Annotated in this window: 110 protein-coding genes, 1 tRNA gene and 4 pseudogenes (2 of these 115 only partly in view); 76 read left to right on the top strand and 39 right to left on the bottom strand. The window is 60.9% G+C overall.

Translation table 11 applies throughout. The features are described from left to right. Positions 1–2165 carry the 5' portion of a ribonuclease E gene (gene rne, locus BLW22_RS22370; RefSeq protein WP_083381384.1) on the bottom strand. 1033 nt of this gene lie to the left of the window's left edge, so 2165 of the gene's 3198 nt are visible here — the first part of the coding sequence; the start codon lies at positions 2163–2165; its stop codon lies off the left edge, out of view. Positions 2166–2932: 767 nt separating this feature from the next. On the opposite strand from rne, the gene rluC reads away from it, so the two are divergent. The 3 genes from rluC to BLW22_RS22350 are packed head-to-tail and all read left to right on the top strand — an operon-like array spanning position 2933 to position 5546. Then, the gene (rluC, locus tag BLW22_RS22360) at positions 2933–3892 is read left to right on the top strand and encodes a 23S rRNA pseudouridine(955/2504/2580) synthase RluC (RefSeq protein ID WP_053140114.1); all 960 of its coding nucleotides are present in this window, start codon (positions 2933–2935) and stop codon (positions 3890–3892) included. Beyond that, the gene (locus BLW22_RS22355; protein WP_074847487.1) at positions 3879–4541 is read left to right on the top strand and encodes an HAD-IA family hydrolase; all 663 of its coding nucleotides are present in this window, start codon (positions 3879–3881) and stop codon (positions 4539–4541) included. Before rluC ends, BLW22_RS22355 begins: the two co-directional genes overlap by 14 nt. 21 nt (positions 4542–4562) lie before the next feature. Then, complete coding sequence (locus tag BLW22_RS22350) at positions 4563–5546, top strand: S49 family peptidase (protein ID WP_074847486.1); 984 nt, start codon at positions 4563–4565, stop codon at positions 5544–5546. A gap of 63 nt (positions 5547–5609) precedes the next feature. On the opposite strand, the gene BLW22_RS22345 is transcribed toward BLW22_RS22350, so the two are convergent. Beyond that, entirely contained in the window at positions 5610–6188 is a 579-nt protein-coding gene (locus BLW22_RS22345) for a Maf family protein (protein WP_065926167.1), read from the bottom strand. 105 nt (positions 6189–6293) lie between these two features. Between BLW22_RS22345 and BLW22_RS22340 the strand changes: the two genes are divergently transcribed. From BLW22_RS22340 to BLW22_RS22245, 20 genes are all read left to right on the top strand, one after another. Continuing rightward, a complete protein-coding gene (locus BLW22_RS22340; RefSeq protein ID WP_027607804.1) occupies positions 6294–6824 on the top strand; it encodes a YceD family protein in 531 nt (176 codons plus the stop codon). A gap of 13 nt (positions 6825–6837) precedes the next feature. Beyond that, positions 6838–7020, top strand: a complete 183-nt coding sequence (gene rpmF / locus BLW22_RS22335) for a 50S ribosomal protein L32 (protein WP_008152339.1) — start codon at positions 6838–6840, stop codon at positions 7018–7020. 4 nt (positions 7021–7024) lie between these two features. Next, complete coding sequence (gene plsX / locus BLW22_RS22330) at positions 7025–8035, top strand: phosphate acyltransferase PlsX (RefSeq protein ID WP_074847485.1); 1011 nt, start codon at positions 7025–7027, stop codon at positions 8033–8035. 125 nt (positions 8036–8160) lie between these two features. After that, positions 8161–9099, top strand: coding sequence for an ACP S-malonyltransferase (gene fabD / locus BLW22_RS22325; RefSeq protein ID WP_065926165.1), 939 nt, complete (start codon positions 8161–8163; stop codon positions 9097–9099). 24 nt (positions 9100–9123) lie between these two features. Next, a complete protein-coding gene (fabG, locus tag BLW22_RS22320) occupies positions 9124–9867 on the top strand; it encodes a 3-oxoacyl-ACP reductase FabG (RefSeq protein WP_065926164.1) in 744 nt (247 codons plus the stop codon). Positions 9868–10058: 191 nt separating this feature from the next. Then, positions 10059–10295: an acyl carrier protein gene (gene acpP, locus BLW22_RS22315; RefSeq protein ID WP_003442511.1), complete on the top strand. Its 237-nt coding sequence runs from the start codon at positions 10059–10061 to the stop codon at positions 10293–10295. Between the two features lie 127 nt (positions 10296–10422). Continuing rightward, entirely contained in the window at positions 10423–11667 is a 1245-nt protein-coding gene (gene fabF / locus BLW22_RS22310; protein ID WP_065926163.1) for a beta-ketoacyl-ACP synthase II, read from the top strand. Beyond that, positions 11667–12482, top strand: coding sequence for an aminodeoxychorismate lyase (gene pabC / locus BLW22_RS22305; RefSeq protein WP_065947757.1), 816 nt, complete (start codon positions 11667–11669; stop codon positions 12480–12482). The genes fabF and pabC overlap by 1 nt, the downstream gene beginning before the upstream one ends. Before the next feature lies 1 nt (position 12483). Continuing rightward, a complete protein-coding gene (mltG, locus tag BLW22_RS22300) occupies positions 12484–13605 on the top strand; it encodes an endolytic transglycosylase MltG (protein WP_065947756.1) in 1122 nt (373 codons plus the stop codon). A 19-nt stretch (positions 13606–13624) separates the two neighbouring features. After that, complete coding sequence (tmk, locus tag BLW22_RS22295; protein ID WP_027607811.1) at positions 13625–14257, top strand: dTMP kinase; 633 nt, start codon at positions 13625–13627, stop codon at positions 14255–14257. Beyond that, positions 14250–15239 carry a DNA polymerase III subunit delta' gene (locus tag BLW22_RS22290; protein ID WP_074847484.1) on the top strand — a complete coding sequence of 330 codons (990 nt, stop codon included), beginning with the start codon at positions 14250–14252 and terminating at the stop codon, positions 15237–15239. Before tmk ends, BLW22_RS22290 begins: the two co-directional genes overlap by 8 nt. Before the next feature lie 63 nt (positions 15240–15302). Next, the gene (locus BLW22_RS22285; RefSeq protein WP_074847483.1) at positions 15303–16088 is read left to right on the top strand and encodes a TatD family hydrolase; all 786 of its coding nucleotides are present in this window, start codon (positions 15303–15305) and stop codon (positions 16086–16088) included. A gap of 445 nt (positions 16089–16533) precedes the next feature. Beyond that, a complete protein-coding gene (locus BLW22_RS22280; protein WP_027607814.1) occupies positions 16534–17202 on the top strand; it encodes a TetR/AcrR family transcriptional regulator in 669 nt (222 codons plus the stop codon). Between the two features lie 114 nt (positions 17203–17316). Next, complete coding sequence (locus BLW22_RS22275; protein WP_065926347.1) at positions 17317–18285, top strand: GTP 3',8-cyclase MoaA; 969 nt, start codon at positions 17317–17319, stop codon at positions 18283–18285. 144 nt (positions 18286–18429) lie between these two features. Then, on the top strand, positions 18430–19035 hold the full coding sequence (locus tag BLW22_RS22270) for a DUF4823 domain-containing protein (RefSeq protein WP_027607816.1): 606 nt from the start codon (positions 18430–18432) through the stop codon (positions 19033–19035). A gap of 16 nt (positions 19036–19051) precedes the next feature. Further along, positions 19052–19612 carry a DUF1285 domain-containing protein gene (locus tag BLW22_RS22265; protein WP_065947752.1) on the top strand — a complete coding sequence of 187 codons (561 nt, stop codon included), beginning with the start codon at positions 19052–19054 and terminating at the stop codon, positions 19610–19612. A gap of 70 nt (positions 19613–19682) precedes the next feature. Next, positions 19683–20396, top strand: coding sequence for a GntR family transcriptional regulator (locus BLW22_RS22260; protein ID WP_051429403.1), 714 nt, complete (start codon positions 19683–19685; stop codon positions 20394–20396). Continuing rightward, positions 20393–21394: an ADP-ribosylglycohydrolase family protein gene (locus BLW22_RS22255; RefSeq protein ID WP_065947751.1), complete on the top strand. Its 1002-nt coding sequence runs from the start codon at positions 20393–20395 to the stop codon at positions 21392–21394. Before BLW22_RS22260 ends, BLW22_RS22255 begins: the two co-directional genes overlap by 4 nt. 59 nt (positions 21395–21453) lie before the next feature. Beyond that, positions 21454–22920 (top strand): purine-cytosine permease family protein, encoded by a 1467-nt coding sequence (locus BLW22_RS22250; RefSeq protein WP_065926344.1) that lies wholly within the window; start codon positions 21454–21456, stop codon positions 22918–22920. After that, positions 22913–23830: a PfkB family carbohydrate kinase gene (locus BLW22_RS22245; RefSeq protein ID WP_074847482.1), complete on the top strand. Its 918-nt coding sequence runs from the start codon at positions 22913–22915 to the stop codon at positions 23828–23830. The genes BLW22_RS22250 and BLW22_RS22245 overlap by 8 nt, the downstream gene beginning before the upstream one ends. A 62-nt stretch (positions 23831–23892) precedes the next feature. Here the strand turns inward: BLW22_RS22245 and BLW22_RS22240 are convergent, their stop codons facing one another. Next, on the bottom strand, positions 23893–24159 hold the full coding sequence (locus BLW22_RS22240) for a hypothetical protein (RefSeq protein ID WP_074847481.1): 267 nt from the start codon (positions 24157–24159) through the stop codon (positions 23893–23895). Positions 24160–24208: 49 nt separating this feature from the next. Further along, positions 24209–24541: a hypothetical protein gene (locus BLW22_RS22235; RefSeq protein ID WP_027607823.1), complete on the bottom strand. Its 333-nt coding sequence runs from the start codon at positions 24539–24541 to the stop codon at positions 24209–24211. 198 nt (positions 24542–24739) lie between these two features. Here BLW22_RS22235 and BLW22_RS22230 point away from each other — a divergent pair, with 198 nt between their 5' ends. The 6 genes from BLW22_RS22230 (at position 24740) to BLW22_RS22205 (ending at position 30675) form a co-directional block, all read left to right on the top strand. Then, on the top strand, positions 24740–25219 hold the full coding sequence (locus BLW22_RS22230; protein WP_027607824.1) for a GNAT family N-acetyltransferase: 480 nt from the start codon (positions 24740–24742) through the stop codon (positions 25217–25219). 238 nt (positions 25220–25457) lie between these two features. Next, the gene (locus BLW22_RS22225; protein ID WP_074847480.1) at positions 25458–26279 is read left to right on the top strand and encodes an SDR family oxidoreductase; all 822 of its coding nucleotides are present in this window, start codon (positions 25458–25460) and stop codon (positions 26277–26279) included. 37 nt (positions 26280–26316) lie between these two features. Further along, a complete protein-coding gene (locus BLW22_RS22220; protein WP_065926341.1) occupies positions 26317–27303 on the top strand; it encodes a substrate-binding domain-containing protein in 987 nt (328 codons plus the stop codon). After that, positions 27300–28799, top strand: coding sequence for an L-arabinose ABC transporter ATP-binding protein AraG (gene araG, locus BLW22_RS22215; protein ID WP_074847479.1), 1500 nt, complete (start codon positions 27300–27302; stop codon positions 28797–28799). The genes BLW22_RS22220 and araG overlap by 4 nt, the downstream gene beginning before the upstream one ends. A 19-nt stretch (positions 28800–28818) precedes the next feature. Beyond that, complete coding sequence (gene araH, locus BLW22_RS22210; protein ID WP_065924819.1) at positions 28819–29784, top strand: L-arabinose ABC transporter permease AraH; 966 nt, start codon at positions 28819–28821, stop codon at positions 29782–29784. Positions 29785–29871: 87 nt separating this feature from the next. Beyond that, on the top strand, positions 29872–30675 hold the full coding sequence (locus BLW22_RS22205) for an IclR family transcriptional regulator (RefSeq protein ID WP_027603627.1): 804 nt from the start codon (positions 29872–29874) through the stop codon (positions 30673–30675). A 182-nt stretch (positions 30676–30857) separates the two neighbouring features. Here the strand turns inward: BLW22_RS22205 and BLW22_RS22200 are convergent, their stop codons facing one another. Further along, positions 30858–31910 (bottom strand): NAD(P)-dependent alcohol dehydrogenase, encoded by a 1053-nt coding sequence (locus tag BLW22_RS22200; RefSeq protein WP_065924818.1) that lies wholly within the window; start codon positions 31908–31910, stop codon positions 30858–30860. A 222-nt stretch (positions 31911–32132) separates the two neighbouring features. Here BLW22_RS22200 and BLW22_RS22195 point away from each other — a divergent pair, with 222 nt between their 5' ends. Beyond that, positions 32133–33026, top strand: a complete 894-nt coding sequence (locus BLW22_RS22195) for an AraC family transcriptional regulator (RefSeq protein ID WP_027603629.1) — start codon at positions 32133–32135, stop codon at positions 33024–33026. A gap of 80 nt (positions 33027–33106) precedes the next feature. Here the strand turns inward: BLW22_RS22195 and BLW22_RS22190 are convergent, their stop codons facing one another. After that, complete coding sequence (locus BLW22_RS22190; RefSeq protein WP_027603630.1) at positions 33107–34771, bottom strand: electron transfer flavoprotein-ubiquinone oxidoreductase; 1665 nt, start codon at positions 34769–34771, stop codon at positions 33107–33109. Between the two features lie 533 nt (positions 34772–35304). On the opposite strand from BLW22_RS22190, the gene BLW22_RS22185 reads away from it, so the two are divergent. From BLW22_RS22185 to BLW22_RS22160, 6 genes and pseudogenes are all read left to right on the top strand, one after another. Next, a complete protein-coding gene (locus tag BLW22_RS22185) occupies positions 35305–36054 on the top strand; it encodes an electron transfer flavoprotein subunit beta/FixA family protein (protein WP_065924817.1) in 750 nt (249 codons plus the stop codon). A 2-nt stretch (positions 36055–36056) separates the two neighbouring features. Beyond that, positions 36057–36986 (top strand): electron transfer flavoprotein subunit alpha/FixB family protein, encoded by a 930-nt coding sequence (locus BLW22_RS22180; protein ID WP_065924816.1) that lies wholly within the window; start codon positions 36057–36059, stop codon positions 36984–36986. 84 nt (positions 36987–37070) lie between these two features. Further along, on the top strand, positions 37071–37886 hold the full coding sequence (locus tag BLW22_RS22175; RefSeq protein WP_074847478.1) for a substrate-binding periplasmic protein: 816 nt from the start codon (positions 37071–37073) through the stop codon (positions 37884–37886). A 9-nt stretch (positions 37887–37895) separates the two neighbouring features. Continuing rightward, positions 37896–38258, top strand: a complete 363-nt coding sequence (locus tag BLW22_RS22170) for a DUF4398 domain-containing protein (protein ID WP_074847477.1) — start codon at positions 37896–37898, stop codon at positions 38256–38258. Beyond that, on the top strand, positions 38255–39070 hold the full coding sequence (locus BLW22_RS22165) for an OmpA family protein (RefSeq protein WP_065946914.1): 816 nt from the start codon (positions 38255–38257) through the stop codon (positions 39068–39070). Before BLW22_RS22170 ends, BLW22_RS22165 begins: the two co-directional genes overlap by 4 nt. A gap of 271 nt (positions 39071–39341) precedes the next feature. Then, positions 39342–40556 (top strand): annotated as a pseudogene (locus BLW22_RS22160) (aminotransferase-like domain-containing protein); the annotation flags it as partial. Positions 40557–40561: 5 nt separating this feature from the next. Here the strand turns inward: BLW22_RS22160 and BLW22_RS22155 are convergent. Beyond that, positions 40562–41767, bottom strand: a complete 1206-nt coding sequence (locus BLW22_RS22155) for an ISL3 family transposase (protein WP_065924368.1) — start codon at positions 41765–41767, stop codon at positions 40562–40564. Between the two features lie 96 nt (positions 41768–41863). Between BLW22_RS22155 and BLW22_RS22150 the strand changes: the two are divergent. The 9 genes and pseudogenes from BLW22_RS22150 to BLW22_RS22110 form a co-directional block, all read left to right on the top strand. After that, positions 41864–42097, top strand: a pseudogene (locus BLW22_RS22150) (PLP-dependent aminotransferase family protein); the annotation flags it as partial. Between the two features lie 104 nt (positions 42098–42201). After that, the gene (locus tag BLW22_RS22145) at positions 42202–42693 is read left to right on the top strand and encodes a translation initiation factor 2 (RefSeq protein ID WP_065946913.1); all 492 of its coding nucleotides are present in this window, start codon (positions 42202–42204) and stop codon (positions 42691–42693) included. A 162-nt stretch (positions 42694–42855) separates the two neighbouring features. Beyond that, a complete protein-coding gene (locus tag BLW22_RS22140) occupies positions 42856–43110 on the top strand; it encodes a YkgJ family cysteine cluster protein (RefSeq protein WP_065940713.1) in 255 nt (84 codons plus the stop codon). 41 nt (positions 43111–43151) lie between these two features. Further along, the gene (locus tag BLW22_RS22135; RefSeq protein WP_027603637.1) at positions 43152–43757 is read left to right on the top strand and encodes an START domain-containing protein; all 606 of its coding nucleotides are present in this window, start codon (positions 43152–43154) and stop codon (positions 43755–43757) included. Between the two features lie 103 nt (positions 43758–43860). Then, positions 43861–44097, top strand: a complete 237-nt coding sequence (locus BLW22_RS22130) for a hypothetical protein (RefSeq protein WP_074848226.1) — start codon at positions 43861–43863, stop codon at positions 44095–44097. 213 nt (positions 44098–44310) lie between these two features. Beyond that, positions 44311–44652, top strand: a complete 342-nt coding sequence (locus tag BLW22_RS22125) for a ribonuclease E inhibitor RraB (RefSeq protein WP_015885395.1) — start codon at positions 44311–44313, stop codon at positions 44650–44652. A gap of 455 nt (positions 44653–45107) precedes the next feature. Then, positions 45108–46517 (top strand): circularly permuted type 2 ATP-grasp protein, encoded by a 1410-nt coding sequence (locus tag BLW22_RS22120; protein WP_053139427.1) that lies wholly within the window; start codon positions 45108–45110, stop codon positions 46515–46517. 4 nt (positions 46518–46521) lie between these two features. Further along, positions 46522–47472, top strand: a complete 951-nt coding sequence (locus tag BLW22_RS22115; protein ID WP_027603640.1) for an alpha-E domain-containing protein — start codon at positions 46522–46524, stop codon at positions 47470–47472. Next, the gene (locus BLW22_RS22110; protein ID WP_027603641.1) at positions 47469–48272 is read left to right on the top strand and encodes a transglutaminase family protein; all 804 of its coding nucleotides are present in this window, start codon (positions 47469–47471) and stop codon (positions 48270–48272) included. Before BLW22_RS22115 ends, BLW22_RS22110 begins: the two co-directional genes overlap by 4 nt. Before the next feature lie 28 nt (positions 48273–48300). Here BLW22_RS22110 and BLW22_RS22105 read toward each other — a convergent pair whose 3' ends face one another. Next, positions 48301–49107 (bottom strand): c-type cytochrome, encoded by an 807-nt coding sequence (locus BLW22_RS22105; RefSeq protein ID WP_065924812.1) that lies wholly within the window; start codon positions 49105–49107, stop codon positions 48301–48303. A gap of 639 nt (positions 49108–49746) precedes the next feature. Here BLW22_RS22105 and BLW22_RS22100 point away from each other — a divergent pair. The 3 genes from BLW22_RS22100 (at position 49747) to BLW22_RS22090 (ending at position 53932) form a co-directional block, all read left to right on the top strand. Then, positions 49747–50952 carry an acetyl-CoA C-acetyltransferase gene (locus tag BLW22_RS22100; protein ID WP_074847476.1) on the top strand — a complete coding sequence of 402 codons (1206 nt, stop codon included), beginning with the start codon at positions 49747–49749 and terminating at the stop codon, positions 50950–50952. Between the two features lie 15 nt (positions 50953–50967). Beyond that, the gene (locus tag BLW22_RS22095) at positions 50968–53112 is read left to right on the top strand and encodes a 3-hydroxyacyl-CoA dehydrogenase NAD-binding domain-containing protein (protein ID WP_074847475.1); all 2145 of its coding nucleotides are present in this window, start codon (positions 50968–50970) and stop codon (positions 53110–53112) included. Positions 53113–53206: 94 nt separating this feature from the next. Further along, a complete protein-coding gene (locus BLW22_RS22090; RefSeq protein WP_027603645.1) occupies positions 53207–53932 on the top strand; it encodes an amidotransferase in 726 nt (241 codons plus the stop codon). Here BLW22_RS22090 and BLW22_RS22085 read toward each other — a convergent pair. The 3 genes from BLW22_RS22085 to BLW22_RS22075 all read right to left on the bottom strand — a co-directional run bounded on the left by BLW22_RS22085 (position 53929) and on the right by BLW22_RS22075 (position 56671). Further along, complete coding sequence (locus tag BLW22_RS22085) at positions 53929–54900, bottom strand: magnesium and cobalt transport protein CorA (RefSeq protein ID WP_027603646.1); 972 nt, start codon at positions 54898–54900, stop codon at positions 53929–53931. The genes BLW22_RS22090 and BLW22_RS22085 overlap by 4 nt on opposite strands. 143 nt (positions 54901–55043) lie before the next feature. Continuing rightward, positions 55044–55766, bottom strand: a complete 723-nt coding sequence (locus BLW22_RS22080) for a lysophospholipid acyltransferase family protein (RefSeq protein ID WP_074847474.1) — start codon at positions 55764–55766, stop codon at positions 55044–55046. Positions 55767–55978: 212 nt separating this feature from the next. Beyond that, positions 55979–56671, bottom strand: coding sequence for a crotonase/enoyl-CoA hydratase family protein (locus BLW22_RS22075; protein WP_065924808.1), 693 nt, complete (start codon positions 56669–56671; stop codon positions 55979–55981). Positions 56672–57007: 336 nt separating this feature from the next. On the opposite strand from BLW22_RS22075, the gene BLW22_RS22070 reads away from it, so the two are divergent. The 3 genes from BLW22_RS22070 to BLW22_RS22060 all read left to right on the top strand — a co-directional run bounded on the left by BLW22_RS22070 (position 57008) and on the right by BLW22_RS22060 (position 57970). Beyond that, positions 57008–57097: transfer RNA gene (locus tag BLW22_RS22070), tRNA-Ser, on the top strand. Between the two features lie 177 nt (positions 57098–57274). Next, positions 57275–57508 (top strand): DUF4160 domain-containing protein, encoded by a 234-nt coding sequence (locus BLW22_RS22065; RefSeq protein ID WP_074847473.1) that lies wholly within the window; start codon positions 57275–57277, stop codon positions 57506–57508. A 3-nt stretch (positions 57509–57511) separates the two neighbouring features. Further along, on the top strand, positions 57512–57970 hold the full coding sequence (locus BLW22_RS22060; protein ID WP_074847472.1) for a DUF2442 domain-containing protein: 459 nt from the start codon (positions 57512–57514) through the stop codon (positions 57968–57970). A 50-nt stretch (positions 57971–58020) separates the two neighbouring features. Here the strand turns inward: BLW22_RS22060 and BLW22_RS22055 are convergent, their stop codons facing one another. The 6 genes and pseudogenes from BLW22_RS22055 to BLW22_RS22030 all read right to left on the bottom strand — a co-directional run. Continuing rightward, positions 58021–59061 (bottom strand): DMT family transporter, encoded by a 1041-nt coding sequence (locus BLW22_RS22055; protein ID WP_074847471.1) that lies wholly within the window; start codon positions 59059–59061, stop codon positions 58021–58023. Between the two features lie 62 nt (positions 59062–59123). Beyond that, positions 59124–59459: a hypothetical protein gene (locus BLW22_RS22050; RefSeq protein ID WP_074847470.1), complete on the bottom strand. Its 336-nt coding sequence runs from the start codon at positions 59457–59459 to the stop codon at positions 59124–59126. A 91-nt stretch (positions 59460–59550) separates the two neighbouring features. After that, positions 59551–60128, bottom strand: a pseudogene (locus BLW22_RS22045) (DUF4337 domain-containing protein). Positions 60129–60182: 54 nt separating this feature from the next. Continuing rightward, positions 60183–60548 carry a DUF2784 domain-containing protein gene (locus BLW22_RS22040; RefSeq protein ID WP_065924798.1) on the bottom strand — a complete coding sequence of 122 codons (366 nt, stop codon included), beginning with the start codon at positions 60546–60548 and terminating at the stop codon, positions 60183–60185. Positions 60549–60597: 49 nt separating this feature from the next. Next, complete coding sequence (locus BLW22_RS22035) at positions 60598–60924, bottom strand: helix-turn-helix domain-containing protein (RefSeq protein WP_065924797.1); 327 nt, start codon at positions 60922–60924, stop codon at positions 60598–60600. After that, positions 60908–61159, bottom strand: a pseudogene (locus tag BLW22_RS22030) (type II toxin-antitoxin system RelE family toxin); the annotation flags it as partial. The pseudogene BLW22_RS22030 and the gene BLW22_RS22035, both read right to left, overlap by 17 nt. Before the next feature lie 259 nt (positions 61160–61418). Here BLW22_RS22030 and BLW22_RS22025 point away from each other — a divergent pair. Next, positions 61419–62108, top strand: a complete 690-nt coding sequence (locus BLW22_RS22025) for an HAD-IA family hydrolase (RefSeq protein ID WP_053132697.1) — start codon at positions 61419–61421, stop codon at positions 62106–62108. A gap of 48 nt (positions 62109–62156) precedes the next feature. On the opposite strand, the gene BLW22_RS22020 is transcribed toward BLW22_RS22025, so the two are convergent. Beyond that, the gene (locus tag BLW22_RS22020) at positions 62157–62903 is read right to left on the bottom strand and encodes a 3-oxoacyl-ACP reductase family protein (RefSeq protein ID WP_027603657.1); all 747 of its coding nucleotides are present in this window, start codon (positions 62901–62903) and stop codon (positions 62157–62159) included. A gap of 126 nt (positions 62904–63029) precedes the next feature. Here BLW22_RS22020 and BLW22_RS22015 point away from each other — a divergent pair, with 126 nt between their 5' ends. Continuing rightward, positions 63030–63953 carry a LysR family transcriptional regulator gene (locus tag BLW22_RS22015; protein ID WP_074847468.1) on the top strand — a complete coding sequence of 308 codons (924 nt, stop codon included), beginning with the start codon at positions 63030–63032 and terminating at the stop codon, positions 63951–63953. Positions 63954–63966: 13 nt separating this feature from the next. On the opposite strand, the gene BLW22_RS22010 is transcribed toward BLW22_RS22015, so the two are convergent. The 3 genes from BLW22_RS22010 to BLW22_RS22000 form a co-directional block, all read right to left on the bottom strand. Next, positions 63967–64695, bottom strand: a complete 729-nt coding sequence (locus BLW22_RS22010; protein ID WP_074847467.1) for an aspartate/glutamate racemase family protein — start codon at positions 64693–64695, stop codon at positions 63967–63969. Between the two features lie 13 nt (positions 64696–64708). Then, the gene (locus BLW22_RS22005) at positions 64709–66238 is read right to left on the bottom strand and encodes an NCS1 family nucleobase:cation symporter-1 (protein WP_074847466.1); all 1530 of its coding nucleotides are present in this window, start codon (positions 66236–66238) and stop codon (positions 64709–64711) included. Positions 66239–66812: 574 nt separating this feature from the next. Continuing rightward, positions 66813–67547: a phosphoadenylyl-sulfate reductase gene (locus tag BLW22_RS22000; protein WP_027603661.1), complete on the bottom strand. Its 735-nt coding sequence runs from the start codon at positions 67545–67547 to the stop codon at positions 66813–66815. Positions 67548–67698: 151 nt separating this feature from the next. Here BLW22_RS22000 and thrH point away from each other — a divergent pair, with 151 nt between their 5' ends. Then, on the top strand, positions 67699–68316 hold the full coding sequence (thrH, locus tag BLW22_RS21995) for a bifunctional phosphoserine phosphatase/homoserine phosphotransferase ThrH (RefSeq protein ID WP_065924794.1): 618 nt from the start codon (positions 67699–67701) through the stop codon (positions 68314–68316). Between the two features lie 77 nt (positions 68317–68393). On the opposite strand, the gene BLW22_RS21990 is transcribed toward thrH, so the two are convergent. The 6 genes from BLW22_RS21990 to rloA all read right to left on the bottom strand — a co-directional run bounded on the left by BLW22_RS21990 (position 68394) and on the right by rloA (position 73788). After that, on the bottom strand, positions 68394–68750 hold the full coding sequence (locus BLW22_RS21990) for a helix-turn-helix domain-containing protein (RefSeq protein ID WP_065924793.1): 357 nt from the start codon (positions 68748–68750) through the stop codon (positions 68394–68396). Continuing rightward, positions 68750–69052, bottom strand: coding sequence for a type II toxin-antitoxin system HigB family toxin (locus tag BLW22_RS21985; protein ID WP_065924792.1), 303 nt, complete (start codon positions 69050–69052; stop codon positions 68750–68752). Before BLW22_RS21985 ends, BLW22_RS21990 begins: the two co-directional genes overlap by 1 nt. A gap of 229 nt (positions 69053–69281) precedes the next feature. Further along, the gene (gene pabB / locus BLW22_RS21980; RefSeq protein ID WP_074847465.1) at positions 69282–70625 is read right to left on the bottom strand and encodes an aminodeoxychorismate synthase component I; all 1344 of its coding nucleotides are present in this window, start codon (positions 70623–70625) and stop codon (positions 69282–69284) included. Between the two features lie 102 nt (positions 70626–70727). Next, the gene (locus BLW22_RS21975) at positions 70728–71714 is read right to left on the bottom strand and encodes an alpha-L-glutamate ligase-like protein (protein WP_027603666.1); all 987 of its coding nucleotides are present in this window, start codon (positions 71712–71714) and stop codon (positions 70728–70730) included. Further along, on the bottom strand, positions 71714–73246 hold the full coding sequence (rloB, locus tag BLW22_RS21970) for an osmotic stress tolerance membrane protein RloB (RefSeq protein WP_065924790.1): 1533 nt from the start codon (positions 73244–73246) through the stop codon (positions 71714–71716). The genes BLW22_RS21975 and rloB overlap by 1 nt, the downstream gene beginning before the upstream one ends. A gap of 5 nt (positions 73247–73251) precedes the next feature. After that, positions 73252–73788 (bottom strand): retropepsin-like aspartic peptidase RloA, encoded by a 537-nt coding sequence (gene rloA, locus BLW22_RS21965; RefSeq protein ID WP_065924789.1) that lies wholly within the window; start codon positions 73786–73788, stop codon positions 73252–73254. A gap of 273 nt (positions 73789–74061) precedes the next feature. Between rloA and BLW22_RS21960 the strand changes: the two genes are divergently transcribed. The 6 genes from BLW22_RS21960 to prpD all read left to right on the top strand — a co-directional run bounded on the left by BLW22_RS21960 (position 74062) and on the right by prpD (position 82597). Next, on the top strand, positions 74062–74772 hold the full coding sequence (locus tag BLW22_RS21960; RefSeq protein WP_027603669.1) for a GntR family transcriptional regulator: 711 nt from the start codon (positions 74062–74064) through the stop codon (positions 74770–74772). Next, positions 74769–75662, top strand: coding sequence for a methylisocitrate lyase (gene prpB, locus BLW22_RS21955; protein WP_027603670.1), 894 nt, complete (start codon positions 74769–74771; stop codon positions 75660–75662). Before BLW22_RS21960 ends, prpB begins: the two co-directional genes overlap by 4 nt. A gap of 42 nt (positions 75663–75704) precedes the next feature. Beyond that, positions 75705–76832 (top strand): bifunctional 2-methylcitrate synthase/citrate synthase, encoded by a 1128-nt coding sequence (gene prpC / locus BLW22_RS21950; RefSeq protein WP_074847464.1) that lies wholly within the window; start codon positions 75705–75707, stop codon positions 76830–76832. A gap of 215 nt (positions 76833–77047) precedes the next feature. Next, positions 77048–79642, top strand: a complete 2595-nt coding sequence (acnD, locus tag BLW22_RS21945) for a Fe/S-dependent 2-methylisocitrate dehydratase AcnD (RefSeq protein ID WP_074847463.1) — start codon at positions 77048–77050, stop codon at positions 79640–79642. A gap of 11 nt (positions 79643–79653) precedes the next feature. Further along, on the top strand, positions 79654–80844 hold the full coding sequence (gene prpF / locus BLW22_RS21940; protein WP_065924824.1) for a 2-methylaconitate cis-trans isomerase PrpF: 1191 nt from the start codon (positions 79654–79656) through the stop codon (positions 80842–80844). 268 nt (positions 80845–81112) lie between these two features. Beyond that, positions 81113–82597, top strand: a complete 1485-nt coding sequence (gene prpD / locus BLW22_RS21935; protein ID WP_065924786.1) for a 2-methylcitrate dehydratase — start codon at positions 81113–81115, stop codon at positions 82595–82597. A gap of 58 nt (positions 82598–82655) precedes the next feature. Here the strand turns inward: prpD and BLW22_RS21930 are convergent, their stop codons facing one another. From BLW22_RS21930 to BLW22_RS21910, 5 genes are read right to left on the bottom strand one after another with little or no spacing between them, the layout of a single operon-like run. Continuing rightward, positions 82656–83384 carry an alanyl-tRNA editing protein gene (locus BLW22_RS21930; RefSeq protein ID WP_027603675.1) on the bottom strand — a complete coding sequence of 243 codons (729 nt, stop codon included), beginning with the start codon at positions 83382–83384 and terminating at the stop codon, positions 82656–82658. Positions 83385–83386: 2 nt separating this feature from the next. Beyond that, positions 83387–84379, bottom strand: a complete 993-nt coding sequence (locus BLW22_RS21925) for a serine O-acetyltransferase (RefSeq protein ID WP_065924785.1) — start codon at positions 84377–84379, stop codon at positions 83387–83389. A 37-nt stretch (positions 84380–84416) separates the two neighbouring features. Continuing rightward, entirely contained in the window at positions 84417–85331 is a 915-nt protein-coding gene (locus tag BLW22_RS21920) for a PLP-dependent cysteine synthase family protein (RefSeq protein ID WP_065946895.1), read from the bottom strand. A 15-nt stretch (positions 85332–85346) separates the two neighbouring features. Continuing rightward, positions 85347–87209, bottom strand: a complete 1863-nt coding sequence (moeB, locus tag BLW22_RS21915; RefSeq protein WP_065924783.1) for a molybdopterin-synthase adenylyltransferase MoeB — start codon at positions 87207–87209, stop codon at positions 85347–85349. Between the two features lie 23 nt (positions 87210–87232). Continuing rightward, entirely contained in the window at positions 87233–88126 is an 894-nt protein-coding gene (locus BLW22_RS21910) for a DMT family transporter (RefSeq protein ID WP_161985727.1), read from the bottom strand. 160 nt (positions 88127–88286) lie between these two features. Between BLW22_RS21910 and BLW22_RS21905 the strand changes: the two genes are divergently transcribed. Continuing rightward, positions 88287–89711, top strand: a complete 1425-nt coding sequence (locus tag BLW22_RS21905) for an aminotransferase-like domain-containing protein (protein ID WP_074847462.1) — start codon at positions 88287–88289, stop codon at positions 89709–89711. A gap of 199 nt (positions 89712–89910) precedes the next feature. Here BLW22_RS21905 and ppsR read toward each other — a convergent pair whose 3' ends face one another. Continuing rightward, positions 89911–90729, bottom strand: coding sequence for a posphoenolpyruvate synthetase regulatory kinase/phosphorylase PpsR (ppsR, locus tag BLW22_RS21900; RefSeq protein ID WP_027603681.1), 819 nt, complete (start codon positions 90727–90729; stop codon positions 89911–89913). Positions 90730–90906: 177 nt separating this feature from the next. On the opposite strand from ppsR, the gene ppsA reads away from it, so the two are divergent. The 8 genes from ppsA (at position 90907) to BLW22_RS21860 (ending at position 99002) form a co-directional block, all read left to right on the top strand. After that, the gene (ppsA, locus tag BLW22_RS21895) at positions 90907–93282 is read left to right on the top strand and encodes a phosphoenolpyruvate synthase (protein ID WP_065924780.1); all 2376 of its coding nucleotides are present in this window, start codon (positions 90907–90909) and stop codon (positions 93280–93282) included. Positions 93283–93386: 104 nt separating this feature from the next. Continuing rightward, entirely contained in the window at positions 93387–94376 is a 990-nt protein-coding gene (locus tag BLW22_RS21890) for an alpha/beta fold hydrolase (RefSeq protein WP_065924779.1), read from the top strand. A gap of 188 nt (positions 94377–94564) precedes the next feature. Beyond that, a complete protein-coding gene (gene rraA, locus BLW22_RS21885; RefSeq protein WP_027603684.1) occupies positions 94565–95056 on the top strand; it encodes a ribonuclease E activity regulator RraA in 492 nt (163 codons plus the stop codon). 25 nt (positions 95057–95081) lie between these two features. Further along, entirely contained in the window at positions 95082–96077 is a 996-nt protein-coding gene (locus tag BLW22_RS21880) for a zinc transporter ZntB (RefSeq protein ID WP_027603685.1), read from the top strand. 86 nt (positions 96078–96163) lie between these two features. Continuing rightward, on the top strand, positions 96164–96409 hold the full coding sequence (locus tag BLW22_RS21875; protein ID WP_015885347.1) for a hypothetical protein: 246 nt from the start codon (positions 96164–96166) through the stop codon (positions 96407–96409). A 2-nt stretch (positions 96410–96411) separates the two neighbouring features. Beyond that, a complete protein-coding gene (locus tag BLW22_RS21870; RefSeq protein WP_003175519.1) occupies positions 96412–97236 on the top strand; it encodes a mechanosensitive ion channel family protein in 825 nt (274 codons plus the stop codon). 87 nt (positions 97237–97323) lie between these two features. Beyond that, positions 97324–97914 carry an RNA polymerase sigma factor SigX gene (gene sigX / locus BLW22_RS21865; RefSeq protein ID WP_003175518.1) on the top strand — a complete coding sequence of 197 codons (591 nt, stop codon included), beginning with the start codon at positions 97324–97326 and terminating at the stop codon, positions 97912–97914. A gap of 107 nt (positions 97915–98021) precedes the next feature. Further along, positions 98022–99002 carry an OmpA family protein gene (locus BLW22_RS21860; RefSeq protein WP_065873888.1) on the top strand — a complete coding sequence of 327 codons (981 nt, stop codon included), beginning with the start codon at positions 98022–98024 and terminating at the stop codon, positions 99000–99002. 58 nt (positions 99003–99060) lie between these two features. Here the strand turns inward: BLW22_RS21860 and cobA are convergent, their stop codons facing one another. The 5 genes from cobA to BLW22_RS21835 all read right to left on the bottom strand — a co-directional run bounded on the left by cobA (position 99061) and on the right by BLW22_RS21835 (position 104755). After that, positions 99061–99804 (bottom strand): uroporphyrinogen-III C-methyltransferase, encoded by a 744-nt coding sequence (gene cobA, locus BLW22_RS21855; protein WP_065946893.1) that lies wholly within the window; start codon positions 99802–99804, stop codon positions 99061–99063. Between the two features lie 26 nt (positions 99805–99830). Continuing rightward, positions 99831–101501: a bifunctional protein-serine/threonine kinase/phosphatase gene (locus BLW22_RS21850; protein WP_065946892.1), complete on the bottom strand. Its 1671-nt coding sequence runs from the start codon at positions 101499–101501 to the stop codon at positions 99831–99833. Continuing rightward, positions 101501–102712, bottom strand: coding sequence for a nitrate/nitrite transporter (locus BLW22_RS21845; protein WP_027603689.1), 1212 nt, complete (start codon positions 102710–102712; stop codon positions 101501–101503). Before BLW22_RS21845 ends, BLW22_RS21850 begins: the two co-directional genes overlap by 1 nt. A gap of 227 nt (positions 102713–102939) precedes the next feature. Beyond that, the gene (locus tag BLW22_RS21840; protein WP_027603690.1) at positions 102940–103515 is read right to left on the bottom strand and encodes an ANTAR domain-containing response regulator; all 576 of its coding nucleotides are present in this window, start codon (positions 103513–103515) and stop codon (positions 102940–102942) included. Positions 103516–103528: 13 nt separating this feature from the next. Continuing rightward, positions 103529–104755 carry a CmpA/NrtA family ABC transporter substrate-binding protein gene (locus BLW22_RS21835; RefSeq protein WP_065924774.1) on the bottom strand — a complete coding sequence of 409 codons (1227 nt, stop codon included), beginning with the start codon at positions 104753–104755 and terminating at the stop codon, positions 103529–103531. A gap of 306 nt (positions 104756–105061) precedes the next feature. Here BLW22_RS21835 and sctC point away from each other — a divergent pair, with 306 nt between their 5' ends. The 5 genes from sctC (at position 105062) to BLW22_RS21805 (ending at position 108808) form a co-directional block, all read left to right on the top strand. Further along, a complete protein-coding gene (gene sctC / locus BLW22_RS21830; protein ID WP_083381382.1) occupies positions 105062–106456 on the top strand; it encodes a type III secretion system outer membrane ring subunit SctC in 1395 nt (464 codons plus the stop codon). A 15-nt stretch (positions 106457–106471) separates the two neighbouring features. Beyond that, positions 106472–106684: a FliM/FliN family flagellar motor switch protein gene (locus BLW22_RS21825; RefSeq protein ID WP_027603693.1), complete on the top strand. Its 213-nt coding sequence runs from the start codon at positions 106472–106474 to the stop codon at positions 106682–106684. Positions 106685–106850: 166 nt separating this feature from the next. After that, on the top strand, positions 106851–107246 hold the full coding sequence (locus tag BLW22_RS21815) for a winged helix-turn-helix domain-containing protein (protein ID WP_065924771.1): 396 nt from the start codon (positions 106851–106853) through the stop codon (positions 107244–107246). Continuing rightward, positions 107239–107700, top strand: a complete 462-nt coding sequence (locus BLW22_RS21810) for a transglycosylase SLT domain-containing protein (RefSeq protein WP_074847460.1) — start codon at positions 107239–107241, stop codon at positions 107698–107700. Before BLW22_RS21815 ends, BLW22_RS21810 begins: the two co-directional genes overlap by 8 nt. 85 nt (positions 107701–107785) lie before the next feature. Beyond that, a complete protein-coding gene (locus tag BLW22_RS21805) occupies positions 107786–108808 on the top strand; it encodes a quinone-dependent dihydroorotate dehydrogenase (protein ID WP_065924770.1) in 1023 nt (340 codons plus the stop codon). 259 nt (positions 108809–109067) lie between these two features. On the opposite strand, the gene rmf is transcribed toward BLW22_RS21805, so the two are convergent. Beyond that, positions 109068–109283 carry a ribosome modulation factor gene (gene rmf / locus BLW22_RS21800; RefSeq protein WP_002553055.1) on the bottom strand — a complete coding sequence of 72 codons (216 nt, stop codon included), beginning with the start codon at positions 109281–109283 and terminating at the stop codon, positions 109068–109070. 532 nt (positions 109284–109815) lie between these two features. Here rmf and rlmKL point away from each other — a divergent pair. Further along, positions 109816–112080 (top strand): bifunctional 23S rRNA (guanine(2069)-N(7))-methyltransferase RlmK/23S rRNA (guanine(2445)-N(2))-methyltransferase RlmL, encoded by a 2265-nt coding sequence (gene rlmKL / locus BLW22_RS21795; protein WP_065924769.1) that lies wholly within the window; start codon positions 109816–109818, stop codon positions 112078–112080. Between the two features lie 141 nt (positions 112081–112221). Beyond that, positions 112222–112918 carry the 5' end (the start) of a sensor domain-containing diguanylate cyclase gene (locus BLW22_RS21790; protein WP_074847459.1) on the top strand. 1703 nt of this gene lie beyond the right edge of the window, so the window shows 697 of its 2400 coding nt (coding positions 1–697); the start codon lies at positions 112222–112224; its stop codon lies off the right edge, out of view.

Genomic DNA, 112918 nt, shown 5'->3' with positions numbered 1-112918 from the left:
TGACGCTCTTCACGCGGTGGGCGCGGCTGGCGTTCTTCACGCGGTGCACGCTCTTCACGCGGCTGGCGAGCTGGGCGCTCTTCAGCGGCAGTGGCTGCAACACCTGCAACGGCAGGGGCGGCATCCAATGGCTCGCGCAGTTCACGCACGCGTTCTTCACGCTCGCCACGCGGCTTGCGATCTTCACGCGGCGCACGTGGGGTACGTGGTGCGCGCTCTTCACGCGGTGCACGTTCTTCACGGGCTACGGCCGGGGTTTCTTCACGCGCTTCGCGAGGTGCACGCTCTTCACGTGGTGCGCGTTCTTCGCGAGGCGCACGTTCTTCACGCGGCTTGCGCTCTTCGTCACGGCGACCGTTGCGGTTACGGCTCTGCTGGCGACCGTTGCGACGCTCTTCGTTGCGTGCTGGGCGTTCGGTCGCAGGTTTTTCAACCACGACCGGTGCCGCAGGCTCTTCCTTGGTGGCGAACAGGCTGACCAGCGACTTCACCAGGCCCTTGAACAGGCTCGGCTCAGGCAGGGCGGCCGGTGCGGCAACCGGGGCAGCGGCTTCAACCGGCACCGGTGCGTTGGCACGGGCTGGCGCGGTTTTCACGGCGGCTTCCTGGCGCACCAGGGTGCGGGTCGCGGCGGCTGGCTGGACTTCTTCCACTTCGGCGGCGGCGGCAGCGATTTCGTAGCTGGACTGGCCGCTGTGGGCTTCCGGGCTGTCGTCACGCAGGCGCTGTACTTCGAAGTGCGGCGTCTCGAGGTGATCGTTCGGCAGGATCACGATACGAGCACGGGTGCGCAGTTCGATCTTGGTGATCGAGTTGCGTTTTTCGTTGAGCAGGAAAGCGGCAACCGGGATCGGCACTTGTGCGCGGACTTCGGCGGTGCGGTCTTTCAGGGCTTCTTCTTCGATCAGGCGCAGGATCGCCAGGGACAGCGATTCAACGTCACGGATGATGCCGGTGCCGTTGCAACGCGGGCAGACGATGCCGCTGCTCTCGCCCAGGGATGGACGCAGGCGCTGACGGGACATTTCCAGCAAGCCGAAGCGCGAGATGCGGCCGACCTGTACGCGGGCGCGGTCGGCTTCCAGGCATTCGCGGACTTTCTCTTCCACGGCGCGCTGGTTCTTGGCGGGGGTCATGTCGATGAAGTCGATCACGATCAGGCCGCCGATGTCACGCAGGCGCAGCTGGCGGGCGATTTCTTCAGCCGCTTCCAGGTTGGTCTGCAGGGCGGTTTCTTCGATGTCGCTACCCTTCGTGGCGCGCGCCGAGTTGATGTCGATGGACACCAGGGCTTCGGTCGGGTCGATCACGATGGAGCCGCCGGAAGGCAGTTCGACCACACGCTGGAAAGCGGTCTCGATCTGGCTTTCGATCTGGAAACGATTGAACAGCGGCACGCTGTCTTCGTACAGCTTGATCTTGCTGGCGTACTGCGGCATCACCTGGCGGATGAAGGTCAGGGCTTCGTCCTGGGCTTCGACGCTGTCGATCAGCACTTCGCCGATGTCCTGGCGCAGGTAATCGCGGATGGCGCGGATGATCACGTTGCTTTCCTGGTAGATCAGGAACGGCGCGGAACGATCCAGGGAGGCTTCTTTGATGGCGGTCCACAGTTGCAGCAGGTAGTCGAGGTCCCACTGCATTTCTTCGCTGCTGCGGCCCAGGCCGGCAGTGCGTACGATCAGGCCCATATCGGCCGGTGCGATCAGGCCGTTCAACGCTTCACGCAGTTCGTTGCGCTCTTCGCCTTCGATGCGACGGGAGATGCCGCCGGCACGTGGGTTGTTCGGCATCAGCACGAGGTAACGGCCGGCCAGGCTGATGAAGGTGGTCAGGGCGGCGCCCTTGTTGCCACGTTCTTCTTTTTCGACCTGAACGATGACTTCCTGGCCTTCGCTCAGGACGTCCTTGATGTTTACGCGGCCTTCGGGGGATTTCTTGAAGTATTCGCGGGAGATTTCTTTGAGGGGCAGGAAGCCGTGGCGCTCGGAGCCGAAATCGACAAAGGCAGCCTCAAGGCTTGGTTCGATGCGAGTAATACGGCCTTTATAGATGTTGGCCTTCTTTTGCTCGCGTGCACCGGATTCGATGTCCAGGTCGTAGAGGCGTTGGCCATCTACCAGTGCAACACGCAACTCTTCGGGTTGAGTTGCGTTAATCAGCATTCTTTTCATGTTGTACCGTCGGTTTCCGGGCTGCCGGAAACGGCGTTCGGCACACACGACTTCTCACGGTCGGTGTCAGGTGCGTCAAGAGTGGTTGGCCACTCCAGTGTCCAGCAAAATCGGCCAATTGGGCCGGTATCGCGACGGACGCGTCCTGCTTGTTAGCGGTGGTGACAAAGGCACCACTTCAACAAAAGCTAAGGTCAGGAGGAGGAATCAACCGGCGACTGTGGACGAGATGAAGCGTCTAAATATAAGCCTAGTGCTACACGGTCCGACGGTTGTGCATCTCCACCCTACACGTATCCCTGATAATTCGGGTGCTGCCGCGCGCAGAATCCGCAGCGGGTTGGCATTTACCGTGTTCTCCAATGGGGAGTCCACGCTCATGGCTAAACAAGACTGAATGTGGGCGACTGCGCTCACACTCAGCTCTTAACAGGCGTTGTTTCCGAAGCATTCGCCGTGGTCCGGCTCAAGACTGACTGCACTTTGTGAACTGGCCGTAAATATCGGCGCAGAACGCGAGTATTCACTCTGCTTTCTGCACTCGCTTCAGGCCTCATGTCACCTGCGCTTGTTACAATCTCGAGCCTTCCAGGGTGGCGAAAGCCCCGTAGGACGGCCTCGCGTCCTGATGAATTGCGATGGTCAGGGCCGGCAGTTTGCCGCTAGTCCTCTGCCCAGGCCGCTTTTGGCGGCGTTCGCGACTATAGCAGTAATGATTAAGTGCTTCAATTCCATAAAAAATTGTTATCATCGCCGCCATGACGACTACCGCCCCCCAGACCCCCAGCGTCCAGCTGCTCGAGGTCTCGCCGGAATATGCCGGCCAACGCATCGATAATTTTCTCCTGGCCAGGCTCAAGGGTGTGCCCAAGACCTTGATCTACCGCATCTTGCGCAAAGGCGAAGTGCGCGTGAACAAGGGCCGCATCAAGCCTGAGTACAAGTTGCAGGCGGGCGATATTGTCCGTGTGCCGCCCGTGCGCGTACCTGAGCGCGATGAGCCCGTGCCATTGGCCCAGGGCCTGTTGCAGCGCCTTGAGGCATCGATTGTCTTCGAAGATAACAAGCTGATTGTGATCAACAAGCCCTGCGGTATTGCGGTTCACGGTGGCAGCGGCCTGAATTTCGGCGTGATCGAAGCCTTCCGTCAGCTGCGCCCGGATTGCAAGGAGCTGGAACTGGTTCACCGCCTGGACCGCGACACCTCCGGCCTGTTGATGATCGCCAAGAAACGCAGCATGTTGCGCCACCTGCACACCGCCCTGCGCGGCGATGGCGTGGACAAGCGCTACATGGCGCTGGTGCGCGGCAACTGGGCCAGCTCGATCAAGAGCGTCCGCGCGCCGTTGCAGAAGAGCAACCTGCGCTCCGGCGAGCGCATGGTCGAAGTGGACGAGGAGGGCAAGGAAGCCCTGACCCTGTTCAAGGTGCTGCGTCGCTTTGGTGATTTCGCCACCATGGTCGAGGCCAAGCCGGTGACGGGGCGTACCCACCAGATTCGTGTGCACACCCTGCACGCCGGTCACTGCATCGCCGGTGATACCAAGTACGGCGACGAGGGTTTTTCCAAGGAAATCCGCGACCTGGGCGGCAAGCGCCTGTTCCTGCACGCCTACATGCTCACCGTGCCGCTGCCTGACGGCGGCGAGCTGAAGCTGCAGGCGCCGGTCGATGAGATGTGGGCCAAGACCGTGGAGCGTTTGAGTGTCGCACCTTGACTACAAGCTGCTGATTTTCGATTGGGACGGCACCCTGTGTAACTCCATCGGTCGGATTGTCGAGTCGATGCACAGGGCTTCGACCCGCTCGGGCTTCGAGTTGTGCACTGACCTGGCGGTCAAAGGCATTATCGGCCTGGGCTTGCCTGAGGCGATCCGCACCTTGTACCCCGAGATCAGCGACGCTGAACTGGTGACGTTCCGCGAGCATTACGCGGATCACTACATTGCGCTGGAAGCCACACCTTCGCCGTTGTTCGAGGGTGTGGCGCAGTCGCTGGAGGCTTTTCGCGCCGAGGGCTATCACCTGGCCGTCGCCACCGGCAAGGCCCGTCGCGGCCTGGATCGGGTGCTCAGTGCCCACGGTTTTGAAGATTATTTCGACATCACCCGTGCCGCAGATGAAACCGCCAGCAAGCCTCACCCTCTGATGTTGGAGCAGATCCTTGCCCATTGCGGTGTGTCGCCGCGTGAGGCGCTGATGGTAGGTGATGCTTCCTTCGACCTGATGATGGCGCGCAACGCCGGCATGGACAGCGTGGCAGTCAGCTATGGCGCCCAGTCCCCCGAGGCGTTGCAGCAATACGAGCCGAGGGTCACGATTGATCATTTTTCTGAATTGCAGGCCTGGCTCGGTCGGGCCCAATAAGTCTTTGCTGGGGTTGATGGCATGAGTGACGAGTGGAAAGCGCCTGAAAAGGCTGAAAGCGGTGACGACAAGAGCTGGAAACTGCTGGAGAAGACGCTGCTGGCCAGTGTCCAGGAGCAACGCCGTGCGCGGCGCTGGGGGATTTTCTTCAAGTTGCTGACCTTCACTTACCTGTTGCTCATGCTGGCGCTGTTCAGCCCGCTGATGGACATGGAAAAGAGCGCGACCCGTGGCGCCAACTACACCGCGTTGATCGAAGTGCGGGGGGTGATTGCCGACAAGGAACCTGCCAGCGCCGACAATATCGTCAGCAGTCTGCGTGCCGCGTTTGAAGACCCCAAGGTCAAGGGCGTGATCCTGCGCATCAACAGCCCAGGCGGCAGCCCGGTGCAATCGGGTTATGTGTATGACGAGATTCGCCGCCTGCGCGGCCTGCACCCGGATATCAAGCTGTACGCGGTGATTTCCGATTTGGGGGCTTCGGGTGCCTATTACATTGCCAGTGCCGCCGACCAGATCTACGCCGACAAGGCCAGCCTGGTGGGCTCCATCGGCGTGACCGCGGCCGGTTACGGGTTTGTTGGCGCGATGGAGAAGCTGGGTGTTGAACGCCGCACCTACACTTCGGGCGAGCACAAGTCGTTCCTTGATCCGTTCCAGCCGCAAAAGGCCGATGAAACCCAGTTCTGGCAAGGCGTGCTCGACACTACCCATCGCCAGTTCATCGCCAGCGTGAAGCAGGGGCGTGGGGATCGCCTGAAGGACAAAGATCATCCGGAGTTGTTCTCCGGGTTGGTGTGGTCGGGCGAGCAAGCATTGCCGCTGGGGCTGATCGATGGTTTGGGCAGTGCCAGTTCGGTAGCGCGGGATGTGGTCGGCGAGAAAGAACTGGTGGACTTCACCGTTGAAGAGTCGCCGTTTGATCGTTTCTCCAAGAAGCTCGGCGCCAGCGTGGCTGAGAAGCTGGCGCTGTACATGGGCTTCCAGGGCCCGGCGCTGCGCTGAGATTTTAGTCAGTATGGATAAATGTCGGAGGGGGCAAGCCGCCTCCCACATTTGGTTGTGTTCTTAAGGGATTTGCACGCCCTCGCTGAGTAGCATATCCACCAGCCGAATCAGCGGTAAGCCGACCAGGCTGGTTGCGTCCGGCCCTTCGGTGCTTTGGAACAAGCTCACGCCCAATCCTTCCGCCTTGAAGCTGCCCGCGCAGTCATACGGCTGCTCGATCCGCAGGTAGCGCTCGATGCGCGCTGCATCCAGCTCGCGCATGTGCACGGTAAAGGGCACGCAGTCGACCTGGCAGTGCCCCGTCTCGCTGTTCAACAGGGCCAGGCCGGTGAGGAAGCTGACACGCTTGCCACTGGCGGCCAATAACTGCTCGCGCGCATTTTCGAAGGTGTGAGGCTTGCCGATGATGCGGCCTTTCAGCGCGGCGACCTGGTCTGAGCCGATGATCAGGTGTCCCGGGTGGCTGGCGGCGAGGGCGCGGGCCTTTGCTTCGGCCAGGCGCTTGACCAGTTCGATGGCGGACTCATGTGCAGCATGGCTTTCGTCGATATCCGGCGAGCTGCAGATGAATGGCAGGTGCAGGCGGCTGAGCAATTCCCGGCGATAAACCGAGCTGGAAGCGAGTAATAAAGGCAGCATATACGTCTCCTCAAGGCAGCCGCCGATTCTAGCGGGGCGACCGGCCGACGCACAGGGCTGAATTTCCTTTGACATGGCTGGGTGCATCCCTATAATGCTGCGCCTATGTTGAATGACCCGATTCCACCTCACGTTGACCCGCGCAAATTGGCTGATCGTGGCACTTCCCTTCAAGGTGAGTTGCTGCTGGCCGATTTGGAGAGACTCTGCGACCCGCTTTCCGACACTGTCGGTACGGTGCAGGCCAAATTCGTTTTTGAACGAGATGAACGTAAATCTGTGGTAATTCACAGTTTTATCGACACCGAGGTCAAAATGGTTTGCCAGCGTTGTCTTGAGCTGGTCACCCTGCCGATTCACAGCGAGTGCAGTTATGCTGTGGTAAAGGAGGGTGCGAATACCCAGTCGTTGCCGAAAGGTTATGACGTGCTGGAACTGGGCGAAGATCCTTTGGATCTGCATGCACTGATCGAGGAGGAGCTTCTGCTCGCCTTGCCCATTGTGCCTGCTCATCATCCGGAAGAATGCCAGCAGCCGGCGGGTCTCGATGACGAGTCCGAACCGAGCGAGGACGAGGTAACGCGGTCCAACCCGTTCAGTGTATTGGCGCAGTTAAAGCGTGACCCAAACGTTTAGGAGTTAATCAATTATGGCTGTTCAGCAGAACAAAAAATCCCGCTCTGCCCGTGACATGCGTCGTTCCCACGATGCCCTGACGGCAAGCACTCTGTCTGTAGAAAAAACCACCGGTGAAATTCACCTGCGTCACCACGTATCGCCAGAAGGCGTATACCGTGGCCGTAAAGTGATCGACAAGGGCGCTGACGAGTAATCACTTGTCTGCTCAAGTCATCGCGATTGACGCAATGGGCGGGGACTTCGGTCCCCGCAGCATTGTTCAGGCCTGCATTGCCAGCCTGTCTGCCACGCCCTCGCTGCATCTGACCCTCGTCGGTCAACCCTCCCTCCTTGAAGAATTGATTGCCAGCCATCCGGCGGTGGATCGCGCGCGCCTGACGATTACGCCAGCCAGCGAAACCATCACCATGGATGAGAAACCGGCGACAGCCCTGCGTGGCAAGCCTGACTCGTCGATGCGGGTGGCCTTGGAGCTGCTGCGTGATGGCAAGGTGCAAGCCTGTGTCAGTGCCGGCAACACCGGCGCCCTGATGGCGTTGTCGCGGCATGTGCTCAAGACGCTGCCTGGCATTGATCGGCCGGCAATGGTGGCGGCGATTCCGACGCAGAAGGGCTATTGCCAGTTGCTGGACCTGGGGGCGAACGTCGATTGCAGTGCCGAGCACCTGTTCCAGTTTGCCGTGATGGGCTCGGTGGCCGCCGAAGCGCTGGGCGTGGCCCGGCCGCGGGTGGCCTTGCTGAATATCGGCACCGAAGACATCAAGGGCAACCAGCAGGTCAAGCTTGCCGCCACCTTGCTGCAAGGTGCGCGAGGCCTGAACTACATCGGATTTGTCGAGGGTGACGGGTTGTACCGAGGCGAGGCGGATGTGGTGGTGTGCGACGGGTTTGTCGGCAATATCCTGCTCAAGTCCAGTGAAGGCCTGGCGACCATGATCGCCTCGCGTATCGAGGCCTTGTTCAGGCGTAACCTGGTATCGCGCCTGGTGGGCGCCCTGGCGCTGCCGTTGATGCGTCGCCTGCAGGCCGATCTGGCCCCGGCGCGGCATAATGGTGCGAGCTTCCTGGGGTTGCAGGGCATCGTGGTGAAAAGCCACGGTTCGGCCGGGGTCGAAGGCTTCCAGAGTGCGATTGCGCGGGCGGTGATCGAGATCCAGGAAAACCTGCCGCAACGCTTGCACGGCCGTCTTGAGGACCTGTTGCCTTAGGCGAATCGGCCGGGGAATGCTTAAATGTGACCGGCCAGTTCAATTGACCATCCAATCTGTCAGTTTCGTGCGCTCCCACCGAGGAGCGACCATTTCCGACGACCAGATCATTAGGGGCTTGTTACATGTCTACATCCCTCGCATTCGTCTTTCCAGGGCAGGGTTCGCAGTCCCTCGGCATGTTGGCCGAGCTGGGCGCGCAATACCCGCTGATCCTGGACACGTTCAAGGAAGCTTCCGAGGCCCTGGGTTACGACCTGTGGGCGCTGACCCAACAGGGGCCGGAAGAGCAGCTCAATCAAACCGATAAAACCCAGCCAGCCATCCTGACCGCTTCGATAGCCCTGTGGCGCTTGTGGTTGGCCGAAGGCGGTGCGCGTCCGGCTTTCGTGGCCGGTCATAGCCTGGGCGAATACAGCGCCCTGGTGGCGGCGGGCAGCCTGACCCTTGCTGAAGCGGTCAAGCTGGTCGAGCGTCGTGGACAGCTGATGCAGGAGGCCGTTCCGGCCGGGCAGGGCGGCATGGCCGCTATCCTGGGGCTGGACGATGCCGTCGTGATCGAAGCCTGCGCCGAAGCGGCCCAGGGCGAAGTGGTCAGCGCGGTAAACTTCAACTCCCCAGGCCAGGTGGTGATCGCCGGTGCCAGGGCGGCCGTCGAGCGTGCCATCGAAGGCTGCAAGGCGCGGGGTGCCAAGCGTGCATTGCCGTTGCCGGTGAGCGTGCCGTCACACTGCGAGCTGATGCGCCCGGCTGCCGAGCGTTTTGCCGAGTCCATCGCTGCCATCAACTGGCAGGCGCCACAGATCCCGCTGGTGCAGAACGTCAGCGCAGCCGTGGCCGCCGACCTCGACACCCTCAAGCGCGACCTGCTGGAGCAACTCTACAAGCCTGTGCGCTGGGTCGAGTCGGTCCAGACCCTGGCCGCCAATGGCGCCACCGAGCTGGTCGAGTGCGGCCCGGGCAAAGTCCTGGCTGGCCTGAACAAACGCTGCGCCGACGGCGTGTCGACTGCCAACCTCAATACCCCGGATGCCTTCGCTGCCGCTCGTGCGGCGCTGGCCTGATCCCCGAACTTAGGAGAAGCCTGCATGAGTCTGCAAGGTAAAGTTGCACTGGTTACCGGCGCGAGCCGTGGCATTGGCCAGGCCATCGCCCTGGAACTGGGCCGTCAGGGCGCCGTCGTGATCGGCACCGCCACTTCTGCTTCGGGCGCCGAGCGTATCGCCGCGACCCTGAAGGAAAACGGCGTTCAAGGCACCGGCCTTGAGCTGAACGTGACCAGCGATGAGTCCGTGGCTGCCGTACTGGCCGAGATCACCGCACAGTTCGGTGCGCCGGCAATTCTGGTGAACAACGCCGGTATCACCCGCGATAACCTGATGATGCGCATGAAAGACGACGAATGGTACGACGTGGTCGATACCAACCTGAACAGTCTGTTTCGCCTGTCCAAGGGGGTTTTGCGCGGCATGACCAAGGCCCGTTGGGGTCGAATTATCAATATTGGCTCCGTAGTGGGTGCCATGGGCAACGCAGGCCAAGTAAACTATGCAGCCGCCAAGGCCGGCCTGGAAGGTTTCAGCCGTGCATTGGCGCGTGAAGTCGGTTCGCGGTCGATTACGGTCAACTCGGTGGCCCCAGGGTTCATCGACACCGATATGACCCGCGAACTGCCGGAAGCACAGCGTGAAGGCTTGCTGACGCAGATTCCGCTGGGCCGTCTGGGCCAGGCTCAAGAGATCGCGAATGTGGTCGCTTTCCTGGCATCCGACGGTGCGGCATACGTGACTGGGGCTACAATCCCGGTGAACGGCGGGATGTACATGAGCTAAATTGTGACGGATCGCTTCAAAAAAATGTCATACGAGCTGTCTAAAATCCGTTATAAAGCTGCAACTTAATTTATAGGCAGGTGGCAAACCGGGTACAGGGTGAAGCTTTCAGTTGAAAAGCTGAAAAGGCTTTCTATACACTTACCCACTGGCCAGCTGCCTGAATTTGTCCATTAGGAGTTAAACAAGGTATGAGCACCATCGAAGAGCGCGTCAAGAAAATCGTTGCCGAGCAACTGGGCGTCAAAGAAGAAGAAGTGGTCAACACTGCTTCCTTCGTAGAAGACCTGGGTGCCGATTCCCTTGACACCGTTGAGCTGGTGATGGCTCTGGAAGAGGAATTCGAGACCGAAATCCCGGACGAAGAAGCTGAAAAAATCACTACTGTTCAAGCTGCTATCGACTACGTTACGAACCACCAGGCGTAATAGTTTGTAGTCGTCGCCTGCTGTTAGGGAAAAACCGCACTGCTGTAACGGCGTGCGGTTTTTTCTTTAGCGCTGATGAAAAGTAAGCTCTGAAGCAAAGTGTCGTCATTAGAAAAAGGAGAGTGCTGTGTCGCGTAGACGCGTCGTAGTCACCGGTATGGGTATGTTGTCGCCACTGGGTACGGATGTGCCGAGCAGTTGGCAGGGCATTCTGGCTGGCCGCAGTGGTATTGGTCTGATCGAACACACGGACCTTTCTGCCTATTCCACCCGTTTTGGCGGCTCGGTAAAGGGGTTCAATGTCGAGGAATATCTCTCGATCAAAGAGTCCCGCAAGCTCGACCTGTTCATTCAATACGGCCTGGCAGCCGGTTTCCAGGCAGTGCGTAACGCTGGCCTGGAAGTGACCGACGCCAACCGTGAGCGCATCGGCGTGGCCATGGGTTCGGGTATTGGCGGTTTGACCAATATCGAAGAAACCAGCCGCACGCTGCATGATTCCGGCCCTCGTCGAATTTCACCGTTCTTCGTGCCTGGCTCGATCATCAATATGATTTCCGGTTTCCTGTCCATCCACTTGGGGGCGCAGGGGCCTAACTACGCGATTGCTACCGCGTGCACCACGGGTACCCACTGCATCGGCATGGCGGCGCGTAACATCGCCTATGACGAAGCCGACGTGATGATCGCCGGTGGTGCTGAAATGGCCGCCTGTGGCCTGGGAATGGGCGGCTTTGGCGCCTCCCGTGCACTGTCGACCCGCAATGACGAGCCGACCCGTGCCAGCCGTCCGTGGGACAAGGGCCGTGACGGCTTTGTACTGGCCGACGGCGCCGGTGCCCTGGTGCTCGAAGAGTTGGAACACGCCAAGGCGCGTGGTGCCACCATCTATGCCGAGTTGATCGGGTTTGGCATGAGTGGCGACGCCTATCACATGACCTCGCCACCGTCCGACGGTGCCGGCGCTGCGCGTTGCATCACCAACGCCTTGCGCGATGCCAAGGTCAACCCGGACCAGGTGCAGTACATCAATGCCCATGGCACCTCGACCCCGACGGGCGACCTGGCGGAAGCCGAAGCCATCAAGTCGGTGTTCGGCGCGCACGCCTACAAGCTGGCGGTCAGTTCTACCAAGTCCATGACCGGCCACCTCTTGGGTGCGGCGGGCGCGGTAGAAGCGATCTTCAGCGTGATGGCCATCAAGGACCAGGTCGCTCCGCCGACCATCAACCTCGATGAGCCGGACGAAGGCTGCGACCTGAACTTCGTGCCGCATGAGCCGCAACAGATGCCGATCGACGTTGCGATTTCCAACTCGTTCGGCTTCGGTGGCACCAACGGTTCCTTGGTGTTCCGCCGGTTCGCCGAGTGATGCACAGCTGGGTCGACGGTCAGCCAGGGGGCAGCGTGCCCCTGAAAGATCGCGGCCTGGCGTACGGTGATGGCCTGTTCGAGACCATCGCCGTCAAGGCCGGGCAGCCCGTGCTGCTTGACCGTCACCTGCAACGCCTGGATGAGGGCTGCAGGCGCCTCGCTCTCGTTGTGGATCAGGTGCTGGTCCGCAGCGAAGTGCAGGCCTATGCCGCCGCTCTCGGCGACGGTGTCCTCAAGCTGATCCTCACCCGCGGCGACAGCCTGCGCGGTTATGGCATCAACCCCGAGGCGCCAGTGCGTCGTATCTTGCAGGGCAATCCGCCTGCTACCTATCCCCAGGCCCATGGAGCCGACGGTGTTCGTCTGTTTGCGTGCGCCACCCGCCTGGCCGAGCAGCCGCTGCTGGCCGGTCTCAAGCACCTCAATCGCCTCGAGCAGGTGATCGCCCGTGCGGAATGGCAGGATGCCGAATATGCCGAAGGGTTGATGCTGGATGTGTCCGGGCGTGTCATCGAAGGCGTGTTCAGCAACCTGTTCCTGGTAAGTAATGGCTTGTTACTAACCGCCGATCTGAATCGTTGCGGCGTTGCAGGGGTCATGCGCGCCGAGATTCTGGCTCAGGCGAGCGCCCTGGGCATCCCGGTAGCCGTGGCTGACATCAGCCTTGAGCAATTGCGGGAGGCTGACGAAGTCTTTATGTGCAACAGCGTATATGGCATTTGGCCGGTGCGTGGGTGCGCTGCGATGAGCTGGTCGGTTGGGCCGCTCACCCGTAAACTGCAGGGCATTGTTCGCGCGCTATTGGATATTTGAGTTGATACGAAAACTGGTTGTACTGCTGCTGATCGGTCTGTTCTCGGCGGCTTTGCTGTTGGGGTTTTCCGCGTGGAAATATGACGCTGCCTTGAAGCAGCCGTTGAATCTGACCCAGGAGCAATTGCTCGATGTGCCGGCCGGGGCGACGCCCACCGGGACCTTCAATCGCCTGGAAGCCGATGGCGTGCTCGACGGCGCGTTCTGGTTGCGCCTGTATTGGCGCTTCAACCTGGACGGTCAACCGCTGCACAGCGGTGAATACCGCATGACCCCGGGCATGACCGCCGAAGGCCTGATCGGCCTGTGGCAGCGCGGCGAAGTGGTGCAATACAGCCTGACGCTGGTGGAGGGCTGGAATTTCCGCCAGGTGCGTTCGGCCCTGGCCAAGCATGAAAAGATCGTGCAGACCCTGGCGGGCCTGAGTGACAGCGAAGTGATGGACAAGCTCGGCCATCCTGGCGTGTTCCCCGAAGGTCGGTTCTTCCCGGATACCTACCGCTTCGTGCGCGGCATGACCGATGTCGAGTTCCTGAAGAAAGCCTATAACCGCCTGGATGATGTCCTCGCCCAGGAGTGGAGCAAGCGTGCTGCCGACGCGCCCTATACCGACCCCTATCAAGCCTTGATCATGGCCTCCCTGGTGGAGAAAGAGACCGGTGTGCCGGAAGAGCGCGGGCAGATTGCCGGGGTATTCGTACGCCGCCTGAAGATCGGCATGCTGCTGCAGACCGACCCCACCGTGATCTACGGCCTGGGTGAGCGCTACAACGGCAAGTTGACCCGTGCGCACCTCAAGGAAGCCAACCCCTATAACACCTACATGGTGGCCGGCCTGCCGCCGACACCCATCGCCATGGTCGGCCGCGAGGCGATCCATGCCGCGTTGAACCCGGTGCCGGGCAGCAGCCTGTATTTCGTCGCCCGTGGCGACGGCAGCCATATTTTCTCCGATGACCTGGGTGCGCATAATGCCGCTGTGCGTGAGTTCCAGCTCAAGCGCCGTGCCGATTACCGCTCAAGCCCGGCACCGCTGGTAAAACCGCCGGAAGACGTAGCGCCGCCTGCTGATGCACCCGCCGAGCCCGCGCCGGATGACGCCGCGCCACAAAGCCCGCAATGACTCTGACTAAGGACTGCCTGTGACTGGCTTGTTTATTACCCTGGAAGGCCCCGAAGGCGCCGGCAAAAGCACCAACCGCGATTACCTGGCCGGCCGCTTGCGCGCTGAAGGTGTCGAGGTGGTGTTGACCCGTGAGCCCGGCGGTACACCCCTGGCCGAGCGCATCCGTGACGTGTTGCTGGCCCCAGGCGAAGAACAGATGAACCCGGACACCGAGCTGCTGCTGGTGTTCGCTGCCCGTGCCCAGCACCTGGCCGAGGTGATTCGTCCGGCCCTGGCCCGCGGTGCCGTGGTGATCTGCGACCGTTTTACCGATTCCACGTATGCCTACCAGGGCGGTGGCCGGGGTTTGTCCCTGGCGCGTATCGCCACGTTGGAAACCTTTGTGCAGGGTGATCTACGTCCCGACCTGACCCTGTTGTTCGACCTGCCGGTGGCAGTGGGCATGGCCCGCGCCAGCGCCCGTGGGCGTCTCGACCGTTTCGAACTGGAAGGCCAGGGGTTTTTCGATGCTGTGCGCAGCGCGTTTCTCAAGCGCGCCCAGGCTGAACCGGCGCGCTACCACCTGCTGGACGCGGCCCAGCCGTTGACGCAGGTGCAGCAGGCCATCGACGCCCTGTTACCCAAGCTGTTGGAGCGCGCCCGTGGCTGAAGCCTACCCATGGCAGGACAGTCTCTGGCAGCAGTTGGCCGGCCGTGCCCAGCACGCCCACGCCTATCTGCTGCATGGGCCGATCGGGATTGGTAAGCGCGATCTGGCTGAGCGACTCATGGCCAGCCTGCTGTGCCAGCGCCCGGTCAACCTTGAAGCCTGCGGCGCGTGCAAATCCTGCCTGTTGCTCAAGGCCGGCAGCCACCCGGACAACTACCTGCTCGAACCCGAGGAGGCCGATAAGGCGATCAAGGTCGACCAGGTGCGTGACCTCGTCAGTTTCGTGGTGCAGACCGCGCAGATGGGCGGGCGCAAGGTGGTGCTGATCGAGCCGGTGGAGGCGATGAACATCAACGCCGCCAATGCCTTGCTCAAGAGCCTGGAAGAACCCTCCGGCGACACGGTGCTGTTGCTGGTGAGCCACCAGTCCAGCCGCTTGTTGCCGACCATTCGCAGCCGTTGTGTACAGCAGGCCTGCCCGTTGCCCAGCGAAGCCATGAGCCTGCAATGGCTGGCGAAGGCGCTGCCGGATTGCTCCGCAGAGGAGCGGATCGAGTTGCTGACCCTGGCGGCCGGTTCCCCGCTGGCGGCCGTCAAGCTGCAAGCCCAGGGCGTACGTGAGCAACGCGCCCTGGTTGTGGATGGGGTGAAAAAACTGCTCAAGCAAGAGCTGTCCGCCACCCAGTTGGCTGAAAGCGCCTGGAAGGACATTCCCTTGCTGCTGCTGTTCGACTGGTTCTGTGATTGGTCGAGCCTGATCCTGCGCTACCAGTTGACCCAGGATGAAAACGGCCTGGGCCTGCCGGACATGCGCAAGGTGGTGCAATACCTCGCGCAGAAAAGTGCCCAGGACAAGGTGCTGACTATCCAGGACTGGATCCTCGCCCAGCGCCAGAAGGTGCTCGGCAAGGCCAACCTCAACCGCGTGCTGTTGCTTGAAGCCCTGCTGGTGCAGTGGGTTGGCTTGCTCGGCCGCCGTTAATTTCCTTGGCCGACGAGTGTATCGTTGGCCAGACACTTTCCGTGACCTAAGTCGTAATTTCCTATGCTTGTAGATTCCCATTGCCACCTTGATCGCCTCGACCTTGCCCAGCATGGCGGCTCCCTGGATGCTGCCCTCGACGCTGCACGCCAGCGTGGGGTAGGGCATTTCCTGTGCATTGGCGTCAGCGCCGAAAATGCTGCCGACGTCAAAGCCTTGGCTGAGCGTTATGCCGATGTGGATTGCTCGGTGGGTATCCACCCGCTGGACCTCAAGCCCGGCGAAGCCCCGGCCCTCGACTGGCTGCTGGGTGAGCTCAATCACTCGCGGGTGGTGGCCATTGGCGAAACCGGCCTGGACTACCATTACGAGCCGGAAGCCGCCGAGTTGCAGCAGGCCTCGTTTCGCCTGCATTTGCAGGCCGCCGGGCAAACCGGCAAGCCGGTGATCGTCCACACCCGTGGTGCCCGTGCCGACACCCTGGCCCTGTTGCGCGAAGCCGCGTTGCCCCAGGCCGGCGTGTTGCATTGCTTTACCGAGGATTGGGACATGGCCAAGGCAGCGCTCGACCTGGGGTTCTATATTTCCCTGTCGGGCATTGTCACTTTCCGCAATGCCGATGCCCTGCGCGACGTGGCGCGCCAAGTGCCAGCCGACCGCCTGCTGGTGGAAACCGATTCGCCGTACCTGGCGCCGATTCCCCATCGTGGCAAACCGAACCTGCCCGAATATGTACGGGATGTGGCGGACTACCTGGCGATGCTGCGCGGTGAGTCCTATGAGCGCTTTGCCGAGCAGACCACCGAGAACTTCAAGCGCCTGTTCCCGCTGGCCCACGTCGCCGCATGACACGACTGAATCGCAGGCAAAAAAAACCCGGGTTCTGGGGGGTGAATCCGGGTTAAGACCATTAGGAGTAAAACAAGGGCACACAGTCCGTCGGTACCCAGGTCGGCGCTTCACTTGGGGGAGATGTCACGCCGACAGTTCAAGTATTGATCAGTATCTGATTCAGTCCAGTCGCGACTGATCGTTTTTTAAACAGATTTGGAATACATGCGCTTCGCTTGAGTTCTCATTGGGCAGGTGCACGGGTGCAGTTGTTGCGTATTATTTCTGACTGATAGGCATGAAAACGTTGGCGCCTTGAAAGTAAAGTGCAGGGCGGGTTCACATAGACGTTGCCCAACGACCGTTCAGTCGGGATAATCCCTCGCACTGGGTAAATCGTATCGCCATGTATTCGTGGCCCTGCGCAGCCCTCCCTATTCCGACCTTTGCAGACCTCTTCCTCATGCACAAAGAACCCCGTAAGGTCCGTGAGTTTCGCCGCCGTGAGCAGGAAATTCTCGACACCGCACTCAAGTTGTTCCTCGAACAAGGCGAAGACAGCGTCACCGTCGAGATGATCGCGGATGCCGTGGGTATCGGCAAAGGCACGATCTACAAGCACTTCAAGTCCAAGGCCGAGATCTACCTGCGCCTGATGCTCGACTACGAGCGCGACTTGAACGAGCTGCTGCATTCGGCCGATGTCGACAAGGACAAGGAAGCGCTGTCCCGCGCCTACTTCGAGTTCCGCATGCGCGACCCGCAGCGCTACCGCCTGTTCGACCGCCTGGAAGAGAAGGTGGTCAAGGGCCATCAAGTGCCGGAGATGGTCGAGGAGCTGCACAAGATCCGCGCCTCGAACTTCGAGCGCCTGACCCTGCTGATCAAGGGCCGCATCAGCGAAGGCAAGCTTGAAGACGTACCGCCGTATTTCCACTACTGCGCCGCCTGGGCCTTGGTGCACGGCGCCGTGGCGCTGTACCACTCGCCGTTCTGGAGCAATGTGCTGGAAGACCAGGAAGGTTTCTTCCAGTTCCTGATGGATATCGGTGTGCGCATGGGCAACAAGCGCAAGCACAGCTCCGAGCCGGCACTGGTTGAAGCGGCCCCCGTCGAAACCCCGGCCACGTAATGATTTGCTGCCAGGCGCAGTAACCCAGGAATATACTCAGGCAAGGATATTGCTAAAAGCTGATTTATCAGTCAGTTTTTAGCACGCCCGAATCATCCTCTGCCGGAGTGATCCATGATCGTTGATCGTCAAGGCAGGCGTTTTCGCAATTTGCGGATCAGCCTGACCTCAGCCTGCAATTACGCGTGTACCTACTGCGTGCCGAACGGCAAGCGGCTGGTGGCTGCCCAGGACGAACTCTCGGCCGAGGCCATGGCCCGTGGCGTGGCCTACCTGATCGAGGCGGCGGGCATCGAGCGCTTGCGCATCACCGGTGGCGAGCCGCTGGTCAGCCCCAAGCTGGAAGCCTTCATGGGCGCCGTGGGCGGCATGGGCCTCAGCGACATCAGCCTGACCACCAACGGCCAGTTGCTGGCGCGCAAACTGCCGCTGCTGGTGGATGCGGGGATTCGGCGTATCAACGTCTCCCTCGATACCCTGGATGCCGGCGCCTTTCGCAGCATCGCCCGTGGCGGCGACCTGGCGACCGTGCTCGATGGCATGGACCAGGCGCGTGCTGCCGGGATCAAGATCAAGGTCAACATGGTGCCGTTGCGCGGCCAGAACCTCGACCAGGTGATGCCGCTGCTCGACTACTGTCTGGAGCGTGGCTACGAGCTGCGTTTTATCGAGTTGATGCGCATGGGCCACCTGGCCAAGGACTCCAATGCATTCCTGCAGCAGTTCGTCAGCCTGCAACAGCTGCTCGGCCTGATCGGCGAACACCACGAATACCTGCAAGCCAACGCTCCCGTGGATGCCACGGCGGTACGCTACGAAGTGCCGGGCAAAGGCTTCTTCGGCGTGATCGCCAACGAAAGCGTACCGTTCTGCCGCACCTGTTCACGGCTGCGCTTGTCGTCGACCGGCTGGCTGCATGGCTGCCTGTCGTCGAGCAACCGTCACTATGTCGGCGACCTGTTGGACAAGCCTCGCCACCAGGCGCTGCCGGCCCTGCAAGGCCTGCTGATGAAGGCCTTGGGCGATAAGCAGGAAGTGGCCTTCTCCGGCGGTGCGACGATCATGAAGATCATTGGCGGATAATGCTTTCCCAAGATTAAACATCATCCAATGTGGGAGGGAGCAAGCCCCCTCCCACATTTAGTTCTGCGTTGTTTCCAAATGGCGCGGATTCTGCATCTCGTGTCCATTCGCCGGTTTTCCGTCACCGGCTTCTGGAGGATTAGGATGCGTAGTCTGGTTTTGTTGCTGGCGTCGTTGACGCTGAGTGGTTGCATGACCGTCAGCGATATGGCCGAAGGCACCCGTTATCAGATGAGCGACGCCGGGTTGCTGGACCACAGCGACACTCGTCGTACCGCCTCGGTGCGCATACAGCCGGATTCCTTTGTATTTATCGCCCAGGGTGCATTTGTACCGCCCGGCAGCGCCTACCCGCGGCCGAATGTGGTGGCCGAGGAAGCCTTCAACGGTTTCGTCGAATACTTCCCCATGGTGCGTCGTGCTCGTCAGCCGGAAGGCCTGGAGCAGGCGATGGCCGAGGCCCGTGCGGCGGGTGCCCACTACCTGCTGTACTGCCGTTTCGCCAAGGCCGATGACCGTATCGGCAACGCCGACGAATGGGCTGATCAAGAGGCGCTGGACCGGCTTGGCCTGGACAACGGGGTAATCCAGATCATGTTGATCGAGACCAGCACCCAGTATTTGATTGATACTGCACGTATTCGCAGTCGTGGCGGTTTACTGACGTTCCACGACAACAAGCCAGAAGACCTGATTGCCCGCCCCTTGGCGCAGTACGCCCGAGGCCTGTTGGGCATGGGCGATCAGTAACACCAAGGAGAACACCATGACCGATTCCGCCAAGGCCAACGATCTGTTGGCTCAGTTGCCCAAGGGCAAGGGACCGGCGCCGGTGCATCTGTGGAACCCGGATTTCTGCGGCAACATCGACATGCGCATCGCCCGTGACGGCACCTGGTTCTACCAGGGCACGCCGATCGGGCGTAAGCCGATGGTCAAATTGTTTTCTAATATCATCCGCCGAGATGGCGATGATTACTTCCTGATCACCCCAGTGGAAAAAGTCGGTATCACCGTCGATGATGCGCCCTTTGTCGCGGTTACTCTCGACGTCGAAGGGCAGGGCGAAAGCCAGGTGCTGCGTTTCACCACCAACGTCGACGAGCAGGTTGCAGCCGATATTGAGCATCCACTGCGGGTGGTGATCGATCCCGTCACCCAGGAACCGTCCCCCTATCTGCGCGTGCGTACCAACCTCGAAGCCCTGGTGCATCGCAATGTGTTCTACCAATTGGTGGAGTTGGCAGTGAGTCGCCCGATCAATGGTCAGAACTGGCTTGGCGTATGGAGCGGCGGCGAGTTTTTCCGTATTGGCCTGGAGCCGTGAGACCGGTTTTTTCATCTCCCTGAAATAATTCGCTTGCTGCAAATGGCCGCTTTCGGTTATCAATTTGTACATGATTAGACATGTCCGATTTGATAAGAAAAAACGCGTCGTCGACGAGCTCATCCGCCGTATCGAGGGAGGGGTGATGGCCGACGGTTTCCTGTTGCCGGGCGAGCATCAACTGGCTGAAGAGTTTGCGGTCAGCCGGGGCACGCTGCGTGAAGCCCTCGCCGAACTCAAAAGGCGCAATTACATCGCGACCCAGAGCGGCGTGGGCTCCATCGTCACATTTGATGGCATGGCGCTGGATCAAACCAGCGGTTGGGCCCAGGCCCTGGCGGACACCGGGGCCCTGGTGACCACCGATATTCTGCGCCTGGAAGCGGTGACGCGCGCCGATCTGTTCAGTCGCTTCGGCACCGACCAATTTATCGCCCTCGACCGCCGTCGCCGCACGACTGATGGCACGGCCGTTTCCCTTGAGCGCTCGCTGATGCCCGCGTCCGGTGGCCTGGAAAGCCTGCCGCGCGTTGGGCTGATCGATAATTCCCTGACCATCACCCTGGCAGCCTACGGTTACGTCGGTGCCGAAGGTGACCAATGGATCGGCGCCGAGCCCCTCAGCGATGAAGACGCCGAGTTGCTTGGCCGCCCGGTGGGCACGGTGTTCCTCAAGGCCTCGCGCACCACCTACGATCGCCGCGAGCGCTTCATGGAGTACGTCGAAAGCCTGCTCGACCCTCTGCACTTTCGCCTGCACCTGCAGTTTGGATCTTCAAAATGACCCCCAATACCCGCGCCCTCGGCGCTTTCTACGGCCTGGCGTTGGGCGATGCCCTGGGCATGCCCACCCAATCCCTGAGCCGTGAGCAAGTGCAACAGCGCTTTGGTGCCATTACCGGCCTGGAAAATGCCGACGCCGACCAACCCATCGCGCCCAATATGCCGGCGGGCTCCATCACCGATGACACCGAGCAAGCGATCCTGGTCGGTGAGCTGCTGGTCGAGGGCCGAGGCAAGATCGACCCCGCCGTGCTCGCCCGGCGCCTGATCGATTGGGAAGCGGTGATGCGCGCCAAGGGCTCCCAGGATCTGCTCGGCCCGTCGACCAAGCGTGCAATCGATATGATCCTCAACGGCCATACCCCGGAAGAATCCGGGCGCTACGGCACCACCAATGGCGCCGCCATGCGCATCACCCCAGTGGGAATCGCCGCCGATGTCAGCGACCCGGCGCGATTTATCCAGGCGGTGATCCAGGCCTGCCAGGTCACCCACAACACCAACCTGGGCATCTCCAGCGCCGCGGCAGTGGCGGCGGTGGTGTCCGCGGGCATCAACGGTGTGGACTTGGGTGAAGCCTTGAATATCGGCACCCAGGTGGCTCAACAGGCGGAAGGCCATGGCCATTGGATTGCCGGCGGGCGCATCTCCACCCGGATCAGTTGGGCGCGCACCCTGAGCGTCGGCAGCGGCGACACAGCCCTGTTCGCCGACCTCCTGTATGAATTGATCGGCACCTCCGTCGCCTCCCAGGAATCGGTGGTGGTGTCGTTTGCCCTCGCCCAGCAAGTGGCGGTGGGGGCCATGAACGCGTTCGAAGCCCTGTGCCTGGCTGCCAGCCTGGGCGGCGATACCGACACGATTGCCGCGATGCTCGGCGCGATGCTCGGTGCCTGCCTCGGCCTGCAGTGCTGGCCCGAATCGATGATCAAACAGGTCAAGCAGGTCAACGGCCTCGATCTGCAGCCGCTGGTTCAAGGCTTGCTCGCATTGCGCTGAGTCAGGAAGACCGCGTATCCGCCACAACCACAACAATACAGGCACCAGGAGCACCACTCATGAGCAGCACTTCTTCCGGCCAAAGCGCCGGGCAATTGGAAACCCGCGGTATCGAACCGGTCCCTGAAGGCGAGTGCAACGGCCATCCACTGCAACTGTTCTGGGTGTGGTTCGCCGCCAATATCAGCATCCTCGGCCTGCCCCTCGGCGCCACCCTCGTGGCGTTTCGCGGCCTGGCCATCTGGCAGGCGATCATCGTCGCGATCCTAGGTGCTGCCGGCTCGTTCGCCGTGGTGGGCATCATCTCCATCGCCGGCCGTCGCGGTCGTGCCCCCAGCCTGACCTTGTCCCGCGCCATCTTCGGCGTGCGCGGCAATATCGGCCCGACGCTGGTGTCGTTGATGTCGCGCCTGGGCTGGGAAACCGTCAACACCACCACGGCGGCCTTCGTGTTGCTGTCGTTGTGTTCAATTCTGTTCGGCTCTGCGGTGGAGGCGAAAAGCGCACCGGTCCTCACCCTGATCTTCATCGGCATGTTCGTGTTGCTGACCTTGGCCGTATCGGGCCTGGGCCACGCCACCTTGCTGGTGATCCAGAAGTGGGCCACCTACGTGTTCGGCGCGTTGAATATCCTGGTGGGCGGTTTCCTCTGCGCCACCATCGACTGGAGTGCGGTGTTCAACGCCACCCCGGCTCCCCTGAGCGCGATGATCATCGGCATCGGCACCATGGCCGCCGGTACCGGTATCGGCTGGGCCAACGCCGGTGCCGACATGTCGCGCTACCAGCACCGCAGCGTCACGGCCGTGCGCCTGGTGGCGTCGGCGGCATTTGGTGCGGGCATTCCGCTGGTGTTGCTGATTACCCTCGGCGGCCTGCTGTCGGTCGGCAACAACGACCTGGCCGCGGCCACTGACCCGATCATCGCGATCCGCGACATGCTGCCCACCTGGATGGCGGTGCCGTACCTGATCACCGCGTTTGGCGGGCTGCTGCTGTCGAACAACCTGTCGGTGTATTCGGCCGGCCTCACCACCTTGACCCTTGGCCTGAAGGTCAAGCGCGTGCATGCGGTGATCGTCGACATCGTGGCGATCTTCGCCGGTTCCATCTACTTCATGCTGATCGCCGACAGTTTCTACGGCCCGTTCATCACCTTCATCTCGTTGCTGGCGGTGCCGATCACCGCGTGGGTGGGGATCTTTGTGGTCGACCTGATCCATCGTCACTACTACAGCCCCAAGGACCTGCTGGACGTGAGCCCAAGCAGCGCCTACTGGTATCGCGGCGGTGTGGAATGGCGTGCCTTCGGCGCCTGGGCCGTGGCCATCGTGCTGGGTTTCAGCTTCACCACCATTGGCACCACTGCCGAGAACATCTGGTTCGCCGGGCCGTTGTCCGACTCCTGGCTGGGCCACAATGGCCTGGGCTGGATCGTCACTTTCCTGGTTGCCGGTGGGATTTATGCGGTACTGGGCGGCGCGGCTGACCGTCGTCCGGCGTTGGTAGAGAGCCCTAATGTCTAGATTGCTGCACACCGGCCAGGTCATCGTTGACCTGGTCATGGCCCTCGACACCTTGCCTGCGACCGGCGGCGACGTGCTGGCCAAGTCCGCCAGCTTCGAAGCCGGCGGGGGCTTCAACGTGATGGCGGCGGCGCGGCGCAATGGCTTGCCGGTGGTCTATCTGGGCCGTCACGGCACTGGCCGCTTCGGCGACCTGGCCCGCGCAGCGATGCAGGCCGAGGGCATTGACATGGCCCTGGCGGCCAGCAGCGCAAAGGACACTGGCTTGTGCGTGTCCCTGACCGAAGCCACTACCGAGCGCACGTTCATTTCCCATATCGGCGTCGAGGGTGAACTCAGCCAGGAGGATTTGACCACCGTCGTACCGCGTGTCGACGACTACGTCTACGTCAGTGGCTACAGCCTGCTCCTGGAAGGCAAGGCCCAGGCGCTGATCGACTGGCTGCTGGCACTGCCCCGGGAAGTCGTGGTGGTGTTCGATCCGGGGCCGCTGGTCAAAGCGCCGGATTCGGCCTTGATGCGTGCGCTGTTGCCACGTATCGATATCTGGACCAGCAATGGTCCTGAAGCCTTGGCGTTCACCGGTGCGGCGGACATCGCTGCCGCGTTGCCGGCGCTCAGCCAGCACCTGCGCGCCGAGACGCTATTGGTGGTGCGTGACGGACCGAATGGCTGTTGGGTGGGGCGTGCGGGTCAGATCGAGCATGTGCCTGGCTTCAAGGTACAGGCGGTCGACAGCAATGGCGCGGGGGATGCGCATGCGGGGGTGTTTATTGCGGGTTTGGCGGATGGTTTGAAACCTGCTGAGGCGGCGCGGCGGGCGAATGCAGCGGCGGCCCTGGCGGTGACGCGTTGGGGGCCGGCAACTTCCCCGGGCACCGCCGAAGTCGACGCATTACTTACGGACTGAAGATAGGCCCAAGCATGTGAGAGGAAGGTTTACTCCCTCCCACATTGGGTTTTGCATGAGGGCTACTGGCGCGTTGCACCTTCGAGCTTGCGCGCTTCATCCACACCTGACGCCGTCAACTTGATCGGCAGATTCAGCGAGTATTCACCGGCGTCGTCGGTGGTCACATGCCCATCCTTGATCAACCCGCGGTCCTGCAGAAATGCCAACGCACTGGCGACCACTTTCTCTCCGCGGTAGTTATCCAGCACCTCCTTGCCCAGCCCCTGGGGATGAGCGTGCAGCAGGCGGGTGAGGACTTCTTTTTCAAGGTCTTTATCGACGTTCATGCGTACCTCTTCATTGGGGAATGATCGGGTGTTGCGATTGTGTGAAGCGTTAAGGCGCAGGCTGTTTCGGCGCGCCCGGCAGGTTCGAGTCATCGCCTTTATTGATCTTCGGCTCATTCACCGAAGGACCCATTTTGCCGTTGCCGACGGCAGCGGGAGCCTGGCGTTGGGTATCGTGGCCCTGGGTATGCGGGTCGGCACCATTGGTGTTATCGATGACCGCGCCGCCGTTGGTGTCCAGGCCGGTGCCCATGGATTTCTGCGATTCGGTGGTGGCGTCCGGGTTGGTAGGACCGGTGGACGACGTGGCAGCGAAACCACTCAGCGAAACCGAAGACAACAGGCCGGCAAATGCGAGGGCGGCAAACTTGGAATGCTTCATGAGGGTGTCTCCATATGATTGATGTCCTTACCCTCTATTGGTCAGTTGTGCCTTGATGATCGTGCCTGGGTGGCGACGAACGGTGCCGTGGCACCTGTAAGATTTTGTGTGTCGGCTGCCGGGTTCCCCATAAATTGCACTGCAATCAGTCATCAAAGCGCCTTAGTATGTGTGCTTTGAAATTGCCAAGGCTCGCCCATGACCATCGAGATTCGCCCCGCCGTGCCCAGCGATGCTGCGCAGATCCTGACTTTCATCACCGAACTCGCCGAGTACGAGAAAGCCCGGCATGAAGTGATCGCCAGCGTGGTGGACATCCAGCGCAGCCTGTTCAGCGAGGGCGCCACGGCCCATGGCCTGATCTGCTCGCGGGATGGTTTGCCGATTGGGTTTGCGGTGTTCTTTTTCAGCTATTCCACGTGGCTGGGCAGCAACTGCCTGTACCTGGAAGACTTGTATATCAACCCGGAACAGCGTGGCGGCGGGGCGGGCAAGAAGTTGTTGCGTCATTTGGCGAAGATTGCCTTTGATAACGGTTGCGCGCGCTTCGAGTGGAGCGTGCTGGACTGGAACGAGCCGGCGATTGCCTTTTACAAATCCATCGGTGCCCAGCCGCAGGAAGAGTGGGTGCGCTATCGCATGGAAGGTGATGCGCTGCGGGATTTTGCTCTCGGCTGAAGCCACCTTCTTGAACACACTGTAGATCCAATGTGGGAGGGGGCTTGCTCCCGATAGCGGTGAATCAGTCAGCCTTTCTGTGGCTGACGTGCCGCTATCGGGAGCAAGCCCCCTCCCACATTATTTTTTGATTTTGCTCACTATGTGGGATGCAAATTTATATATTGAGATGTTTCAAATGATGGGTTTATAGTCGTCTGCATCAGCACTCACTGCCAAAAATAAAACAGGTGACGCGATGCAGGCCCAACCGTTGTCATTACCCGCCGTGCCCGATCCAACCTACGGCGAGCGCCTGAAGAACAAGGTGGTGATCATCACCGGCGCCGCTCAGGGCATTGGTGAGGCGATCGTCGCGTGTTTCCAGGCCCAGCAGGCGCGCCTGGTGATCGCCGATATCCAGGGCGAAAAGGTCGAGAAAGTCGCTGCCCACTGGCGCGAACGCGGCGCCGAGATCTACGCCCAACCCGTCGATATCACCTCCAAAGCGCAATGGCTGGCGTTGGTCAATGTGGCCATTGAGCGCTTCGGCCGGGTGGATGTGCTGGTCAATTGCGCCGGGGTCAACGTGTTCCGCGACCCGCTGGAGATGAGCGACGAAGACTGGCGCCGTTGCTTCGCCATCGACCTCGACGGCGCCTGGTACGGCTGCCGCACGGTGCTGCCACACATGATCGAGCAGGGCATCGGCAACATCATCAATATCGCCTCCACCCATTCCAGCCACATCATTCCCGGCTGCTTCCCTTACCCCGTGGCCAAGCACGGCCTGCTCGGCCTTACCCGCGCCCTTGGCATCGAATACGCGCCCAAGGGCATCCGCGTGAATGCCATCGCCCCGGGCTATATCGAGACCCAGCTCAACGTCGACTACTGGAACGGTTTCCCCGACCCCCACGCCGAACGCCAGCGTGCGTTCGACCTGCACCCGCCCAAGCGCATCGGCCAGCCCATCGAGGTGGCGATGACGGCGCTGTTCCTGGCGACCGACGAGGCGCCCTTTATCAATGCCACCTGCCTGATGATCGATGGCGGGCGGTCGGTGATGTACCACGACTAGAACTTGCCACTCCCAATAACAACAAGAGGTGCCGTTCATGAAAAAAGCAATACGCGTACTGGCAGCTGCCGCCGTGCTCAGCGGCCTCAGTACTTTCGCATTTGCCGAGGAAGTGAAGATCGGCTTCCTGGTCAAACAGGCCGAGGAACCGTGGTTCCAGACCGAATGGGCCTTTGCCGAAAAAGCCGGCAAGGAACATGGCTTTACCGTGATCAAGATCGCCGTGCCCGATGGCGAGAAAACCCTCTCGGCCATCGACAGCCTGGCCGCCAACGGCGCCAAGGGCTTTGTGATCTGCCCGCCGGATGTGTCCCTGGGCCCGGCCATCGTCGCCAAGGCCAAGGCCAACGGCCTGAAAGTGATTGCCGTGGATGATCGCTTTGTCGACGCCAAGGGCAACTTCATGGAAGACGTGCCGTACCTGGGCATGGCCGCGTTTGAAGTGGGCCAGAAACAAGGCGCGGCCATGGCCGCCGAGGCGAAAAAACGCGGTTGGGACTGGAAGGACACCTACGCGGTGATCAACACCTTCAATGAACTCGACACCGGCAAGAAACGCACCGACGGCTCGATCAAATCCCTGGAAGAAGCCGGCATTCCCAAGGACCACATCCTCACCGCCGCGCTGAAAACCCTCGACGTCCCCGGCAGCATGGACGCCACCAACTCGGCCCTGGTCAAGCTGCCCAGCGGCGCGAAAAACCTGATCATCGGCGGCATGAACGACAACACCGTGCTCGGCGGCGTGCGCGCCACTGAAAGCGCCGGTTTCGCCGCCGCCAATGTGATCGGCATCGGCATCAATGGCACCGACGCCATCGGCGAACTGAAGAAAGCCAACAGCGGCTTCTTCGGCTCCATGCTGCCAAGCCCGCACATCGAAGGCTACAACACCGCGCTGATGATGTACGAGTGGGTCACCAAGGGCACCGAGCCGCCTAAATACACGGCCATGGATGAAGTGACCCTGATCACCCGCGCCAACTTCCAGGAAGAACTGACCAAGATCGGGCTGTGGAAATGACGGCGGCGGCCCTGCGTTTTGACGCTATCGGCAAAACCTTTCCCGGGGTCAAGGCGCTGGACGGCATCAGCTTCACCGCCCAGCCGGGGCAGGTGCACGCCCTGATGGGCGAGAACGGTGCGGGCAAGTCGACGCTGCTGAAGATCCTCGGCGGCGCCTATATTCCCAGCAGCGGCTCGGTGCAGATCGGCGCGCAGACCATGGCGTTCAAGTGCGCCGCCGACAGCATCGCCAGCGGTGTGGCGGTGATTCACCAGGAGCTGCACCTGGTGCCGGAAATGACCGTCGCCGAAAACCTGTTCCTCGGGCATTTGCCCTCGCGCTTCGGCGTGGTCAACCGGGGCCTGTTGCGCAAGCAGGCCCTGGCTTGCCTCAAGGGCCTGGCGGATGAAATCGACCCCGAGGAAAAACTCGGGCGCCTGTCCCTGGGCCAGCGCCAACTGGTGGAAATTGCCAAGGCGCTGTCCCGTGGCGCCCATGTGATTGCCTTCGACGAACCGACCAGCAGCCTGTCGGCGCGGGAGATCGACCGCTTGATGGCGATCATTACGCGCCTGCGGGACGAGGGCAAAGTGGTGCTCTACGTGTCGCACCGCATGGAAGAGGTGTTCCGCATCTGCAACGCGGTCACGGTGTTCAAGGACGGCCGTTACGTGCGCACCTTCGACGACATGAGCGCGTTGACCCACGACCAGTTGGTGACCTGCATGGTCGGCCGCGACATCCAGGACATCTACGACTACCGCCCGCGCGAGCACGGTGAGGTGGCGCTCAAGGTCGACGGTTTGCTGGGTCCGGGTTTGCGTGAGCCGGTCAGTTTTGAGGTGCGCAAGGGCGAGATTCTCGGTCTGTTCGGCCTGGTGGGGGCAGGGCGCACGGAGTTGTTCCGTTTGCTCAGCGGCTTGGAACGCGCCAGCGCCGGCAGCCTGGAGCTCTGCGGTGAAGCACTGACACTGCGCTCACCGCGTGATGCCATCGCCGCCGGTGTACTGCTGTGCCCCGAGGACCGCAAGAAGGAGGGCATCCTCCCGCTCGCAAGCGTCGCCGAGAACATCAACATCAGTGCCCGTGGCGCCCATGCGTCGTTTGGCTGGCTGTTGCGCGACGGTTGGGAAAAGGGCAACGCCGACCAGCAGATCAAGGCGATGAAAGTCAAAACGCCTAACGCTGAACAGAAAATCATGTACCTGTCCGGCGGCAACCAGCAGAAAGCCATTCTTGGCCGCTGGCTGTCGATGCCGATGAAGGTGCTGCTGCTCGACGAACCGACTCGCGGCATCGACATCGGCGCCAAGTCGGAGATCTACCAGATCATTCATAACCTGGCGGCCCAGGGCATTGCGGTGATCGTGGTGTCCAGCGACCTCATGGAAGTGATGGGCATCTCCGATCGCATCCTGGTGATGAGCGAAGGCGCGCTGACCGGCGAACTGAGCCGCGATCAAGCGGATGAAGCACGCCTGCTGCAACTGGCACTCCCGCGTTCGCGGGCTTGAAGAATAAGAGGGTGTAGGCATGTCTCAGGTAAAAACTGCAAAGGGCTTCTGGCCGGGCTTCAACCAGCGCAAGTTTCTCGATGACTGGGTGATGCTGTTGGCGGCATTGGGCATCTTTGTGCTCAGCGCGTTGTTTATCGACAACTTCCTCTCGCCGCTGAACATGCGCGGCCTGGGCCTGGCGATTTCCACCGTGGGCATCGCCGCCTGCACCATGCTGTTCTGCCTGGCGTCGGGGCACTTCGACCTGTCGGTGGGCTCGGTGATTGCCTGCGCCGGTGTGGTGGCGGGGATCGTGATTCGCGACACCGACAGCGTGGCGCTCGGTGTATCCGCTGCATTAGCCATGGGTTTGGTGGTAGGGCTGATCAACGGCATTGTCATCGCCAAGCTGCGTATCAATGCGTTGATCGCGACGTTGGCGACCATGCAGATCGTGCGCGGCCTGGCCTACATCTTCTCCAACGGCAAGGCGGTGGGGGTGATGAACGAGGATTTCTTTGTGTTCGGCAACGGCCAACTGTTGGGCGTGCCGGTGCCGATCATCATCACCGTGCTGTGCTTTGTGTTTTTTGGCTGGCTGTTGAACTACACCACCTATGGGCGCAACACCATGGCGATCGGGGGGAACCAGGAAGCCGCGTTGCTCGCGGGGGTGAACGTTGATCGCACCAAGATCATCATCTTTGCCGTGCACGGCCTGATCGGCGCGCTGGCCGGGGTGATCCTCGCCTCGCGCATGACCTCGGGCCAGCCGATGATCGGCCAGGGGTTCGAGCTGACGGTGATTTCCGCCTGCGTGCTGGGTGGGGTGTCGTTGAGCGGCGGCATCGGCATGATCCGCCATGTGATTGCCGGGGTGCTGATCCTGGCGATCATCGAGAACGCGATGAACCTGAAGAATATCGACACCTTCTACCAGTACGTGATTCGTGGCTCGATCCTGTTGCTGGCGGTCATCATCGACCGCATGAAGCAGCGCTAGATCGAACACCTCCCACCTTTGGATCGCCACTGTATTGAGGGGCGGTATTTGCCATAATGCCCCCGCTTTCATACCTATAGGCCCGATATGCAGGAAAACGCCCACACCCCCGTCAAAGACGCAGCCCCCACCGGCACCCAGACCCTGCTGCGTGGCCTGGGCGTCGTGCAGGCGGTGGCGGCCGGTGCGCGGGATCTGAAAGAGATCGCCAGGCGCATCGGCACCACCCGCAGCACCACCCACCGCCTGGCCAGTTGCCTGGTGGAAGAGCGTTACCTGCGCGTGGTGCCGCAAGTCGGCTACCTGTTGGGGCCGAAGTTGATCGAGCTGGGATTTCAGGCCCGCGAAGAGCTGCCGCTGGTGACCCTGGCGGTGCCGTACCTGGATGAGCTGTCGGCATTGACCGGCGACACCATCCACCTGGCCATTCGCGAATACGACGACGTGCTCTACCTGCACAAGAACCCTGGCCGCAACGGTCCGGAAATGCGCTCGCGGGTCGGCCATCGCATGCCGTTGGCGCGCACGGGCGTGGGCAAGGCGATGCTGCTGGATGACTCGGTGCAAGAGTGGCAGCGTTTGTACGAGACCAGCCTGCCGGCGGGTGGGAAAAACCTGCAATGGCCGCAGCATCCAGAACAATCCTGGGCGCAGTTCGAGCAGCGCATGCGTGAGTATGTGGTGGGCGGGTATGCGTTCGACCTGGAAGACAACGAACCGTCGATCCGGTGCGTGGCGGCACCGGTGCGCGATGCCAGCCGGCGAATCGTCGCCGGCATCAGCATCGCCAGTACCGTGCCCTACATGCCGCTGGAGAAAATGGCCGAGCTGATCCCTGTGATCAAACAGGTCGCAGCGCGGCTGTCAGCGGAGTTGGGTGCGAAGGCCTGATCAGCCCCGTAGCGTGAAGGCCCTCCCACCCATAGTATGAAGGCCCCCCGTAGCAGCTGCCGAGCGCAAGCGAGGCTGCGTTGCGGTGTGTCAGATACACCGCTGACGCAGCCTCGCTTGCGCTCGGCAGCTGCTACGGGTTTACGCGGTGTTGGTATCTACTGGGAGTGGGGTGAGGGCACTCAGGCCTTCAAGGTCGCCATGTCGATGACAAAGCGGTACTTCACATCACCGGCGATCATGCGGGTATAGGCCTCATTGATCTGGCGGATGTCGAGCATTTCGATGTCGCAGGTGATGCCATGCTCGGCGCAGAAATCCAGGACTTCCTGGGTTTCGGCAATGCCACCGATCAGCGAACCTGCCAGCACTTTACGTCCCAATACCAGTTTGGCGGCGTTGACCGGTGGGTCCACGGGCTCGATCAGGCCAACCAGGATGTGCACGCCATCAAAGCGTAATACGTCGAGGTAGGGGTTCAGGTCGTGCTGCACCGGGATGGTGTCGAGCAGGAAGTCGAAGCTGCCGGCGGCGGCTTGCATCTGTTCGGCATCGGTGGACACGATCACATGGTCGGCACCCTGGCGGCGGCCTTCTTCAGCCTTGCTCGCCGAGCGGGTGAACAGTGTCACTTCCGCGCCCATGGCCTTGGCGAACTTGATGCCCATGTGGCCCAGGCCACCCATGCCGAGAATCCCGACCTTGTCGCCAGCCTTGACGCCGTAGTGCTTGAGCGGCGAATAGGTGGTGATGCCTGCGCACAGGATCGGCGCGGCGCTGGCCAGGTCGAGCTTGGCCGGGATCTTCACCACGAAGTGCTCGCTGACCACGATGCTGTCGGAGTAACCGCCCATGGTGTTGCTGCCATCGACGCGGTCCGGGGTGGCGTAGGTCATGGTCGGGCCTTCGAGGCAATATTGCTCGAGGTCCGATTTGCACGCTTCGCAGTGGCGGCACGAATCGACCATGCAGCCGACGCCGACGAGGTCGCCGACTTTATGCGCGGTCACGCGGGCGCCGACGGCGGTGACCTTGCCGACGATCTCGTGGCCCGGCATCAGCGGGTACACGGCGATGCCCCATTCGTTGCGCGCCTGGTGGATGTCGGAGTGGCACACGCCGCAGTAGAGAATCTCGATGGCCACGTCATCGGCGCGCGGGCTGCGGCGTTCAAACGACATGGGGGCGAGGGGAGTGGTGGCCGACTGGGCGGCGTAACCGATGGCGGTATACATGGCGAAAACCTCGCAAAAGCAGGGACAGATGAGGCGGGCCATTTTCCGCGTCACCCCCTGATGCGGCCATGGCGATTGCTCCGAGTCTCATGCCTAAAGCTCCGGAGGAGCCGCTAAAAGCAGCAAGCTACAAGTCGCAAGCTATAAACTGCGTGCTCTCTTGCAGCTTGAGGCTTGAAGCTTGCTGATGCTCAGATCTGAAAACTCCCGAGAACTGCTTTTATGCTATTGACCCGCCATGTTGATGCCAACGCCACGCTGGTTGCCCTGATCGAGGGGCTGACGTCCCGCGACGGTTTCTCCCCGACCCATCTGCCGGGTGTGCAAGTACTGCGCGCCAGTTGCGACGTAGCGCGCGGCCCGCAGATCTACGAGCCGAGCCTGATGTTCGTGGCCCAAGGCAGCAAGGTCGCCTACCTGGGCCCGCGTACGCTGGAGTATGGCGCCGGGCACTACTTGATCCAGGCGATGCCGGTGCCGTTCGAGTGCGAGACGTTCGCCATGGCGCCCGGTGCGCCGCTGCTGGGGGTGACCGTGGGCATCGACCGCGTGGTGCTGGGTGAGTTGGTGATGGCCATGGGCATGCAGGCCGGTCCGCCGCCGACCGCGCAAACCCTGGAGTCGATGAGTTCGGTGGTCCTGGATGACGCCATGCGCGGCTGCGTCGAGCGGCTGCTGCAGTGCCTGCACGATCCACTGGAAAGCCGGATCATGGGCCCGGCGCGGGTGCGGGAATTATTGTTCACCGCCTTGCGCGGTCCGCAGGCCGATGTGCTGCGCGCCTTGGTGGAACAGCAGGGGCAGTTTTCGCGGATCGCCACGTCGTTGAATCACCTGCATGCCCATTACGCCGAGCCGCTGAATATCGAGACGTTGGCGGGGTACGCGCATATGAGTGCGTCGACGTTTCACGAGCATTTCAAACGCTGCACGCTGTTGTCGCCGGTGCAGTACTTGAAGCGTTTGCGCTTGCTCAAGGCTCAGCAGTTGCTGCTGGTGGAGGGCATGGGCGTGGCGCAGGCGGCGCACAGCGTGGGGTACCAGAGTACGTCGCAGTTCAGTCGCGAGTACAAGCGCTACTTCGAGCGTAACCCTGGCGAAGAGCGGGCTGCCTAGTCATTTCAGGCAAGCCCCCTCCCACAGTTGACCGAGTTTGACTGCATAAAAAAGGCTCCCATTCGGGAGCCTCGCTTGGCTTACATATTCGGGTAAGTCGGCCCACCCGCACCTTCCGGTGTGACCCACGTGATGTTCTGCGAAGGGTCCTTGATGTCACAGGTCTTGCAGTGCACGCAGTTCTGGGCGTTGATCTGGAAGCGCTTCTCGCCGTCTTCCTGGGTGATCACTTCATACACGCCGGCCGGGCAGTAACGCTGCGCCGGTTCATCGTAGAGCGGCAGGTTGGTGCCGATCGGGATGCTTGGGTCTTTCAACTTCAAGTGGCACGGCTGCTCTTCTTCGTGGTTGGTACCGGAGATGAACACCGAGCTCAACTTGTCGAAGCTCAACTTGCCGTCGGGTTTCGGGTAGTCGATCTTCTTGCTGTCCTTGGCCAGCTTCAGGCAGGCGTAGTCCGGCTTGGTATCGTGCAGGGTGAACGGCATCTTGCCGCCGAGGATGTTCTGGTCGAACCAGTTGAAGCCGGCGCCGATGATCGGGCCGAACTTGTGCATCGCCGGGCCGAAGTTGCGGCTGGCGAACAGTTCTTCGTAGAGCCAGCTTGCCTTGAAGCTGTCGACATAGTTGGTCAGCTCATCGCCGCCTTCGGATTCGGCCAGCAGGCGTTCGGCCACGGCATCGGCAGCGAGCATGCCGGACTTCATCGCAGTGTGGCTGCCTTTGATCTTGGCCACGTTCATGGTGCCCAGGTCGCAGCCGATGAGCGCGCCGCCCTTGAACACCATCTTCGGCAACGAGTTGATACCGCCCTTGGCCAGGGCGCGTGCGCCGTAGCTGATGCGCTTGCCGCCTTCCAGGTACTGGGCCAGCACCGGGTGGTGCTTGAGGCGCTGGAACTCGTCGAACGGCGACAGGAAGGTGTTGCTGTAGGACAGGTCGACGATCAGGCCGACGACCACCTGGTTGTTTTCCAGGTGATAGAGGAACGAGCCACCGGTGTTCTCGTTGCTCATGATGTCCAGCGGCCAACCGGCGGTGTGCACCACCAGGCCTGGCTGATGCTTGGCCGGGTCGATTTCCCAGATTTCCTTGAGGCCGATGCCGTAGTGCTGGGCGTCGGCGTCGCTGTCCAGGTTGAAGCGCTGGATCAACTGCTTGCCGATATGCCCACGGCAGCCTTCGGCGAACAACGTGTACTTGCCACGCAGTTCCATGCCCGGGGTGTAGACGCCTTCTTTTGGCTGGCCTTCACGGTCGACGCCGAGGTCGCCGGTGATGATCCCGCGCACCACGCCGTTTTCATCGAACAGCGCTTCCTGGGCGGCGAAGCCGGGGTAGACTTCCACACCCAGGTTCTCGGCCTGCTGGGCCAGCCAGCGGCACAGGTTACCCAGGGAGATGATGTAGTTGCCTTCGTTGTGCATGGTCTTGGGCACAAAGAAGTCTGGCACCTTGGTGGAGGTGTCGGCGCTGCGCAGCACATAGATGTCATCGCGCACCACGGGGGTGTTGAGCGGGGCGCCGAGTTCCTTCCAGTCCGGGAACAGTTCGTTCAGGGCACGGGGCTCGAACACGGCACCGGAGAGGATGTGTGCGCCCACTTCGGAGCCTTTCTCGACCACGCAGACGCTGATTTCCTTACCGGCTTCGGCGGCCTTCTGCTTCAGTCGGCAGGCGGCAGACAGGCCCGCCGGGCCAGCGCCGACGATGACCACGTCGAATTCCATGTATTCGCGTTCCACAGGCTATCTCCTACTCAAGGCTCAACAGGCTTTTTTTCTAATGGGTGGAGGTTCGGTGTCGTGTCCGTCATCGCCGTGCGCAACGGCAGGGGATGACCCACCTGTCTCTCTAGGTGGCGCATTATATATAGACCACTGTCAGCGTCCAATACAAACGTTTGTTTGAATTGCCCGCAGGCTAGGTAAATCAAAGCAACGCGGCTTATGACTGGCCATTTTGCCGTATTGACCAGAATAGGCGTTCCGGTCAATATACGGTCGGTTTTGCACAGACCGTAGGCAGACTGTAGGTTTCAAGAGCACGTCCAAAAGCACGGCAACGGCAAAACAGGTGACGCGCGTTTAATTGATGGCGCGCAGTTTACACGCCGCGATAAAGAATGACCTCCCAGTCACCACTGACGAACGGTCATCACTTCCCGTGAGCAAGGTCATTCGCCGCCGTTTTTGGAGGTGCCCTTGTGTGCCGATGAGCATCAACCGCCAGGTTCGCCTAGGCGACTTTCTTTTCACCGGAGAGTAACGAGGAATCCATGAAGGTTCTTGTAGCTGTCAAACGCGTTGTCGATTACAACGTGAAAGTTCGCGTCAAGGCGGACAATTCCGGCGTCGACCTTGCTAACGTCAAGATGTCGATGAACCCTTTCTGTGAAATCGCCGTGGAAGAAGCCGTACGCCTGAAAGAGAAAGGCGTGGCGACTGAAATCGTTGTGGTTTCCATCGGCCCGACCACTGCTCAAGAGCAGTTGCGTACCGCCCTGGCACTGGGTGCCGACCGCGCTATCCTGGTCGAGTCCGCTGAAGAGCTGACCTCCCTGGCCGTGGCCAAGTTGCTCAAGGCCGTTGTCGACAAGGAACAGCCTCAGCTGGTGATCCTCGGCAAACAGGCGATCGACAGCGACAACAACCAGACTGGCCAGATGCTGGCTGCACTGACCGGTTACGGCCAGGGCACCTTCGCTTCGAAAGTCGAAGTGAGCGGCGACAACGTTGCCGTGACCCGTGAAATCGACGGCGGCGCGCAGACGGTTTCCCTGAAACTGCCGGCCATCGTCACCACCGACCTGCGTTTGAACGAGCCGCGCTACGCGTCCCTGCCAAACATCATGAAAGCCAAGAAGAAGCCTCTCGAAGTGCTGACTCCGGATGCTTTGGGCGTTTCCACCGCCTCCACCAACAAGACCGTCAAAGTTGAAGCGCCGGCTGCACGCAGCGCGGGCATCAAGGTCAAGTCGGTGGCTGAACTGGTCGAGAAACTGAAAAACGAAGCGAAGGTAATCTAATCATGACTATCTTGGTAATCGCAGAACACGACAATAAGGTGCTGGCCCCGGCCACCCTGAACACTGTTGCTGCTGCCGCTAAAATCGGTGGCGACATCCACGTACTGGTCGCCGGTCAAGGCGCTGGCGCCGTGGCTGAGGCTGCAGCCAAAGTGGCTGGCGTAAGCAAAGTACTGCTGGCCGACAACGTCGCTTACGCTCACCAACTGCCGGAAAACGTCGCCCCCCTGGTAGCAGAGCTAGGCGCTGGCTACAGCCACATCCTGGCTGCCGCCACTTCCAACGGCAAAAACATCCTGCCGCGCGTTGCCGCGCAGCTGGATGTTGACCAGATCTCCGAGATCATCTCGGTAGAAAGCGCCGACACCTTCAAGCGCCCGATCTATGCCGGTAACGCGATTGCCACCGTGCAATCGACCGCTGCCGTCAAAGTCATCACCGTGCGTGCCACCGGTTTCGACCCGGTTGCCGCTGAAGGTGGTTCGGCTGCCGTTGAAGCCGTCTCTGCTGCCCACGACGCTGGCACTTCCAGCTTTGTTGGCGAAGAACTGGCCAAGTCGGATCGCCCTGAGCTGACCGCTGCCAAGATCGTCGTTTCCGGCGGCCGTGGCATGCAGAACGGTGACAACTTCAAGCACCTGTACGCCCTGGCCGACAAGCTCGGCGCTGCGGTCGGCGCCTCCCGCGCGGCCGTCGACGCAGGCTTCGTACCCAACGACATGCAGGTCGGCCAGACCGGCAAGATCGTTGCGCCACAGCTGTACATCGCTGTCGGTATCTCCGGCGCGATCCAGCACTTGGCCGGTATGAAGGACTCCAAAGTGATCGTCGCGATCAACAAGGACGAAGAAGCACCGATCTTCCAGGTGGCCGATTACGGCCTGGTGGCGGACTTGTTCGAAGCCGTACCCGAGTTGGAGAAGCTGGTCTAATCCAGCCGCTTCACTTATAAAGAGCCCGGTCTAGTGACCGGGCTTTTTTTGGCCCGGGCTTTTTTGAACGCCGGAGAAACCGCCATGGAACTGCGCCCCTGGGCCGTACTGCTGGGACTTACGCTGCTGTCGAGCCTGGCCCAGGCAGCCGGCAAATGTGATCGCCTGGTGATCACCGGCAGCCCGGATGCACCGCCGCTGCTGTGGCGCGACCCCCAAGCCCCGACGCACCTGATCGGCGCCACCGCCGATGTCTTGCAACAGGTAGCCAAGGAGCTTGGGTTGAAAATCGACCTGCTCTACGGCGGCAAGCGTTCCCTGGCCCTGGACGAAGTGCGCAGCGGGCGCATGGACATCCTCGCCGATGCACCGCTGAACCTTGGCGAGCTGGAAACCCTCGACTACATCCACCCCGCGCTGGTACAGCTCGATTATCTGGTCTGGACCCGCAAGGATTCGGCGCTGGCCTACTCCACGGCGGCGGACCTGCATGGCCACAAGGGTGCAGTGTCGGAACGTGCGCGCTTGAGCCGCGACTTTGAAACCTTCGCCGGCCAGCAACTGACCCTGCAACGCCTGCCCACGTTGACCCCGGCCTTCCAGAAACTGCTGCTGGGGGAAGTGGACTACGTGCTGGCCGGGCGTTACTCCGGCATGGCCATGGCCCAGACGTTAGGGATGAGCAATGACCTGGTGGCCCGCGACGTGCCCGTCGATCAGCCCGGCCTGTACCTGGCGATTTCCCACAACTCGGCCTGCAATGATCCGTGGCTGCGCGGACAGCTGGCCAAAAAGATGACAGAATTGCCCGGGTCTGGTGTGACGGAAGCCGCGCTGCAGCGCAATCTGGAGCGTTGGAAAGCGCAATTGCAACAACCCGTCGGCACCCCAACAAAGTAGGGATTTTCAGTGACTCTTCGACCTTTTTTCGCGGCCCTCGCCGTTGTCGCTCTGGCGGGATGTGCAGCCGATCCTGCGCCGAATGAACAAATTCGCCTCACCCAGCAAGCCCTGGAACAAGCCAACGCCGTGGGCGCCAGCACCGATGAATCACCCGAACTGAAAATGGCCGAAGACAAATTCGCCCAGGCCAAGGCCGACATGGCCGAGCAATCCTACAAGGACGCGCGCATGCAGGCCGAACAGGCCGAGCTGGATGCGCGCCTGGCCGAAGCCCAGGTGCTGACCCGCAAGAGCCAGGAACAACTGAACGTGCTCAATACCCGCATCACGCGCCTGCGCAAGCAATTGCAGCTGGGAGAAGCCCAATGAACCCGATGATCCGTGGTCTGGGCTGTGCCGTGCTGCTGGGCAGTGCGGCACTGGGCGGTTGTGCCAGCCACCCCAGTGGCGAACAGGCCTTGCAACAGGCGGGCAGCGACTTCCAGAAGGTCAAGGAAGACGCCAACGTGCTGCGTATCGCACCCAAGGACGTGATCCGCGCCGGTGAATCCCTGGCGCGGGCCGACCGCTTGTCCAGCTACTGGGGCAGCGGTGCCGACGTGGTGCATTACGCCTACCTGAGCCAGCGCTACAGTGCCATCGCCCGCGAACACACCGAGCAGACACTTAACGAAGAGCGTGCCGCCAAGCTCGAACTGGAACGCCAGCGCCTGCAATTGGCCCTGCGTGAAAGCAAGCTGATCAGCGTGCAGCAGCAGGGTAAATGGCTCGAAGAACAGATCGCCAGCCTGACCACCACTCAGACCGATCGTGGCCTGGTGATGACCCTGGGCGACGTGCTGTTCGATACCGGTGAAGCGGAGTTGAAAAACTCGGCGAACCGCACCGTATTGAAAATCGTGCAGTTCCTGCAACTGAACCCCAAGCGTGTGGTGCGCATCGAGGGGTACGCTGACAATACGGGTGGTCAGCAGGAAAACGTCAAACTGTCCCGTGATCGCGCGCAATCGGTGGCCGATGTGCTGGTGGACCTGGGGATCGATGAGAAGCGCATCCAGGTTGAAGGCTACGGCGACCAGTACCCGGTGGAAGCCAACGCCTCCGAGCGTGGCCGCGCGCAGAACCGTCGCGTGGAAATAGTGTTCTCCGACGAGAAGGGCCAGTTGGGTGCCGCTCGCTGAAGCCTTGCGCAAATCAAAAGGGTGGGAGGGGGCTTGCCCCCGATAGCGGTGGATCAGTCACTATTTTCGGCGACTGACACTCCGTCATCGGGAGCAAGCCCCCTCCCACATTGTTCTGTATACATCTGAATATTCTCTCCACTCACCTTACAGTTTTTACTGTCACTCCCGCGCGCGCTCGACTATTGTGGCAACTGTCCCCGTACACTTCTAAACTGTGCTGGTATGTTTCACACAAAAATAAAATACCCGTGAAATCGAGTGCTGCGTCATGACCAATCTGTTGCTTTACCAACGTATCGCCCAGCAACTGGCTGAGGACATCCGTCGCGGTGTCTATCAACCTGGCGAGCGCGTGCCCTCGGTGCGCAAGATGAGCTCCCAGCTCAATGTCAGCCACGCTACGGTATTGCAGGCCTACGCCAACCTGGAAGACCAGGGGCTGATCCGGGCACGGCCGCAGTCCGGTTACTACGTGCACCAGACACCAGCACTCACGGCGCCCACGCCGGACATCGCGCGGGTCGAGCGCCCGGGGTTGGTCACCCGCAGCAGCATTATCCAGCAGGTATTGGGCGAGTCGCGCCGCGAAGGTGTATTTCCCCTGGGCGCCGCCGTGCCGAGCGTCGACTATCTGCCGGTACGGGCGCTGCACCAGCAATTGGCCAAGGTCACGCGCTTCCAGAGCCCACGCGCCTTCAGCTACATGTTCAGCCCCGGTTTCGAGCCGCTGCGTCGCCAGGTGGCGATTCGCATGCGTGACGCCGGCGTGGTGGTGGACCCCTCCGAAGTGGTGATCACCCACGGCTGTGTTGACGCCTTGCAGATGTCGCTACGGGTGCTGACACGCCCCGGCGACTTGATCGCGGCTGAATCGCCGACCTATTACGGCTTGCTGCAACTGGCCGACCTGTTGGGCCTCAAGGTCATCGAGATCCCCAGCGACCCGTCCACCGGCATGAGCCTGGAAGCCCTGCAACTGGCCGCCAACCAATGGTCGATCAAGGCCCTGGTGTTGACCACGCGCCTGAGCAACCCCCTGGGCGGCACCATGCCCGAGGAACGGCAGAAACAGTTGCTGCGCCTGGCCTCGGATTTCGACATCCAGATTGTCGAAGACGATATTTACGGCGAACTGATGTTCGAACTCGGCCGCACCAAGGCCCTCAAGGCCTATGATCGCCTGGACCGGGTCATTTATTGCTCGAGCTTTTCCAAGACCTTGTCGCCGGGTGTGCGCATCGGCTGGATGATCGCCGGCAAGTACCAGCAGGAAATCCAGCGCCTGCAAATGTTCAGCACCCACTCGGCCTGCAGCGTCACCCAGATGGGCGTGGCAGCGTATCTGGAGAACGGCGGCTACGACCGGCACCTGCGTTACATCCGCCAGGAATACCGCAAGAATCTCAGCGCCTTCCAACTGGCGGTGCAGCAGTATTTCCCGGAAGGCACCCAGATGACTCGTCCGACGGGCGGCTTTATTTTGGTTCATCACGGATTACCGGGAAAGACGCTCTTGATCTTCATGAAGAAGAATTCGCTATCCCGGTAACCGTACGCCATCCGTTTGATGACCTTTATTCGATTGTTTATTCCTTCCAACTGACCGGTGTGCATCGGCCAGCGAACCCGACTGACGATGCCCCGCCAATAACCCTTTAGCCGTTTGGCAAACTGGATCAGAGCCGGTATTTCGCTTTCATATGCATGGCGCAGCCATTGCTTCCAGGCCGATCTCCAGGTCCAGGCAGTGCTCGGTGTCCAGAGCGTTTTGAGTTCAGCCTTCATCAAATAAACTGTCATCAGCGATTGGTTGGCCTCCAATAAATCCTGCAAATGGACCTGTTGTTCCGGCGTTTTCAGGTTCTGTGGGTTACGCAGCAACAGCCATCGTGCCTGCTTGATGACCTTGCGAGCCGGCTTGTTATGACGCAGCCGATTAGCTTCGTCGACGCGGACCCGATCAATCACCTCTCGGCCATATTTGGCCACCACATGGAAAAGGTCGTAGACCACTCGCGCTTTCGGGCAATGCTGGCGAACCTCCAGATCAAAAGCAGTATTCATGTCCATCGCCACCGCTTCGATTCGAGCGCAGCCCTCCGGCCCCAGTTCCTCGAAGAACGGCCTGACTGCCGCTCGGCTACGGCCTTCACCGATCCACAGCACTCGTCGTGTATCGGCATCCAGCACAACGCTGGCGTAACGATGACCTTTGAATAACGCGAACTCGTCCATGATCAGGCGTCGTGGTTGCGCCTTCGGCAACTCACTCAACACCGCCTGCAAGGCTCGACGCTCCAGCAACCGAACAGTGTCCCAATGCAGTCCAAACATCTGGGCCACGTGCAGGGTGGGAAGGCGCTCGCAGGCCTGAATGACCGCCTCGGCCAAGCGGCGCGTCATGCGGGCATAGCGATCCAGCCAACTGACGGCCTCCATGCGTTTTCCACAGTCGCGGCAGCCAACACGCCTGAGCAAAATGCTGAGGCGCACCGCGCGACCGAGAATGGGCAGATCACGAACGGTTCGCTCACAATACTCATGAGTGGTTGAACAAGGTTTTTGGCAGCCGCCGCAGGAAGGGAATCGGGTGGCGTGGGGAATCAGATCGATCTTTAGAGCGTCACCATCGGGCTTGATCGTGACGACAGAAAAGCCCTCCCAAAAAGGAAGGAAAGTATTAATATCACGCATAAGAACGCCGGTTTTTTAGATGTGTTTGCTCGCACGAACATCATCAATCAAATCGGCGTTCTTGTTTCTGTGTTTCCCGGGATTCCGTGATGAACCTTTATTTTGTGGGTCAGTTTGCCTGGGCGGGTCAATACCCAGGAACTGCACGTGCGCGCCCTGCAACAGGGCATCAGCATTGCGCCGGGCTTGATCTTCAGCAATACCGAGCAGTTCAACCACTGCATTCGCCTTAACTGCGGCACACCTTGGAACCGCGAAGCAGAGCGTGCGCTGATGACCCTGGGGATGCTGGCCAGCCAGCTATGCCAGGAAACCGCAGCCGGCTTTTGAGGCGCCGAAAAGGGGCAGCGCCGATAGCTGGCTGATCACCGCGCTTGTCATGCCGCGCACAACAAGCGAGCATATGGCCCTCTGCCGTTAATGCTGTAGGCAATATGACCTCGATTGTTCGCGCTGCTTTGGTGATTGGCCTGTTAAGCCTGTGTAACGTCGGCACAGCGCTGGCGGCGGCACCCGTGGCTGAAAACAAGCCCGCTGCCAATACCCAGCAGGATGCCCCGGCAAAAAAACCTTCCACCGCCAAGCAAGCCCCCGTCGCGAAGAAGCCAACCGCCACGGCGAAAAAACGTGCGTCGACGGCGAAAAAATCCAAGTCAGCCCAGGAAGTGGCACAGACCAAACTGCCACCGGCACAGTTGGATTTGTCCCTGCCTTCGGACATGGTCAGGCACCTGCAGCCCCTGGGTACCGTGCCCAAGCCCAAGAGCGTGCCGTTGTTGCCGCCGATGTTCGGTGAAAAGCCCACCGACAACAGTGCGTTCCAGATCAACGGCCGTTTGCTCAGCAATGAGATGAAGCTGCAATTGCGCAACGAAGAGCGCCGTGAAGTGGAAGGTGCCGCGTTGGAATTCGAGTTCAAGCAGTAAACTTTTTCCTACAAAGTGACGCAGGCCATCGACCATCTGTCGCAGACTGGTCGGTCACTTTTATTTTGTGCGAAATACCCCTGTTAACCCATTTTAAAACGGCTGTTTAAGGGCGTACCCTAGCCCGGCCGTCCCTATTGAGTCGTCGAGGACCTGCTGGTCATGAATTGCCGTGAAGGCTGTGGCGCCTGCTGCATCGCCCCCTCCATCAGTTCGCCCTTACCCGGTATGCCCAATGGCAAACCGGCGGGCGAACGCTGCCTGCACCTGTCGGTCGAACAGCTGTGCCAACTGTTCGGCCGACCGGAGCGCCCGGCGGTGTGCAGTGATTTCAAGGCGGATATCGATGTCTGCGGCACCGACCAGGCCGATGCGATCCGGTTGATCGGTTGGTGGGAGCAGATGACGGCGGCTTGAGGGGCTTTACTATCGGAACTTCAACAATAAGGAATACGACAATGGGTTCGCTGAAACGAATGGCTGTGCTGTGCGGTTTTACGCTGGTATTTGCTGCCACTGCCCAGGCTGAGGATTGGCAGGTTGCCAAGGATGAAGACGGTATCAAGGTGTCCCTGAGCGAAGTCGCCGGCTCCAAATACAAGGCGTATCGCGGTGTGACCGTGATCAAGGCGCCTGTCGCCAGGATCCAGGCCCTGCAGGAAGATGTGGCCGGTGCCTGCTCGTGGATTCATGAGTGCAAATCCCAGAAGCTGGTGGACAAGAAAGGCGATGAGGCCTGGACCTACACCCAGTTCAAGGCGCCTTTCCCGGTGACCGATCGTGATTCATACATCCATGTCACCACCACCAAGGACGCCGACGGCAGCGTAACCCGCAAGCTGCAGGGCGTGCCGACCTACAAGCCCGAAGAAAAAGGCTACGTGCGTGTCGCTCAGGTCGAGGGCTTCTGGAAACTGGTCCCTAAAGGCGCCAATGAGACCGAAGTCACCTACCAGGTACACACCGAGCCAGGCGGCAGTGTGCCGTCGTGGCTGGCCAACAAGTTCGTGGTGGAAGCGCCGTTCAACACCCTGAAAGCCTTGAAGGAACACGCTGAAAAATAACTGTGCTTGATCCGGTGCTTCCTGACTTGAGTGGAACGTTTGCCGAGCCCTCAAGGTCCAGATAGAGGTAAGCCCACACATGGGTTTTATCGAGGAGGCACCGATGCAAAAGTGGCAGATTACCTTCGTTGATGATCACGGCGTACAGTCCGTGGAGCAGTTCACCTGCGAGCACAAGCCCAGCCTCGAAGATGCGGCACACATGATCCGCAACAAGCTGGTGCCCGTGGCCGCCGAACTGGACCTCAACGACCTTGAGGGCCGCAAGCCCGAGCCAACGGTCAAGATCCTCAAAGACCAGAACAGTATTCAAATCCTCGACATCTCTCCCACCGCCTGAACATTTCCTGTATGCCATTCAAGCACCTCTGGTGGAGGTGATAGCTTCGCGCTACTCTGCAAGTGAGATCAGCGAATGAATCGCTAAGGTCTGGTCTTGTCAGCTACATGCTTGTTTTCCCGTGGTGATGTTGTTGCCGTGGTACCCGCGCCGTCAGCGCGCGGGCTTTGGGAAGCACGGAAAGTCTATCCATCGGTTTGAGGAGGACGTTTCATGAGCACAGCCTATCAAGAAGACATCAGCACCAACGTTCTGCGCCGCATGAAAGAAGGCGGCTTCGACTTTTCACGGTTCCACCCCATTGAGTTCTACGCCATTTTCCCGGATGAGGAACGGGCGCGCAGGGCTGCGGGTGAATTTCGTGGCGAGTCCCTGAATGCCCAGGTCAGTGCGCGCGACGATGGCGCCTGGTACCTGGAACTGAGCAAGATCATGTTCGCAACCTACGACGGCATAGGAGACTTCGAGCAAGACTTTGAAGCGGTGGTCGAGCCGCTTGGAGGGATCATCGAAGGATGGGGCGTGAAGCAGGAGGTGCGTGGGTTACCCATGTAGCGCCATTGTATGAGCAACACAGCGTATCGGCTGACCCTGGGGTCGGCCGATTTTGTATGTGCTGTGTGAAAATTTCCGGAACTACCGTTGCCCTTTCCCGCACAAAAAAAAAGCCACCCGAAAAGGGTGGCTGAAAGGGAAGACCGAAGGAGCCGGTCAGTACACGAGCCTCAAGGTACCGAGTGCGGGATGGGTAAGGCTGTAGGACGTGTCCTGTTCAGCTGATGGGGCCGATTATCCACACGCTTGCGCGGGCAGTGAAATCAACTCTGACTATGCTGTTGATAGCCAAAGCTTGCATTGCCATGAAGCGTGCAGCAGTGCAGTGGGGATTCTGTGCACCAGGACGGTGCGATCAGGTCTTTGCTTATATTCAACCCACTGATTTTTAAGTGTTTATGCCGCTGGCACGGGCCTTGCGATGGTTCTTGCGTCCGGGTGACAAGGAGTACGGCATGATCCGCACTTATTACGACGAAATGTACGATGGGGCAGGGCAGGTGCGTCCCCATTACCGCGAGTTCGCCCGCTGGTTGGCCGAAACCCCTGCCGAACTGCTGGCCCAGCGTCGGCGCGAAGCCGATTTGCTGTTTCACCGCGCCGGGATCACTTTCACCCTTTATGGGGACGAGCAGGGCACCGAACGCCTGATTCCGTTCGACACCATCCCTCGCAGCATTCCCGCCAGCGAATGGCGGATGGTCGAACGTGGCTGCATCCAGCGGGTCAAGGCGCTGAACATGTTTCTCGCCGACCTCTATCACGAACAACGCATCATCAAGGCCGGGATCATTCCCGCCGAACAGGTACTGGCCAACGAGCAATACCAGTTGGCAATGCAGGGGCTGAACCTGCACCGCGACCTGTATTCCCACATCTCCGGAGTCGACCTCGTACGCGACGGCGACGGCACCTACTACGTGCTGGAAGACAACCTGCGTACACCCAGCGGCGTGAGCTACATGCTCGAAGACCGCAAGATGATGATGCGCCTGTTCCCCGAGCTGTTCGCGGCCCAGCGCATCGCGCCGATCGATCATTACCCCAACCTGCTGCTCGATACCCTGAAAAGCGCCAGCCCCCTGGATAATCCCAGCGTGGTGGTACTGACCCCGGGGCGCTTCAACAGCGCGTTTTTCGAGCATGCATTTTTAGCCCGGGAAATGGGTGTGGAGTTGGTGGAAGGCGCGGACCTGTTCGTGCGCGATGACCGTGTGTTCATGCGCACCACCGACGGCCCCAAAGCCGTGGACGTGATCTACCGTCGCCTCGACGACGCATTCCTCGACCCGCTGGCCTTCAACCCGGACTCCATGCTCGGTGTGCCCGGCCTGCTGGCGGCGTACCGCTCGGGCAATGTGGTGCTGGCCAATGCCATCGGCACCGGGGTGGCGGATGACAAGTCGGTGTACCCCTTCGTCACCGAGATGATCCGTTTTTACCTGGATGAAGAACCGATCCTGCAGAACGTTCCCACCTTCCAGTGCCGTAAGCCCGACGAATTGTCCCACGTGCTGGCCAACCTGCCGGACCTGGTGGTGAAGGAAACCCAGGGCTCCGGCGGCTACGGCATGCTGGTGGGGCCAGCGTCCACGGCCGCGGAAATCGAAGCCTTCCGCGCGCGTATCAAGGCCAAGCCCCACGCCTATATCGCACAGCCAACCCTGTGTTTATCCACCTGCCCGACCTTTGTCGAAAACGGCATTGCGCCGCGCCATATTGATCTGCGCCCGTTCGTGTTGTCCGGCAAGGAAACCCGTGTGGTACCCGGCGGTTTGACCCGTGTCGCGCTGCGTGAAGGGTCGCTGGTGGTCAATTCGTCCCAGGGCGGCGGCACCAAAGACACCTGGGTGGTCGAGGACTGATGCCATGTTGAGTAGAACTGCCTCGGATTTGTACTGGATGTCGCGCTACCTGGAACGCGCGGAAAACCTCGCGCGCATGCTCGATGTCAGCTATTCGCTGTCGCTCATGCCCCAGGATGGGCGCGGTGATGGCCTGCATGAACTGGCCATGCCGCTGTTGATCACCGGCACGCTGGATGATTACCGCGAGCGCCACGGCGAATTGCACGCCGAACGCCTGTTGCATTTCTTCGCATTGGATGCGGCCAACCCGGCCAGCATCTACAGTTGTCTCGGTGCCGCGCGGGCCAGCGCCCATGCTGTGCGTGGGCGAATCACTGCCGACATGTGGGAAAACATCAACGCAACCTGGCTGGAGATTCGCGAAATCTCACAGCAGGGCCTCAGCCGCTACGGCATGAGCCGGTTCTGCGAGTGGGTCAAGGAGCGTTCCCATCTGTTCCGGGGGGCGACCTACGGCACCATTATGCGCAATGACGCCTTTCGTTTTATTCGGCTGGGTACGTTTATCGAGCGCGCCGACAACACCCTGCGGCTGCTGGATGCGCGCTATGAAATGGCCGGCGACCAGGCCGAAGCCGTTACCGATGGCACCGCCCACGCCTACTATCAATGGAGTGCCTTGCTGCGCGCGTTATCGTCGTTCGAGGCCTACACCGAGATCTACCGCGACGCCCCAGGTGCCCGGCAAGTCGCGGAGCTGTTGCTGTTGCGCGCCGATGTACCGCGCTCCCTGCGGGCCTGCAGCGAAGAGATCGACCAGATCCTCGCCAGCCTGCCCGGCATCAACGGCCGTCCGGCCCAGCGCCTGGCTGCCGAGATGGACGCGCGCCTGCGGTTTACCGCGATCGATGAAATCCTCGAGGAAGGCCTGCACGCCTGGCTGACCGACTTTATCCCCTTGGTCCGCCAGTTGGGCGACGCCATCTACAGTTCCTACCTGGAGGCCGCATGAGACTCTCCATCAGCCACGAAACCACCTACCACTACGAAGACCAGGTACGCGCCAGCATCCAGTACCTGCGCCTCACGCCCCACGACAGCGAGCGCCAGCATGTGCTCAGTTGGCAACTGGACCTGCCTCGCCCGGTGCGCGCGCAGATCGACCCGTTCGGCAACATCCTGCACGTGCTGACCCTGGACGAACCCCACGACGCCATCATCATTGGCGCCCGTGGCCAGGTGGATATCGATGAGCTGCGTGAGGCTGAACACGAGAGCCAGTCAGCCTTTCCGTTCCTGCGCTGCACCCGCCTGACCGAGCCCGACGACGCCCTGCGCGCCTTTGCGCAACAGCATTGCCACCAGCGTCGTGATCGCACGGCCCTGATCGACCTGATGCACGCCCTCAACCAGTCGATGGTCTACACGCCCGGCGCCACCGAAGTCGACACCTGCGCCGCCCAGGCCTTCGCAGGGCGGGCGGGGGTATGCCAGGACCATACCCATGCGTTCCTGGCCTGCGCGCGCAGCCTGGGCATTCCTGCGCGGTATGTGTCTGGGTATTTGTACACGGAAGACAGCACTCACCTGGCCAGCCACGCCTGGGCCGAAGCCTGGCTGGATGACGCCTGGTACAGCTTTGACGTGACCAACCAACTGGCCCGGCCGGAGCGGCATTTGAAACTGGCCGTGGGCCTGGACTACCTCGACGCTTGCCCGGTACGCGGCATGCGCCGTGGCGGAGGGCATGAGCAGATGCATGCCAAGGTGTTCGTGGCGCCGACGCCGGTGGTCCTGGTCCAGCAGCAATAACCCGCTCGCCACCGAGATCAGGCTGGGTTCAGGGGTGTTGTTTACGCCCCGCCATATGCTTCAAGTACCCCACCAGCAATTCCAGCTCGCTGTCAGGCAACACGCTGGCGGCGAACGCTGGCATCTTTGCCTGCGGCCAGTGCCTCAGGCTCTGCGGGTCGCGGATATAGCGCTTGAGGAAGTCGCCGCTGAAATATTCCGTAGGGTTGTAGGGAACATTCAGGTCCGGCCCCACCTGTGCGTCGCCGGCGCCATTGAGGCGGTGGCAGGCCAGGCAGTTCTTCTGGAACAGCGCAAAGCCCTGGTTGACCGGATCATTCGCAGCCAGCGTCGGGTCGGGCAGCAGCGCCGGAAAACGTTCGGCCACCGTCTTCAACTGCTTGATCGCGCAGATCTGGAACGGCCACTGCTCCGGGCTGATATGCCCGGCCTGCGGATCGGTCCACACCAGGTAGAACGGCCCGGCACTCGGCTTGCCGTCTGCCAATGGGGGCCATGGGTGGGCCGGGTCCTCCACGGCCAGCCAGGCGCGGGCACCGTTTTTTTGCAGCAACGGTGCAGCCGTCAGTTCGGCGGCGAAGCCATCCAGGGCAACGGCTTGCAGATGATTATCGGGCTGTAGGCCCGGCAGGAGCACTGCCAGCGGTACTGCGCGATAGGTCATGTTGCGCTTGTAGGAAACGTCATCGACGACCTGCACTGTCTGCGCGTCCGGATGCTTGAGCAGGTCGGCGGTCTGCCAGGTCTTGCGGCTGTGATCCAGCTCGACGGTCAATTGCGCCGCCGAAGCGGGCAGGGCGAGCAACAAGGCAAGGAATGCGAAGATCGGTTTCAAGACGGCGGCCCCGTATTAAGTGGCGATAGGGCCCACGATAGCGGAAAAGTGCAGATAAAAAGGCAGCCCCTGCAACAGGATCGCTATGCACGAAGTCCCGGCAGGTGCTGCCAAAAGCGGTAATCCTGAGGTAAGAACAGGCTCAAGAAGAGGTCACCCAATGACCTTGGTCAAGTTGGGCAAGATCAGAATCAATGTGGTGGCGAACAGAATAAGTCCTGCCTGACGTACTTTCGAATGTTTAAACATGGCTGACTGCCTTTTGTTGTTATTCCTGAGCGTCAAATGCGTGCCGTTGAATATGAGTATCGCAATGTGACGTGTCGCTTTTCTTACAGCTGCTCCAGCAAAACCCGGCAGCAACTTCTTACTGATTGAACCTTAGAGCCCTCGTTCTGCGCGGCTTAGACCCATTTCATATCACCTAATCAGCATTTCAGCTTAAAAAGGCATGAGGCATAACGCCATCTTGGCGCCAATGCCTTGGCTAGACAGCTAAAACGATTAATCCAGCAATTACCTTAGGTGCCTACCGTTCGTCCGAGCGTGGCGGTCAAAAGCAATGAGCGCATGCGTCATTGAAACCGTGTCAATCGGGCCTAAGGTAAGGGCATTACTGCGCAATGGTTCGAGGACGTCATGACCCAAGCTTTGATCTTTGATGCGATACGCACGCCCCGCGGCAAAGGCAAGGCCGACGGCGCCCTGCACAGCGTCAAGCCGGTAAACCTGGTGGCCGGCCTGCTCACCACGCTGGGGCAACGCAACGACCTCGACACCCAACAGGTGGATGACATCGTGCTCGGCTGTGTCACCCCGGTGGGCGACCAGGGCGCCGACATCGCCAAGACCGCCGCCCTGGTGGCGGACTGGGCCGTCAGCGTCGCCGGTGTACAGATCAACCGCTTCTGCGCCTCGGGTCTGGAGGCGGTTAACCTCGGCGCGATGAAAGTGCGTTCCGGCTTTGAGGACCTGGTGGTGGTCGGCGGTGTGGAGTCCATGTCCCGCGTGCCCATGGGCAGCGATGGCGGGGCCTGGGTGCTCGACCCGCAGACCAACATGCACAGTCACTTCACGCCCCAGGGCATTGGCGCCGACCTGATTGCCACCCTGGAAGGTTTCACCCGCGAGGATGTCGATACCTTTGCCCTACAGTCCCAGCAGAAAGCCGCCAGGGCGCGTGCAGACGGTTCCTTCAACAAGTCGTTGATCGCGGTGCAGGACCAGAACGGCATCGTGCTGCTGGACCATGATGAATTCATTCGCGCCGATTCCACCCTCGAAGGCCTGGGCAAGCTCAAGCCCAGCTTCGAAATGATGGGGCAGATGGGCTTCGATGCCACCGCGTTGCGGGTCTACAGCCATGTGGAACGCATCCACCATGTCCACACACCAGGCAACAGCTCCGGCATTGTCGACGGTGCCGCATTGATGTTGATCGGCTCCGAAGCGAAGGGCCGCGAGCTGGGCCTGCAACCGCGGGCACGCATCGTTGCCACGGCGGTCACCGGTACCGACCCGACCATCATGCTGACCGGGCCGGCGCCGGCCACGCGCAAGGCCCTGGCAAAGGCAGGTTTGCACGTGGAGGACATCGACCTGTTCGAGGTCAACGAGGCCTTTGCCTCGGTGGTGCTCAAGTTCATCAAGGACATGGGCATCGACGCCGCGCGCGTCAACGTCAACGGCGGCTCCATCGCCATGGGCCACCCGCTGGGCGCCACGGGCTGCGCGATCCTCGGCACCCTGCTCGACGAACTGGAGGTGCGCCAGCAGCGCTACGGCCTGGCCACCCTGTGTGTTGGCGGCGGTATGGGCATCGCCACCGTTATCGAACGCCTCTGAGCCAAGGAAGTTGTCATGACCGATGCCATTCGTTACGAAAAAGGCCAGGACCAGATCGTGGTGCTGACCCTCGACATGCCCGGCCAGAGCGCCAACACCATGAACGCCGCGTACCGTGAGGCAATGGCGGCCACCGTCGCACGCCTGCAGGCGGAAAAGGACGACATTGCCGGCGTGGTTATCACCTCGGCGAAGAAGACCTTTTTCGCGGGCGGCGACCTCAATGAACTGATCAAGGTCGACAAGGCCCACGCCCAGGATTTCTACGACAGCGTCCTGGTGTTGAAGGCGCAACTGCGCAGCCTGGAAACCCTCGGCAGGCCGGTGGTGGCCGCCGTCAATGGCGCAGCCCTCGGCGGCGGTTTGGAGATCTGCCTGGCGTGTCACTACCGCGTCGTGCTGGATGACAAGTCGGTGCAACTCGGTTTGCCGGAGGTCACCCTTGGCCTGCTGCCAGGCGGCGGTGGCGTGGTGAGGATGGTGCGCATGCTTGGGCTGGAAAAGGCCTTGCCGTATTTGCTCGAAGGCAAGAAAGTCCGGCCCCAGCAAGCGCAGCAAGCCGGGTTGGTCGATGAGCTGGCGGCGGATCGCACTGAGCTGCTGGCCAAATCCCGCGCATGGATTCTCGCCAATCCGCAGGCCAGGCAGCCGTGGGACAACAAGGCCTATCAGATTCCCGGTGGTACGCCGTCTCACCCGAAAGTGGCGCAAATGCTCGCCATCGCACCGTCGATTTTGCGCAGCAAAACCAACGGCTGCTTTCCGGCCCCGGAGAAAATCCTCTGCGCCGCCGTGGAAGGCGCGCAGGTGGATTTCGATACCGCACATGTGATTGAAACCCGCTACTTCACCGAATTGGTCACCGGGCAGGTGGCGAAAAACATGATGGGCACCTTCTGGTTCCAACTCAATGAAATCAACGCCGGCAGCTCGCGGCCTCAGGGCTTTGCACCTTACGTGACGCGTAAGGTCGGGGTGCTCGGCGCCGGGATGATGGGCGCAGGCATCGCCTATGTCAGCGCCTGCGCCGGTATCGATGTGGTGCTCAAGGACATCAACCTGACGGCCGCCGAGAAGGGCAAGGCGCATTCGACGGCGCTGTTGGACAAGAAGGTCAGCCGTGGGCAATTGACCTCTGAGCAGCGCGAAACCACCCTCGCGCGGATTCATCCTACGGCTTCGGATGCTGATCTGGCCGGCTGTGACCTGATCATCGAGGCCGTGTTCGAAGACCGTGAACTCAAGGCCAAGGTCTCGGCTGCCGCACACAATGTGGTCGGCGCCGACGCGGTGATCGCCTCCAACACGTCTACCTTGCCCATCAGCGGCCTGGCCACGGCGGTGCCGGATCAAGGCAAGTTCATCGGCCTGCATTTCTTCAGCCCGGTGGACAAGATGCCCCTGGTGGAAATCATCAAGGGCGCCCGCACTTCGGACGAAACCCTGGCCCGGGGGTTCGATTTCGTCCTGCAAATCAAGAAAACTCCGATCGTGGTCAACGACAGTCGCGGGTTCTTCACCTCGCGGGTGTTCGGCACCTTCACCCATGAAGGCATCGCCATGCTCGGCGAAGGCGTGGCTGCGCCGATGATCGAGACCGAGGCGCGCAAGGCGGGTATGCCGGTGGGGCCGCTGGCGGTGTCCGATGAAGTGTCCCTCAGCCTGATGAGCCATATCCGACAGCAGGCTGCCAAGGATCTGCAGGTTGAAGGTAAAACAGTCCCAAGCCATCCGGCCACGGTGGTAATTGATCTGTTGGTGAACGAGTACAAACGCGCGGGCAAGGCGGCGGGGGGAGGTTTCTACGAGTACCCGGCGGGCGGGCAGAAGCATTTGTGGCCTGAATTGAAAGCGCGCTTTGAGCGAGCCGACCAGCGCATTTCAGCGCAGGATGTGCGCGACCGTTTGCTGTTTATCCAGGCCATCGAGACCGTGCGCTGCGTGGAGGAGGGCGTGTTGATGTCCACCGCGGATGCCAACGTGGGGTCGATCTTCGGGATCGGTTTTGCCGCCTGGAGTGGTGGCGCGTTGCAGTTTATCAACCAGTACGGCCTCAATGACTTCATCGCCCGCGCCCGCTACCTGGCCGAACAGTATGGGGAGCGGTTCTCGCCGCCGGCGTTGTTGCTCGACAAAGCGGCGCAGAACACGACCTTCTGACGGTTTTGGGCCTGTACAGGGCTTGCCTTGTCAGGGTATTTCAAGGCAGGCTCTGGGGTGTGCATTATTCCCATCACCGTGTCAGGTATTTTTTATGTCGCTACGCGTCTGTATCCTGGAAACCGATATCCTGCGTCCAGGCTTGATCGATCAATACCAAGGCTACGGGCAGATGTTCAAGCGCCTGTTCTCCAAGCAGCCGATTGCCGCCGAATTCGTTGTGTACAACGTGGTGCAGGGCGAATACCCGTCGGACGACGAAGTGTTCGACGCCTACCTGGTGACCGGCAGCAAGGCCGATTCCTTCGGCACCGACCCCTGGATCCAGACCCTCAAGACCTACCTGCTCGAACGCTATGAGCGCGGCGACAAGTTGCTGGGCATCTGCTTCGGCCATCAATTGCTCGCGCTGCTGCTGGGCGGCAAGGCCGAGCGCGCCGGCCAGGGCTGGGGCATGGGCATTCACGATTACAAACTGGATACGAAGGCGCCGTGGATGAGCCCTGAAGTGCCAGAGTTGACGCTATTGATCAGCCACCAGGACCAGGTCACCACCTTGCCGGACAATGCCACGGTCATCGCCTCCAGCGAGTTTTGCCCGTTCGCCGCCTATCACATCGGCGACCAGGTGCTGTGCTTCCAGGGGCACCCGGAATTTATCCATGATTATTCCCGCGAGTTGCTGGAGATTCTTCAGACGACCCTGGGTGAAAAAGTCTACACAAACGGCGTGGCCAGCCTGGCGCGCGACCACCACGGCGTGACCGTGGCGGAATGGATGATGCGCTTCGTGGCGCACAAGCCTGAGGCCCGGGTTTAAAGCCAGCCCGAGCGCTTGAAACTGGCCCACAAGCCCGTGCAACCGAACGCAATAAACCCGAGCACAGCAAAATAGCCGTAGTGCCATTGCAGCTCGGGCATGTTCTGGAAGTTCATCCCATAAATCCCCGCCACCGCGGTGGGGAACGCCAGGATCGCCGCCCACGCGGCAAACTTGCGCTGCACCACGCTCTGGCGCGACGCTTCGAGCAATACACCGATCTCGATGGTCTGGCTGGCGATATCGCGCAGGGTGGTGAGGTCTTCCATTTGCCGCGTGACGTGGATCTGCACGTCACGGAAATACGGGCGCATGTTCTTGTCGATAAACGGGAAGCTCAGCTTCTGCAGTTCCTGGCTGATCTCCACCATCGGCGCCACATAGCGCTTGAGTCGCAGCACGTCGCGGCGCAGGCCATGGATCTTCTGGATATCGCGCTCGCTCAGCGAGCTGCATAGCACGTTGTGCTCCAGTTCATCGATCTCGGCGTGGATCGCCTCGCTGACCGGCTGGTAGTTCTCGGTGACAAAATCCAGCAGGGCATAGAGTACGAAATCTTCCCCATGCTCCAGCAATAACGGCCGAGCCTCACAGCGTTGCCGAACAAAGCCGTAGGACGCCGAATGGCCGTTACGCGCAGTGATGATGTAGCCGTTGCCGGCGAAGATATGGGTCTCGATAAACTCCAGCTTGCCGTTCTCGCGCACCGGTGAATAGGTGACGATAAACAGTGCGTCGCCGAAGGTTTCCAGCTTGGGGCGGCTGTGTTTTTCCAGGGCATCTTCGATGGCCAGTTCATGCAGGTTGAACTGGCGTTGCAGGTTGGCCAGCTCCTGCGCGTTGGGCTCTTCCAGGCCGATCCACACAAAATGCCCGGGTTTGGCGGCCCAGGCCGCGCCTTCGTCGAGGGTGATATCAGTGACTTTCTTTCCGGCGCTGTACACGGCGGCCGCAACAACTCTACCCATGGTGCTGATCACTTCTTATTAGGAGGACAGGTGTTGGGCAGCTTAGCTTGAATGGCGTTCCATTGTTGCTGTTGCAGGCATGTGCTTTTTGTGGCGAGCACGCCTGTTTGCGTCGGCGCACGAAGCACCCGTAAACAAGGGGTTCAGGCAGATTGCACGTCGCGATCCATCGCAGCGATGCACTCATCCATCTGCGCCTGACAGGTCTGCATCAACTGCGGGATGTCATCCGAAGTCAGGCCCGCAGTAGGAACCGGCGGCAACGAACGTATGAGCACATCACCGCTGTTCCAGCGATTGAGCTTCATATGGGTGACGTAATTGCTGACACACACCGGCACGATGGGCACGCCAGCGGCGATGGCCATATGAAACGCGCCTTTCTTGAACGGCAACAGGCCTTTGCCCAGGTTGCGCGTGCCTTCCGGAAACACCCAGATCGACGTGTCCTGATGCTGCAACGTATGAGTGGTGGTGAGCATCGCGCGACGTGCCTTGTGCGCATTGCCGCGGTCGATCAGCACATTGCCCGCCAGCCAGAACAACTGACCGAACAGCGGTACCCATTTCAGGCTCTTTTTGGCGATACACACGGTGCGATGGGGCACCACGGTGCCCAGCACAAACAGGTCATAGTTGGACTGGTGGTTGGCGATGATCACACACGTACCAGGCTTGTTGCGCAGGGAGTCGACATCGGTCTTCACCTTCAGGCGCAGGATCCACATGGCTGGCAGCGCATAGAGACGCGCGCACAAGCGGCTGTTGTCCGGGTTGAACGGCCGGCAGGTCCCGAGCAGCACGCCCAGTACACCGGCCACCATAAAGTGCAGGCCCATCAATAACATGCGTAACAGAAAAAGCATCGACACGGCCCATCGGGATAAAAGGTGGCGCAGTGTACGGATGTGCACTGAGTTCGGCAATTACCCGTAAAGAGGTAGGAGATAGGCGATGTTTAAGCACATGTTTCAACATGTGCCGATATAGGCAGGCTAGAGCGGCTAAAGATGTTTCGGATTCATTTGTACGAAAAAGCCCGACGCAAGGTCGGGCTTCGATGTTTCGGTTGTAGGGCTTAACTCAGGATATGCCCCTGATCCTGGATGATTGCCTCATCCAACGCCTCCAGCAGCGCCTTACGCACCTTCAGCTTGGTGTGCTTATGGGCGTTCATATTCAGCTTCTTCAACTGACGTGCCGCTTCCAGCGCCGCCGCCTGCAGCTCTTCAGGTGCCACCACCTTGTCGAGGAAACCGGCCTGCAATGCGCCTTGCGGGTCAAACATCTCGGCATTGATCACCGACCGATGAAACGCCGACTTACGCAGACGGTCCCGCGCCAGCTCGATACCGGCGTGGTGCATGGTCATGCCGATCGCCACCTCATTCAGGCCAATGCTGAACGGGCCTTCCACCCCAATCCGATAATCCGCCGACAACAACAGGAACGCGCCCTTGGCCACCGCATGCCCAGGGCACGCCACAATCACCGGGAACGGGTGCGACAACAGGCGACGCGCCAACGTCGAGCCCGACGTCACCAGGCCGATGGCTTCTTTAGGGCCGGCTGTCATTACCTTCAAGTCATAACCACCCGACAGGATCCCCGGCGTGCCGGTGATGATCACCACCGCCCGATCTTTCTCGGCCTGGTCCAGCGCTGTATTAAACGCACTGACCACATCCGGAGAAATGGCATTCACCTTGCCGTTGCTCAGGGTCAGGGTCGCGATACCGTCTTCGAGGTGGTAAGCAATCAACTCACTCATGACGCGGTTCCTTGTAGGATTTGTTATAGAGAGGCTGTTTATAAAGGCGCATGCGCAGACGTTACCCACCACGCCCGCCCCGGTAAAGCGCTGTGACTGACTACCCAGTCAGACTTTCCCCGCAAGGAGAGCGCCGGAAGGCCTGGGGAAGGGCGCAACACCGACCCCAGACCCAGGCCGCCCATGCCCAAGAATGGCAGAATCACCACCCCTTGTCGGGCGACTACCGGCATAGCCGTCTAACCGCATGAAAATTCTGAAAAAAACCTTTGCCATCAGAAAGGCTTTCGACTACATTAGCGCGCCTCGACAGACTGAACTGGTTTGACGAGATACGGTGAAGTGTCCGAGTGGCTTAAGGAGCACGCCTGGAAAGTGTGTATACAAGAAATTGTATCGAGAGTTCGAATCTCTCCTTCACCGCCAAATTTGATGTAAACAAAACCCCTGGTTTCGAAAGAACCCAGGGGTTTTGTGATTTCAGGGGTTTGAAAAACTAACCTCCACAGATCTTCGCGGTCTGGAGGTATGGCTAAAAATTTCAGTTTGATGTTCTAATAGGCCGGTTATGCTAGGGAGAAAATTTCTCTAGCATCTGATTACGTGGCTACCTTACACGCTGAACGAAACTGGAAAATAAAAATCTATCCTGACGATCACGCGCCGCCGCACTTTCACGTGCAGACGCCGGATGGTGAGTCGCTGGTTCAGATAGAAGGGCTTGTCGTGCTCGGTATAGGTGCCGAAACGAAAGCTTTGAAAGCCGCCCTGCTTTGGGCAAAAGCCCATATCGCTGATCTCAAGCGCGTATGGGATGAACAAAACCGGAGGAACTGACTTATGGCCAGCAAGCTTCGCATCTCTGCTGTGCAACCAGTTGCCGGCAAGCATGCCTTAGAGATCGAGTGGCACAACGGTAAGCGGCACACCGTTGATCTCACTGATCATATAAATAATTTCTCGGTCCTCGAGCCTCTCTTGGATTTGGCGTTATTCGGCCAGGCCCAAGTAGGTGAGTGGGGGTTTGATGTGGCATGGGGCAGTGACCTCGAAGTGTCGGCCGTTACGTTGCATCGTCTGGCATTGGAGCAGTCTGGTGAGGTCATGCTGACGCAGGATTTCAGAAAGTGGATGCTCACCAACAATTTGTCTCTTTCTGCGGCGGCGGTAGAACTCGGCTTCTCGCGCAGGACTATCACGGCGTATAGCAGCGGTGCTGCCTTGATTCCCAAGCACGTAGGGTTGGCGTGTAAGGGATGGGAATATGAGCATAAAGGTCACGCAGGTCATCACGCTTGAATGGCCTGTATGTCAAAAGAAGGGCGGCCTATAGCGCCGCCCTAATACATTCAATGCCGATGCCGATGATGCACATCCGGAAAATGCGCATGGCTGTGCCTCAGCGGACTGTGCACATGCCCATGGCTATGGGGTTCCGCCGAATCCCACTCAAACCCGTGCTCATGCTGATGATGTTCATCATGCACATGCCGATGCCCGTGTTCCGTCGCGTCATGCTGATGTTCATGGGCATGCCGTTCCGTCAGGTGCGGCCAAACCCCCACGGCCATCAACGCTGAGGCAATCCAGAACGCCAGCGTCACTGACTCACCCAACAACAGCACCGCAATCGCAGCACCTAGGAACGGCGCGGTGGAAAAATAGGCTCCCGTGCGTGCGCTGCCCAGTCCGCGCAACGCCAGCACGAACATCACCAGGCTGATGCCATAGCCCAGAAAACCCACCAGCAAGATAGGCGCAAGCTGCGCCATGCCCGGGATCTGCGCCCCGAGATAAAGCGCCAACCCGCCATTCACCAGCCCCGCAATCAACCCCTTGGCCCCGGCGATAAACAGCGCGTCCGACGCAGACACCTTGCGTGTCAGATTGTTATCAATCCCCCAGCACAGGCACGCCACGGCAACTGCCAGCGGCCCCGTCCAGTCATGGCTTGTGCCACCGCCGTCGGCCCCCGACAACAGCACGCCGCCCAGCACGATGGCGATCATCCCCAGGACGATGCGACGGTCGGCGTTTTCCCTGAACACGACCCAGGCGATAACGGCGGTCAGCACCGATTCCAGGTTGAGCATCAGGGAGGCGGTGGCGCCAGCGGTGCGGGTCAGGCCGAACATCAACGCGACGGGCCCGAGGATGCCGCCGAATGCGATGGCGCCGAGTAGCCAGGGCCATTCCGAAGGGGTTAGCCCGGAGGGTTTCCAGCCGCGATCACGAATAACGCGCACACCAGCGAGGCCGACGCCACTGCCAAGATAGAGCAGGCCGGCGAGCAGCACGGGCGAGAGGCCCAGGCCGAGGTGTTTGGCGAGCGGGGTGCTGGCGCCGAACAGGGCGGCGGCGGCGAGTGCATAGAGGATACTGAGGTTCATGGGCCATCCTCGAAAGGTTGGCCCATGATACGTCGCGGGCTCAGTTGAAAGCCCGAGCGATTTTACTGCGCGGTTTTCAGCTTGATCACATCACCGGAAATCTTGGTGGTGTAACCGCTGAGCACCCAGGCCCAGAACCAGTTTTCCTGCACTTGGGTGTTGATCAGCGCATCGCCGCCTTTTGCCTTGATGGCGGCGTCCTGGGCGCGCACGAAACGGCTGTTCTGGCCGATCGGGATCACGCCGAACAGCATGATGCCGGTGGCGCTGGCTTCGCTGTGACCCAGCACGGTGTACTGGCTGCTGTCGTATTGCGGGGTTTTGATGGCGGTGCCGGTGCAACCTGCGAGGGTGAAACCGAGAACGGCTGCTGCAACCACTTTACTGATGTACTTCACTGGGAAACTCCATGGACTAAAGCCCGAGATTCAATTCTCGGGGGCTGCACTTTAATCGCCCCGGCAAGGGATTGAAATCAATCTTCCCCTGTCAGATATGCAACCACGCCAGGCTACCTAACACCACCGCCACACCCGCCGCCGCATAGGACATGCGCTTCAACCATTCCCTTCTCGTCAACAACGTAATCGCCGCCAGCGAAATCGCGATCTGAATCGCGGTCATCGCCTGGGCCCAACGATGGTGCTGGTGCAGGGCCTGCTCGGATTTTTCATCCCATTCCTTTGAGGTCGCCTCCAGTTTCTCCGCTTGCTTGCGTACCTCTTCCTTCTGGCTTTTGTAGCGCTCGATCTCATCCTTGTAATGGGCGGCATCCACACCGGGAATATGGGTCGCGAGTTCCGCCAGGTTCTGCCGGCTGGACTTGGCCTGGTAGTAGTTCCACTGGTTGGCGGCTTCGGTCTTGATGATGGCCGCGTTGTTCTTGTCCATCGCCGCTTCGCTCTCGGTGGAGCCGGCCTGGTAGCTGAGCATGGCGCCAAGGGTGGCCATCAGTGCGGTCATGACGGCGATGCGACTGGCGAAACTGTCGCCGTGGACGTGGGCGTGTTCGGTGGTGTGTTCGAGGTGTTTTTCGTGGGGCTGGGGACTTCGAAGGCTTCGGACATGGTGGCGCCGGTGAAGGGACTGAGGGAGTCTGATTCTTCACCAGTGAAGCTGTCTCAAGCCTGTACGTAACGCCGGATCAAGCGCACATACACCGCAATATTGATCGCCAGCACCAATGCGCCCAGGCCCAGCTGGATCTGTGGCGTCAGCCCGGCCGGGTAGATCAGTGTGAGGATGTAATGCTCGATAAACCCACCGCCATAACCGTCCTGCCCGGCGAGGTGGCGGAACAGGTTTTCCCAGCGGGTCAGCGGGCAGGGCAGGTGGAACACTTCGACCGCCACGCCCCACGCAGCGGCGGGCAAGTGCAGCCAGATAACCGGGCGCCATTTCAGCGCCAGCAGCCCACCAAACAGTACGAACAGGATGAAGCACAGGTGGAACAGCACGAGGCTGTCTGCGGCTAGACGATAGAGCATGTTTGGTTTCGCTTTTAGGTGACTGAAGGCGCGGACTGTCCCGTTGAGGCTATAGCTCCAGTTGACCGGGGTTGATGCCAAATGCCTTGGCAATCTTTTCCCGCGTCGTCCGGCGAGGTTTGTTCACCGCCTCTTGCTGGGCAAATGCGGATTGAGAAATGCCCAGGCGTTGGGCGACTTCTTCCTGGGTCAGGTTCAGGTGTTCGCGCCAGGCTCGGATCGGAGTGGCTCCATCTACCAGGCGGCTGACCACCGCGTGGGGAATGAGGTTTGGATCGTTCTGCCGGGCCAGATAGTGTTCATAAGGGATCACCACGAAGGCTGGCTTGCCCTCCGTATTGTGGATGATCTGTATGGCAGTAGGTTCGCTCGTCACGTTTCTTGACCTCTTGAATGCTGACTACCTGGATATTGCCGTCCCAGTCGAAAAGGACTCGGTAATGACCCACCCTTAATCGGTAACCGTGGGGGTGGTTGACCAACGCCTTGACGTTGACTGCCTCGGGCATGCGTTCAAGCGAGAAGACGGCATCGCGTACTTGTTGCTGATGATACGAATGCAATCGAAGCAATTGCTTGACGGCTTTTCGGGTCCAGTGGATTGAGTTCATCAGAGGTTAATAAGTCTTTTATAAGGTTTGCAAGGGGTATTTTTCAAAGGAGAGCTATCGGCCGAACGCTCTGTTCCTACAAACCCTAGACGGCCGCATCGCAGGCGGGCGGGTAAAACTGTTGCCCGGTATGAATCACTGATCGCACACAGACTGCAGTCCTGTGCCGACTCAATACCTGGCCGCGAAGGTTGCTTGCAGGTAACCCAGGCCGTTATTGTGCTGAATCCATTTAGTCCTTCTTCCAGGGTTTGTAGTGATGAATGCACCGCGTACCGCAGTCGGTCCGATCAAGGCCGTGATTTTCGATATGGACGGGTTATTGCTGGATACGGAAGGCATCTACACCGAAGTCACGCAGATCATCGCTGAACGCTACGGCCGAACCTACGACTGGGGCATCAAGCAGCACATCATCGGGCGCGGCGCCCAGGATTTGGCCGACTATGTGGTCAAGGCGCTGGACCTGCCGATTACCCCGGCTGAATTCCTCGAAATTCGCGAACCGCTGATGAGCGAGCGCTTTCCCAAGGCCTTGGGCATGCCTGGCGCGGAAGCTCTGGTGCGGCACTTGAAGGCGCACAACATTCCGATTGCCGTGGGCACCAGTTCGTCGCGCAATTCGTTTGGCCACAAAACCACCTTGCACCGCGAGTGGTTTGGTTTGTTCGACACCATCGTCACCGCTGACGACCCGGAAGTCGGTGCCGCCAAGCCGGCGCCGGACATCTTCCTCACCGCTGCACGCCGCTTGGGCGTTGCCCCGGAGGATTGCCTGGTGTTCGAGGATTCGCCGTTTGGTGTAACGGCTGCGAAGGCCGCCCATATGACCGCCATCGCCGTCCCCGATGAAGCCATGGCCGACAGCAAGTACCAGCATGCCGACCAGATCATCCGCAAGCTTGCGGACTTCGACCTGGCGGCCTATGGCCTGCCCCCCATCTCCTGAACCAACAAGGTCAACAGGTGGGAGGGGGCAAGCCGCTCCCACATTGGGTTATGCGCTGAAGCCACCATCGATAGTCAGGCTGGCACCGGTGATATACCCCGCTTCCGGCCCGGCCAGATATGCCACGAAACTGGCAATCTCTTCCACGTGCCCGTAACGGCCCACCGCCATCAACCCGATCAGGCTCTCGGCAAAATCACTGTTTGCCGGGTTCATATCGGTGTCCACCGGCCCAGGTTGCACGTTGTTGATGGTGATGCCGCGCGGCCCCAGGTCCCGCGCCAAACCCTTGGTCAAACCGACCAGCGCCGCCTTGCTCATTGCGTACGGGCCACCACCGCCAAACGGCATGCGCTCGGCATTGGTGCTGCCGATGTTGATCACCCGGCCACCTTCACCCATATGCCTGGCGGCTTCCTGGGTGGCGATAAACACGCTGCGCACGTTGATCGCCAGGGTCTGGTCGAAGTCTTCCAGCTTGAAGTCTTCCAGCGGTGCAATGGCCAGCACGCCGGCGTTATTCACCAGGATGTCCAGGCGGCCGAAGGCTTCCACGGTGGCGTTGACCGCGTTGCGGATCGCAGTGGCATCGGCGCTGTCGGCGTGGATCGCCAGGGCTTTGCCGCCTTCGCTGATCACGCTGTGCTGCAGGGCTTCAGCCTTGGCGGCCGAGCTGACGTAGGTAAAGGCAACGGCTGCACCCTGTGCTGCCAGGCGCTTGACGATGGCGGCGCCGATGCCGCGGGAACCGCCTTGGATCAAGGCGACTTTGCCGCTGAGGTTGTGTGTGGTCATGTCGATCTCCTGGTCATTCAAGGCGCAATGCCCTGTTGTTGGAGCCGAGTATCGACCTCGCTCGCCGCTGCCGGTAGACCGTGATTGCTATAGTCTGTGTAAACCAAAAGTTTAGAGTGTGGCGTTATGGAAAGCTTTGGCAGTATCGAATGCTTTGTGCGCAGCGCCGAAGGCGGCAGCTTTGCCGAGGCGGCCCGGCACCTGAGCCTGACCCCGGCGGCGGTCGGCAAAAGCGTCGCCAAGCTGGAGGTGCGCCTCGGCGTGCGGCTGTTCCAGCGCAGCACCCGGCGTCTGGCCCTGACCGAAGCCGGCAAGTTGTTCCTGGCCGAAGTCAGCGGCAGCCTCACCACCATCCAGAATGCCGTGGCTAACCTGGCCAGCGCCGAAGGCCGGCCGGTGGGCACGCTCAAGGTCAGCATGGGCACCGTGTTTGGCAATCGCTACGTGGTGCCGTTGCTGGGGGCGTTCATGGCGCGCTTTCCGGATATCAGCCCGGACTGGCATTTCGATAACCGCCAGGTGGACCTGATCGGCCAGGGCTTCGATGCCGCCATCGGCGGCGGTTTTGAGCTGCCCCAAGGCGTGGTGGCGCGCAAGTTGACGCCGGCGCATCGGGTGCTGGTGGCTTCACCGGCTTACCTGGCGCAACGCCCACCGGTGCGCGAGCCCGAAGACTTGTCGCGGTGCAACGGTATCCTGATCCGCTCACCGCAAACCGGGCGTATCCGTTCCTGGCAGTTGACCAGTGTCGAACGTGAACACCGCCCGCTGGTGCTCAAGCCCGGCATGACCATGAGCGACTCCGAAGCAGCCTGCTGCGCCAGTGCCCAAGGCCTGGGGATTGCGCTGGTGAGCATGCCCATGGCCGTGCCGTTCCTCGACAGCGGCGAGGTGGTAAGGGTGTTGCCCGACTGGTACGTCGACGACGGCAATATTTCCATCTACTACGCCGAGCACAAACTGCTGCCCGGCAAGACCCGGGCGTTTGTGGATTTCATCATCGAGCAGTTTGCCGAGAAGAAGCTGGGCCAGAGGTTCAGCGCAATCTGAAACCAGGTGCCGGTCAGCGGCCGAACCGAGTTGGCCAGCCAATCACCTGCTTCGGTCGAGGCGTCGCGTAAGTGCGGATCTTCGACGCCGACAACCCCAGCCGCACCAGGGATTCGGCGATGGTCACCGCCGCCGTCACCCCATCCACCACCGGCACCCCGGTGCGCTGGCGAATCTGCTCATCCAGCCCGGCCATGCCGCCGCAACCCAGGCAGATCACTTCGGCCTTGTCCTCGCGGATGGCCAGTTCCGCCTGGCGCACGATGGCTTCCATGGCGGCCAGCGGGTCTTCCTCCAGTTCCAGCACCGCCATGCCGCTGGCGCGCACCGAGGCGCAGCGCTGGTACAGGCCGGCGAGTTTCAGGCGGTCTTCGATCAGCGGCACGGTGCGGTCCAGGGTGGTGACCACGGAGTAGGCGTGGCCCAGGAACATTGCGGTGCTGGCCGCCGCTTCGGTGATGTCCACCACCGGCACATTCAGCAACTCCTGCAAGCCTTCCCGGCCGTGCTCGCCGTAGCCGGCCTGGATCACCGCATCGAACGGTTGGTCGTAGGCCATCACCCGGTCCATCACGGCGATGGCGGCCAGGTAGCTTTCAAAGTTGCCCTCCACCGATTCCGCGCCGAAGTAGGGCGTGAGCCCGACAATCTCGGTGCCCGGCGAGGCCACGGACCGCGCCTGTTGAGCGATGGTTTCAGTGATGGATTCGGTGGTGTTGACGTTGACCACGAGGATACGCATGGAAGGTCCTTACTCAGTGACTGACGTTATCGACGGCAATGCTTTCGCCGCTGACATCGGCGTAGAACGGCTGGCGCTTGGCGATCAGCAGGTACAGCAACCCTGCAATACCGGCGCCAAACAACCAGGAAAACGGCGAGACGCTGGCAAATCCCGGCAACAGCGCCAGCAGGATGGCGATCACGGCTGCAGGAATAAACGCCGCCACTGCACGCATATTCACCCCACGGCTGTAGTAATAAACGCCATTCGGGTTTTCGCTATACAGCTGCGGTACGTCCACCTGGCTTTTACGAATCAGCCAGTAATCGACCATGATCACCCCGTACAGCGGCCCCAGCAGCGCGCCCAGGCCGGAGAGGAAATACACGATCACCAGTGGGCTGTTGTAGAGGTTCCACGGCAGGATCAGCACGGCCACGGTGGCGCTGATCAAGCCGGCACGGCGGAAGTTCAGGTATTTGGGTGCCAGGTTGCTCAGCACAAAGGCCGGCGCGACGAAGTTGGCCATGATGTTCACCGCCACGGTCACGATCAGGAACGCCAGGCAGCCCAGCACGAGAAAGAAGGTATTGGGGATGGCTGCAATGATTTCAGTCGGGCTTTCGATCACCCGGCCATTGAGCTGGAACTGTCCGCCACAGAGCAGCACGGTGATTGCGGCAAACACCAGGATATTCACCGGCAAGCCCCAGAAGTTGCCGACCAGGATGGTCTTGCGGCACGGCGAAGAGCGTGCGAAGTCGCAGAAGTTGAGGATCAGCGTGCCGTAGATCGCCAGCCACAACGCGCCACCGGCAAAGATATTGCGCCACATCTCGCCGCCGCTCAGCGGTTCGCGGATCGACCAGGCGATGTTGCCGCCAGCCTGGAAGTACATCCAACCGGCAAGCGCCGCCACCGTCATCAGAATCACCGGCCCGGCGAAGCCTTCATAACGGCGCACCATCTCCATGCCATAGGCCAGGATCACCAGTTGCACGAACCAGATCGCCACAAAACACGCCCAACCCAGGGTGGATAACCCCAGGATCGAGTTGTGGTCATAGTCGGCAAAGCCCGGGTGAATCGCCGTCAGCAGCACGCGGAAAACCACCGACGCCAGGTAGGTCTGGATACCAAACCACGCAATCGCAATCACCGCACGGATCAACGCCGGGATCTGCGCACCGTGAATGCCGAAACTGATGCGGCTGATCACCGGAAACGGCACGCCGGTCTTCTGGCCCATATACCCCGACAAGTTCATGAAGAAGTACACCAGCGCCGCGCCGATGCCCAGGGACAACAGGATCTGCCAGCCGCCCAGGCCCAGCGCATACAGGCCGATGGCGAACGAATAGTTGGCGATGTTGTGCACGTCATTGGTCCAGAGCGCGAAGATGCTGTAGCGCCCCCAGCGTCGGCCTTCGACCTTGGTGGGCGCCAGGTCCTTGTTGTGCAGGCGCGGGCTGAGCACCAGGGGGCCGGGGCTTGCGGCGTCCGGGTTCAGGGTGGAGGAGGGCAGATCCAGTGCGATGTTATTCGAGAGGCTTGTACGCATTCCGGCAGGCTCCGGCACATCTGCCGAGGCGCTGCAGATGGCAAAGTGTATGTAGGTTTTGTATTTATTGTATACAAGGCGTATTTCACCTTAAGCCACATGCGTGCCAGCTTTGGATCTATGAAAGTCCTGGGTAATTTCGTTTTTATAGGTTAGTTAAATAACTGGCTGAATTTGAAGAAATATAAATTGACCGATTGAACAGCTATTTATTTTTGCGTTGTCAGCCTGTGATTCACCAGGCCAACCGAGGGGAGGGGGGAGGTGTTACGTTATGGTGCGGCTGAAGAAAAATTGCACACATAAATGGCACCGATGGTTACATCTATGTGTACATCTCTAACACTCAACCCAAAACAAAATGAGGGAGGGGGCTTGCCCTAATACCAGTCAGTTAAGCGTACATCGCCTCCTGTAGGAGCGAGCTTGCTCGCGAAAAACGTCAACGATAACGCGTGCTTCCTGAATGAACGCGGCGCCTGTGAGTTTTTCGCGAGCAAGCTCGCTCCTACAAAAAGCCTCAACTGACTAGCATCAGGGCAAGCTCCCTCCCACATTTTTTACAGCATCAACTTCAAGCCTTGCTGATGATATTCCCGGCATGCAGCCCGCATTCCTTCTGCGTGGCTTCTTCCCACCACCAGCGTCCTTCGCGCTCGTGCTGGTTCGGCAGCACAGGACGGGTGCACGGCTCACAGCCGATGCTGATAAAGCCGCGCTCATGCAGGCTGTTGTACGGCAGCTCCAGCATGCGGATGTAACCCCAGATCTCCTCGCTGGTCATCTGCGCCAGCGGGTTGAACTTGTACAGGGTACGTTCCGGGGTGGAGAAGGCGGTGTCGATTTCCAGCGCCGCCACCTGGCTGCGGGTGCCGGGGCTCTGGTCGCGGCGTTGGCCGGTGGCCCAGGCGCTGACGCCGGAAAGCTTGCGGCGCAGCGGCTCGATCTTGCGCACGCCGCAGCATTCGCCATGGCCGTCCTTGTAGAAGCTGAACAGGCCTTTCTCCTTGACGAAGGGTTCCAGCTTGCTCTGGTCCGGAGAGATCAGTTCGATGTCGATCTTGTAGAAGTCGCGCACCTGCTCGATAAACCGGTAGGTCTCCGGGTGCAGGCGACCGGTGTCGAGGCTGAACACCTTGACGTTCTTGTTCAGCTTCCAGGCCATGTCCACCAGCACCACATCCTCGGCGCCGCTGAAGGAAATCCACAGGTCATCACCGAACTGGCTGAACGCCAGCTTGAGAATGTCCTGGGCAGACTTGTTGGCATAAGTCGTGGCGAGTTCAACGACGTCGAAGGCTTGGTTCATCAGGACGGTTCCTACAGGTCAATGGCGCTGAGCGCTCTATAGGGGAGCGATGGTATCAAAATCCGCCCTGCGTTGCGGCGGCGGGCTTGAATCGCTAGAGTTCGGCAGTCCTTTTGCTCGCTCAACTAACAACATCTAATGGGAGTGTCTTGTGGAAATTGCCTGTCTCGACCTGGAAGGGGTGCTGGTGCCGGAAATCTGGATCGCCTTCGCCGAAAAAACCGGTATTGAATCCCTGCGGGCCACCACCCGTGACATTCCCGACTACGACGTGCTGATGAAGCAGCGCCTGCGCATCCTCGACGAACACGGGCTCAAGCTCGCCGACATCCAGGAAGTGATCGCCACCCTCAAGCCGCTGGACGGTGCCATCGAGTTCGTCAACTGGCTGCGCGAGCGCTTCCAGGTGGTGATCCTGTCCGACACCTTCTACGAATTCTCCCAGCCGCTGATGCGCCAGCTGGGTTTCCCGACCTTGTTGTGCCACCGTCTCATCACCGACGAAAACGACCGCGTGGTCAGCTACCAACTGCGCCAGAAAGACCCCAAGCGCCAGTCGGTATTGGCGTTCAAGACCCTCTACTACCGCGTGATCGCTGCGGGCGACTCCTACAACGACACCACCATGTTGGGCGAGGCCGACCGCGGGATTCTGTTCCATGCGCCGGACAATGTGATCCGCGAATTCCCGCAATTCCCGGCGGTGCATACGTTTGAAGATTTGAAGAAAGAGTTCATCAGGGCGTCGAATCGGCCGTTGAGCCTGTAATTTCTTTCGGTTCGGCTGATGGCCCTATCGGGGGCTTGCTCCCGATGGGGAAAGTAGCGCCACTACCCATGTTTCTGTCAGCTCCCTGCAAGCAACCGCTCATAAGGAATACTCAAGCCTTCATGCAGCCGCTTGATCATCGACAGGCTCAGCTTGCGCTTGTGGTTCAGCACTTCGGATACACGTCCGCTGGTGCCGATAAATGGCTCCAGGTCGCGGGCAGTCATGCCCAGTTGCTCCATGCGAAATTTAATGGCTTCCACCGGATCAGAAGGTGGTATTGGGTAATGTTCGGCTTCGTACTTCTCAATGAGTACTGCAAGAATTTCCAGCTCATCGCCTTCAGTCGAGCCGATGTCCGCTCCCCAGAGCTGCTGTACCCGCGCGAGTGCAGCAGTGAGGTCTTCCTCGGAGTGTATGGGTTTGATGTTCATTACACGGTCTCCGCGTTGATCTGGTCGTACTGCGCATGAGTCCCTACGAACCGTATGAACCCAAGCTGTCGCTGGTAATCGATCGCCATGATCACTCGATATTTGTTGCCGCCCACGTTGAATACAACCCTGCCACCTTTGAGAATGCTCGCGGTCCTGAGCGCTGCCTTGAGTGCTTGTGGCGTCGGGTAAATGGCCTTTTCCATATGCCGATACAATTCAATAAGCGGCGCTTTTGCATCGATATAGGCGGGTTGGTTTTCCCAGAATATTCGTAAGGTCGATAGAGCGATTATCCGCATCGCTGCAACCTCCCAATTTGGGAGATGATAGGCGCGGTTGAGAGGGGCCGCAATCTCGGAAATATTTCCTGACGGGTAGGCAGTCGCTTCATGTGATCCTTCACAGACGGCGGGCGGACGGTTGAAGCCGGACGCTATCCTCCGACGTTCAACTGCGTCTACTGTGGGTCTGATTCAGGTTTTTTCTACTGCTTGGCTCTGTGTCTGAGAGCCAGGAAGGAGCTGCGCGCTACAGGTTTTCCAGCGTTTGTAACAACACCCGTACCTTCGTCAGTGACTCCTGATACTCCGCTTCCCACTGCGAATCCGCCACGATCCCACCGCCGCCCCAGCAACACACCTGGCCATCCTTGACCAGCAAACTGCGGATGGCGATGGAGCTGTCCATCTCGCCGCGCACATCCAGGTACACCAGCGAACCGCAGTACAACCCACGGCGTGTGGGCTCCAGTTCGTCGATGATCTGCATCGCGCGGATCTTCGGCGCGCCGGTGATCGAACCGCCGGGGAAGCTGCCGACGATCAGGTCGAGGGCGTCTTTGTCGTCGGCCAATGTGCCGGTCACGCTACTGACCAGGTGATGCACGTTGGGGTAGCTTTCCAGGCTGAACAGTTCCGGCACGTTTACCGAGCCAGTGCGGCAGGTGCGGCCGAGGTCGTTGCGCAGCAGGTCGACGATCATCAGGTTCTCGGCGCGGTCCTTGGGGCTGGCCAGCAGTTCGGCGGCATTCGCCGCGTCTTCTTCCGGCGTAAGGCCGCGGGGGCGGGTGCCTTTGATCGGGCGGGTCTCGACGTGGCGCTCGCTGATGCGCACGAAACGCTCCGGTGACAGGCTCAGCACCGCGCCGTCGTCCGGCAGGCTCTGGAACCCGGAAAATGGCGTCGGGCAGGCTTCGCGCAACGCGCAGTAGGCGGCCCAGGGATCGCCCAGGCACGGCGCGCGGAAACGCTGGGCGAAGTTGACCTGGTAGCAGTCGCCCGCCTGGATGTAATCCTGGATCCGCACGATGGCTTGGCGGTAGGCCTCGGCGCTGAGGTCGGGGGCCATCGGGCCCTGGAGTTTGAACGTCGCAGAGGTGTCGACAGCCCCCTGGCTGAACAACGCGATCAGCCGTTGCCGTTCGCTGTCTGCCAGCGAGGGATGAAACACCAGCTGGCTGGCCTGCGCCTGGTGGTCACTGATCAGCGCCCAGGCATACAGCCCGAAGCGCGCGTCCGGCAGGTGCAGGTCATCCACCGCCAGGTGCGGCATGTGTTCCAGGTGCCGGCCGAAGTCGTAGCTCAGGTAGCCGATCAAGCCGCCGGCGAACGGCAACTGCAAACCGGCTGGAATTGCGGCTTCACCCAATCGCGTCAGGTTTTCCCGTAAGCGATGCAGGAAAGCAGCGCCGCTTTCGTCAGGCGCTACCGTCAAGGTTGCTTCGGGCCAGGCGCTGAGCAAATCGTAACGCCCACGCTCGGCCGCCGGGCGGCCGCTGTCGAGCAGGACCGCGCCGGGAGCGTGGCGAATCGCCGCAAAATACTCGGCGGGGTTGGCCCGGTAGGGCAATGGGTGTACGGAGCAGGTCAACATGCGGGGTTGGATCAGCCAATGGCGCGGGGGGAGAGGGATTGTAGTCCCCCGTAGGATTTGCTCCTAGGGGGGATGTCGGGGATAGACAGTTCGAAGACCGGATCAGCCTTCCACGGGCGGAATATGCCCGAACATCTCCTGCACGAACTTCACCCGCTCTTCCGGGGTTTCCGTCACGCCGGCGGCTTTCAGTTCTTCCAGTCGAGCCTCCACCGCATGGGTGCGCAAGGTCAGGCCGCAGTCGTTGGCGATCTGGATATTCAGCCCCGGCCGCGCATTCAGCTCCAGGATCAGCGGGCCCTTTTCCTGGTCGAGCACCATGTCCACGCCGATATACCCCAGCCCGCAGAGCTCGTAGCAGCCGGCCGCGAGCTTCATGAACCCGTCCCAGTTGGGCAGTTGCACGCCATCCACCGCGTTGGTGGTGTCGGGGTGTTTGGTGATGATGTTGTTCAGCCAGGTGCCCCGCAGGGTCAGGCCGGTGGCGAGGTCGACGCCCACGCCAATCGCGCCCTGGTGCAGGTTGGCCTTGCCGCCCGACTGGCGGGTCGGCAAGCGCAGCATCGCCATCACCGGGTAGCCCATCAGCACGATGATGCGAATATCCGGCACGCCTTCGTAGCTGATGCTCTTGAAGATCTGATCGGGCACCACGCGGTATTCGATCAGCGCACGGTCGCGGTGGCCACCCAGGGAGTACAGGCCGGTGAGGATGCTGGAAATCTGGTGCTCGATCTCTTCATGGCTGATGATCTTGCCGGACACCGTGCGATAGCGCCCCTCAAAACGGTCCGCCACCACCAGGATGCCGTCGCCGCCGGCGCCCTGGGCCGGTTTGATCACGAAATCGCTGCGCCCGCCAATGATCTCGTCGAGCTTGTCGATTTCCTTCTCGGTGGAGATCACCCCGTACATTTCCGGCACATGGATGCCGGCGGCGATGGCCCGTTCCTTGGTGATGATCTTGTCATCCACGATCGGATACAGGCTGCGCTTGTTGTACTTGAGCACGTAGTCGGCATTGCGCCGGTTGATGCCCATGATCCCCCGCGCTTCCAGGGCCTTCCAGGTCTTCCAGAAGCCGAACATTACGAATCAGCCTTGAGGAAGGCCTTGAATCGCACCAGCTCGGTCAGGCGGTAGCCGCGATAGCGACCCATTGCCAGCATGAAGCCCACCAGGATCAGCAGGATCGCCGGGAAGGTGAATACGAAATAGATCAGCTCCGGCACGCTCATGATGATGTGCGCCAGTGACGCGGCGAACAGCGTACCAATCGCGACTTTCATGGCATGGCTGGCGCCGCGTTCTTCCCAGGTGATCGACAGGCGTTCGATGGTCATGGTCAAAATCACCATCGGGAACAGCGCCACCGACAGCCCGCGCTCCAGCCCCAGCTTGTGGCTGAACAGGCTGATGGCGGCGATCAGCACCACCACGAAGGTCAGCACCACCGACAACCTCGGCAGCATCTGCAGCTTCAGGTGTTCCAGGTACGACCTGAGGGACAGGCCCAGCGCCGTGATAATCGTGAACAGCACAATCCCGAAGCCCAGCTGCGTCTCTCGGAACGCCAGGGCAATCAGCACCGGGGTAAAGGTGCCCAGGGTCTGCAGGCCGATCAGGTTGCGCAGGATCAGGATCACCAGCACCCCAATCGGGATCATCACCATGATCATGAAGGTCTGCTGGGTTTGCAGCGGCAGGCCGTACAGCGAGTATTCGAGGAAGTTGGCGTCGGTGTTCTCGTCGGTCAGCTTGGCCAGGCGAATCGCGTTCATTTCGCTGTTGTTCAGGCTGAAGGTGACCATGGCTTTCTTGCCGCCATCGACGGTGATCAGGTTTTCATCGCCGGTCCACCACAGCAGGCGGTCGGCGGGCAGGCCCGGTTCGCCGGTTTCCGGGTTGAAGTACAGCCAGTCGTTGCCATTGAAGCTACGCAGCCACAGCTCCGGGGTTTGCGGCTGGTCGGCCACCAGGCGGATGGTGTGGACCTTTTCCACCGGCACGTGGGCAATGGACAGCAGCAGCTCGACGATCTTGGCCTTGTGCGGCGTCGACGGGTCGCCGGCCAGCAACAGCTTCACGTTGTCGTCGTTGAGGTTGTTGGTGCGCTTGATGGCTTCGGTGATGAAGGTCTCGACGTCGGCCGAATGCTGGCGGATCGGCGCCAGCAGGGCTTCGGCGGCGATTTTTTCCGGGCCTTCCACGGCAATGCTGTCGCGGAAGGTCGGGCCCTTGATCTTGGTTTTTTCGCCGCTGTAGCGCTTGGTCAGCACCAGGCGGTAATACAGGGTCTGGTTGCCCTTGGCGCGGCGTGCCGACCAGGTGACCTTGCGGTTGCCGTCGATGCGGTTGACGCTCACCCCGTAGTTATTCGAGATAAAGCTCTCATTAAGGCTGACGAAGTCGCGGCTCAAGGGCGGCACGAACATCTGGATCTTCACCGGGTCCTTGGGGTTGGCGACGAACTCGACCTTGGCGTCGATGTTCCACAGGTCATCGGTGGCGTCCTCGGTGACGGGAATGCCCAGCACGAAGATCTGGTAGGCGGTGACCGAAATACCCAACACCACCAGGATGGCGATCAGGATTCTCAGGTGCAGGGTTAGAGCGCGCATTCGGTTTACTCGGCGGTATGAGCGTCGGCGGCGCAGGCGGGTTTGCCTGCTGCGTATTTAAGACTGGGGTCGACCAGCGCATCAAAGCGTTTGAGCGCTTCGGAGCCGATCAGCAGCGGGTATTGGAAAGCGCTGCGGTCAGTCAAGTTCACTTCGATGCTGCGTAAAGCGGTGCCCATGCAGATATCCAGGGCAATCACAGGACGGGCGGTGTAGTTCTTGTCCTCATCGGGGTCGTAGTCGCCGGCGCGCCGCTTGATCTTGCTGACGCGGGCCAGGGGGCGTTCGATGGGATGGGAATGGGCGGTGTCGATGGCCAGGTAGAAGCGCACCCAGGATTCGCCGTTGCGCTTGAAACGCTTGATGTCACGGGCGCTGAGGGAGGCGGTCTTGGCGCCGGTGTCGAGCTTGGCGGCTACTTCCAGGTCGATGCCGGCCAATTGCGCGTATTCATTGAGGCCATACACGGTCTTCTCGGCGGCAGCGCCAAGGCTCGGCATGGACAATAGGCAAAACAACAGGGGGAAGGGCTTGAGTCTCATAGATCCTGAGGCGGTGCAGTGCGATGTTCAATTCAAGGCGACTGGCATTGCTGCGCAAGCTCCCTTCGTGCGCCGTTTCATCAAGTGATGTCAGGCAAATGCGGCGGGCATTCTAACATGATGCTTTTCTGGCGCCAGCGCTGGCAGCCGGCCATGCCCTGAGCGAGTGCAGCCCGGATTATTAGACGATTGTCGACAATATCGATTTATTCTTTGACTGGTAGCGGTTTATTGGCTAGTTTTTGCCACATTGCTTTCCAAGGTGTCGACAATATGCTGGGTCAATCAGAAGCTCCGATAATGGCGTCGGACGAATCCCAAACGATGTCCGAGAACGTCTTCCGACGCATCCAGGCCGCCATCGTCAAGGGTGAGATCGCTCCCGGCAGCAAGATTTCCGAGCCGGAACTGGCCCGCACCTACGGCATCAGCCGTGGCCCGCTGCGCGAGGCGATCCACCGCCTCGAAGGCCAGCGCCTGCTGGTGCGCGTGCCCCATGTGGGCGCCCGGGTCGTGTCCTTGAGCCACGCCGAGCTGGTTGAACTGTATGAAATCCGCGAGTCCCTGGAAGGCATGGCCTGTCGCCTGGCCGCCGAGCGCATGACCGACGCGGAAATCGAAGAATTGCGCCAGGTGTTGCACACCCACGAGCGCGACGCCGCGTTCCAGGCGGGTGTCGGCTACTACCAGCAGGAAGGCGACTTCGATTTTCATTACCGGATCATTCAAGGTGCGGGTAACCGCACCCTCACCCAAATGCTCTGCGGCGAGCTGTACCAACTGGTGCGCATGTACCGCATCCAGTTCTCCGCCACCCCCAATCGTCCACGCCAGGCCTTTGCCGAGCATCACCGCATTCTTGATGCGATTGCCGATCGCGACGGTGAACTGGCCGAGTTGTTGATGCGCCGGCATATCGGTGCTTCCAAACGCAATATTGCCCGTCATTTCCCAGGCGGCGCCCCTGATAGAGGTGAGTCATGAGTTCTAACAATAAAAGCACCCCCGGCCAGCGTTTCCGTGACGCGGTCGCCAGCGAGCACCCCTTGCAGGTGGTCGGTGCGATCAACGCCAACCATGCGCTGCTGGCCAAGCGCGCCGGCTTCAAGGCGATCTACCTGTCGGGTGGCGGCGTGGCGGCCGGTTCCCTCGGCGTGCCGGACCTGGGCATCACCGGCCTGGATGACGTACTCACCGACGTGCGCCGTATCACCGACGTCTGTGACCTGCCGCTGCTGGTGGACGTGGACACCGGCTTCGGCTCCTCGGCGTTCAACGTCGCGCGCACGGTCAAATCGATGATCAAGTTCGGCGCGGCCGCGATTCATATCGAGGACCAGGTCGGCGCCAAGCGCTGCGGCCATCGTCCTAACAAAGAGATCGTGTCCCAGCAGGAAATGGTCGACCGCATCAAGGCCGCCGTGGACGCGCGCACCGATGACAGCTTCGTGATCATGGCGCGCACCGACGCGTTGGCCGTGGAAGGCCTGGAGTCCGCCCTGGAGCGTGCCGCCGCCTGCATTGAAGCCGGCGCCGACATGGTGTTCCCGGAAGCCATTACTGAACTGGAGATGTACAAACTGTTCGCCGCCCGTGTGAAGGCGCCGATCCTGGCCAACATCACCGAGTTCGGCGCGACGCCGCTGTACACCACCGAACAGTTGAAATCTGCCGATGTTTCCATCGTGCTGTACCCGCTGTCGGCCTTCCGTGCCATGAACAAGGCCGCCGAGAACGTCTACACCGCGATCCGTCGCGACGGCACTCAACAGAACGTGATCGACACCATGCAAACCCGCATGGAGCTTTACGATCGCATCGACTACCACACCTTCGAGCAGAAGCTTGACGCGTTGTTCGCCGCGAAAAAGTGACGAACACGCCTCCCTGAATAACGACAAAATTGGAGAAAAACCATGGCTGAAGCAAAAGTACTGAGTGGTGCCGGCCTGCGTGGCCAGGTCGCCGGGCAGACCGCACTGTCCACCGTGGGCCAGGCCGGAGCCGGCCTGACTTACCGTGGCTACGACGTGCGCGAACTGGCCGCCGATGCACAGTTTGAAGAGGTCGCTTATCTGCTGCTGTACGGCGAACTGCCTACCCAGGCCGAACTGGCTGCCTACAGCGCCAGGCTGAGCACGCTGCGTGACCTGCCGCAAGCGCTGAAAGAAGTGCTCGAACGCATCCCCGCCGACGCCCACCCGATGGACGTGATGCGCACCGGTTGCTCCTTCCTCGGCAATATCGAGCCGGAAAAAGACTTCAGCGTGCAACGCGACGTGACCGACCGCCTGCTCGCCGCGTTCCCGGCGATCATGTGCTACTGGTACCGCTTCAGCCATGACGGCAAGCGCATCGACTGCGTGACCGACGAGCCAAGCATCGGCGGCCATTTCCTGCACCTGCTGCACGGCAAGAAGCCGAGCGAACTGCATGAAAAAGTCATGAACGTGTCGTTGATCCTCTACGCCGAGCACGAGTTCAACGCCTCGACCTTCACCGCGCGGGTGTGTGCCTCGACCCTGTCCGACCTGTATTCCTGCGTCACCGCCGCCATCGGCTCCCTGCGCGGCCCGCTGCACGGCGGCGCCAACGAAGCGGCGATGGAAATGATCGAGCGTTTCGGTTCGGCAGAGGAAGCCGTCGAAGGCACCCTCGGCATGCTGGCTCGCAAGGACAAGATCATGGGCTTCGGCCACGCGATCTACAAAGACAACGACCCGCGTAATGAAGTGATCAAGGGCTGGTCGAAAAAGCTCGCCGACGAAGTGGGCGACACCGTGCTGTTCCCGGTCTCCGAAGCCATCGACAAGACCATGTGGGAGCAGAAGAAACTGTTCCCCAACGCCGATTTCTACCATGCCTCGGCGTACCACTTCATGGGCATCCCGACCAAGCTGTTCACGCCGATCTTCGTCTGCTCGCGGCTTACCGGCTGGGCCGCGCATGTGTTCGAACAGCGCGCCAACAATCGCATCATCCGTCCAAGCGCCGAGTACATCGGCGTTGAACAGCGCAAGTTCGTGCCAATCGAACGTCGCTGAATGGGAACACCGACGATCCCGAAGTGGAAACCGAACCAAGTGTGGGAGGGGGCTTGCCCCCGATGGCGGTTTATCAGTTGCCATAGGTGTTGAATGACACACCGCTATCGGGGGCAAGTCGAATCGTCGCACCGCCCCTCCCACATTTGGATCGCATTTCAATTCCGGATCGGCCCAGGTCTTCCTTTTGCAATCACCGTGACCGAGTCCTGACGATGAACACTGAATTTCGCAAACCGCTCCCCGGCAGCCGCCTGGATTACTTCGACGCCCGCGCGGCCGTCGATGCAATCAGCCCCGGCGCCTATGCCACGTTGCCCTACACCTCTCGTGTGCTCGCCGAGAACCTGGTGCGCCGCTGCGACCCGGCCACCCTCAACGCATCCTTGAGCCAGTTGATCGAACGCAAACGCGACCTCGACTTCCCCTGGTTCCCGGCCCGCGTGGTGTGCCACGACATTCTTGGCCAGACCGCCCTGGTCGACCTCGCCGGCCTGCGTGATGCCATCGCCCTGCAAGGCGGCGACCCGGCCCAGGTCAACCCGGTGGTCCCCACCCAGTTGATCGTCGATCACTCCCTGGCTGTCGAAGCCGGTGGTTTCGACCCGGACGCGTTCGAGAAAAACCGCGCCATCGAAGACCGTCGCAACGAAGACCGCTTCCACTTCATCGAGTGGACCAAAAAGGCCTTCAAGAATGTCGACGTGATCCCGCCGGGCAACGGCATCATGCACCAGATCAACCTGGAGAAAATGTCCCCGGTGATCCAGGTGCGTGACGGTGTGGCCTTCCCGGATACCTGCGTCGGCACCGACAGCCATACCCCCCACGTCGATGCCTTGGGCGTGATCGCCATTGGTGTCGGCGGCCTTGAAGCCGAAAGCGTCATGCTTGGCCGCGCCTCGTGGATGCGCCTGCCGGAAAGCGTCGGTGTCGAATTGACCGGCCAGTTGCTGCCGGGCATCACCGCCACCGATATGGTGCTGGCCCTGACCGAGTTCCTGCGCCAACAGAAAGTGGTCGGCGCCTGGCTCGAATTCTTCGGTGAAGGCGCGTCCAAACTGACCCTCGGCGACCGCGCGACCATCTCCAACATGGCCCCGGAATACGGCGCCACGGCGGCCATGTTTTATATCGACCAGCAGACCATCGCCTACCTGAAACTCACCGGCCGCGAAGACGAGCAAGTCGCCCTGGTCGAGCAATACGCCCGCCACACCGGCCTGTGGGCAGACGATCTCAAAGGCGCGCAATACGAGCGTGGCCTCACCTTCGACCTGTCCAGTGTGGTGCGCAACATGGCTGGCCCGAGCAACCCGCACGCCCGCGTCGCCACCCGCGACCTGGCTGCCAAGGGCATCTCCGGCCAGTGGGATGACGTGCCGGGGCAAATGCCCGACGGCGCGGTGATCATCGCCGCCATCACCAGTTGCACCAACACCAGTAACCCGCGCAACGTGATCGCCGCCGGGCTGCTGGCGCGCAACGCCAACAAGCTTGGGTTGACGCGCAAGCCGTGGGTCAAGTCGTCCCTGGCACCGGGTTCGAAAACCGTGGCCATGTACCTGGAAGAAGCCGGCCTGGGTCATGAGTTGGAAAAGCTCGGCTTTGGCGTGGTGGCGTTTGCCTGCACCACTTGCAACGGCATGTCCGGCGCCCTCGACCCGGTGATCCAGCAAGAGATCATCGACCGCGACCTGTACGCCACCGCCGTGCTCTCGGGCAACCGCAACTTCGACGGGCGTATCCACCCGTACGCCAAGCAGGCGTTCCTGGCTTCGCCGCCGCTGGTGGTGGCCTATGCGATTGCCGGCACCATCCGTTTCGACATCGAGAAGGACGTGCTCGGCCTCGACACCGACGGCAAGGAAATCCGCCTGCAGGACATCTGGCCGAGCGACGAAGAAATCGACGCGGTGGTCAAGGCCTCGGTCAAGCCGGAGCAGTTTCGCGCGGTGTATATCCCGATGTTCGCGATCCACGAAGACACCGGCCCGAAAGTCGCGCCGCTGTACGACTGGCGCCCGCAGAGCACCTATATCCGCCGCCCACCGTACTGGGAAGGCGCGCTGGCCGGTGCGCGGCCGCTCAAGGGCATGCGCCCGCTGGCGGTGCTGCCGGACAACATCACCACCGATCACCTGTCGCCGTCCAACGCGATCATGCTCGACAGCGCCGCCGGCGAATACCTGGCGAAAATGGGCCTGCCGGAAGTCGACTTCAACTCCTACGCCACCCACCGTGGCGACCACCTGACCGCGCAGCGCGCGACGTTCGCCAACCCGAAACTGTTCAACGAAATGGTGCGGGAAAACGGCAAGGTCAAGCAGGGCTCCCTGGCGCGGATCGAGCCGGAAGGCCAGGTCACGCGGATGTGGGAAGCCATCGAAACCTACATGGAGCGCAAGCAGCCGCTGATCATCATTGCCGGCGCCGACTACGGCCAGGGCTCGTCCCGCGACTGGGCCGCCAAGGGCGTGCGCCTGGCGGGTGTGGAAGCGATTGCCGCCGAGGGGTTCGAGCGCATCCACCGCACCAACCTGGTGGGCATGGGCGTGCTGCCCCTGGAGTTCCTGCCCGGCACCGACCGTCACACCTTGCAGATTGATGGCAGCGAAACCTACGACGTGATCGGCCAACGCACCCCGCGTGCGCAGTTGACGCTGGTGATCAATCGCAAGGATGGCGAACGTGTCGAGGTGCCGGTGACGTGCCGCCTGGACACCGCCGAAGAAGTGTCGATCTACGAGGCGGGCGGCGTGTTGCAACGTTTTGCCCAGGATTTCCTGGAATCGGCGACCACCGCCTGAAGAGGATGACCATGGCACACGCAGCGCAAATCAAGATCCCCGCCACCTATATGCGTGGCGGCACCAGCAAGGGCGTATTTTTCCGCCTCCAGGACCTGCCCGAGTCGGCGCAGGTGCCGGGAGCGGCGCGGGATGCCTTGCTGCTACGGGTGATCGGCAGCCCCGATCCCTACGACAAGCAAATCGACGGCATGGGCGGCGCCACATCGAGCACCAGCAAAACCGTGATCCTCGCCAAAAGCACCCGCGCCGATCATGACGTCGACTATCTGTTTGGCCAGGTCTCCATCGACAAGCCCTTTGTCGACTGGAGTGGCAACTGCGGCAACCTGTCGGCGGCGGTGGGTTCGTTCGCCATCAGCGCCGGGCTGGTCGATGCGGCCCGCGTGCCCCATAGCGGCGTGGCCGTGGTGCGGGTGTGGCAGGCCAATATCGGCAAGACCATCATCGCCCACGTGCCGATCACCGACGGGGCGGTGCAGGAAACCGGCGACTTCGAGCTGGACGGCGTGACCTTCCCGGCGGCCGAAGTGCAGCTGGAATTCATGGACCCGGCGGCGGAAGAAGAGGGCGGCGGCGGCTCGATGTTCCCCACCGGCAACCTGGTCGACGACCTGGAAGTGCCCGGCGTCGGCACCTTCAAGGCCACGCTGATCAACGCCGGCATCCCGACGATTTTCATCAACGCCGAAGACCTCGGCTACACCGGCACCGAGCTGCAAGGCGCGATCAACAGCGACCCCAAGGCCCTGGCGATGTTCGAGACCGTACGGGCCTATGGCGCGTTGCGCATGGGGCTGATCAAGCACCTCGACGAAGCGGCCCAGCGCCAGCACACGCCGAAGGTGGCGTTTGTGGCCAAGCCTGCCGACTACGTAGCGTCCAGTGGCAAGGCGATCAAGGCCGGCGATGTGGATTTGCTGGTGCGCGCCCTCTCCATGGGCAAGCTGCACCACGCGATGATGGGCACGGCGGCGGTGGCGATCGGCACGGCGGCGGCGATTTCGGGGACCTTGGTCAACCTCGCAGCGGGCGGTATTGAACGTAATGCCGTGCGCTTCGGGCATCCCTCCGGCACCTTGCGCGTGGGGGCTGAAGCCACCCAGGTGGACGGTGAGTGGGTGGTGAAGAAAGCCATCATGAGCCGCAGTGCACGGGTGTTGATGGAAGGTTTCGTCCGCGTACCCGGCGACGCCTTCTAAAACCCTGCACAGATCCAATGTGGGAGGAGGCTTTTTGTAGGAGCGAGCTTGCTCGCGAAAAACTCACAGGCGCCGCGTTCATTCAGGAAGCACGCGTTATCGTTGACGTTTTTCGCGAGCAAGCTCGCTCCTACAGGAGGCGATGTGAACTGGCATTAGGGTAAGCCCCTCCCACAGAGGATTTCTATTCCTAAAGGCAGGCATCCAAGATCTGCTTCCAGTAACCGTTAGCCCGAGGATTGACCCCACCCATTTTTGGAGATCTGCCATGAGCACCAACGTCGACCAGAACAACCGCCCCGACTACGACCAGGTTTTGCAGGACATCGCCGACTATGTCCTCAACTACCGGATCGAGTCCCAGGCCGCCTTGGACACCGCCCGCAACTGCCTGATGGACACCCTCGGTTGCGGCCTGCTGGCCCTGCGTTTTCCCGAGTGCACCAAGCACCTGGGGCCGATGGTTGAAGGCACGGTGGTACCGTTTGGCGCGCGGGTGCCGGGCACCTCGTTTCGCCTGGACCCGGTCAAGGCGGCCTGGGACATTGGCTGCATCGTGCGCTGGCTCGACTACAACGATACTTGGCTCGCCGCCGAGTGGGGGCATCCCTCGGATAACCTCGGTGGCATCCTTGCCGTGGCGGATCACCTGTCGCAACAGCGCGTGGCCAATGGCGATGCACCGCTGACCGTGCGCGCGGTGCTGGATGCGATGATCATGGCCCACGAAATCCAGGGTGTGATTGCCCTGGAAAACTCGTTCAACCGTGTCGGCCTCGACCATGTGCTGTTGGTGAAAGTCGCCTCCACGGCGGTCACCGCCCAGCTGATGGGCGCCAACCGCGAACAGCTGCTGTCGGCACTGTCTCACGCCTTCGTCGATGGCCAGGCCTTGCGCACTTACCGGCATGCGCCGAATGCCGGCTCGCGCAAATCCTGGGCGGCGGGGGATGCGTCGAGTCGCGGCGTACGCCTGGCGGACATCGCCCTGCGCGGCGAAATGGGCATCCCCGGTGTGCTGAGCGCGCCGCAATGGGGCTTCTACGACGTGCTGTTCAGCCACACCAACAAAGACCTGGCGCTCAAGCCCGAGGACAAGCGTGCGTTCAGCCTGTCCCAGCCGTATGGCACCTACGTGATGGAAAACGTGCTGTTCAAGATCAGCTTCCCCGCCGAGTTCCACGCGCAGACCGCCTGTGAAGCCGCGGTGACCTTGCATCCGTTGGTCAAGGATCGCCTGCACGACGTCGAGCGCATCGTGATCACCACCCATGAGTCGGCGATTCGCATCATCTCCAAGGTCGGGCCACTGGCCAACGCCGCCGACCGCGACCATTGCCTGCAATACATGACCGCCGTGCCCCTGGCATTCGGCAATCTGGTGGCCGAGCACTACGAGGATGCATTCCACGCCGCTCACCCGATCATTGATCAGTTGCGCGACAAGATGGTCATCGTCGAAGACCCACGCTACAGCCGTGAATACCTGGAAGCCGACAAGCGTTCCATCGCCAATGCCGTGCAGGTGTTCTTCAAGGATGGCTCCAGCACCGAGCAAGTGGCGGTGGAATACCCGATCGGCCATCGCCGTCGTCGAGTGGAGGGCATTGCGTTGCTGGAAGACAAGTTCAAGGCCAACCTGGCCACGCGCTTTACCGCCCAGCGCAGTGCCGAGATCTTTGCGTTGTGCACGGACCAGGCGAAGCTCGAGGCCACGCCGGTCAACCGCTTCGTGGACCTGTTCGTCATCTAGCAGGCGCCGCAAAAGCAAAAATGTGGGAGAGGCAAGCCCCCTCCCACAGTTGTTGCGTTCACTCAAACCGCAGGATCACCCGGCGGTTGTGCTTGCTCTTCTTCTCGATCTTCTCGCAGAACACCCGGCCGATTTCCTCGGTGTTGAGCACATGGGTACCGCCGCACGGCTGGATATCGATCCCGCCGATTTCAATCACCCGTACCGAGCCCTGGATCACCGGCGGCGCAACCGCCTGGGTGCGGGTGATCTGCAGCAGGGTGGCGTACTCCGAAGCCGGCATCGACAGGGTCTTCACCTCGTGGGCCTGTTCGATCAGCGCATTGAGGTCACGGGTGATGCTGTCCTTGTCGAGGGTCATTTCCGGCAGGTCGAAATCCAGGCGGCCTTTGTCGGCACTGATGCTGCAACCGGTCACCGGTGCGTCGATGAGCGAGCACAGCAGGTGCAGGCAGGTGTGCATTTTCATGTGCTGGTAGCGCCGCTCCCAATCCAGACCGGCGTCCACCAGCACGCCGGCGATCAACTGCTCCGGGCAGTGTTCCACCTGGTGCCAGATGATCGAACGCAGCACCGGGTCGCGCACCGTGCCGGTCACGTCGACCCGGGTACCGTCCGCCAGGGTCAGGTGGCCGGTATCGCCGGGTTGGCCGCCGCCGGTGGGGTAGAACAGGGTGTGCTCCAGGGCGATGCCGTGTTCGCTGACGGCAATCACCCGGGCGCTGAATGCGTTCTGGTAGGGCGCGCTGTCAAACAGCGCCAGGGTTTCCATGGTGTGCACGGACATGTTCAACCTCCGACGATCAGTGGGCTGGCTTGCAGCAGGTGGCGCACCATCGCGCTCAAGCCAGGGGGGGAGAGCAGGGTGATTTCGAATTCCGGCCCGCAGACTTTCAGGTTCAGCGGCAGGCGCGGCAGGTGGTTGCCGGATTCGAGGCGGTGCAGCCTGAATTGCAGGTGGTGACGTTCCTTCACCGTTGGCTCCAGCATCAGGCCTGGCAACGGATGAAAGTCGGCGTCCAGCACCGTGACCTTGTGGCTGGCATTGACCTCGCCGACCACGTGCAGGCGCTCATCCAGGGCGAAGGCCCCGAGGTAGTTGCTGTGGTCCGATTCATCGTTTTTTTGCAGTTGGATCTGGTTCACCACCTTCACCTTGGTGCCGGCGGGTACGTCCTGGGTGATCACACAGGAGGGGCTGATAAACACGTTGTCGCCGATCAGCACATAGCCCAGCACCCGGGCCCCGGAGCCGACCTCGACGTTGTTGCCCAGGCGCGGATGGCGCTTGCCATCGGGATTGTTGGCGATGCCGCGGGCACCCAGGGTCACGCCGCAGAGGATGTAGCAATCGTTGCCGATCTCGCAGGTCTCGCCGATTACCGTGCCGTAGCCGTGGTCGAGCACGAAGCGCCGGCCGATACGCGCCGCCGGGTGGATTTCGGCCCCGGACAGGACCTTGCCCTGGTTGCTCAGCTTGAGGGCGATGCGTGAAAACACGCCGTTGGTCTGGTCGGGGAAATTCCACACCAGGTGCGCAAGCCGGTAATAGAGCACGGCCTTGAACGAGGCGTAGGACTCCAGGATCAGTTCGCCGCGGCCACGGGATGCCGGGTCGCGATAGGCGTAGGCGATCAAGTCCTCGGCCACCGCCTGGGCGGCATTCTGGATCAGTGGCGCGAGGTGCGGCTCCAGCTGTTTCATCTGCATGGGGGTGAGGGTCTTGATGAGCTGGGTGAGCAACTCATCGTGCAACTGTTGCATGTCGATAAAGCCGCCCATGGAGGCACCCCCGCATTCTGGCTGGTTGGAAGACCCGTTATTCGAAACTGGGCAGGTAGCTGTCGGCATTGTCGTAGACCATGGTCAACACCACCGTTTCGGGCGGCAATTCGGGGGCGAGCCTGGCGATGGCCACCATGTTGGCGGCGGAGGACAGGCCCAGGCTGATGGCATCGGTGCGCATGATGCGTTTGATCATGTCGATGCAGTCCTGGCGCGAGACCTTGAGCATGCCGTCGATCACATCCAGGTTGAGGATGCTCGGGATCAGGCCGATCGACAGGCCCTGGATATGATGCGGCGCGTGCTGGTTCTTCAGCAGGTCGCATTCTTCGGGCTCCACGCCCATCACGCGCAGGGCTGGCCAGGCGGCCTTGAGGGTTTCGCCGATACCGGTGATATGGCCGCCGGTGCCGATGCCGCTGACAAAATAATCCACGCGGCGATCACCGAAGGCGCGGAGGATTTCCGGCGCTGTGGTGTCACGGTGGGTTTGCGGGTTGGCGCCGTTGCGTTGCTGGTTGAGCATCACGTAGCTGGGGTTTTCCAGCTGCAACTCCATGCATTTTTCACCGTGGGAATTGTTGCCGAGGCGGCTGTCGGAGAGCACCACCTTGGCGCCGTACAGGCGCAGCAGCTTCTGTTTTTCGGGGCTGTAGTTGTCCGGGATCACCAGCAGCACCTTGTAGCCCAGCACGTTGCCGGCCATCACCAGGCCGATACCGGTATTGCCACCGCTGGGTTCGATGATGGTTTGCCCGGAGTCACGGATCAGCACGCCGCGCCGCTCGGCGTCGAGGATCATGCCCAGGGCGATGCGCGCCTTGTGGCTGCCCCCCGGGTTGAGGGATTCGAGCTTGGCGTAGACCTCGATGCCGAGGTCTTCGGAAAACTGCGCCAGGCGGACGATCGGCGTATGGCCGATGGCGTCGAGGATAGAGTTATGCAACATCGGTCAGCCCCCAGGTCAGTACAACGGCATGTCGGGTTCGACGTCGCGAACCCAGTGTTTCATGCCGCCTTGCAGGACTTTGGTGTTGGCGAAACCCGCCGCCAACAGGGTGCTGGCCGCTTGCTCGGCGCGGGTGCCGGCGTAGCAGATCAGGTAATGGGTGTTGTCGCGGCTGAGACGCCCGAGCTGGCCATCCAGCTCGGCCAGGGGGATATGCACCACCCCCGGTAATTTGCACACCTCCAGTTCGCTGGCGTCGCGCACATCCAGCAGGACGTCGGCGCTGCTGGGGTGTTCGAGTACCTGCTTGAGTACGCGCGGCTTGATGTAGCGCTCTTCGGCCAGGGACGGTTGGCTGGGCACGGCGTCCGCACAGACGGCTGGCGCCAGGGTTTCGCTGGGGCGCAGGTCGGAGCAGCACGGGCAGTCGGCACGGCGCTTGAAACGGATTTCGCTGAACTTCATCGCCAGTGCATCGAAGCGCATCAGGCGGCCGGACAGGGGCTCGCCAATGCCGATCAACAGTTTGATCGCCTCGGTGGCCTGGATCATCCCGACCACGCCGGGAAGCACGCCGATCACCCCTCCGGCGCTGCAATTGGGTGCCAGTTCCGCGGGCGGTGCGCTGGGGAACAGGCAGCGGTAGCACGGCCCGCCTTGGTAGTTGAGCACGCTGATCTGCCCGTCGAAGCGGTAGATGGCGCCGTACACCAGGGGTTTGCCCAGTTGCACGCAGGCGTCGTTGACCAGGTAGCGGGTGTCGAAATTGTCGGTGCCGTCGATGACCAGGTCATAGGCGCCCACCAGTTCCAGGGCGTTGTCGGCGTTCAGGGCGGTGTCGTGGGCGTTGATCTGGATATGGCGGTTGAGGTCCTGCAAGCGCTGCTTGGCCGAGTCGACCTTGGGCATGCCCAGGGTGCTGTTGCCGTGGACGATCTGGCGTTGCAGGTTGCTGCTTTCCACCACGTCGAAATCCACCAGCCCCAGGGTACCGACGCCGGCCGCTGCCAGGTACAGGCTGATGGGCGAGCCCAGGCCGCCGGTGCCGATAATCAGGACCTTGGCTTTCTTGAGGTTCAACTGGCCTTCGCGGCCGACGCCGGGCAGGGTGATATGGCGCACATAACGTTGCACTTCCTCGTTGCTGAGGCTGTCGACGTCCATACCGCCGGAGGTGGCGAGCAGCACTTCGATGCGGGCTTTTTCCGGCAGCCGGTCATCGGCGCCAATCAGCTCTTCCTCGGCGGTGAACAGGAAGTGTTCCTTGAGCTGGTTGTTCTTTTCGTGAAACAGATGGGCGCGCAACTGCGGGTGGCTGCTGCAGAGGTTTTCAATGACTTCGCGCAATGTCGATCCGGCGCCCTCGAGGGTCGATTCCGGCAGCTTGGCCACGCGAACCAGAATGTCGGGGAAAGAGACAGCGTTCATGGACAACTCCGTGTGCAGGTCGTTGAAGGGGTTAAGGGTGAAATGCTCGCCATCCCAGGCAAACAGTTTTGAACCCAGGGCCTGGCCCTGGCGAACGTCGACCACCAGGTAACTGACGGGGTAGATCGGCTCGCCCATGAACAGGGCCTTGTCCTGGTCTTCATCGCTGAAATAGGCGCCGACATCCGGGTGGGAGTGGTAGATAACCACCACCGGGTTGTCGCTGCGAAACGCCTTGTTCATCAGCAGGGTGTCGGCCACCGAGAAGGTGTAGCCATTGGCCGCGCTGCGCGGGTACATCTCGGGGTTTTTGCGGTGCAGTTCGTTCTGGATGTTGCTGCCCAGGTACACGCTGCCGTCGGCGAAGACAAAGCCGCAGCATTCCTCGGGGTAGCTGCGGCTGGCGTGGGCGTAGATCTGTTCCAGGGCTTTTGGGCGGAGGACGTCCATGTTTCTCTCGCGTTGATGGCGGGTCAATTTTTCTTGGCCAGGAGTTTTTCAATGGGCAACTTGGTGATCGCAAAGCCGGCCAGCAGGATGGCCGAATACAGCATCAGGTCGCGGGAAATCGCCACGCCTTCGTACCAGGCGCCGATGATCACCGCGAACACCGGGAAGATGATGAACACGAACGACAGGATGATCGGGCTCAAGCGCTTGAGCAGCATGAAATACACGATGAACCCACCCACCGAGGCCACCAGTCCCAGGTAGAACAGCGCGCTCCAGGAGCGCAGGGTGATGGCTTCGAAGGTCGGCGTCTCAAACCACAACCCGGCCACGAACAGCATCAGCCCGGCAATGCCGATGGGCAGCGTGTTGTAGGTGATCACGCTGATGGCGCTGCCTTTTTGCTTGGTGATGACGTAGCACAAGGCGTGCATGATCGCGGCCGCCAGGATCGCCAGTACCCCCAGGAACTCGGCGTGGTCCAGGTGCAGGCCCTGGCTCCTGATGATCATGTAGAGGCTGCCGAAGCCGATACCGATGCCGACCACCTGGGAAAAGTAGATGCGCTCGCGCAGGAACAACGCGGAGAAAATCAGGATGAATACCGGCATGCAACTGAACAGCAGGGCGGTAAGACCGGATGACACATGCATCTCGCCGTAGTTGAGCAGGTAGTAGGGCACGCTGAAGTAGGACAGGGTCACGAATACGAAAAACCAGCGACTCTCGCGGGGAAACAGGATGGGCTCGCGGCGCACCTTGGCAAAACACAGGAACAGCGGGAAGGCGATCAGGAAGCGCAGACCGGCGGACGTCAGCGGCGGCACACTCTCCACGGCGATCTTGATCCCCAGCCACGTGGTGCCCCAGCTCAGGCACACGATCAGGAACATCACGCTGGTCACCAGCCCGGCCAGCCACTGCTTTTGCGTTTTGGTTTTGGCGTTGTTTTCGAGAACGGCGGACATTGGCATCGTTTATTGCTTCCCTGAGCCTGAATTGAACTCTATATTGAACTTGTAATGAGTTATGAAATTCGGCGATTGAACCCGTAAAAGCACACTATTAGGGCGAAAGATGGCTGTCAAAACAAATATTGACATGGTGTCAATTATGCGTGAGGGGTTGTCCAACGGGCAGGGCGTGAAGTACAAGCGCCTGTCCGATGTCATGGAACGGGGCATCCTCGAAGGCTTGATTGAGCCGGGACGAAAACTGCCGCCTCATCGGGTGCTTTCCGACAATCTGGGGGTGACCATCGGCACCATCAGCCGGGCCTACGGTGAGCTGGAGCGTCTGGGTTTGGTGGTAGCACGAGTGGGTGACGGCACTTTCGTCCGCAAGCGTGGGATGGAGCGCCAGCGTGATGAAGGCTTTCGTAACTTCAGCGAGGAGCCGCGCCAGTACTTCGACATGAGCCGCAACATGCATATCCCGGGTCAGGAAACCACCTTCCTGGCACAGAGCTTCCAAACCCTGTCGACCAACGTCAAGTTCCTCCAGGACATCAGCGCCTACACCCCGGATGCCGGCCTGCCGCGTTATCGCGACGCGGGCGCGCAGTGGCTGGTGCAGCGTGATTTTCATCCGATCCCCGAGCAGGTGATCTGCGTCAACGGCGGCCAGCATGGACTGCTGTGCGCGATGATGGCCCTGCTGCGCGCCGGCGATACGGTGGTCACCGAACAATTGACTTATCCGGGGCTGATCACCGCCGCACGCATGCTGGGTATCCGCCTGATCGGCCTGGAGATGGACGAAGAAGGCGTGCTGCCGAGCGCGCTGGATGAAGTCTGTCGTAATCACCGGGTTTCAGCGCTGTATTGCACGCCGACCATCCAGAACCCGACCACGGCGGTGTTATCCGTGGCGCGCCGCGAAGCCTTGGTGAAGGTGTGCCGGGAACATAATCTGCTGATTCTTGAGGACGAAGCCCACGGCGTATTGGTTGAAGACCGTCCACCGCCCCTCAGCCATTTCGCCCCCGAACGTACGATTTTGATCAGCAGCCTGAGCAAGGCCGTGTCTGCCGGGCTGCGTGTGGGCTATGTGCATGCGCCCCCGGCGCTGGTCAGCCGTATCTCGGCGGCCTTGCGCTCCACCTGCTGGATGGCCACGCCGGTGACCCTGGAACTGGCGACGCAGTGGATCGAAAACGGCACGGCGGAATACCTGCTGCGCCAACAGATCAACGAGATCAGCCGCCGCAAGACCCTGGTGCAGGACTTGTTGGCCGGCCTGGCGTACCGCACCCACCTGAACAGCCCGCACTTCTGGATCGAAGTGCCGGAGCCCTGGCGCGCGTCGGAAATCGAGGCGGAGCTCAAGCAGAATAATTACCTGATCGCCACCGCCGAGGCGTTTGCCGTAGGGCAGACGGCGGTGCCGCAGTTCATTCGGGCGAGTATCTGCAATACCTCGGGCGATGATCAGTTGTTGCGGGCGGGGTTTGATGCATTGGCGACGGCGTTGGGGCAAGGGGGAGGGCGGTTTCACCTATAGCGAGTGGACGTCGATGCTGTGAGCAGGCTCGTTGTGAGCGGGCTTGTCGAATCGTCGCACCGCCCGCGCTGGGCTGCGAAGCAGCCCCAATCAAGATAAATGCGGTGTGTCAGCCAGTTCTCGGTGACTGGTTTAGGGCTGCTGCGCAGCCCAGCGCGGGGCAAGCCCGCTCGCCACAGTAAAACAGTGTCTCAAGGCATTATTTGAAGCGCCGCTCCACACCTTTCTCCACCAGAATCTTCGCCGAAATCTCTTCCACCGAAAAATGCGTGGAATTGATGTGCGCAATATTCTCGCGACGGAACAGATTTTCTACTTCGCGCACTTCGAACTCGCACTGGGCATAACTGGAGTAGCGGCTGTTGGGCTTGCGCTCGTTGCGGATGGCGGTGAGACGGTCCGGGTCGATGGTCAGGCCGAACAGCTTGTGCGAATGGGCGCGCAGCGCGGCGGGCAGCGTCAGGTGCTCCATGTCGTCTTCGGTCAGCGGGTAGTTGGCCGCACGGATGCCGAACTGCATGGCCATGTACAGGCAGGTGGGCGTTTTGCCGCAGCGCGACACGCCGACCAGGATCAGGTCGGCCTTGTCGTAGTAGTGGGTGCGGGCGCCGTCGTCGTTGTCGAGGGCGAAGTTCACCGCCTCGATACGCTCCATATAATTGGAGTTATGCCCAATGGAATGGGACTTTCCGACCGAATAGGAGGAGTGTTCGCTCAATTCCTGCTCCAGCGGCGCCAGGAACGTCGAGAAAATGTCGATCATGAAACCATTCGACGTTGCGAGAATCTCACGGATGTCTTGATTGACGATGGTGTCGAAAATGATCGGCCGAAAGCCGTCTTTTTCAGCCGCCAGATTGATTTGTTGTACCATGGCCCGCGCTTTATCCACGCTGTCGATATAGGGCCGCGTGAATTTGGCGAAGGTATTGTTTTCGAACTGCGCGAGCAGGCTCTGACCCAGGGTTTCGGCGGTAATGCCGGTGCCGTCGGAGATAAAGAAAGCAGATCGTTTCATTTGAGCCCTGGGCCTTAAGCTGATGACGAATCTTGGATATGATAGGCGCGATTTTGCCGTCCCATAGTGGGCCGCATTCTCACTTATTTTCCAGGTCCAGGCCACAAACGCAGGTAATCGCTCCTACGAGCAGCCGGCGTCCTGAGCTTTTCCAACACAGTTAGTGGAGAGATCACCTTGGTAGAGTACGTAGTTTCCCTCGATAAGCTCGGCGTCCATGATGTAGAGCACGTAGGGGGCAAGAACGCATCCCTCGGCGAGATGATCAGTAATCTTGCAGGCGCAGGTGTGTCGGTGCCGGGTGGTTTCGCCACCACGGCCCAGGCCTACCGCGATTTCCTCGAACTGAGCGGCCTCAACGCTCAGATCCACGCCGCGCTGGATGCCCTGGACGTCGATGACGTCAACGCCCTGGCCAAAACCGGCGCCCAGATCCGCCAATGGATCATGGAAGCCGAGTTCCCCGAGAAGCTCAACGAAGAAATCCGCACCGCCTTCGCCACCCTGTCGGCCGGCAACCCGGACATGGCCGTCGCCGTGCGCTCCTCGGCCACCGCCGAAGACCTGCCTGACGCCTCCTTCGCCGGCCAGCAAGAGACTTTCCTTAACATCCGCGGCGTGGAAAACGTGATCCGCGCCGCCAAGGAAGTGTTTGCCTCGCTGTTCAACGACCGCGCCATTTCCTACCGTGTGCACCAGGGTTTCGACCACAAGCTGGTGGCCCTGTCTGCCGGTGTGCAGCGCATGGTGCGTTCGGAAACCGGCACCGCCGGCGTGATGTTCACCCTCGACACCGAGTCGGGCTTCCGTGACGTGGTGTTTATCACCGGCGCCTACGGCCTGGGCGAAACCGTTGTACAAGGCGCGGTCAACCCCGACGAATTCTACGTGCACAAGCACACCCTTGAAGCCGGCCGTCCGGCCATCCTGCGCCGCAACCTGGGCAGCAAGGCCATCAAGATGATCTACGGCGACGAGGCCAAGGCCGGTCGTTCGGTGAAAACCGTGGACGTCGACAAGGCCGAGCGCGCGCGCTTCTGCCTGAGCGACGCGGAAGTCAGCGAGTTGGCCAAGCAAGCGATGATCATCGAAAAGCACTACAAGTGCCCGATGGACATCGAATGGGCCAAGGACGGTGACGACGGCAAGCTGTACATCGTGCAGGCCCGCCCGGAAACCGTGAAGAGCCGTACCTCGGCCAACGTCATGGAACGCTACCTGCTGAAAGAAACCGGCACCGTGCTGGTGGAAGGCCGTGCCATCGGCCAGCGCATCGGCGCCGGCAAGGTGCGGATCATCAAGGATGTGTCCGAGATGGACAAAGTCCAGCCTGGCGACGTACTGGTTTCCGACATGACCGACCCGGACTGGGAACCGGTGATGAAGCGTGCCAGCGCTATCGTGACCAACCGTGGCGGGCGTACCTGCCATGCGGCGATCATCGCCCGTGAGCTGGGGATTCCTGCGGTGGTCGGTTGCGGCAACGCCACCCAACTGCTCAAGGACGGCCAGGGCGTGACCGTGTCCTGTGCCGAAGGCGACACCGGCTTCATCTTTGAAGGCGAGCTGGGCTTCGACATCAAGCAAAACTCCATCGACGCCATGCCCGACCTGCCGTTCAAGATCATGATGAACGTCGGCAACCCGGACCGTGCCTTCGACTTCGCGCAGTTGCCGAATGCCGGTGTGGGCCTGGCCCGCCTGGAGTTCATCATCAACCGCATGATCGGCGTGCACCCCAAGGCCCTGTTGAACTACGACGGCCTGCCGCTGGACATCAAGGAAAGCGTGGACAAGCGCATCGCCGGCTACGACGACCCGGTGGGCTTCTACGTCGAGAAGCTGGTGGAAGGCATCAGCACCCTGGCGGCGGCGTTCTACCCGAAAAAGGTCATCGTGCGCCTGTCGGACTTCAAGTCCAACGAATACGCCAACCTGATCGGCGGCAAGCTCTACGAGCCCGAAGAAGAAAACCCGATGCTGGGCTTCCGTGGCGCCTCGCGCTACATCAGCGAAGCGTTCCGTGACTGCTTCGAGCTTGAATGCCGCGCCCTCAAGCGTGTGCGCAACGAGATGGGCCTGACCAACGTCGAGATCATGGTGCCGTTCGTGCGCACCCTGGGCGAAGCGAGCCAGGTCGTCGACCTGCTGGCCGAAAATGGCCTGTCCCGCGGCGAAAACGGCCTGCGCGTGATCATGATGTGCGAACTGCCGTCCAACGCCATCCTCGCCGAAGAGTTCCTGGAGTTCTTCGACGGTTTCTCCATCGGTTCCAACGACCTGACCCAGCTCACCCTGGGCCTGGACCGCGATTCCGGGATCATCGCCCACCTGTTCGACGAGCGTAACCCTGCGGTCAAGAAGCTGCTGGCCAATGCCATCCAGGCGTGCAACAAGGCCGGCAAGTACATCGGTATCTGCGGCCAGGGCCCTTCCGATCACCCGGACCTGGCCAAATGGCTGATGGAGCAGGGTATCGAAAGCGTCTCGCTGAACCCTGACTCCGTGCTGGAAACCTGGTTCTTCCTGGCGGAAGGCCAAGCGTCCGCCTGAGGTCGCCATGTCAAAAGTGCCGGTCCCCCGTCAGGGTGACCGGCATTCTTATCTGTACAGGGCGGAATCCTTGCGGACGTCGCCCTTTTTTGTGCAAGAGCATTATGCAAAGCAGCAGCAACCTGTTTCCTGTCGCCCTGATCAGCGCTGAGCGTCGTGGCGACCTGAGTGAAGACGTGTATCGCCTCAAGCCCGGTAACAGCCCCGACGGTACCGTCGAGCTGGCGGTGACCCGTTTGGGCCTGGCCGATGTCCCGGAAAACCGGGGCATCCCGGTTATTTTGTTGCACGGCAGTTTTTCCAACCGGCGTTTCTGGTATTCGCCCAAGGGGATCGGCCTGGGCGCCTACCTGGCCCGCCAGGGGTTCGATGTGTGGATCCCGGAAATGCGCGGTCATGGGCTGTCCCGGCGCAACCAGGACTACGCCAGCAACCGCGTCGCCGACTACGCGCGTTACGATCTGCCGGCCATTGGTGCCTTTGTGCGTGAGCAAAGTGCGCAGATTCCCCATTGGATGGGGCATTCTCTCGGCGCTACAACCCTGGCGGCGGCCCTGGGTGGGCAGTACCTTGGCGCGCCGGCAGTGGCCTCGGTGGCACTGTTTGGCTGTCAGGTCAGTCGCAGCCACTGGCCCTTGAAACTTCCTCCAGTGGAGTGGACCGGCCGTCTGCTGTTGAAGCGCTTCGGCGCAGTGTCCGGCTCGCGGCTCAAGCGGGGCCCGGAGGACGAACCGGCCGGCGTGCTGATCGAAGCCATGCGCTGGAATGGCCTGTTCGGTCGCTTTGGCGAGGGTAAGCGCGATTGGTGGAAAGGCCTGGCGGACGTCGATGTGCCGCTGCTGGCCGTCAGCGCGGCGGGCGACCGGCAGGATCCGGACTGGGCGTGCCGTAAGCTGTTCGAGCAGATCGGCTCCGAGCACCGTCAGTACCTGTGCCTGGGGCGCCAGCAAGGGTTTAGCGGTGATTTCGGACATGTGGAAATGCTCGTCAGCAAGGCCGCCCAGGCCGAGGTCTGGCCGCTGGTTGAGCAATGGTTGAACGACCCGCTGACACCTTTATTGGCTGCCAAGCCCGAGGCATTGGTCGTAGTTTGACCCAGGGCTCTGCCAAGGGCGTTTCGCTCGTGTGTGGTTGCGGCTAATATATGACGCGTTAAACGCTTCTGGTCATATTCAGTCGCGCAGTGGTTATTGCGTTGCGATGAAGCGAATGGGATGTTGCGCACCGGCTCCGGCTGGTGCTTCTTTCGAAAGACACTTCTTTGGCGGAAAGGAATTTTTCAATGAACCATTACGTGACCCCCGACCTGTGCGACGCCTACCCGGACCTGGTGCAGGTAGTCGAGCCGATGTTCAGCAACTTCGGCGGCCGAGATTCCTTCGGCGGCGAGATTGTCACCATCAAATGTTTCGAAGATAACTCCCTCGTCAAGGAGCAGGCCGACCAGCCGGGCGCCGGCAAGGTGCTGGTGGTCGACGGTGGTGGTTCCCTGCGCCGCGCGCTTCTGGGCGACATGATCGCCGAGAAAGCCGCGAAGAACGGTTGGGAAGGGTTGGTGATCTATGGCTGCATCCGTGACGTCGATGTGATCGCCCAGACCGACCTTGGGGTACAGGCGCTGGCCAGTCATCCGATGAAAACCGATAAGCGCGGCATCGGCGACCTGAACGTCGTGGTGACATTTGCGGGTGTGACGTTCCGCCCGGGTGAGTACATCTACGCCGACAATAATGGCGTGATCGTCTCGCCAAGCCCGCTGCAGATGCCTGAATAAACCGCAATAACCGACAGGGGTGAGGATGTTCGAGGAAGAAAACGCGCAGTGGGGGCTGGTGCATGCCCTGGTGCTGGACGGTAAAGGCGGTGCGCGTTCGATTGCCCGGACTGAGCTCGACGACTTGCAACTGCAGCCCCAGGAAAGCCTGTGGCTGCACTGGGATCGCAGCCATCCCCAGACCCAGACCTGGCTGCGCAAATCCAGTGGCTTGAGCGAATTCGCCTGTGACCTGCTGCTGGAGGAGAACACCCGCCCACGCCTGTTGCCGCTGCCGGATGCCGAGTTGCTGCTGTTCCTGCGCGGGGTCAACCTCAACCCGGGGGCCGAGCCGGAAGACATGGTCTCGGTACGTATCTTCGCTGCCGCCAGCCGCGTGATCTCCCTGCGTCTGCGCCCGTTGCGCGCCACCGATGAACTGCTGGTGCAGTTGGCGGATGGCAAGGGGCCGAAAACCGCTTCGGAGCTCATCCTTTATATGGCGCAGTACCTGACCAACAAGGTCCAGGATCTGGTCACGGATTTGTCGGAAATCGTCGATGCGGAGGAAGAAAAACTCGATACCGACGAACGGTATACACCTGAACATGGCAGTGTTTTGCAGATCCGTCGCCGAGCGGCCGGGCTCAAGCGTTTCCTGTCGCCGCAGCGGGATATTTTTGCCCAGCTCACGCGGATAAAATTGCCGTGGTTCTGTGACGACGATGCCGACTACTGGAACGAATTGAACAACAGCCTGACCCGCTACCTGGAAGAGCTCGAATTGACCCGGGAGCGCGTGGGGCTTGTGCTTGAGGCCGAAGACCGGCGCTTGAGCGTGCGCATGAACCGCACCATGTACCGCTTCGGGATCATCACGGGAATCTTCCTGCCGATGAGTTTCCTGACCGGTTTGCTGGGTATAAATGTGGGGGGGATACCGTTCTCCGCCAGCCCCTACGGATTCGTGATTGCATGCCTGTTGATGGTCTCGGTGGCACTCGGACAATGGTGGCTGTTTCGACGATTGCGCTGGGTTTGAGCTGAATATGACCTGAACGTAGGAAGGGGCCTATGTGACCCCAGGAATTTTACCCTCGTCTTTTAAAACACTTGCGAGAGGTCTTTATGCACGATCCGTTCGAACAGTCTTTGCGTGACATGCTCAATGCCTCGCCGTCCAACCGTGACGACGATGCCTGCCTGGGCCGCGTATTGAAAACCGCTAACCGCCAGGTGGGCGCGGGTGACCTGTTCGGTCTGCTCGGCCGCTGGATGCCGGCGTTGATGATGGCCCTGAACAACGGTTCGGCCCACGTGTCGCCGGTTTCCCGTCGTAAACCTCTTGCTCGCACTGCTGATAAGGCTGATTGAATATGGAACTTGATCTCTGGACCCAGAGCCTGGTCACCGCGATGACCGCATTGTGGACCAAGGTGGCGAATTTCATCCCCAACCTGTTTGGTGCCCTGGTCCTGGTGTTGCTGGGCTTTGTCGTGGCCAAGCTGCTCGACACCCTGCTGTCCAAATTGCTCGCGAAACTGGGCCTTGACCGCCTGATGGCCGGCACTGGCCTGACCAAGCTGCTGGGCCGCGCCGGGTTGCAGGTGCCGATCTCCACGTTGATCGGCAAGATCGTCTATTGGTTTGTTTTGCTGATTTTTCTGGTTTCTGCGGCGCAATCCCTTGGACTTGAGCGAGTTTCAGCTACGCTCGACATGCTGGCGCTGTATTTGCCGAAGGTTTTCGGCGGCGCGCTGGTGCTTCTCGTAGGCGTTTTGCTTGCTCAACTGGCCAATGGGCTGGTGCGCGGCGCCGCTGAAGGTGTGGGGTTGGATTATGCCGCTGGCCTGGGGCGTATCGCCCAGGGGTTGGTGATCATCATCAGTATTTCGGTCGCGATCAGCCAGTTGGAGGTCAAGACTGACCTGCTCAACCACGTGATCGTCATCGTTTTGATTACCGTTGGTCTGGCCGTTGCGCTGGCCATGGGCTTGGGAAGCCGGGAAATTGCCGGCCAGATTCTCGCGGGAATCTATGTGCGTGAGTTGTATCAGGTTGGGCAACAGGTGCGTGTGGGCGAGGTCGAAGGGCAAATCGAGGAGATCGGCACAGTCAAGACGACGGTGCTGACCGATGACGGCGACCTGGTGTCGCTGTCCAATCGGATTCTCCTCGAGCAGCAGGTCAGTAGCCGCTAACCCGGTAAACCCTGCTAATGTACGCCGCCGCAAGCCCGGCTGACCGGGCTGTAGCGGACATTGACCTGACTGTCGGCACGACTTGTTTTGAATAAAGCCCAAACGCTGTCCACGCGCTATGACCCCCGTGAGCTCTCTGATGAGGAGTTGGTCGCGCGCGCACACACGGAGCTGTTTCACGTAACTCGCGCGTATGAAGAATTGATGCGCAGATATCAACGCACTCTGTTCAACGTTTGTTCAAGGTATTTAGGGAACGATAGAGATGCGGATGATGTCTGTCAGGAAGTGATGCTCAAGGTGCTGTACGGCCTGAAGAACTTCGAGGGCAAATCGAAGTTCAAGACGTGGCTGTACAGCATCACCTACAACGAGTGCATCACGCAGTATCGGAAGGAACGGCGAAAGCGTCGCTTGATGGACGCCTTGAGTCTGGACCCCCTTGAGGAGGCGTCTGAAGAAAAGGCGCCGGCACCCGAGGAGAAGGGCGGACTTGATCGCTGGCTGGTGTATGTGAACCCGATTGACCGGGAAATTCTGGTGCTACGATTTGTCGCAGAGCTGGAGTTCCAGGAAATCGCTGACATCATGCACATGGGTTTGAGTGCTACAAAAATGCGTTACAAGCGTGCTCTAGATAAATTACGTGAGAAATTTGCGGGCGAGACTGAAACTTAGTGCGTGGCAAATATCTCTTACGTGTAGGCAAGTTCTGTTAGACTTGTCGCCGAGTTGTCCCCCGGTTTGTGGGACTGCTTTACAATCACCAGATGGGGATTTAACGGATGAAACTGAAAAACACCTTGGGCTTGGCCATTGGTTCTCTTATTGCCGCTACTTCTTTCGGCGTTCTGGCACAAGGCCAAGGCGCAGTTGAAGGCGAGCTGTTCTACAAGAAGCAGTACAACGATAGCGTCAAGCACATCGAAGACGGCTTCAATCCTGGCGCTCGCATCGGTTACTTCCTGACCGACGACCTGTCCTTGAACCTGTCCTACGACAAGACCAACCACACCCGTTCGAACGACGGTACTGGTAACCAGAAGATCAAAGGCGATACCGGCAGCCTGGTTGCCCAGTATCACTTCGGTCAAGCTGGCGTAGACAGCCTGCGTCCATACGTAGAAGGCGGCTTCGGTCACCAGAGCCGTACCAACGTTCAGGCTGACGGCCACAGCGGTCGCGACCAGACTACCTTCGCTACCGTTGGTACCGGCGTGAAGTACTACTTCACCAACAACCTGTACGCTCGTGCCGGTGTTGAAGCTGACTACGGTCTGGACAACGGCAAGTGGGACTACTCCGCACTGGTTGGCCTGGGCGTGAACTTCGGCGGTAACGCTGGCGCAGCTGCTCCAGCTCCTACCCCAGCACCAGCTCCAGAGCCAACTCCAGAGCCAGAAGCTCCAGTTGCCCAGGTTGTTCGTGTTGAGCTGGACGTTAAGTTCGACTTCGACAAGGCCGTTGTTAAGCCTAACAGCTACGGCGACGTGAAAAACCTGGCCGACTTCATGGCTCAGTACCCAGCTACCAACGTAGAAGTTGCTGGTCACACTGACTCCGTAGGTCCAGACGCCTACAACCAGAAGCTGTCCCAGCGTCGTGCTGACGCTGTTAAGCAAGTCTTGGTTAAAGACGGCGTGGCTCCTAGCCGTGTAACTGCTGTAGGTTATGGCGAATCCCGCCCAGTTGCTGACAACGCAACTGAAGCTGGTCGTGCTGTTAACCGTCGCGTAGAAGCGTCGGTTGAAGCTACCGCTCAGTAATTACTGAGATGTAGAAGAAACCCGGCCTCGGCCGGGTTTTTTTTGCTTGGAATTTGCCTCAGGCGCTGACTGCGGCAGCGACATAAGCCGTCTGCTCGGCGGCCGCAACATGGCCGATCACCAGAATCGCCGGGCTCTTCAAGGCAAATGCCTGTGCGTCTTCGTGCATCCGCGACAGCTCACTGCGGCATTCGCGCTGTTGGAGCAATGAGGCGTTTTCGATCATTGCCACCGGCATATCTGTCGCCATCCCGCCTTCGAGCAATTGCTGGCGAATCTCCTCCAGCTTGGCCACTCCCATATACACCACCAATGTCGTCCCGCCCTCGGCCAATGCGCGCCAATTAAGGCTGCTGTCGTCCTGGGTATGGGCCGTGACCAGGGTCACACCGCGGCTGACGCCACGCAACGTCAGTGGAATCGCGCAATTCGTTGCCCCCGCCAGCCCGGCGGTGATCCCGTTGACCAACTCTACCTCGACGCCGCGTTCGCGCAGCCACACGGCTTCTTCGCCACCGCGGCCGAAAATGCACGGGTCACCCCCTTTCAGCCGCACTACGCACTTGCCTTGGCGGGCGTAACGCAGCATCAGGCGGTGGATAAAGTCCTGCGGGGTCGAGCGGCAGCCGCCGCGTTTGCCGACCGTGATCACCCGTGCCTCCGCGCAGTGCTCCAGCACTGCGGGGTTGACCAGGTCATCGATCAGTACCACATCGGCTTCGTGCAGGGCCCGTACAGCCTTGAGGGTCAACAGCTCCGGATCGCCAGGGCCCGCGCCCACCAGCCAGACTTTTGCGTTCATGGGTTTTTCCTCGTCTAGAGCTGACGTCAGTTGTGAAAGAGTGAATACAGAAGAATCAGGTTGATCAGCATCGAGACCAGGCCCAAGGTGCGCCAGACCTTCAATGGTTCGCGCTCCAGCAGGGGCCTGGGGCGGATGCTCAGCTCCTGGCGGTCGGCCTGTTCCAGCACCAGCAGCCATTCCTCGGCGGTTTCATAGCGATGCGCCGGCTGTGCAGCCACGGCGCGCTCCAGGCTCAGGGGGAGCCAATCGGGGAGATCCGGGCGATAGCGGCTGGCGCTGACAGCCTGGGCAAATCGAGGCCGTTGGAAGGCTTCGATTTCCCCGTAGGGGTAATGCCCGGTCAACAGGTAATACAAGGTGACGCCTACGCTGTACAAATCCTGCTGGGCTGTCGGACGGTCGCCATTGAACGCTTCGGGCGCGATAAAGCTCGGGGTGCCGGGCAGTACGTGGGCCCGGTCCTCGGAAAGACCGGGGCAGTAGGCCAGACCGAAATCCAGCACGCGCAATTCACCGTCATCCCCCAGCAGCAGGTTTTCCGGCTTGATGTCGCGGTGAAGGATCTGCCGTCGGTGCAGCATGCCGACTGCGCGCAGCAAACGCTCGGCGACGGACTGCCATTGCGCCAGGGGCAATGGGCCCTGGTACTGGAACAGCTCGGCCAGGGTTTGCCCCGGATATTCCCGCATGACGTAGTACAAATGCTGGCGCCCGCTGGCGGCGTGCACCTCAGGAAAGGCACGCCCGGCTACCCGTCGCAAAAACCACTCTTCCGACAGTAATGCCTGGCCGGCGTCGCTGTCGTCGTCGCGGCTCAGTGGCAAGGTTTTCAGCAGCCAGGGTTGCTGTTGGGCATCGCGCACCCGGTACAGCAACGACTGCCTGCTTTGCGCCAGCACGCTGTCCACCTGCCAGCCTTCAAAGCGTTGCCCGGATTTCAGTAGCGGTGGCAAGGGCCATTGCTGCAATTGCACCAGGGCGTCGCCGAGGGTGGCGGCGCCAAGCGTGTCGATGCGCACCAGCAAGGCGCTGGCATTGTCCTGGCTGCCCGCCAGGTGTGCGGCATTGACCAGCGTGGTGACCGCCAGGTCCAGGTCGGTTTGTTCGCGCAGGATCGCGCTGATGCTGTGATCGCCCAGGGTGGCCCAGACGCCGTCGCTGAGCAGCAGGAAGCACTCACCTTCGCGCAATTGACCGTCGAGAAAATCCAGCACCAGGTGCTGATCCAGGCCGAGGGCACGCTTGAGTACGTGCTGCATGCCCGGTTGTTCCCACACATGGTCTTCGCTGATGCGCTGCAACTCACCGTCCAGCCAGCGATACGCCCTGCAATCACCGACATGGGCCAGGGTGAAACGCTGGCCGCGAAAGACCAGGGCACTGAGGGTGGTCAGCAACGGCTGGCCGCCGCCATTGGCCTGCAACCAGCGGTTTTGCGCCAGCAGCAAGCGCTCCAATGCCTGTGCCACACCCCAGGTTTGCGGCGTGGCGTAGTAGTCCAGGGCCAGGGCCTGCAAAGTCGAGCGTGCGGCCAGTCCGCCGTCGGCGCACTGGCTCACACCGTCGGCCATGGCGCACAGGTAACCTTTGCTCGCCGCCAGTTCCGCTGCGGGGGTGACGACCCGCAGCGCATCCTGGTTTTCCGCCCGTGGGCCGATGGCGCTGGCGTGGGCGACGCTCAGTTGCAGGCTCATCAGACGCGTGCAGCGGTCACTGCGGCCGAACCCCATGTGGTTCTCCAGCGACGCTTGACGCCATGCAGGCCGAACCAGGCCAGTACGCCCAGGCTGGCGAACAGCCACAAGGCCAGTTGATAGCTGCCAGTGCTCTGCTTGATCGCGCCCATGCCCGCGGCCAGGGCGAAACCGCCGATGCCGCCGGCCATGCCGATCAAGCCGGTCATCACACCAATCTCACGCCGGAAACGCTGTGGCACCAACTGGAACACCGCGCCATTGCCCGCACCCAGGCCGAGCATGGTGCAGACGAAGAGCGCCAGTGCCGCATAGGAGCTGGGCAGGTTGAAACCCACCGCCGCAATGCAGATCGCCGCGACGCTGTACATGCCGAGCAAGGTGCGGATTCCGCCGAAACGGTCGGCCAGGGCGCCGCCCAGTGGGCGCATCAGGCTGCCACCGAACACGCAGGCGGCGGTGTAGTAGCCGGCAGTCATGGGGCTCAGGCCGTATTGGTCGTTGAAATAACCGGGCAGGGCGCTGGCCAGACCGATAAAACCGCCGAAGGTCACGCTGTAGAAGAACATGAACCACCAGCTGTCGCGGTCGCCCAGGGCCTTGAAGTAATCGGCCATGGACTTGGCTTTCGGCCGCTCGGGTGCGTTGCGTGCCAGCCAGGCGAAGACGATCAGCGTCAGGATCAGTGGAATCAGCGCAAAGCCGAACACATTGCTCCAGCCAAACGCCGCCGCCAGCACCGGGGCCAGCAACGCCGCGAACACCGTGCCCGAGTTGCCGGCACCGGCGATGCCCATGGCCTTGCCCTGGTGTTCGGCCGGGTACCATTGGGACGCCAGCGGCAGCGCCACCGCAAAGGATGCGCCGGCCATGCCGAGGAACAGTCCCAGCAACAAGGCTTGTTCGTAGCTGTGAATCCCCAGTTTCCAGGCGCTGAACAAGGCGACGATCACAATCACCTGGCCAATCAGCCCGGCGGTCTTGGGCGACAGCTTGTCCGCCAGCATGCCCATCAGGAAGCGCAGCACCGCGCCGGCCAGGATCGGCGTCGCCACCATCAGGCCGCGTTGTTGGGTGGTCAGGTGCAGGTCGGCGGCAATCTGCACCGCCAGGGGGCCCAACAAATACCAGACCATGAAGCTCAGGTCGAAATACAGGAACGCGGCAAACAGGGTCGGGGTGTGCCCGGATTTCCAGAAGCTTGATTTCATCACGCACCTCAACGGTTGGGAGTCTTGTAAGAAGGCCTGGTGATGGAGCCGCCGGCTGAGGCCGCCCCACCGGCCCCGTGCTACCGGGGCCAAAACAAAAAAACGCCGCCACCGGGTTCGCAAGGGCAAACCGGGTGTGCGACGTCTTTGTCGTGAAGGGGCAACCGCCGTTGGTTACCTGTGGTGATTACTTGGCAAGTCCTGTGCCAACCTGTTGTTTCGGGTGTTCAGCCGAGCAGTTCACTCATGGCGATGATCTGCTCCGCCACCTGGATCAGTTTCTGCTGGCGGCTCATGGCCTGGCGGCGCATCAGGGTGTAGGCCTCTTCCTCATTGCAGGCCTTCATTTTCATCAGCATGCCCTTGGCCAACTCGATGCGCTTGCGCTCGGCCAACTGTTGGTCACGGGCCTGGAGCTGGGCGCGCAAGGCCTGGTCGCTCTCGAAGCGAGCCATGGCCACGTCGAGGATCGGTTGCAGGCGCTGCGCCTGAATGCCTTCGACGATGTAGGCGCTGACCCCGGACTTGATGGCCTGGCGCATCACGTCGGGGTCGTGCTCGTCGGTAAACATTACGATGGGCCGGGGCTGGTCGCGGCTGACCAGTACCACTTGCTCCATCACATCGCGGCCCGGTGACTCGGTATCGATCAGGATGACGTCCGGGCGCACCGTTTCGACGCGCGCAGGCAGGTCGATGGTCAGGCCGGATTCATCGATCACTTCAAAGCCAGCCTCGATCAGCGCTGTCCTCAGGCGGCCGACTTTGCGTGGCGTGTCGTTGATCAACAGGATTCGCAGCATGGACATCCTCCTGTCAGCGCAAGGCTTGGCGGCTGGTAGGGTCCGCCATGGCATGCAGGCGGAAGCTGCGCGCGTAGCCGGCGGGATCCGAGCCGTCCCAGATCTTGCCGTCGATCAGTTGACTGCTGCGCATGTCCTGGCCGTTGTCGCCGAGGCCCAGTGCCTCGGCGGCCTGACGATACAGCGCCAGCTGTTGCACTTGGCGCGCAACGCCGAGGTAATCAGGGTCTTCGCGCAACAGGCCCCAGCGTCGAAACTGGGTCATGAACCACATGCCATCGGAGAGGTAGGGCAGGTTGACCTCGCCATCGGCAAAAAAACGCAGGGCGTGGGGGTCCTGCCATTGGTTGCCCAGGCCGTCGTCATAGGCGCCCAGCAAACGCGGCTCGATGCAGTCGAGCGGGGCATCGAGGTACTCGCGGCCACTGAGCAATTGTGCGGTGGAGCGGCGGTTTTCGGTGTTTTGCTCGATAAAGCGGCTGGCCTCGAGGATCGCCATCACCAGCACGCGGGCGGTGTTGGGGTACTGGTCGACAAACGCCTGGGTGCAGCCGAGCACCTTTTCCGGATGGTTCGGCCAGATCGCCTGGGTGGTCGCCAGGGTAAAGCCCTGGTGTTGCTTGACTGCACTGGCGCACCAGGGCTCGCCGACGCAAAAGCCATCGATACGCCCGGCCTGCAGGTGCGCGAGCATTTGCGGGGGCGGTACCACGACGCTGTCCACATCCTGTAGCGGATGAATGCCTTGGCTCGCCAGCCAGTAGTACAACCACATGGCGTGAGTGCCTGTGGGAAAGGTCTGGGCGAAAGTCAGTTTTGTTCGGCTTTGGTGCACGTGGCGGTCCAGCGCCTCAGGAGTGACCACGCCCTGCTGTTGCAGGCTGCGGGACAGGTTGATGCTTTGGCCGTTCTGGTTCAGCCCCATCAAGACTGCCATGTCGGTAGGTGCGACGCCGCCGATGCCCAGGTGCACGGCATAGACCAGCCCGTACAGGCTGTGGGCGGCGTCCAGTTCGCCGCTGACCAGTTTGTCCCGCAGGTTGGCCCATGAAGATTGGCGCTTGAGGTTGAGGGTCAAGCCATAAGGCTGGGCGAAACCTTGGGTCGCTGCCACCACCAGGGATGCGCAATCGCTCAAGGCCATGAAGCCCAGGTCAAGGCTGCTCTTTTCCGGCGCATCACTGCCGTTGACCCAGGCCAGCGGGTCGTTCGTCGGGCTGTTGCCAACCGAATCGTTCATCAACACCTACCTTTTCTTTCACAAAAAAGCGTCGTTCCCTCAGATGGCGATGCAAGGCCATTGCGGGTAACGACGCCTTTGTCCGTAAGCCCGCTCCGCCGTTGGTGCGCGCCTTGATACGGAGTCCGTAGCAAGGCACATGCCACGGGCCGATGGGCGCCGCCAGCCGTCAACTTTTCATCAAGATTGAAACTCGGCTGCCTCTCAGTATGGCCGCTTCTTACTGCCAGGCCGCCCAGGAAATCCCAGGTGTACGCTCACTTTTCCGTAACAACTCCCTGTCTCTGGCTGCTGCTTGCCGCGCTGATGCTGGGAAGTGCCGGTGCCCGGGGCGAAACCTACCAGGCGCAGGACGAGAGCCTGCATACCGTCTTTACCGCCTTGTCCGTGCCCATGGGCCTGCCCATCGTCGTGAGCGGTGAAGTGGCGCGCATACGCATCAGCGAGGTCATTGACCTCGCTATGCCGCTGCACGCCCTGGAGACGCTTGCGTTGCAGTACGGCTTGATCTGGTACAGCGACGGCCAGGCGCTCTACCTCTACAACGCCAGCGAGGCAAAACGTTCGGCAGTGGTGCTGCGGCATATATCTGTCGAGCGGTTTCGTGGCCTCATGCGCCGTTCGGGTCTTGATGAGACGCGCTACCCCCTGCGCGTGAGCGGGGCACACACATTCGATGTATCCGGGCCACCTCATTATGTCGACCACGTTTTGCGCCTGGCCCAATTGATGGATCGCGAGCGTGCTGAATTACAGGTAGGTAACCAGGCGTTTGCTGTCGTTCAGGTACTCAACACCCACGTGGCAGACCGCGGCTATGCCATGGGTGACGAAAAGGTCACGGTGCCGGGAATCGCGTCGACGATCGAAACCCTGTTGGGTTCTGAACAGAAGGGACCGCTGGCCGACAAGAACCTGGTGGTGATCGCATACCCGGATACCAATAGCCTGCTGATCAAGGGTAAACCTGCGCAGTTGGGGTTCATCGAGCGCCTGGTGGCGGAGTTGGACGCGCCCAAGCGGTCTATCGAAGTCTCGCTATGGATGGTGGACGTGGACCGTGACGAACTGAAAAAGCTGGGCTTTGACTGGGACAAGGATGGGAAGGCCCAGGCCACGCGCATTCTGGAGCCGATGGACGATAACCGCGTGATGGCGCAAATCGCCACGCTGGAGCGCCGGCGGCGAGCAAGGGTGATGACGTTGCCGGTGATTCTCACCCAGGAGAATGTGCCGGCCATGTTCCAGGATAACCACACCTTCTACCTGCCTGCTCCCGGAGCCGACCATGCTGATTGGAAGCCCGTGCAATACGGCTCCCAGGTCAGCGTACTGCCGCGTTTTGCCGAAGCGAACCAGATCGAGATGCTGCTCCATGTCGAGGATGGTCGACAATTGAGCCAGGCGGGGCGGCGCGGCAAACCGACCGCGGTCGGACGGGTGAGTGCCAGCAGTGTGGTGAGGGTCGCGCAGGGCAAGCGCCTGTGGCTGGGAGCGTTCAGCCGTGAGGCGCATGAGCCGGGACGCAGCACCGCTCCAGCCGGCCCGGCCAAGGTTCGCCTGTTTGTCATTCAGGCCCGGGCCGCGGGTAGCGAGTTGAAGGCGTTGGCCACAGGCGTGGGCGCACCACCGTTGAGTGCGGCGCAATACGAGCGCGTGCAACGTGCGTTTGTACGCCCGGGTCGCGATAGCTCTCCGTGAATAAGGTGTTGACCCATGCATTTGGAAATTCTTCTACAGGAACAACTGATCAGCCGCAGGCGCCTGGCAGCCTTTGCTGCTGGAAAGGTGCTGCCATTGTCGCCGGGCATCATCCACTGCGTGGAAGTTCGGGTTAATGGCCGGTTGCTCGCATTGGGCGAGTTGGTGCAACTGGAGGATCGGTTGGGTGTTGAGTTGCACGAGGTCTATAAATGGGGGAGCGCCTGACGTATGTGGGTGAAGTGTCTTACAGGGTGTTGCTAAAAAGCGTCGGCTGTATGGGGTTTTTCCTAGCGTGGGCTGCAAGGTGGTTTTTTATAGTCGTGATGTGGGCACAAGAGCCAGTACTGGAAAATAAGGACTTCAATGTCAGTAGTCGGATGTCGAGGTAGATATGGCCGTCGTGAATGATGAGTTGACGACGTCCCTGCTCTTTTCCCAGTGGACGCTGCATGGCGATGGTCGCCTGACCGGCGACGGCAGCGACGTCCAGTTGCCACCCAAGGAGCTGCATGTTTTGCGGCTGCTGTTGGTCTCTGGCGGTGTACTGATGACCAAGGATCGTTTGCTCGAGTTGGCCTGGCCCCAGGGGGAGGTCGCCGAGGAGTCGCTGACCCGTTGCATTTATTCGCTGCGCAAGCATCTTGGCGCTGACAAAGGCTTTATCAAGACCATTTATGGTCGCGGGTATCGCTTTACATGCCCGGTGAAGGCTGAGCGAGCAGGGCCCGGGCCTATGGATACCCTGCCGCATGTGTGTTCGGCCTGTGGACAAGTCAGTCATGGCTGAGTTCTGGCGCCGGCTGCTGTGGCTTGGCCTGGTGACGAGCGGCAATCAGGCACTGGCCTATTGCTGGGAGGAAACCGCCCATCGCTACGATATCGAGCCGGAGTTGCTACAGGCTATCGCCGCCGTGGAGTCGGATTTTCGCCCGGATGCGATGAACTACGCCAACGGTAACGGCACACGGGATATCGGCCTGATGCAGATCAACAGTATCCATTTGCCTCGCCTGCTCAAGCTGGGTATCACCGAGGAAAGGTTGTTGAGTGAGCCTTGCCTGTCGGTGGAAGTCGGGGCGTCCATACTGGCCGAGTTTATCCAGCGCTTTGGCTACAACTGGACGGCGGTGGGGTCCTACAATGTCGGGCCCGGCTCCGGCCCTGAGCGCGACGCGTTGCGCACGCGCTATGCGGAAAAAATCTGGGCACGTTATGAGGCCCTGGTACAGCAACGCTACTGACGTTTGGGCGGCGCGCCTCGCGTGCACCCCGCCACCCCGCTATAATCGCCGCCACCTTTCGCCGCCATCCGAGTCTAGCCCGCCCATGTATACCCTGGCCCGCCAGCTGTTGTTCAAACTCTCCCCGGAAACCTCCCACGATCTGTCCCTGGACCTGATCGGTGCCGGTGGCCGCCTGGGGCTCAATGGCCTGGTATGCAAGGCGCCGGCGAAAACGCCGGTGTCGGTGATGGGGCTCGACTTCCCCAACCCGGTCGGACTGGCTGCCGGCCTGGACAAGAACGGTGCGGCCATCGATGGCTTCGCGCAGTTGGGTTTCGGTTTTGTGGAGATCGGCACCGTGACGCCGAGACCGCAACCGGGCAACCCCAAGCCGCGTATCTTCCGCCTGCCGGAAGCCGAGGCGATCATCAATCGCATGGGGTTCAACAACCTGGGCGTCGATCATCTGCTGTCGCGCGTCGAGGCCGCAAAGTACAAGGGCATCCTCGGCATCAATATCGGCAAGAACTTCGACACGCCGGTCGAGCGCGCAGTGGATGACTACCTGATCTGCCTGGACAAGGTCTACGCCCACGCCAGCTATGTCACCGTCAACGTCAGCTCGCCCAACACCCCGGGCCTGCGCAGCCTGCAGTTCGGCGATTCGCTCAAGCAACTGCTCGAAGCCCTGCGCCAACGCCAGGAAGACCTGGCCGTGCGCCATGGCAAGCGTGTGCCGCTGGCAATCAAGATCGCCCCGGACATGAGTGACGAAGAAACCGTGCTGGTGGCCCAGGCCCTGGTGGATGCGGGCATGGATGCGGTCATCGCGACCAACACCACCCTCAGCCGTGTCGGCGTCGAAGGGTTGGCCCATGGCGATGAAGCGGGCGGCCTGTCGGGGGCGCCAGTGCGTGACAAGAGCACTCATATCGTCAAGGTGCTGGCCGCTGAGCTGGCCGGGCGTTTGCCGATCATCGCGGTGGGCGGCATCACCGAAGGCAAGCATGCAGCCGAGAAGATCGCTGCGGGTGCCAGCCTGGTGCAGTTGTACTCGGGTTTTATTTACAAAGGCCCGGCGCTGATCCGCCAGTCAGTGGATGCAATTGCGGCCTTGCGCGTGTAGGAGCGAGGGGGACGCCTAGTTCTTGCTCGCGAAGAACCCGAGGGCGCCGCGTTAAGCCAGATGCGCAGCGCTATCGTTGACGTTCTTCGCGAGCAAGAACTAGGCGTCCCCCTCGCTCCTACGGTAGTCCTCATTATTCTCAGGCCAATAAAAAGGGCTCCTTAAGAGGAGCCCCTGGGCCGAAGCCCGCCGCCTGGATAGGGCGTGCGTGGTTAAGTCGCTACATATTCGAGGTGGTGTCGGAATTAAATGCCCTTGATTAGCCGACGGCGTGAAGTTCGTTGAGTCTGTGGATTCCCGCAGTGCCAGTCATACCGTCCCAGTTGTCGCCGCGTCCTTCTCGCCAGCCGTTGATCCAGGCTTGGCGTACCGACGGTAGAGTAAATGGGCAAAGCTCACGGGATTTGCCATGAACGCCATATTGATATCCGCGTAAAAATGCTCTTTCCAACGGATCACGCTTAAGTCTTCTCATAGGGTGTTTCCCTCACTTGTTGACTGTCTTGATATCCTTCGGCCTCGTCTGAGGCCGGGCAGAGTTTTTCTGCCGTTGGTGGGCTCGCTGCCGGCGTGGCGAGCCTAGGTGTCGGCGTCGTTACGGCGCCAACCTGTGTTGAGTTCTAACCAATAGGTCACATGGATTCAATGATCGTTTTGTCATAAGCACGTAACGATAACGATGCTATAGCCATAAGCTGGGATGGCTTTTCGCCCCATTTGTTGGGCAAAGCCAGCTATGATGCACCCTGCAAAGAGGATGGGTTTAATCCTTTAGTGAGAATGTCCTTCTGTTGCTGTCGGTTATTATTCGACGAAGGGTCGGAATATTTCTTTTTGTTGCGTCAAATTCTCTCTCTGCCCCGTCAATAAAGGCTCCAAGGCCCGTCAGACGGGGTGGAACGGCACATTCGTGCCACGCGAGCACTCTTCAAGAAAAGTGCTTGATTGAAAACCGAGCCGGCGATGCGTCGCCCGTTCACTTATTGCTGAAAAGCCTGGAATGCCCCATGTCGGACCGTTTTGAACTCTTCCTCACCTGCCCCAAGGGCCTCGAAGGCCTGCTGATCGAGGAAGCCGTCGGGCTTGGCCTTGAGGACGCCCGCGAGCACACCTCGGCCGTGCGCGGCATGGCCGACATGGAAACCGCTTATCGCCTGTGCCTCTGGTCGCGCCTGGCCAACCGTGTGTTGCTGGTGCTCAAGCGCTTCCCGATGAAGGACGCCGAAGACCTCTACCACGGTGTGCTGGATATTGAATGGGCCGATCACATGGTTTCTGACGGTACCCTGGCGGTGGAATTCAGCGGTCACGGCTCAGGCATCGACAACACCCACTTCGGCGCGCTGAAGGTCAAGGATGCGATCGTCGACAAGCTGCGCACCCCGACCGGCGAACGCCCGTCCATCGACAAGATCAACCCGGACCTGCGCATCCACCTGCGCCTGGACCGTGGCGAAGCGATCCTGTCCCTTGACCTGTCCGGCCACAGCCTGCACCAGCGCGGCTACCGCCTGCAGCAGGGCGCCGCGCCGTTGAAGGAAAACCTCGCGGCGGCGATCCTGATTCGTGCCGGCTGGCCGCGCATTGCTGCCGAAGGCGGCGCGCTGACTGACCCGATGTGCGGCGTGGGCACCTTCCTGGTGGAAGGCGCGATGATCGCCGCCGACATGGCACCTAACCTGAATCGCGAATTGTGGGGCTTCACCACCTGGCTCGGCCACGTCCCGGCGCTGTGGAAAAAACTCCACGCCGAGGCCACTGAACGCGCGGCCATCGGCATGAACAAGCCGCCGTTGTGGGTGCGGGGCTACGAAGCCGACCCGCGCCTGATCCAGCCCGCCCGAAACAACATCGAGCGCGCCGGCCTGAGCCACTGGATCAAGGTGTACCAGGGCGAAGTCGGCACCTTCGAGCCGCGCCCGGACCAGAACCAGAAAGGCCTGGTGATCTGCAACCCGCCCTACGGCGAGCGTTTGGGTGACGAAGCCAGCCTGTTGTACCTCTACCAGAACCTCGGCGAGCGCCTGCGCCAGGCCTGCATGGGCTGGGAAGCGGCGGTGTTCACCGGCGCGCCGGACCTGGGCAAGCGCATGGGGATCCGCAGCCACAAGCAGTATTCGTTCTGGAACGGCGCATTGCCGTGCAAGTTGCTGCTGATCAAGGTCAACCCGGATCAGTTCGTCACCGGCGAGCGCCGTACCCCGGAACAGCGCCAGGCCGAACGTGAGCAGGCGGTTTACGACCAGGCCCCGGCCGAGCCGCAGGAGCGCCAGTACAACAAGAACGGCAACCCGATCAAGCCCGCCCCGGCCCCCGTGGTCGAGCAGGCGCGCCTGAGCGAAGGTGGGCAGATGTTTGCCAACCGCCTGCAAAAGAACCTCAAGCTGCTGGGCAAGTGGGCCAAGCGTGAAGGGGTGGATTGCTACCGCGTATACGACGCCGATATGCCTGAATACTCCATGGCCATCGACCTGTACCACGATTGGGTCCACGTGCAGGAATACGCTGCGCCAAAATCCATCGATCCGGAAAAAGCCTCGGCCCGCATGTTCGACGCCCTGGCGGCCATTCCCCAGGCGCTGAACATCGACAAGAGCCGCGTGGTGGTCAAGCGTCGCGAGCGCCAGAGCGGTACCAAGCAATACGAGCGCCAGAGTGCCCAGGGCAAGTTCACCGAGGTCAGCGAAGGCGGCGTGAAGCTGCTGGTCAACCTCACCGACTACCTGGACACCGGTCTGTTCCTCGACCACCGTCCGATGCGCATGCGTATCCAGAAGGAAGCGGCCGGCAAGCGTTTCCTCAACCTGTATTGCTACACCGCCACCGCCAGTGTGCACGCAGCCAAGGGCGGCGCGCGCAGCACCACCAGTGTCGACCTGTCCAAGACCTACCTGGACTGGGCACGTCGCAACTTCTCGCTCAACGGTTTTTCCGACAAGAACCGCCTGGAGCAGGGCGATGTGATGGCCTGGCTGGAGGCCAGCCGCGATGAGTTCGACATGATCTTCATCGACCCGCCGACCTTCTCCAACTCCAAGCGCATGGAAGGCATCTTCGACGTGCAGCGCGACCACGTGCAGTTGCTTGACCTGGCCATGGCGCGCCTGGCACCGGGTGGCGTGCTGTACTTCTCGAACAACTTCCGCAAGTTCCAGTTGGAGGACAATCTCAGCGAACGCTATGCGGTCGAGGAAATCAGCGACAAGACCATCGATCCGGATTTTGCGCGTAATGCGAAGATCCACCGGGCGTGGAAAATCACTGCTCGCTGATCGCCGCCACGAAAAAGCCGCAAGCCTGGACTATTCCGGGCTTGCGGCTTTTTTACGCTGGTCAAACCCTGGGCCGATGGCTATAACTTAAGGCCTAGCCAAAGTGACACCCCCCGCACGCTGGCGTTGTGAGTGTTGCCTATGCCGTTGCAAGCCGTTCGCCCGAAAATCCTAGGCTTTATCAGTGAACAGGCGTCGGCTTGGCTGGTGGCGTTGGTGGTGTTATTGGCAGGTTTTGCGCTGACGGCCATCGTCGCCTGGGCGGCCTCCGACCTCTATCAGCAACAGGTTCGCCAGCGCTTTCAGTTGCTGGTCAACGAGCGTTACAGCCGCTTGCAGGAACGTTTCGAGGATCAGGAACAACGCCTGAACAGCCTGCGGCGGTTCTTCGTCAACTCCGATGTTGTGTCCCGCGAGGAGTTCGACGGGTTTGCCCAGCCGTTACTGTTGCGCGCCCGGGCCTACGCCTGGGCACCCCGTGTGTTTCGCGGACAGCGCAGCCAATTTGAACAAGAGGTGTCCCGCCTGCGTGGGGTACCCTTTGTTATCCGTGAACTTAATAGCGCCGGCGAACTGGCCCCGGCGCCCGAGCGTGATGAATACGTTCCGGTGCTCTACAGCCAGACTCAAAGCCTGCTGGGGTCGCCCCTGGGTTTTGATCTGTTGGCCCAGCCCCTGCGGCGCTCGACCCTTGAGCGGGCGCAAAAGAGCGGCAAGCTGGCGGTGTCCCAACCGATGCAGTTGGTGGGTGTCGAGCCGGCTTATGCCACTGGTGTATTACTGGTCGCGCCGGTGAGTCACCTGCCCACGTCCGAGCCGTCCCCAAATGAGCCATACG

The organism is Pseudomonas marginalis (genome assembly GCF_900105325.1).
Taxonomy (GTDB): Bacteria; Pseudomonadota; Gammaproteobacteria; order Pseudomonadales; family Pseudomonadaceae; genus Aquipseudomonas; species Aquipseudomonas marginalis.
Note: the sequence above shows the minus strand (reverse complement) of the source record. Positions and strands in the feature narration are given on the sequence as shown.

Coding starts and splice junctions, on each gene's coding strand:
- sctC (WP_083381382.1), top strand. CDS start 105,062: ATGCTGGGAAGTGCCGGTGCCCGGGGCGAAACCTACCAGGCGCAGGAC.
- BLW22_RS21960 (WP_027603669.1), top strand. CDS start 74,062: ATGCTGGGTCAATCAGAAGCTCCGATAATGGCGTCGGACGAATCCCAA.
- BLW22_RS21925 (WP_065924785.1), bottom strand. CDS start 84,379: ATGGGCGGCTTTATCGACATGCAACAGTTGCACGATGAGTTGCTCACC.
- BLW22_RS22240 (WP_074847481.1), bottom strand. CDS start 24,159: ATGAACGTCGATAAAGACCTTGAAAAAGAAGTCCTCACCCGCCTGCTG.
- BLW22_RS22085 (WP_027603646.1), bottom strand. CDS start 54,900: ATGGGTAGAGTTGTTGCGGCCGCCGTGTACAGCGCCGGAAAGAAAGTC.
- BLW22_RS21845 (WP_027603689.1), bottom strand. CDS start 102,712: ATGAAATCAAGCTTCTGGAAATCCGGGCACACCCCGACCCTGTTTGCC.
- BLW22_RS22265 (WP_065947752.1), top strand. CDS start 19,052: ATGACCGATTCCGCCAAGGCCAACGATCTGTTGGCTCAGTTGCCCAAG.
- BLW22_RS22095 (WP_074847475.1), top strand. CDS start 50,968: ATGACCGATGCCATTCGTTACGAAAAAGGCCAGGACCAGATCGTGGTG.
- BLW22_RS22000 (WP_027603661.1), bottom strand. CDS start 67,547: ATGAACCAAGCCTTCGACGTCGTTGAACTCGCCACGACTTATGCCAAC.
- BLW22_RS22195 (WP_027603629.1), top strand. CDS start 32,133: ATGCTATTGACCCGCCATGTTGATGCCAACGCCACGCTGGTTGCCCTG.
- BLW22_RS22010 (WP_074847467.1), bottom strand. CDS start 64,695: ATGCGTATCCTCGTGGTCAACGTCAACACCACCGAATCCATCACTGAA.
- BLW22_RS22060 (WP_074847472.1), top strand. CDS start 57,512: ATGGCCAGCAAGCTTCGCATCTCTGCTGTGCAACCAGTTGCCGGCAAG.
- BLW22_RS22260 (WP_051429403.1), top strand. CDS start 19,683: ATGATTAGACATGTCCGATTTGATAAGAAAAAACGCGTCGTCGACGAG.
- BLW22_RS22245 (WP_074847482.1), top strand. CDS start 22,913: ATGTCTAGATTGCTGCACACCGGCCAGGTCATCGTTGACCTGGTCATG.
- BLW22_RS22270 (WP_027607816.1), top strand. CDS start 18,430: ATGCGTAGTCTGGTTTTGTTGCTGGCGTCGTTGACGCTGAGTGGTTGC.
- rluC (WP_053140114.1), top strand. CDS start 2,933: ATGACGACTACCGCCCCCCAGACCCCCAGCGTCCAGCTGCTCGAGGTC.
- BLW22_RS22175 (WP_074847478.1), top strand. CDS start 37,071: ATGGAACTGCGCCCCTGGGCCGTACTGCTGGGACTTACGCTGCTGTCG.
- BLW22_RS22100 (WP_074847476.1), top strand. CDS start 49,747: ATGACCCAAGCTTTGATCTTTGATGCGATACGCACGCCCCGCGGCAAA.
- BLW22_RS22055 (WP_074847471.1), bottom strand. CDS start 59,061: ATGAACCTCAGTATCCTCTATGCACTCGCCGCCGCCGCCCTGTTCGGC.
- BLW22_RS22115 (WP_027603640.1), top strand. CDS start 46,522: ATGTTGAGTAGAACTGCCTCGGATTTGTACTGGATGTCGCGCTACCTG.
- ppsR (WP_027603681.1), bottom strand. CDS start 90,729: ATGAAACGATCTGCTTTCTTTATCTCCGACGGCACCGGCATTACCGCC.
- BLW22_RS21890 (WP_065924779.1), top strand. CDS start 93,387: ATGCAAAGCAGCAGCAACCTGTTTCCTGTCGCCCTGATCAGCGCTGAG.
- BLW22_RS22225 (WP_074847480.1), top strand. CDS start 25,458: ATGCAGGCCCAACCGTTGTCATTACCCGCCGTGCCCGATCCAACCTAC.
- pabB (WP_074847465.1), bottom strand. CDS start 70,625: ATGTTGACCTGCTCCGTACACCCATTGCCCTACCGGGCCAACCCCGCC.
- BLW22_RS22110 (WP_027603641.1), top strand. CDS start 47,469: ATGAGACTCTCCATCAGCCACGAAACCACCTACCACTACGAAGACCAG.
- BLW22_RS22075 (WP_065924808.1), bottom strand. CDS start 56,671: ATGAGTGAGTTGATTGCTTACCACCTCGAAGACGGTATCGCGACCCTG.
- BLW22_RS22165 (WP_065946914.1), top strand. CDS start 38,255: ATGAACCCGATGATCCGTGGTCTGGGCTGTGCCGTGCTGCTGGGCAGT.
- prpD (WP_065924786.1), top strand. CDS start 81,113: ATGAGCACCAACGTCGACCAGAACAACCGCCCCGACTACGACCAGGTT.
- BLW22_RS22130 (WP_074848226.1), top strand. CDS start 43,861: ATGCAAAAGTGGCAGATTACCTTCGTTGATGATCACGGCGTACAGTCC.
- BLW22_RS21815 (WP_065924771.1), top strand. CDS start 106,851: ATGGCCGTCGTGAATGATGAGTTGACGACGTCCCTGCTCTTTTCCCAG.
- BLW22_RS22005 (WP_074847466.1), bottom strand. CDS start 66,238: ATGCGTACAAGCCTCTCGAATAACATCGCACTGGATCTGCCCTCCTCC.
- BLW22_RS21875 (WP_015885347.1), top strand. CDS start 96,164: ATGCACGATCCGTTCGAACAGTCTTTGCGTGACATGCTCAATGCCTCG.
- BLW22_RS22090 (WP_027603645.1), top strand. CDS start 53,207: ATGTCGCTACGCGTCTGTATCCTGGAAACCGATATCCTGCGTCCAGGC.
- BLW22_RS22205 (WP_027603627.1), top strand. CDS start 29,872: ATGCAGGAAAACGCCCACACCCCCGTCAAAGACGCAGCCCCCACCGGC.
- BLW22_RS22025 (WP_053132697.1), top strand. CDS start 61,419: ATGAATGCACCGCGTACCGCAGTCGGTCCGATCAAGGCCGTGATTTTC.
- BLW22_RS22280 (WP_027607814.1), top strand. CDS start 16,534: ATGCACAAAGAACCCCGTAAGGTCCGTGAGTTTCGCCGCCGTGAGCAG.
- BLW22_RS22350 (WP_074847486.1), top strand. CDS start 4,563: ATGAGTGACGAGTGGAAAGCGCCTGAAAAGGCTGAAAGCGGTGACGAC.
- BLW22_RS22285 (WP_074847483.1), top strand. CDS start 15,303: ATGCTTGTAGATTCCCATTGCCACCTTGATCGCCTCGACCTTGCCCAG.
- BLW22_RS21870 (WP_003175519.1), top strand. CDS start 96,412: ATGGAACTTGATCTCTGGACCCAGAGCCTGGTCACCGCGATGACCGCA.
- BLW22_RS21930 (WP_027603675.1), bottom strand. CDS start 83,384: ATGTCCGTGCACACCATGGAAACCCTGGCGCTGTTTGACAGCGCGCCC.
- rmf (WP_002553055.1), bottom strand. CDS start 109,283: ATGAGAAGACTTAAGCGTGATCCGTTGGAAAGAGCATTTTTACGCGGA.
- araH (WP_065924819.1), top strand. CDS start 28,819: ATGTCTCAGGTAAAAACTGCAAAGGGCTTCTGGCCGGGCTTCAACCAG.
- BLW22_RS22230 (WP_027607824.1), top strand. CDS start 24,740: ATGACCATCGAGATTCGCCCCGCCGTGCCCAGCGATGCTGCGCAGATC.
- fabD (WP_065926165.1), top strand. CDS start 8,161: ATGTCTACATCCCTCGCATTCGTCTTTCCAGGGCAGGGTTCGCAGTCC.
- BLW22_RS22140 (WP_065940713.1), top strand. CDS start 42,856: ATGAATTGCCGTGAAGGCTGTGGCGCCTGCTGCATCGCCCCCTCCATC.
- BLW22_RS21810 (WP_074847460.1), top strand. CDS start 107,239: ATGGCTGAGTTCTGGCGCCGGCTGCTGTGGCTTGGCCTGGTGACGAGC.
- acnD (WP_074847463.1), top strand. CDS start 77,048: ATGAACACTGAATTTCGCAAACCGCTCCCCGGCAGCCGCCTGGATTAC.
- cobA (WP_065946893.1), bottom strand. CDS start 99,804: ATGAACGCAAAAGTCTGGCTGGTGGGCGCGGGCCCTGGCGATCCGGAG.
- rlmKL (WP_065924769.1), top strand. CDS start 109,816: ATGTCGGACCGTTTTGAACTCTTCCTCACCTGCCCCAAGGGCCTCGAA.
- BLW22_RS22080 (WP_074847474.1), bottom strand. CDS start 55,766: ATGCTTTTTCTGTTACGCATGTTATTGATGGGCCTGCACTTTATGGTG.
- BLW22_RS21805 (WP_065924770.1), top strand. CDS start 107,786: ATGTATACCCTGGCCCGCCAGCTGTTGTTCAAACTCTCCCCGGAAACC.
- BLW22_RS22120 (WP_053139427.1), top strand. CDS start 45,108: ATGATCCGCACTTATTACGACGAAATGTACGATGGGGCAGGGCAGGTG.
- BLW22_RS22015 (WP_074847468.1), top strand. CDS start 63,030: ATGGAAAGCTTTGGCAGTATCGAATGCTTTGTGCGCAGCGCCGAAGGC.
- BLW22_RS21920 (WP_065946895.1), bottom strand. CDS start 85,331: ATGTTGCATAACTCTATCCTCGACGCCATCGGCCATACGCCGATCGTC.
- BLW22_RS22135 (WP_027603637.1), top strand. CDS start 43,152: ATGGGTTCGCTGAAACGAATGGCTGTGCTGTGCGGTTTTACGCTGGTA.
- BLW22_RS21840 (WP_027603690.1), bottom strand. CDS start 103,515: ATGCTGCGAATCCTGTTGATCAACGACACGCCACGCAAAGTCGGCCGC.
- BLW22_RS22125 (WP_015885395.1), top strand. CDS start 44,311: ATGAGCACAGCCTATCAAGAAGACATCAGCACCAACGTTCTGCGCCGC.
- BLW22_RS22275 (WP_065926347.1), top strand. CDS start 17,317: ATGATCGTTGATCGTCAAGGCAGGCGTTTTCGCAATTTGCGGATCAGC.
- fabG (WP_065926164.1), top strand. CDS start 9,124: ATGAGTCTGCAAGGTAAAGTTGCACTGGTTACCGGCGCGAGCCGTGGC.
- araG (WP_074847479.1), top strand. CDS start 27,300: ATGACGGCGGCGGCCCTGCGTTTTGACGCTATCGGCAAAACCTTTCCC.
- moeB (WP_065924783.1), bottom strand. CDS start 87,209: ATGGACGTCCTCCGCCCAAAAGCCCTGGAACAGATCTACGCCCACGCC.
- BLW22_RS21985 (WP_065924792.1), bottom strand. CDS start 69,052: ATGCGGATAATCGCTCTATCGACCTTACGAATATTCTGGGAAAACCAA.
- BLW22_RS21880 (WP_027603685.1), top strand. CDS start 95,082: ATGTTCGAGGAAGAAAACGCGCAGTGGGGGCTGGTGCATGCCCTGGTG.
- BLW22_RS22180 (WP_065924816.1), top strand. CDS start 36,057: ATGACTATCTTGGTAATCGCAGAACACGACAATAAGGTGCTGGCCCCG.
- BLW22_RS22185 (WP_065924817.1), top strand. CDS start 35,305: ATGAAGGTTCTTGTAGCTGTCAAACGCGTTGTCGATTACAACGTGAAA.
- BLW22_RS21860 (WP_065873888.1), top strand. CDS start 98,022: ATGAAACTGAAAAACACCTTGGGCTTGGCCATTGGTTCTCTTATTGCC.
- prpB (WP_027603670.1), top strand. CDS start 74,769: ATGAGTTCTAACAATAAAAGCACCCCCGGCCAGCGTTTCCGTGACGCG.
- BLW22_RS21975 (WP_027603666.1), bottom strand. CDS start 71,714: ATGTTCGGCTTCTGGAAGACCTGGAAGGCCCTGGAAGCGCGGGGGATC.
- rloA (WP_065924789.1), bottom strand. CDS start 73,788: ATGAGACTCAAGCCCTTCCCCCTGTTGTTTTGCCTATTGTCCATGCCG.
- BLW22_RS21990 (WP_065924793.1), bottom strand. CDS start 68,750: ATGAACATCAAACCCATACACTCCGAGGAAGACCTCACTGCTGCACTC.
- prpC (WP_074847464.1), top strand. CDS start 75,705: ATGGCTGAAGCAAAAGTACTGAGTGGTGCCGGCCTGCGTGGCCAGGTC.
- BLW22_RS22145 (WP_065946913.1), top strand. CDS start 42,202: ATGACCTCGATTGTTCGCGCTGCTTTGGTGATTGGCCTGTTAAGCCTG.
- prpF (WP_065924824.1), top strand. CDS start 79,654: ATGGCACACGCAGCGCAAATCAAGATCCCCGCCACCTATATGCGTGGC.
- BLW22_RS22235 (WP_027607823.1), bottom strand. CDS start 24,541: ATGAAGCATTCCAAGTTTGCCGCCCTCGCATTTGCCGGCCTGTTGTCT.
- rpmF (WP_008152339.1), top strand. CDS start 6,838: ATGGCTGTTCAGCAGAACAAAAAATCCCGCTCTGCCCGTGACATGCGT.
- BLW22_RS22345 (WP_065926167.1), bottom strand. CDS start 6,188: ATGCTGCCTTTATTACTCGCTTCCAGCTCGGTTTATCGCCGGGAATTG.
- rloB (WP_065924790.1), bottom strand. CDS start 73,246: ATGCGCGCTCTAACCCTGCACCTGAGAATCCTGATCGCCATCCTGGTG.
- BLW22_RS22040 (WP_065924798.1), bottom strand. CDS start 60,548: ATGCTCTATCGTCTAGCCGCAGACAGCCTCGTGCTGTTCCACCTGTGC.
- BLW22_RS22155 (WP_065924368.1), bottom strand. CDS start 41,767: ATGCGTGATATTAATACTTTCCTTCCTTTTTGGGAGGGCTTTTCTGTC.
- acpP (WP_003442511.1), top strand. CDS start 10,059: ATGAGCACCATCGAAGAGCGCGTCAAGAAAATCGTTGCCGAGCAACTG.
- pabC (WP_065947757.1), top strand. CDS start 11,667: ATGCACAGCTGGGTCGACGGTCAGCCAGGGGGCAGCGTGCCCCTGAAA.
- BLW22_RS22250 (WP_065926344.1), top strand. CDS start 21,454: ATGAGCAGCACTTCTTCCGGCCAAAGCGCCGGGCAATTGGAAACCCGC.
- rraA (WP_027603684.1), top strand. CDS start 94,565: ATGAACCATTACGTGACCCCCGACCTGTGCGACGCCTACCCGGACCTG.
- BLW22_RS22255 (WP_065947751.1), top strand. CDS start 20,393: ATGACCCCCAATACCCGCGCCCTCGGCGCTTTCTACGGCCTGGCGTTG.
- BLW22_RS22220 (WP_065926341.1), top strand. CDS start 26,317: ATGAAAAAAGCAATACGCGTACTGGCAGCTGCCGCCGTGCTCAGCGGC.
- BLW22_RS22340 (WP_027607804.1), top strand. CDS start 6,294: ATGTTGAATGACCCGATTCCACCTCACGTTGACCCGCGCAAATTGGCT.
- BLW22_RS21835 (WP_065924774.1), bottom strand. CDS start 104,755: ATGAACGATTCGGTTGGCAACAGCCCGACGAACGACCCGCTGGCCTGG.
- BLW22_RS22020 (WP_027603657.1), bottom strand. CDS start 62,903: ATGACCACACACAACCTCAGCGGCAAAGTCGCCTTGATCCAAGGCGGT.
- BLW22_RS21905 (WP_074847462.1), top strand. CDS start 88,287: ATGGCTGTCAAAACAAATATTGACATGGTGTCAATTATGCGTGAGGGG.
- BLW22_RS21850 (WP_065946892.1), bottom strand. CDS start 101,501: ATGAGCCTGCAACTGAGCGTCGCCCACGCCAGCGCCATCGGCCCACGG.
- BLW22_RS21825 (WP_027603693.1), top strand. CDS start 106,472: ATGCATTTGGAAATTCTTCTACAGGAACAACTGATCAGCCGCAGGCGC.
- BLW22_RS22200 (WP_065924818.1), bottom strand. CDS start 31,910: ATGTATACCGCCATCGGTTACGCCGCCCAGTCGGCCACCACTCCCCTC.